We start from the raw sequence: 112,942 nt of genomic DNA on the forward strand, positions 1-112,942 counted from the left end.
CCGCCGCTCTCCTGACGAGACTCGATCCGGACGGAAAGATGCTCGCCTCCGCGGCGCACGACGAGCCGAGCACCATCGGCGACCGGGACGACGGCTCTCTGTAGCGTCGTCCCGGTCGCCGACTCCCGCATCGGCGATCAGTGCCCGGCGTGCGTGTGCCCTCCATCTACTGCGTGGTCATGGTGTGCGCACGATGCTGCGACCGACTCCGGGATTGCCGTCGAAGAAGCCGCTCGGCTTCAACGAGAAGCCGGTCCGGTGCACGGGCATGACGGGCCAGTCCTCCGTGCGGGTGATGTGGTGCACGCCGAACGTGTACCAGACGACGACGTCCTCCTGCTCGAGGGGACGATCCTGCGCGACGTAGCTGGGGAGCCCCTCGCCGCCCGGGCTCTGATAGGGATAGTCGCCCGCGGCGAACCGCTCCTTCTCGTCGTACTGCGTCACCCACAACTGGTGCTTCAAGAAGCCCGCCCGGGAGAGGACCGGCGCGTCGGGATGGAGGAGGTGCTGGGCGTTCTCGCCGGGCATGACTTTGTAGGAAACGGCGTCTCCGGCGACATTGACTCGCTCGGGGTTCACGATCTTCCACGCACGAGCCGCGGCGAAATCGAGGTCCCGACCCGAATTCGCTTCGCTCACGAGCGGCGTGGACACCGTCTCCCACGCGTTCCCATAGGGGTTCTCTGGGCCCAGCGGAAGCGCCCGACTGTCCACCTCGACGACTGTGTTCCGGGGTCCGTCGACGGCCATATCGAGTCGTGCGTTGAAGAAGTGCTGATGATGCGGAGCATAGAGCCCGGGGGCGATACGGGCGCCGTGCCGCGGCGTTTCCCCCTCGACGAACGCACCCATGGACATGATCCCCGTCAGCTTCACCTCGCACTCGATCGTGCCGTCCTGGTAGAGGTACCAGTAGAAGCCGTAGTCGTAGTTGGCGAGCGTCATGAACTGGGAGATCACGAGCCGCCGGGAACGCCGGACGATGCTTCGTCCGGTGCGCAGGTCGGTGTGTTTCCACATGACCCCCGCGTCCTCCTCGTGGAGGCAGATCGCGTTGGTGACGACTTCGCCGGTGCCGGAGGAGTCCGCCAGAGCGACATCGAAGTAGCGGATCTCTCCCAGGCAGTCGCATCCGAGTTCGAGACTGTTTGCATTCTTGCCGAGGCCGTCCTCGCCTCCGTCGAAGACGGCCTTACGGATCTGCGTCGGCGCTGTGTCGGCGTAGGGCACGACCATCTCGGAGATCGAGATGCGGTGGGCGATCGAACGGAGACGTCCCTGGTCCTCGTATGCGACTTGGTGCAGGACGAGACCCTCTCGGGGCGTGAAACCGACCCGGAAGCGCCACTTCTGCCAGGACACCTCGTGGCCGTTCACCGAGAAGCTCGGCCCCTCGGGCTGGGTGATCTCGAGCGGCTTCACGTCGGTGCGGGCTCCGGGGAACGTCGGGATGTTCTCGGGGTTCGCGATCTCCTCCGCCGTCCAGAACTCGGCGGGACGCTCCGGGATGGGGACGATTCCGTGATCGGTGACCTCCAGGACCTCCCTCGTGTCGAGATCGACGAGGACCGTGAGGTTGTCCACCGGGTGTGCGTACGCGTTCTCGTCCTCGGTATAGCGCACGTAGGTCAGTGGTCGGTTAAGGCGACGTCGGGGCGCGTCCTCTTCGCCGAGGTAGGCGCACGGCCACGGCTCGATCATCACGTGGTCGAAATCCGTGACTCCACGCTCGTGCATTGCCTTCTGCCACCGGGGGTCCGACCGGACGAGCTCCTCGACCGCGACGAAGTCCTCGAAGAGCAGACCGGGTTGAGCGTCGGGGATATGCTCGAGGGAGACCACCGAGGAGGAGGCCAAGGAGACGACCGCTTCGAGTGTTCGGGCGCCCTCGACGTCACGGATGACGAGGAATGCGCGCCTGTCGACGGGCCGCCCGTCCTCGAACGCGAGCAGTTCGGCCTTCGTCGGTTCCTTTCGTTCGACGCTCACGAAGCGGGCGGTCGACGGGAATCCCTCCGACCGTCGTACCACGGCGGACGCCGCCGTGATCTCGTCGGCTGTGAGTGGATCGAGCGGGTGCGACGCGGAGGGCGTGTTCATGGTCATTCCTGCTTTCGTGTTCTCGGTGGGGTCGGTGGTCGAAACGGGGACGAGGACAGGGGCACTCAATGGGGGGCCGCCAACATCGTCACGAGGGAGCACAGCATGCACACGCGCGCTGCGAGAGGGTGGCTCGAACGGTCGAGCGAGCGAGTGGACCGGAGGATTCGGAGCGCGAGAGCGACGACCACCGTGACGAGCGTCGCGGTCAGGAGTCCTCCGTCGGCGGAGGAACCGTGCGCGCCATGGGAGTCGGCGGGGACCCCGGGAGTCCCCGGCGAGATGAACGGGATGAACGCCATCACGATCAGTCCGAGCGGAACTTCGAGGGCGCCGTGCCCGGTCGCCGCGACCGCACCGGGGTTTCGCCGGAGGCGGCCGGCGAACGCGAGCCCGATCGCCATCGCGACGAGGACTACAGCCCAGACGACGGCCCGACGGGCGGTCCCGCCGAACAGCAGACCGTCGACCATCGCCGCCGACATGGCCAGAGTGGCGAGGATCGCGGCGCCGCGGCTGATCCGATCGCGCGGATCGGTGATGACCGTGATGAAGAGATCGGCGATGGCGAACGACAGGGCGAGGCCGTGCAGGATCATGCGTCGCGGGCCGTCTCACTCATGCAGGGTCGAGGCGAGAGCCGCATAGTCCTTCGGGTGGCGTGAGCGCAGGATCGACGCCCGGACGACTCCCGCGACGGCGACGACGACGATCAGACCGACGAGCACGATGCTGACCGGACCGTACGACGGATTGCCCGCCGCGTCGAATTCCCCGGTGAGGAGAGGGAAGTAGACGGCCACGATCACGATCGTCGCCACGAGCGCCGCGAGACTCAGGACCGGAGCGACGATGGTCTTCCACGCGCTCTCGGGCCCCGCATGACGGCGGAAGAAGACGATCACACTGATCGAGACGACAGCCATGAGGGCGAGGATCGACAGCGTCGCGACGCTTGGGAGCCACGCGAACATCTGGACGACGGGGTCGAGACCGAGAAGAGCGGACAGTGCGATGATGGCGATGCTCGCGGCGGTCTGCACAGCGGCGGCGCGACGGGGGGCTCCCGTTGACTCGTGCACATGGTCGAGGAATCGCGGGAGCACACGCGCCCCCGCCATCGAACGCTGGTATCGATTGAGCACGTTGTGGAAGGACAGGACCGCGGCGAAGAGACTCGTGACGAGGAGGACCTCGATGGCGATACGGCCGGCACCGCCGAGATAGCGATCCGCCGTCGCGAGGAGCATCGAGCCGGGATCGGCGGCGGCCACCTCGATGGCTTGGTCTGGTCCCCACGCCGTGACGAGCATCCACGCCGACACCACGTAGAACACCCCGACGACGAGGACAGCGAGATACGTCGCGCGGGGAATGGTCCGCGCGGGATTCCGCGCCTCCTGCCGATAGATGACCGTCGCCTCGAACCCGATGAAGGCGGACGCGGCGAAGACCAGCCCGATGGCGGGCGAACCCGAGAAGATGGCGGAAGGGGCGAACGGCTGCAGCGACGGCCCATCAGCACCCCCGGTCACGACGACCACGGTCGTGAGCACCAGCACGACGAGGAGTTCGGCGATCAACAGGATCGACAGCACCTTCGAACTGGTGTCGATGCGCTGCGAACCGAGGAGACCGGCCACGAGGAGAGCCGCGATCGAATAGACCCACCACGGAACGGCCAGACCGAGATTGCCCTCGAACGTCACGGCGAGGACGTAACCCAGGTAGGAGGCGATACCGATGGTGAGGGCCCAGTAAGCGAGGAGGGCCACGTACGAGGCAGCCACTCCGGCCGTGCGGCCGGCCCCCTGCGCGATGAGGACGAAGAATCCTCCGGAGCGCTCGACACGGGAAGCCATCGCCACGAGGCCCACGGCGAACAGGATGAACACCGCTCCGGCGGTCGCGAACATGACCGGCATTCCGATGCCATTGCCGAAGAGGAAGCCGAGAGGCACGACTCCCGCGAGGATCGACAACGGCGATGCGGCCGCCGCGACCATGAAGACGATGGTCGCCGTTCCGAGAGTGCCGGGGAGCGGCTCGGATGAGGCGCCCGCGGCCGTGCCGACATGCTGTGGTGATGGTGACATGACTCCGCCTGTTCGATCGGGTGAGGGTGGCGTCATCACTGTGGCGCGTCCCTGTTGCGGTCCCGTTTCCGCACCGAGTCGAGTCGGCCGCTCACAACAAGACGTCCACGTGAAGCGTCTCGAACGGCGATGTGCGGCGGAAACCCGTTCGACACGCCGTCGTAACGATGACGCTCTAGCGTCGCGACATGCGAGATCTCGAGACGTCGATCCGGGAATCCGTCGTCCTCGTCCGAGCGCCCGCCTCTCGTCCGCGCCTGCGGATCCTGCGCCGGTCGCCCCTCGCCGACCTCCGCCGCCGGTCAGTCGGGCCCCTCGACCTCTTCAGCCAGTCCATCTCGGCCGTCGCGCCATCGGCGGCGGGGGCGACGATCCCGGTCGCTCTCTTCGCTGTCGCCGGCGATGCGAGCACTCTTTCGCTCGCCCTGGGTTTCGTCCTCATCGCACTCGTGGTGGCGACGGTCACCCAGTACGCCCGACGAATGGTGACGAGCGGGTCGGTCTACAGCTATGCCGCGTGGGCCGGAGGAGTCCGGTCCGCGACCGCAGCCGGTGCCGCGCTCCTGGTCGGAACCCTGGGTATCACCGTCGGCGTGCTCGTCGGTGCTGCATCCGCCGCCGAAGTGCTCCTGAGGTACGCGCTTCCGTCGGTCGACACTGCGGCCTGGACGCCCGTCGTCCTCACGATCGTGGCGCTGCTCGGTATCGCGTCCTTCGCGCTCGGAGTCCGGTCCTCCACTCGTATCACCCTCGTGGTGGAACTCGTCGCCGTGCTCGTCGTCGTCGTGATCATGATCGGCCTCGTCGTGGTGAACTGGGGGGTACTGCCCCCGATCGTCCCGTCGGACACCGATCCGGCCGCGGTGGGTGCGGGAGCGGCCGTCGCTGTCGGGCTCTTCGTGGGCTATGAGACATCGGCGACCCTGGGTGCAGAATCCCGGCGACCGTTCCGGGACGTGCCGCGGTCCTTCGTGCTGTCCGTCGGGGTCGCAGCGGTCATCTTCGTCCTCAGCCTCCTCGGCCAGTACGCCGGCGCGGAGATCATCGGCGAATTCGACTCCCTCGGGGACGCGCACCCCGCCTCACCCGGCACCTCACCGGCGCTCGTGTTGGTGCTCAACGTCGGTTTCCTGCTGTCCTATCTGGCGGCGTTCATCGCGTCGCTCAACGGTGTCATCAGACTCGTCTTCACCCTCGGCCGAGACGGCCTCCTCCCCTCGCTATTCGGTCGCGTAGACAGGCGGAACAGGCTGCCGATGCTCGCAGCCGTCGCGGTCACGGCTCTCGTCTTCATCACAGCCCAGCTCTCGACCGCGATGAGCGGGGACGTCCGATCGGTCGCCAGCGCGGCCCTCTCGACGTCGGCCGTCGGCTGCGGAGTGGCGTATGCGATCGCGTGTCTCCTCCTTCCCCGCTTCCGGCGGCGGATCGGCGAACCCCTCTTCGCAGCGAGCGTCATGGCCTACGCCGTCGGTGCGCTGCTCCTCACGGTGGTCGCCTGCTTCGTCGGGTGGAACATCCAGGTCGGCGACTGGTCGATCGCCATCCCCACGGCGGGTTTCGCTGCCGTCTGGCTGTTCTTCGTCATCCGTGCACGCAGCCGCGGGATCGTCGATGTCGGCGTCTACGACCAGACGTCGATTCCAGACCTCGTCCCCGCCGACGTCGAGGCCCGATTCGGGTCGGCACCGCACGACAGCTCCGCTCGGCCCTGATATGCCTCGGGAGCGATCCGTCGCCGATGTGAACAACAATCAACCGCGCGCCATCGCCCACGCGCTCGCGGTGCTCGAGGAGATCGCCACGGCGGGCCCCGGTGTCACGGCACGTGACATCAGCGAGCGGCTGCAACTCTCGCCGGCGACCACCTATCGGATCCTCAACCTGCTCGTGAGGGAGGAGTATGTCGTCCGGCTCGGCGATCTCAGCGGGTTCGCGTTGGGCGGCCGTGTCGGCGCGCTCGCCGAAGCCCATCCGGCGGTCGGAATCACTCGAGCGGTCTCGGCTGCCATGACAGAGATCCGTAGTCGCGTCGGCATCGCCGTACATCTGTTCAGCGTGTACGGGACGCGCTTGCGACTACTCGACGAGGACGCGCGCCACCCCCTGGTCGACCGCGCTCGCAGCATCACCGATCTGAACGCATCGGCGGCGGGCCGCCTCCTCCTCGCGGAGATCGATTCGGACCCCGACGGCGACGCTCAAGACCGCGCGAGCACCCATGAGCGGCCGACGACCGTCTCACTCGATGCGAGCTCACCACGCGGCACATCGACGATCGCGGTGGGTGTTCGAGGCCCTGCCCTGCTTCTCGTCAACGTCATCATGGCGGCGGGGGGACGTGACTATGTCGCCGCTCGGCGCGAGGACATCACGAAGGAACTCCTCCGGGCGGCCGACCACCTGGCACCACTACTCAGTTGAGCGCGCCCCCGCCCGTCGTGAGACGGTCGAGGGCGCGCTCTGTCCTCAGGCAACGGTCAGTTGAAGACCATGCCTCCGTCGACGATGATCGACTGCCCGGTGATGTAGGACGAGTCCGGACCGGAGAGGAAGGCGACGACGCCTGCGACATCCGAGGGCTCGGAGAGCCGGTCGAGCGTGATCCCGTGCGTGAACTGCTGCCAGCCCCACTCCTCCGGCTGCCCGGCGGACTCGGCGGTCTTCTTCGCCAGATCCTCCATGAGCGGCGTGCGCACGATGCCGGGTGCATAGGTGTTCACCGTGATGCCGTACTGCGCGAGGTCGCGGGCGGCCGTCTGAGTGAACCCACGGACGGCGAACTTCGTCGCCGAGTAGAGCGCGATCCCGGGGTTGCCGACGTGCCCCGCCTGGGACGCGGCGCTGATGATGCGCCCGCCGTGCCCGAGTTCGCGGAATGCCTTGGTCGCCGCCTGGGTCCCCCACACCACACCGTTGAAGTTGATCGAGAAGATCTTCTCGATGCTCTGCGGCGTGATGTCCTCGATCGGCGATTGCGGCGCGATGCCGGCGTTGTTGACGATGACGTCGAAGCCGCCGAGAGCCGAAACGGTCTGGTCGACGGCCGCGAAGACGCTGTCGCGATCCGAGACGTTCACTTCGAGGGCGATCGCACCACCCTCCTTTCCGCCCAGCGCGTCGGCGACCGCCCCTGCGGTGGCCGTGTTGAGGTCGGCGATCGCGACCTTGAAGCCGTCCGCGTGGAGCCGCTCGGCGATCGCCTGGCCGATTCCCTGCCCGCCACCCGTGATGAGGGCGACCTTGCCGTTGTCTGTTCGCGTCATGTCCCCATTCTCCATTTTCTACTTGAAGACGACGACGGGCTTGACGACGCTCCCGTTGCGGGAGTCCTCGAAGCCGTCGTTGATGTGCTCGAGGTCGTATTCGCCGACGAGCTTCTCGAAGGGGAACTTGCCCTCTCGCCACAGGTCGATGAGGTGCGGGATGAAGACCTGCGGCACCGAGCTGCCCTGGACGACCGTCTTGAACGTCCATCCCTTCACGAGCGAGCTGCCGATCTCGAACGAGACCTCCGTTCCCGGCTTTGCGGCACCGACGAGAGCGAGCGTCCCGCGCACCCCGAGCGCCTCGGCGGCCGTTCGCAACTGTTCGGACCGCGCCGTCGTGTCGACGGCGAAGTCAACACCGCGCCCGTCGGTGATCGCCGTGATCTGTTCGGCGACGTCCTCGCTACGCGAGTTGATCGTGTGAGTTGCGCCGAGCTCCCGTGCCAGCTCCAAGCGGGAGTCGACGATGTCGACCGCGATGATCGTCGTGCACCCCGCGACACCAGCCGCCATGATCGCGGCAGAACCGACTGCGCCGGTTCCGAAGACGATGATCGAGCTGCCCGCGGGCGGACGCAGCTCGTTCAGCACGGTACCGGCTCCCGTGTTGAGCCCGCAGCCGAGGGGGCCAAGGTGCTCGAGGGGAACGTCGCGGTCGACCTTGATGACGCTCTCCTCGACGACGTTCGCGTAGGTGGCGAAGGCCGACTGGCCGAAGAAGTGCGAGGAGACGACCTCCCCGTCGCGACTGAGCGACGTGCTTCCGTCGCGGCGACGACCCCCGAAGTCCTCGGCGAAGAGGTTCTCGCAGTACGCCATCTCCCCTGAGCGGCACCGGCGGCAGTATCCGCAGTACGCGGCACCGAGGACGACATGGTCTCCGACCGCGACGCTCCGGACGGCACTGCCGACCTCCTCGACGACGCCAGCGCCTTCGTGACCGAGCACGGCGGGGAGCGGAGTCGGGTAGACACCGTCACGGACGATCGCGTCGGTATGACAGACGCCGACCGATACCATCCGGACGCGCACCTCATTCGCGCGGAGGTCGTCGAGCTCGAGCGTCTCGATGGAGAGAGGCTGGCCGTGCTCTCGAGCGACGGCTGCGGTGATCTGCATGGATTCTTTTTCCCTTCGCCTCCACGTCGGCGTCGGGCGTCGGCGTCATCCGCGGAGGAATCTTCCGAGGAAGTATCTTACGCCTAAAATAGATGCGAGAGGGAACAGCGAGGCCCGGAGCGCGAAACGCTCCGGGCCTCGTCGTCATCACCGGAGCGGGCGGCTCGCGGCGAAGTTCAGAAATCGCTACTCAGCAGCTCCGAAGGAGGCGATGACGGTAGCCGTGTCGGCGATGGTGGCGATGTTGAGGAGACCGAATCCGAGTGCACCCTCCTGCCATTCCGCGCTGAGGCTCGAGGTGGCGTCGGACACGATGGTGACCTCGAACCCGTGGTCGGCCGCGTCACGCACGGTGTGCTCGACGGCCATGTTCGTCCACGCACCGACGACGACGACCTTCGTGACGCCGAGATTGCGGAGCATCGTGTCGATCGCGGTGCCGTTGAAGACGCTCATGCGGTTGCGATCCAGCACGATGTCCCCGTCCTGCGGCTCGAGTTCGTCGACGATCTGCGCACCCCAAGTCCCGACGGCGAAAGACCCGCCGGCGAGCATCTGGAAGACGGGGGCATTCGCTCCACCGACGGCCCCGGGGTACACGACGATGCGGTTGTGGAAGATCTGACTTCCCGCGGAACGCGCGGCGTCTACGACAGCCTTCGCGTTCGCGATCACGTTCTGGGATTCGGCGTGCGCCGCGGCCCCACTGTCGGCAAAAGCGCCCTGGCGGTGGATCGTGTCGTTCTGCATATCGACGACGAGGATGGCCGTCGTGCGGCTCTCGGTGCTGCTCATGGTGGAGCTCCTGTTCTATACGGGTTGTGTCATCGGATCAATTAGATTCCATGGAATATTATTCCCGCGTCACAGCCGTGCGCCTCGCCGTGCGACGAAGCGCACGAGAAGGAGGAGTCGGGGGACGAGCACGTAGACCGACAGAGGCACGACGACGATGGTGAGCATGAGCGCCCGAACCGGAATCGACCACGATGGCACGAGGAGCGACTCCACCCACATGCCGAGCATGGCAAGAGGGAAGATCGACAGCCATGTGACGGCTGCGCGCACGTGGACGGAGATGAGCCCCGGCGCCGGCGGCTGGTGGTGATGGGTCTCGTCGGCCGCGAGGGCCTTGCCTTCGTGTTCCACGCACTCTCCTTCAGACGGTCACGTCCAGAGGAGTCTATTCCACGGAATGCATCTTCCTCGCGCAAGCCACTCAGTCCGCGCGGCCCCCGAAGGCCACTCGAAGCGCGTCGAGGTTCTTCGTCGTCTCTGCGAGCTCATCAGGGCTGAGCGTGTCGGTTCGTCGACCCAACTCCGCGCGAGCGGCCCTCATCCCCGCCTTCAAGGCCGCGCGCCCTTCCGCGGTCATCTCCAGCAGCGAAGACCGCCGGTCCGTCGGGTGAGGAAGACGCCGCACGAAGCCGGCCCTTTCGAGCCGATCGACGATCTTGCTTGCAGCCCCCACGGTCATCCCCGAGCCATCGGCGACGTCCTGAACACGCGCCCGATCGTCGTGCACCGCGATCTGCCGGAGGGCGCTCAGAAGACCGAGATTGACCTGCGTGGCAGCCATGACCGCCGCGTCGACGGCCGTCCACAGCGCGATCTCCGTGGCAACGAGCACATCGAAGAACTGAAGTCGGTCATCCGCGCTCGTCGCCACGGCGTAATCATATCCACGCAAGGCGGACCGACTCCCGAGATGCGGCTCGTTCATTGACATAGAAGTATCTTCCATGTAATCCTTTTGGCATGAAGACGATACTTCGCGATTACTTCTCGGCGCTCGTCACGCACGAGACGGTGCTCTGGAACACCATCGACAGGGAGATCGTCGCTCGAAGCGGCCTCAGCCTCGGTCGCCTCGAGTTCCTTCGGGCACTCTCTCGGCGACGTGAGGCCCGCGTGCAGGATCTTGCGAGCGATCTCGGCATCACCGTCGGAGCGGCGAGCAAGCTCGTCGATCGGCTGGTCGCGGACGGCCTGGTTCTCCGCTCACCTCACCCGACCGACCGTCGCAGCTCGCTCATCCGCCTGACAGCAGACGGAGAGACCTCCGTGTCGGCGAGCGAAGCCGCCTTCGACGCCGCCATCGCGGAGATACTCCCGCCCGAGAGCCGAGCGGACATCGAGAACCTGACCGCCTCCCTCGACGCTCTGACACGTGCCGTGACCAGTCGAGAGGCGGTCGGGCGATGACCGCCATGATGCGAGCCGTGCAGCTCACGGAGTTCGGTGGCCCTGAGGTTCTGCGGGTCACCGACCTCCCTCGCCCGTCGGCCCGTCCCGGCTGGGTGCTCCTCCGTGTCCACGCGTTCGGCCTCAATCGCTCGGAGCTCCACTTCCGACGCGGAATGGGCAGTTTCGGCTCCCTCCCCCGCATCCCGGGCATCGAGGCGACGGGAGAGGTCGTCGAGGCTCCCGGCGGTGAGTTCGCCGTCGGTACGAAGGCGGCCGCCGTGATGGGTGGGATGGGACGGAACTTCGACGGCGGTTATGCCGAGTTCGTCCTCGTGCCCGCGTCGACCGTCATTCCCTTCACGAGCGACCTCGACTGGGCGACGCTCGGCGCGATCCCCGAGATGCTCCAGACGGCCAATGGCTCCCTCACGGTCGTCGACCCCGCTCCGGGGTCGAGCCTGCTCATCCGCGGCGGAACGTCGTCGATCGGGCTCGCGCTCGCCGTCATCGCGAAGCGACGGGGACTCACCGTGATCTCCACGACGAGGAACGCCGCCAAGAGCGATCTCCTGCGCGACACAGGCGCTGACCACGTCGTGATCGACACCGGACTGATCGCGGACACCGTCCGCGAGATCGTGCCGGAGGGAGTGGGCGGCGCGGTCGAGCTCGTCGGAGCGACGACCCTGCGCGACACGCTACGCGCCACGGCGAAGCTCGCCACGGTGAGCTTCACGGGGATGGTCGCGGACGACTGGACGGTCGAGGACTTCTACCCCATCGACTTCATCCCGAACGGTGTGCGCCTGACCGCCTACAGCGGCGAGGCGAGCGATCTGCCCGCGGACGTCCTCCAGGAGTTCATCGACGCGGTGGCCGAGGGACACGCCCGTGTTCCCATCGGCAGGGTCTACGGACTGACCGACATCGTTCAGGCTCACCGCGACATGGAGGACGGCACCGTGTCCGGCAAGCTCGTGGTCGTGACGGACCGGTGATCGAATTCGACCGGGTCACCAAGCGGTACGCGGACGGGTCGCCGGCCGTCGCCGACGTCTCCTTCACGGTGCCGAGTCACAAGACCGTCGTCCTCGTGGGGTCCTCCGGCTCGGGAAAGACGACCCTCCTGCGCATGGTGAATCGGATGGTCGACCCGACGTCGGGACGCGTCCTCATCGACGACGTCGACGTCACGACGATGGACCCGGTGCGGCTGCGACGATCCATCGGCTACGTCCTCCAGTCGGGGGGCCTCCTGCCGCATCGCACGGTCGTCGAGAACATCGCGATCGTCCCGCGGCTCAACGGCGCAACCCGCCCGGATGCCCGTGAGCGGGCGCTCACGATGCTCGACACCGTCGGGCTCGACCGCGACCTCGCGTCACGGTTCCCCGCGCAGCTCTCCGGCGGTCAGCAACAGCGGGTCGGCGTCGCCAGAGCGCTCGCCTCCGACCCGAACATCCTCCTCATGGACGAACCGTTCGGCGCGGTCGACCCCATCGTCAGGCGCTCGTTGCAGCATGAGCTGCGGGAGTTGCAACGCACTCTCGGAAAGACGATCCTCTTCGTCACCCACGACATCGACGAGGCACTGGCCCTCGCCGACGAGATCATCATCGTCGCCGCGCACGGAGCGATCGCCCAACGCGGAACGCCGACCGAGATCCTCACGCGTCCGGCCAACGCGTTCGTCGCGGAGTTCGTCGGTGTCGACCGTCCGGAACGTCGGCTGCGGCTCGCCGACGCCGCAGGAGTCGAGGTCGTAACGGACGCCTCCGGCCGTCCCATCGGAACACTCGAACGATGAAGTGGCTCAACCAGAACGTCGGCTCCCTCCTCGAGCTGACGGTGGCGCACCTCGCGCTCGCGGTCCCCGCCATCCTCCTGAGCCTCGTGATCGCCGTCCCGATCGGCTGGACTGCGCAACGCCTGAGATGGGCACGCGATCCGGCACTCGCGCTCGTTGGCGTGCTCTACGCGATCCCCTCCCTTCCCCTCTTCGTGCTGGTTCCGGTCGTCCTCGGCATCGGCATCCGCTCGAGCGCCAACGCGATCATCGTCCTCACCGTCTATGCCACGGCGATCATGGTGCGCTCCGCTGCGGACGCCTTTTCGTCCGTCCCTCTCGAGGCGCGCATGTCCGCGACGGCCATCGGCTACTCGACGTGGCACCGCTTCTGGTCGGTCGACCTCCCCCTCGCGATTCCCGTGATGCTCGCGGGGCTCCGGGTCGTGGTCGTGAGCACCGTGAGTCTCGTCACCGTGGGTTCCGTCATCGGCATCCCGAGTCTCGGCACGCTGTTCACCGACGGATTCCAGCGCGGGATCGTCGCAGAGGTGGCTGCCGGGTTGATCGTCACGGTCCTCATCGCCCTCGTCCTCGACGGAATCTGCATCCTCGCGGGGCGAGCGCTCACGCCCTGGGCACGAGCGGCGGAGGCTCGCTGATGGAACTCCTCCTCCAGGCCTTCTCCTGGCTGCTGACGCCCGAGTCGTGGACCCAGCAGGGCGGGGCACTGCAGCGCCTATTCGAACATCTCGGCGTGACCATCGGGGTGGTCGCCCTGTCCGCCGGGATCGCGCTTCCTCTCGGCGTGATGATCGGGCACACCCGCCGCTGGACCACCGCCGTCGCCCTCCTCGCCGGAGCCGCCCGCGCGATCCCCACGCTCGGCCTCTTGACCCTCCTCGGTCTCGCCCTCGGGATCGGGCTCGGAGCACCCGTACTCGCGCTCCTCGTGCTCGCGGCACCACCTCTCCTCGCCGGCGCCTACGCCGGCGTGCAGGCCGTCGATCCGGAGGCCGTCGACGGCGCTCGCTCCGTCGGGATGTCCGAGGCAGAGATCATCCGATCCGTCGAGCTGCCGCTGGCCCTTCCGGTGATCGTCGGCGGCATCCGGTCGGCCACGCTACAGGTCGTCGCCACGGCGACATTGGCCGCCTACACGTCCGACACAGGCCTCGGGCGCTACATCTTCTCCGGGTTGAAGAGCCGCGACTATCCCGAGCTCATCGCCGGGTCGCTCCTCGTGATCGCGCTCGCCCTCCTGCTCGACGGATCGTTCGCGCTCCTGATGAAGAGCCGCTCCAGAGCCCCTCGATCCGACCGCCAGACCACGACCATCCCCCTCGAAAGGAACCCATCATGACCCCTCGCACCCGGAGGTTCAGCCTCGTGTCCCTCGCGGCCGTCGCCGCTGTGACCCTCAGCGCTTGCGCGAGCACCGGCGATCTCGACGGCGGCGACTCCGGTGACGACGCGATCGTCGTCGGCTCGCAGGATTACTACTCGAACGAGATCATCGCCGAGATCTACGCGCAAGCGCTCGAGCAGGGCGGATACACGGTCGAGCGCGACCTCCGGATCGGCCAGCGCGAGGTCTACGTCGAGGAGATCGAGAACGGCTCGATCGACCTCTTCCCCGAGTACACCGGTCCGCTCCTGCAGTACTGGGTGCCGGACACCACGGCCCGGCTCGAGGACGACGTCTTCACGGCCCTCACCGAGGCGGCCCCGGACGGGCTCCGCGTGCTGGAGCAGTCAGCCGCCACCGACCAGGACGCGTACGTCGTGACGCGTGAGTTCGCGGATCGGTACGACCTCGCCACGATCGACGACCTGGCGAAGGTCACCGAGCCGCTCACGCTCGGTGGGAACTCGGAGGGAGAGGACCGGCCCAACGGCCCGAAGGGACTCGCCGCCACCTACGGGGTCGACGTGTCCTTCACCCCCATCGAGGACGGCGGAGGCCCCCTCACCGTGAAGGCGCTGCAGGATGGGGACATCCAACTCGCCATCATCTACACGGCGGACCCGTCCATCGAGAAGAACGACCTCGTGGCCCTCGAGGACACGAAGGGGCTCTTCCTCGCCTCGCATGTCGTGCCGATCGCAAGCGACGCGATCGACGACGGCGCTGAGGAGATCATCGACGCCGTGAGTGCGGCCCTGACTCCGGAGGGTCTCGTCGCCCTCAACACCGAGAGCGTCGACGACGAGGCCCCGGCCGCGTCCATCGCGGAGCGGTGGCTCGAGGACAATCCGCTGTCATGAACTCGGATGGGGCGGACGACGTGTCCGCCCCATCCGCTCTGGCTCTGGCTCTGGCTCTGGCCCCGTCCGCTCTGGCTCTGGCTCTGGCTCTGGCTCTGGCGCCAAAACCTAGCGATCACTATGTTTTAAAACGGACCGACGCTCGCGAGTGCGAGTGCTCCGTCACCTGTTCAGCGACGAGGAGGAACACGATGAGCGACACGACGGTACCTGCCAAGGCTCGGGCGCGAGGGCACGTCGAACCCGCATTCGAGCGCGTCCGCGACGAGTTCGAGCGCATGCTCGGCGTCGATCCCGGGTACGGCGCTCAGGTGACGGCCATCTGGCGGGGTCGTACGGTCGTCGATCTCGTCGGCGGTCGGGGTACGGAGAGCGACTCCATCACGGGGGTCTTCTCGGTCACGAAGGGGATCGCGGCAACGGTCGTCGGTCTCCTCGTCACGCGTGGGCAGCTCCGACTCGACGCGGCCGTCGCCGAGTACTGGCCGGAATTCGGAGCGGCCGGGAAGGCCGCCATCACCGTGAGGGAGGCACTCTCGCACCGGGCTGGAATCGTGGGGGTCCCCGAGCGCTTCACCGTCGACGAACTCGTCGATTCGTCGCTCGCAGCTGCGAAGATCGCCGCTCACCCGCCGCTGTGGCAGCCCGGCTCGGCGCACGGTTACCATGCGATCACCATCGGCGTACTGATGGAGGAACTCGTGCGTCGCGTCTCGGGACGGAGCTTGCAGAGCATCTACGAATCGGAGATCCGCGCCCCCCGAGAAATCGACTTCCACCTCGGGGTCCCCTCCTCCGAGGAATACCGTTACCGCGCTGCGCTCCCGGCCGTCGTGCCACCAGATGCGGAGGTCCCTCCGCCCCCCTCGAGCGACGGACTTCAGGCGCTCGCGTTCAACGTCCTCCACTCGAGCCTTCCCCCGACGGCCGGCGAGATGGGCCCGAACAATCGTGCGGTCCGTGCCGCCGGCATCGCGTCGATCGGAGGTGTCGGTTCGGCGAGGGGTCTCGCGGCCGTCTATGCAGCGGTTCTCGGTGACGACTCGACGGCTCCCCTGCTCTCGACCGAGACGATCGCCGAGATGAGCAGGCAGCACGCGTTCGGGCTCGACCGTGTGCTCGGCTTCACGACGTCCTTCGGGATCGGCTTCATGAAACCCCACCCGGCGATGGATTTCGGAAGCTATCGCGCTTTCGGGCACGATGGTGCCGGCGGCGCGCTCGCCTTCGCCGATCCGCTCCACGACCTCGCCTTCGGGTACATCCCGACCCCCATGCAGCTCCCGGGAGGCGCCGACCCGAAGGCGATCACCCTGTCGCAGACCATCCGCTCCTGCGTCCGGGACGTGTGAGCGGCGACTCGCCCCTCAGCCGCGCGAGGACCCGTCGGCCGGCGACGACCCCATGATGCGCGCCGCGATACGGCCGATGCTCGCGACGGCCTCCGGGAGCCCGGGGTGATCGAGATACCCGTGAACCGTCCCCGGTTCGAAGATCGTCTCCGCGGAGACGCCGGCGTCGGCGAGCAGGGAGCCGAACTCCTCACCGGATGGCCGGAGGTCGTCGGCCTCCGCGTTGACGATGAGGGTCGGGGGGAGACCGTCGAGGCGCGCGTGCGCAGGGAATGCGACGGGGTCGGCGGTGCTGCCCGATGCCCCGACGTAGTTCTCGGTGACCGCTCGTATGAACTGCGGGCTGAACCGGAGCTCCGGGGGCACCGCGATGGCCGCCTCTCGCGCTGCGGGTCCGGGCGCGGGCACCCTGTCGTGCAGGACGGGGTAGAAGAGCAGGAGCGACGCGGGAAGAGCGCCCCCGGCGTCGCGCTCGCGTACGGCGACTCCGGCCACGAGGTTGGCGCCTGCGCTCGCTCCCCCGAGGTGGAGGTCGCGGGCGGCGACGCCCAGCAGGCCCTCGTCCGTCGCAGCCGCCCGCCATCCCGTGAGGACGTCGTCGGAGAGGGCCGGATGCGACACCCCGGCGAGCGCCTTGCGATAGTCGAGCGCGAGGACCGGGATCCCGCGGGCCGCGAGCTCCATACCGACCCAGTGCGACTCGGGCATGTCGAGGCTGCCCGAGATGAAGGCACCTCCGTGCACCCACACGAGCCCGGATCCGGACGCCGTCGGACCCGTGTACACGCGGCCGCATACGGCCCCGTCCGACCCGGCGAACTCGACATCGCGGATCCGCACATCGCTGAGGTGCGGAAACCGACCGACGAGCGACGCGGTGTCGATGTCGCGCCTCGGGTCCTCGGCGGGGAGCATCCCGAGAAGCATCTCGAACCGGTCCCGGCCGTCGTCGGCCGCAGCCGAAGCGTCCTCACTCCCCGTCACGAGATGCTCTCGTTCTCGAGTACGACCGTGATCGGAAGGTCGACGACGCTCGATCCGATGCGCAGGGTCAGTGGCCCGGTCCGCACGACCCACGACGACAGACCAGCGTCCCATCGGGACACGGAGCGCGCACGGACGGGAACACGTACCGGGCCGGAGAAGCCCACCGCTTCCCGTGCTATGCCGGATCCGACGAGCCACCGGACGGGGCCGTCGGGGTCGCCTTCGGACCGCTCCGCGTACACCTGCACGACGAGCTTGCCGTCACGTCGCCCGATGTTCTCGACATCGACGATCACGGCGAGGTCGTCGTCAGCGATCGAGCCCTCGACGCGAACCGACCTGAAGGACCACTCGGTGTAGCCGAGGCCCCAGCCGAAGGGGAACGCCGGCTTACGGCCGGAGGCGAGCCAGGCGCGGTAGCCGACATTCACCCCCTCGTCGTAGGCGAGAGTCCCGTCGACCGGTGCGACGTCGAGCACGGGGACGTCGCTCTCCGCCGCCGGCCACGTCGTCGGGAGGCGACCCCCCGGTTCGGAGACTCCGAGGAGGATGTCGGCGATCGCGGCTCCCATCTCCTGGCCCCCGAAGTACCCGAGCAGGACCGCGGACACCTCGTCACGCCAGGGCATGAGCACGGGCGAGCCGGCGTTCACGACGACCACCGTGCGCGGGTTCGCGCGCGCCACGGCGTGAACGAGCGCGTCCTGGTGGCCCGGCAGCGACAGAGAAGTCCGGTCGAAGCCCTCCGACTCCACCTTCTCGTTCGTGCCCACGACCACGAGAGCGACGTCGGCGGCACGGGCGTTCGCCACGGCCTCCGCGATCAACACGTCAGCGCTCTGAGGGAGCGGTGCCGATCCGAGGGTCACAGACGCCGCGCCGGGCAACGGGTCGTCCGGCAAGACGTCGAATTCTCCCCTGATCACTCGCTCGATGCCTCCCCGGTTCGTGATGAGGGTCGTCGCCGACGGCGGAGAGAGGAGCCCGATCCCGACATCGTCGCCGTCCACCTCGACATGCGCCTCGAGTTCGAGTACGCCGTCGACGTAGATCCGCCCGGAACGGGAGGAGGCGAAACCGATCGCCGCCTGCCCATCGGCTTCCGGCATGAGGGTGGTCTCGACGACGATGGTCTTCGCTCGCCCGAGCGGCACATCTCCGTCGAACCAGACGAGGGCGGACGAGAACCGGTCCTCGGAGAAGATCTCCGCGCCCTCATCGTCCAAGAAAGTGACGCGGATGCCGGCCTCCCCGGTGTAGGGATTCGACAGACGGTCGAGCGGGAACGCCTCGACCCCCTCCGAGACGACCGCGCCCTGCGAGTAGGACACGGCAGCGTGCGGGAGTCCCGCGCGGACGGATTCGAGCGGCGTGGTCGAGTAGGCCGGCACGACCGTCGCGCTCCCACCGCCCTGTGTTCGCGGAGACCGCGCGTGATGACCGATGACGGCGATCGTCGAGATCGCGGAACCGTCCCACGGAAGCTCGTCGTTGTTCGTGAGGAGGACGGCCCCCTCGACCGCCGCCTCGCGAGCGAATGCGCTCACGTCGATCTCGATGGGGAAGACGGGGTCGGAACCCGCGAGCGCACCCACCCGGTGGGCGAGGCGAAGCAGTCGATGCACCTTCCGATCGACGGCGTCGGACGACACGGTACCGTCGATGACGGCGCGCGTGAGTGACTCGCTCCATGCGGGTGACGGACCCGGCATCGCCAGATCCGTGTCGGCGCGCGCGGCCTCGAGGCTGCGCACCGCCGTCCAGTCGCTGACGACCACGCCGTCGAACCCCCATTCCGTCGACAGCGGATCCGAGAGAAGGGCGTTCTCCGTCATCGTGACGCCGCCGATCGAGTTGTAGGCCGCCATCAGGGCCCAGGGGCCCGCTTCGACGGCGAGCTCGAAGGGGAGGAGGTAGAGCTCCCGCAGAGCGCTCTCGCTCAGCCGCACATCCACCGTGAAGCGATCGGTTTCGGAGTCGTTGGCCACGTAGTGCTTCGGCGTGGCGGCGACGCCGTTGTCCTGAAGACCGCGGACGTACGAGGCGGCCAACACGCCCGAGAGCAACGGATCCTCGCTGAACGCCTCGAAGTGGCGACCGCCGAGTGGGGAGCGGTGCAGGTTGATGGTGGGCCCGAGGACGACGTCGACGTCCTTCCGGCGGGCCTCCCCCGCTGCGACGGCACCGTAGCGGTACGCGAGCGCCGGGTCCCATGATGCGGCCAGAGCGGAACCGGAAGGGAGACTGGCCGACGGACGTCGTTCGTCCCAGACGGGGCCCCGGACTCCGGACGGACCGTCCGACAGGATCATCGCGCGCAACCCGATCCGCTCGATGGGCGCCGTCGACCAGAAACTCGCTCCCGAGACGAGCACGACCTTCTCATCGAGCGTGAGCTCGGCGACCAGGGACCGGATCCGCTCCTCGATCGCGCTCACAGCGCGGCCGCCGAGGTCGTCTCCGACGGCGTGCGTTGCGCGTCGATCAGTCGACGCCGCTCGACGCGGCGCACCTCCTGGCGGCGCGGGTGCGGGACGGGCGCGGCCATGAAGAGCCGCTGCGTGTACGGGTGCACCGGTCGCGCCGTGACCTGATCGCCGTTCCCCACCTCGACGATCTCGCCGTGATACATGACGGCGACCCGGTGACTGACGTGGCGGACGACGGACAGGTCGTGGGAGATGAAGAGGTACGCGACGCCCGTCCGCTCCTGGATCTCGATGAAGAGATCCAGGACTCGGGCCTGCGTCGTGAGATCGAGGGCGGAGACGGGCTCATCGCAGACGACCAGTCGCGGCTCGAGGGCCAAGGCCCGTGCGATCGCTATCCGCTGGCGCTGACCGCCGCTGAAATCACGCGCTCGTCGTTGTGCCGCGTCGCTGGGGAGGCCGACGTCGTCGAGAAGCTCGGCGACACGGCCTCGAGCGTCCGACTCGGAGACGCCCCGGGCGCTCAGTGGCTCGCTGAGGATGCTGCCGATCGTCATCGACGGGTTCAGAGAGCTGTACGGATCCTGGAAGACCACTTGGATGTCACTGCTCAGCGCTCTCCGTTCGCGGCGGGAGAGACCGCTGATTTCGCGGCCGTCGAAGCGGATGGAGCCCGATTCAACCGGCGCAAGACCCAGCACGGCTCGTCCGAGTGTCGTCTTGCCGGACCCCGACTCACCCACGAGGCCCATCGTCTCCCCCGGTCGGATGTCGAGTGAGACGCCCTTGAGCGCCCGGAAGGGAGCAGCGCGGAAGCCCTTCTTCGGGTACGAGACGACGAGGTCCTCGATCGTGAGTAATGCGGTCATCGGGTGATCTCCTTGTGGGATTCGAGCGGCTTCCGGGCGTCGCCGTCCTCGAGGATGGCTCCGAGCAGAGAGCAGGTGTACTCGTGTTCGGGGTGGTCGAAGATGGCATCGACCGGTCCGCTCTCGACGATCCGGCCGCTCTGCATGACGGACACACGGTCGCACAGGTCGGCGACGACCCCGAAATTGTGCGTCACGATGAGGACGGCCATCCCCCTCTCCCGTTGCAGATCTCGGAGGAGGTCGAGGACCTCGGCCTGAACCGTGACGTCGAGCGCCGTCGTCGGTTCGTCGGCGATCACGAGTTCGGGGTCGCAGGAGACGGCGCCGGCGATGAGCACCCGCTGCGCCATGCCACCCGAGATCTCGTGAGGATAGGCGGCGAAGGCGTGAGCCGGATCGGGGATGCCGACGCGCTCGAGGAGTGCGAGGGCACGACTCCTCGCCTCCCCTCGCGAGAGACCGAGGACGACTCTCAGCGGTTCGACGAGCTGACTGCCGATCGTGAACGACGGATCGAGGTTCGACATCGGCTCCTGCGGTACATAGGCGATCCGGCGGCCACGCACCCGTGCATACGAGCCCTCCCCTGCCTCGTCGAGGCGGTCTCCGGCGAACTCGATGGAGCCGGCTTCGATGTGACCTCCGGAGGAGAGCAGGCCGAGGATCGCGAAGGCCGTCTGCGTCTTGCCGGATCCGGACTCGCCGATGAGCCCGTGCACCTCACCGCTTCGGACGTCGAGATCGACGCCCTTCACGACCTGGGTCGATCCGCCGCCCTCGCGGTCGTACGCGACAACGAGGTCGCGGACGCGGAGAAGCACGTCCGGATCGGTCACCAGCGCTCGGCTGTCGTCGGGGTGCACGATCGTGGCGGGGCGGTCGGCTCGAGTGTCGGACACGGCTGCCGGTCGTCGCCGAGCACGAGGTCGCGGGGCGGACCGCTCGAGCTCGTCACGCGCGGCGTTCGCCACGAGGACGAGAGCCATGCTCGTGAGCCCGATGGCGAGGGACGGCCACAGCATCAGGACCGGGGCCCGATAGATCTGGGCGAAGCCGTCGTTCAGCATGCCTCCCCAGGTCGGGACCGCCTGGTCACCGAGCCCGAGGAATTCGAGGCCGGACTGGACCGCGATCGCGATTCCGAGCAGGACGGCCGACTGGATGATGATGGGTGCTCGGACGACCCCGAGGATGTGACGGCCGATGATGCGCGCATCACTCAATCCTGCCACGCGCGCGGCGTCCACGTAGAGTTCGTCGCGGACCGCCCGGACGGAGACGTGCACCAGGCGGAAGAACGCCGGCGACAGCAGGACGCCGAAGATCGCCATCGATACCCAGATCGACGGCCCGAGAGCCGCTCGCGCGGCGAGGAGGACGACGATCGCCGGCAGCGCCATCACGATCGCCGTGAGCCAGGACGACACGGTATCCAAGAGACCGCCGTAGTATCCGGCGATGAGTCCTCCGACGACGCCAACGAGGAGAGCGACGACGAGGGCGAGCAACGCTCCCGCGATGCTGATCTGGGTCGCACTGAGAAGCCGCGAGAGTACGTCGCGCCCCGCCGAATCCCCTCCAAGGGGATGCGCGGCACTCGGGTCGGCGACGACGAGCTGCAGCGAGGAGAGCGTCGGGTCCACCGGTGCGATCCACCTCCCGACGACGGCGACGACGGCGACGACCGCGAGGAAGGCCAGAGCGGCCACCGCGACCGGGTTGCGGAGGAGGCGTCGGAAGAGGGACTGGCGGGCGAGGGTCGGTGCGACGACGGGGGCCGCGGCGTATTCGGTCACGAGAGCCTGACTTTGGGGTTGAGCGCTGCTTGCGCGAGGTCGATCACGAGATTGACGAGAACGACGAGTACGGCCGTCGCCATGACGAGCCCCATGACCATGGGAATGTCGGCCTTCACCGTCGAGCTGACGGCGAGTTGTCCGAGTCCCGGGATCGCGAAGATCTGCTCGACGATGACGGCCCCGCCGAGGAGTCCGACGAACTGGACGGCGAGGACCGCGAGCGCGGGCCCGGCGGCGTTCCGGAGGACGTGTCGCGCGACGACGCGCCGTGAGCTCAGACCGCGACTCCGCAGGGTGCGGACGTAGTCGCGCTCCCGCGCGTCAGCGACGGAACCTCTCACCTGCTGTGCGACGACGACGATGGTGCCGAGCGCGAGGGCGACCACCGGGAGCGTCACCGACGAGAGCCACCCCGCGATGGACGACGTCGGCGGCACGTAGCCCGTGGCCTTGAAGAGCCCGAGCTGCAACGAGAACACGAGGACGAGGCCGAGAGCGACGAGGAAGCCGGGGATCGCGAACCCGAGGATCGAGACGAACTGCACGAGACGGTCCACCCATCCGCCTCGCGTCGCGGCGAGCACGCCGAGGACGACCCCCACGACGGCGGAGAGGATCGTGGCACCGAGCACGATCGACAGAGTGACGGAGAGTCTGCTCGTGACTCCGGTCGCGACGAGCTCGCCCGTGAACCACGAACGACCGAACTGACCCTGGACCGCATGGACGAGCCAGTCGGAGTACTGCTGCCAGAGCGGGCGGTCGAGGCCGAGTTCGGCGGTTTTGCGCGCCACGAGCTCGGTCGTCGCGTTCTGACCGAGGATGCGGCGCGCGATGTTGTCGCTGTTCGCATAGAGCAGCGCATAGGCGAGCGCCGAAACGGCGACCACGAGCACGAGGCCGACGAGCAGCCGTCGGAGGATGAAGCGGATCATGACGTGTCCCTGGTGGGGTGGATGGAAAGGGAGGACGAGGCCGGGGACGGGCGCTGACCCGTCCCCGGCGGGCGGATCAGCCGACGGGCTTGATGTCGTAGATCGAGGGCACCATGTTGGTCGGGTTGAGCGTCACGTCGGTCTCCGCGTCGTGCGCGAAGCCGGCGCTCACCCGGTAGTACGGCGCGAACCAGCCCTGCTCGACGATGTAGCGGTTGAGCTCCTTCGCCTTCTCGACCTGCGTCGCCACGTCCCCGGTCTGGATCTCGGAGATGAGGGCCGCCGTCGTCTCGTCCTCGTAGTGGAACGGGTTGAACGGAGCGGTCGGCGAGATCATGAACTGGATGAGCTGCCAGTCGGCGTTGGCCTCGAGCTGCATGGGTGCCGCGGGGTACTTGGCAGCGGACATGTCGGCGATGTAGTTCTCGACGGGAGTGTCGGTGAAGGTCACATCGATGCCGACGTCGGCGAGCTGCTGCTCGATGAGGGGGAACTGAGCCGCGCCGAGGACCACCGTGCTCGGCATGGAGAGCTCGAACCCGTCCGGGTAACCCGCCTCCGCGAGGAGGTCCTTTGCCTTCTCCGGGTCGTATTCGTAGTAGCTGTCGAGCTCGGGGTCGTAGGCCTCGCTCGTCGCTTTGAAGACCTGCGTGGTCACGGTGCCGTTCCCGAGCTGGAGCGCCTCCAGCAGTCCTTCTCGGTCGAGCGCGTAGTTGATCGCCTGGCGGACGCGTACGTCGCCCATCGCCGGGTTCAGCTCTCCCCCACGGTCGAACAGGAGAAGACCCTGGAAATTGAGCTCGCTGGCCTGGATGGTCCAGCCGGCCCCCTCGACCTGGTCGAGGTTGTTGTTGTCGGCCAGCACGAGCGTGTTGATCTCGCCCGCCTTCAACGCGTTCACCGCTGCCGTCGGGTCCGAGAGGACGTTCATGGTGATGGTGTCGTAGTGCTGGACGTCCGGATTCCAGTAGTCCTCGTTCTTCGTGAAGACGTAGGAGGTCCCCGTCACGGTCGCGCCGAGATCGAGCACGTAGGGACCGGATCCGACGGGGTTCGTGTCGGCGTCCTCGGCATCGAACGTCGACGGCGCCGCGATGAGGCCGGCCTCCCGGCTCAGGTAGCTGGTCAGGGCGGGGTCGGGTGCGCTCAGGGTGAGCACGACGGTCGAGTCGTCCGTGGCCTCGATCGTCTCCACGTTCGCGAGGTCGCCGGCGTAGGCACCACCACCGTCCTTGAAGCGCTGGAGGTTCTGCTGCACGATCTCCGCGGTGAGGTCGCTGCCGTCGGTGAAGGTCACGTCGTCTCGAATGGTGAGAGTGAGCTCGGTGTTGTCGTCGTTGTAAGAGAAGTCAGACGCGAGGTAGGGGCCGACGGTCCCGTCGGACCTCCCCTCGAGGAGAGTGTCGTAAACGGCCTGGTAATAGAGCGCGCGGTTGCCCCACTCGGCTTGCGTCACATCGAACGTGCCCTGGGCGAGGATCTGTCCGAATACGGCGGACTGGGTCTCACCGCCCGGCTCTTCGGTCGTCGCGCACCCGGCGAGGGCGAGAACGGCGACCGCGGCGACGACGGCTGTGGCCTTCAAACGGATCATCATCGGTCCTGTTCGTCATGGGCGATCGTCGGTGACCACCTCTGTGCGAGGACGTTAGCACCAAAACCTAGCGCCCACTAGGTATTAAGAAATCACGATTCGGACACGGCGCTCGGGGGCTTCCACCGGCGCCCCGTCGGGCCTACTCGAAGCCAGCCGGTAGGGTGAACGGATGGTCCGGCAGGGAGATCGCGTGACCGATGACGTCCGCTCGACAAGCGCCGGCAGCGCGCAGAAGCGACGCCCGCGCGGCAGTTACGCGAAGTCGGTCGACACGCAGGAGGCCATCCTCGACGCTGCGCTCGGCGTCTTCGCGCAGAACGGCTTCCGCTCAGGCTCGCTGCGCGAGATCGCCCAGCGGGTAGGCATCAGCGAGGCTGGTCTACTGCACCATTTCGAGAGCAAGGCGCGACTGCTGGCTGCGGTGCTCGACCGGAGGGACGAGCTCGCGCGGGCCATCGTCCCGAGCACCTCCGAGGACGGTGTGAAGACGCTCAGAGGGCTCATCGCTCTCGCACGCTTCAACGCCTCAGAACCGGCGGTCGTCGAGTTGTTCTGCACGCTGTCCGCGGAGGCGACGTCCGCGGCGCACCCCGCGCACGCCTACTTCATCCGACGCTACGAGACGGTGCGCGCGACGGTCTTCGCCGCATTCTCCGACCTCGAGGGTCGAGGCCTCCTCCGGAGCGGCGTGACTCCCGACGGGGCCTCTCGAGCGACGATCGCCATCATGGACGGCCTGCAGATCCAATGGCTCCTCGACCGCGGCCTCATGGATATGGCGGAGGATCTCCACACATTCCTCGGCACCCTGACGAGCGCCGATCTGTGACCGCGGTGGTCACGCCGAGCGCGACCACCGCGATCCGCTGTCGCCCCTAGAAGGCCACGACCGGCTTCACGACCTCTCCCGAGGCCGAGTCCGCGAAGCCCTGGTTGATGTCCTCGAGCGCATAGCTGCGCACGAGCTTGTCGATGGGGAAGCGCCCCTCCTTCCACAATTCGACGAGCTTCGGGATGAATACCTGAGGGACCGAGCTGCCCTGAACGATCGTGGTGAACGTCCACCCCTTCACGAGCGACAGTCCGATCTCGAAGGACACCTCGGTTCCGGGCTTAGCGGCCCCCACCAGGGCGAGCGTGCCCCGGAGCGCGAGGGCGTCGGCGGCCTGACGGAGCAGCTCCGGGCGTGCGGTCGTGTCGAGCACGTAGTCGGCTCCGACGCCCCCCGTGAGACGCATGATCTCCTCGGTGAGGTCCGACTCGCGGGTGTTGATCGTGTCGGTCGCACCGAGCTCCCGGGCGAGGTCGAGCCGAGAGGGATGGATGTCGACGGCGATGACGCGTGAGCAGCCGGCGACTCGGCCGGCCATGATGGCCCCGGAGCCGACGGCACCGGTTCCGATCACGACGAGCGAGCTGTTGAGGCCGGGCTTGAGCTGATTCAGGATCGACCCGGCACCGGTCTGGATACCGCAGCCCAGCGGAGCCATGATCTCGAGCGGCACGTCGTCGTCGACCTTGATGACGCTCTCCTCGACGACGTTGGCGTACGTCGAGAACGACGACTGCCCGAAGAAGTGCGAGGAGATCACCTCTTCGTCCTTCGACAGCGCCGTCGATCCGTCGGGTCGTCGTCCGCCGAAATCGGCCGCGAAGAGATTCTCGCAATAGGCCATCTGGCCGGCGCGGCAGCGAGCACAGTGTCCGCAATAGGCGGCCGCCAGCAGGACATGATCTCCCGGCTCGACCGTTCGGACGGAATCGCCCACCGCTTCGACGATGCCCGCGCCTTCGTGACCGAGGACGGCCGGCAACGGGGTCGGATAGACCTGATCGCGGACGATCGCGTCCGTGTGACAGACGCCCGAGGCGACCATCCGCACGCGGACCTCGTTGTGCCGGAGGTCGTCGAGCTGGAGTTCCTCGATGACGAGGTCGGCGTGCGGCTCGCGAGCCACCGCCGCTGTGACCGTGATGCTCATCCGTGTCTTCCGTTCCGCTTAGAAGGGGTAGGCCTGGTCGGACTGCTCGACGGTGATCCACTTGAGTTCCGTGAACTCGTTGATCACCGCTCGACCGTCGAAGCGACCGAAGCCGCTCGCCTTCGTCCCGCCGTACGGCGCCTGCGCCTCGTTCTGGACGGTCGCGCCGTTGACGTGCACATGCCCGGCGTCGATGCGCATGGCCACCTGAAGCGCGCGGTGACTGTCCTTCCCGAAGACCGCCGCCGCGAGTCCGTACTCGGTGTCGTTGGCCACCTGCACGGCCTCGTCGACGTCCGAGACGCGCACGACCGTGGTGATGGGCCCGAAGGTCTCCTGGTCGTAGATCGCCATGTCCGGTCGCACCTTGTCGACGATCGTCGCCGCCATCGACGCTCCATCCGCACGACCCCCGACGACGACCGTCGCACCCTTCTCGACCGCATCGTCGATGAGACCGTTGATGCGGTCGCCCGACTCCGCGCGGACCATCGGACCGATGACGCAGGACGGGTCGGTCATGGGGTCGCCCGAGACGAGCTGCCCGGCGCGTTCGGCGAACTTCGCGACGAACTCGTCGGCGATCGACTCGTCGACGACGAACCGCTCCGTCGACATACAGATCTGCCCCTGGTACATGAAGGATCCGAACACGGCGGCGTTGACCGCTCCGTCGATGTCGGCGTCGTCGAGCACGACGAGAGGCGCCTTCCCTCCGAGTTCGAGCAGAACGGGCTTGAGGTGACGGGCGGCCTTCTCGGCGATGATGCGGCCGATAGCCGTCGAGCCCGTGAAATTGACCCGGCGGACGGCGGGATGAGCGATGATCGCTTCGACCACGCGGTCCGAGTCCTCGGCGCTGCTCGTGATGAAATTGAGAACACCGGCCGGGAGACCGGCGTCGTGAAGCACCTCGGCGATGATGGCGTGGGTGCGCGGGCTCGTCTCCGACGCCCGGAACACGACCGAGTTCCCGCACACGATGGGGTACGCGATCGCCCGCGCCGCGAGGACGCCCGGACCGTTCCACGGTGCCATACTGAACACGACGCCGGCGGCCTGCCGGACCGTCATCGACAGCGTCCCGGGCTTGTCCGTCGGGATCGTCTCTCCTTGGATCTGCGTCGCCAGTCCCGCTGCTTCACGGAACAACTGAGCGGTGAGGAAGACGTTGAAGCCGGCCCAGAGTTGCGCTGCGCCGACCTCGGACATCATGGTCTGGATGAAATCGCCGGCACGCTCCTCGATGAGGTCGGCCGCTTTGAGCATGACCGCACGTCGCTGCGTCGGTCCGGTGGTCGACCACGAACGGAACGCCGTCGACGCCGACTCGACGGCGTCGAGTGCGTCCTCGACGCTCGCCGCCGCCCCCTCGGTGACGACCTCGCCGGTCACGGGATTGCGTCGCTCGAACGTCTTGCCTTCGCGGGCGCTGCGGCCCTCGTTGTCGATGATGAGCTTGGTTTGCATCGGATCTCCTCGGTCGCCGTTGACTCGTAACCCGTCACGCCTCGGGTGTGACGGTGTAACGGTAGCACGCCGAGGCGCAAAATGGTGTTATACGTTTTGAGGAACGAGGGCGCCGTTGCCGATCGGCGCTCCGATCACCGATTCCACGTACTCGGTCGCCGCGGGAGCGAGTGCGCCGTGCGTCGCCAGGAACATGCCGTGTGCGTCCGCTCCTCGCCATCCGTCCGGCCGGAGGGCGAGCGGGAGCGACGGGTCGCGGAACGGGAAGTGGCGATACGTCGAGACCAACTCGGTGCGGGCGGCGAGAGCAGCCGCCCCGTCCAGCTCAGCGACGGAGTCCTCGAGGACGGCGTGTTCGACGATGAAGCGTTCGTAGTCCACATTCAGCGCCACGAGATCCCAACACCGCTCGGCGAGGCTCCGGTCGCCGTCGACGCTGTCGCTCCGCGCCAGGAGAACGTCGACCGTCGCCGAGGGGAATTCGCCGCGCAGCCTGTGCGCGCGAACGCGCTGATCGCTCGGGGTCAACCACGTGGACATGGTGAGCGAGCCGAATCCAAGCCAGGAAAGCCTCTTCTTGAGCTGCTCGCGCACGGAGCGGTCGCTTTCGTCGAGCTGGAAGATTACCTGCGTCCAGGCGCCGTCCCACTCGTCGGCGTACGGTTCGAAGATGCGGGATCGACCCTCATCGAGAACGACCAACAACTCGTCGCTCAGCCGATAGATCGTCTCGCGGCCAACTCGGCGCGTCGTGAACCACCCCTCCTGCCGGAGCCGGGACAACGTCACGCGGGTCGTCGCCGGCTCGACGCCGAGAGCCGCCAGAAGGGTGACGAGATCGCTCGCCCTGACCTCGCTGTCGACGTAGCGCAGGTAGTCCCCGAACACGTCCAGGATCAGCGCTCGCGGCTTCATCGTCGTCGTTGCCATAATCGACCGATCCTTCCTCGCGCGCGACACCCCGATCAGTATGTTCTCATCTCCGTGGCCTCAGACTGCCGGGGCGAGCTTGCCGGCGACGTCCTCCCGGAGGAGCTTCTTGTCGATCTTCCCGACCTTCGTGAGCGGAAGGGTATCGAGCACCTCCAATCGCTCCGGAAGTTTGAACGCCGCAACACCCTCCTCCGTCATGAACGCTCGAACCGTCTCCAGGTCGAGATCGGCGCCCGGGCGGAGCTCGACGTAGAGGCAGAGGCGTTCGCCGAGCACGGGATCCGGCATACCGACCGCCGCCGCGAGCTCGACGGACTCCAGCCGGTACACGATGTTCTCGACCTCCTCGGCGGAGATCTTCTCACCACCCCGGTTGACGAGGTCCTTCTCCCGCCCGTGCACGACGAGGTTGCCGTCCGAACGGCGCACGACGACGTCCCCGGAGCCGTACCACCCGTCGACGAACGCGCGCTCGTTGTGCTCCGGCGCGCGATAGTAGCCACGAGGCGTGTACGGACCGCGCGTGAGGATGAGGCCAGGGGTCCCGTCGGGAACGTCCTTTCCGTCGGCATCGACCACGCGGATCTCGTCCCCGTCAGAAACGGGGCGGCCCTGCGTCGACACGATCACGTCGTCGGGGTCGTCGAGGCGCGTCATGTTGATGAGCCCCTCGGCCATCCCGAACACCTGCTGCAGCGTCGCGCCGAGCTCGGGCCGCACGCGTGCCGCGAGTTCATCGGGCATCCGCGAGCCCCCGACCTGAAGGACCTGCAGAGACGCGAGCGACTCCGCGCCCACCTCACGCCGGTGGTCGATCCAGCGCTGAGCGACGGCCGGTACCGCCGATGCGATCGTCACCTTCTCCTTCGCGATGGTCGCAAAGCCGCGGACCGGTTCCGGACTCGGGAGCATGACCGCGGTTCCACCGACGAAGAGGGTGCCGAGCACTCCGGGGCATGCGAGCGGGAAGTTGTGGCTCGCGGGAAGCGTCCCGAGGTAGACGGTGTCCGACGTCAACCCGCTGACGACGGCGGTGGCGACGACGTTGTAGGCGTAGTCGTTGTGGGTGCGTGTGATGAGCTTGGGCAGCCCGGTCGTTCCTCCGGACAGCAGGAAGCACGCCGGCGAGTCCGGGTGCGGTGCGAGAGCATCGATCCGCTCCCGCGCGCCGGGATTCTCGGGAGCCGCGAGGAGGTCGTCAAGGGAGATCGCCGGTGCGCGCGTCTCGCCCGTCGTCAGAATCCACCGCACGACCGGGGCGGTGGCCGCCACCTTCTCGGCGAGCGCCTGATGGTCGAAATCCTTGATCCGATCGGGCACCGCGATCGCGACGACCTCCGCCAGTTCCGCCAGATACGTCAATTCATGGTGACGGTGGGCCGGAAGCGCCATCACCGGGATGACCCCTGATCGGAAGCACGCGAGTGCGAAGACGACGAACTGCCAGTCGTTCGGCAGCTGCACGAGGACGCGGTCGTCCGGCTTGAGTCCGAGGGCGAGGATCCGCTCCGCGGCGGCGTCTGCCCGCTCGACGAGCTCTCGGTACGTCAGCCGCAGTGGCCCGCTGACGAGCGCTGTCTTGTCCGGATTCCGGTCCGCCGCATCGAGCACGTACTCCCCGAGGGGACGGTCCCGCCACCAGCCGCGTTCCCGGTACCGGGCGGCGTCCTCGAGCGGCCAGGGAACGACCCCGTTCCTCGTCGGTTCCGTCATGTGGTCCTCACTTCCTTGTGAGCGGGCAGCACGATGGCGTCGAGGGCGACGATACCGGTCGCGGTGCTGCGAAGGGGATTGATCTCGATCTCGTCGACGACGCCGTCCGCGACGAGCGCACCGAGTCCCACGACGATGCCTCCGAGCACCTCGAGATCCACCGGCGCGCTCCCCCGGTGGCCGAGGAGGAGCTCGCGCGCGACGAGATCCTCCACCATGGCGACGGCGGCGGTGCGCGTGAGCGGAGCCGTGCGGATGGCGACGTCGCCGAGGACCTCCGTCGCGATGCCGCCGACGCCCATGGCGACGATCGGGCCGAAGACGGTGTCGTTGCGGGCACCGACCACCAGGTCGATGCCGGGGGCCGCCATCGATTCGACGAGGAACTCCGACGCGCCTGCGGTCTCGAGGTCGTCGAGCGCACGCTCGAGATCCTCCGCGGTGCGCACCCCGAGGACGACTCCCCCGATCTCCGTCTTGTGGAGCACGGAGGCGTCGAGGAGCTTGACGGCGAGCGGAGGATCGAGTGTGCTCCACGCACGCCGGGCCGCCTCCCGATCAGCGCAGCGATATCTCGGCGGCGTGGCGATCCCGAGCGCATCGAGGAGGTCCTTGCCTCGCGCTTCGTCCCACTCCCCCTCGGCGACCGAGGCCACCCAGAGAGGGACGACAGGCGCCGGGGATGAGGCCTCTCGGGAGGCGGCCCTCGATTTCGCATCGTCCGCGAGAGCGGCGAGCCCCTGGGCGAGTTGTGTGGGTCCGGACAGAACCGGGATCCCCGTGTCCCGGCCGGATCGTCGGAGGCTTGACACGTCCGAGGCCGGGCCGTCGACACCCATCACGACGGGGACGTCGTCCGCGACGCCGGCCGCGAGCACGTCGGCCACGATATCGACGACCGGTTCGGTGATCGCGTACACGCCGAGGACGTCCGTCACCGGGTCGGCGGCGACGGTCCGGACGACCGAAGGGAACGTCTCACCGGGCCGGCCGGTGTCGACCGGGTTCGCCTGGAAGGTCAGGGGCGGCAGAAGTCCGGCGAGCACCGCTTTCGTGTCCGCACCGAGCTCCGGGAGGTGATTCGCGTCGCTCAGCGCGTCGGCGATGATGAGGCCGGGCCCGGCCTGGGCCGTGATGAGCGCGACTCCCGGCCGAGCCGACACCCGTGCCCGCCGCGCCGAGAGGGCCGTCGCCGCGGCGACCGCCTGCACCTCGTCCCCGACCAGCACTGCTCCCGCTTGCCGGAGGGCGGCGCGGGTCGTCCGCCACGACGTGGCGAGCGCGCCGGTGTGCGATCGCGCGAACTCCGACACGTCGTTCCGCCCGACGACGAGAGCGATGACGGGTTTGACCGCCGCGAGGGTGGCGACCGCCTCCACGAGTGCCGGGCCGTCCGGAACCGTCTCGACGTGCAGGATGACCGCTCGCGTCGTTTCGTGGCCGACCAGGTAGTGGAGGACATCGGGAGCGGAGACGTCCTGGCCAGCGCCGATGCCGACTCCGAGACTGACGCCTGCCCCGTCGCTCTCGAGCCGGAACGAGAGGACGTGGTTGACGCCACCGCTCGCCGCCACTACGGCCACCGATCCCGGGCCCAATCGGCGGACCCCGGGGACGAAGCTCGCGAAGAGCGACGCGTGCGGGACGAAGAACCCGGACGTGTTCGGCCCGAGCAGGCGGATGCCCGTCTCGGCGACGACCGTGTCGAGGTCTCGGGCATAGTCGACGCCGACGCCGCCGGCCTCGGCGAATCCCCCCGCACAGACGAGGGCGGCACCGACGCCCGCCTCGGCGCTCTCCCTCACCGCCGAGGCGGTGTGCATCGCCGGAACGCACATGACGGCGAGATCGGGAACCGCTCCCGCCGCCGCGGCCTCACCGATCGACGAGTGCATGCCGGCCGTCGGGCGGCTGTTCACCAGCCGCACCTCGCCCGGGAAGGTCTCGAGCGACGAGGCCATGGCGTAGCCGAGCTTCTCCGGGTTGCCGGATGCACCGACGACGACCACGCCCCTCGGCTCGAGGAGGGGCGCGAGGTCACGCGGAAGCATGAGCATGCTCCCGCTTCGCGACGGCGTCCGCGCGGCCGGACAGGATCAGTGTCGCCGCCGCCGCATCGTCGAGTTCGTCGTCGAGGATCACCACGACGCGGCCCGCTTCTAGCCGCGCCCGCTCGGCGACGAGAGTCCTCGTCGTCGCCGTTCCCCCGTGCACGAGCACGACCGGGGCCGCGGTCGACGGCGAGACCTCGGCAGCCGCGCGCTCATCCACAGGGGCTTCGAGCGCCTCGAGCTGCACGCCCTCCTCCAGGGTCGTGTCCGCGGCGTCGCTCAACCGGGCGGGAGCGTCGTCGACGAGACGGAGTCGTCGATCCGTCACTCGCACCGCGCCGAGGTCGAGGGGGCTCTCGAGCGGCGGGGCTCCGTGCTCCCTGCGCCACGCGTCGTCGACGGCCTCGGCGAGATGCGGGTCTCGGCGGCGGACTCGCTCGATGTCGATGCTGCGCGAAAAGAAGTGGAAGGCGAACTTCAGGGGGTCGAGCGCGTCGTAGTACCGACCGAAGTTCTCCCACCAACTGAGGCTCGGGCCTGCTGCGTTCTGGATGCGTTCGACCTCGGGACGGCGCTCCTCCTCGAAGCGTCCGAGCGCCGCGCGGACGTCGAGGTCGGGCGCGGCGAGCTCTCTTGCGAGAACGATGGCGTCCTCCATCGCCATCTTGGTCCCTGAACCCACGGAGAAGTGCGCGGTGTGCACAGCATCGCCGAGCAGGACGACGTTCCCGGAGTGCCACTTCTCGGTGCGACGGGTGCGGAAGTTGCCCCACCGCGAGTTGTTCCCGACGAGTTCCGCTCCGTCGAGGTCGTCGGCGAAGAGCTGCTCGAGGTACCGGCGGGTGACCTCGTCCGACGCTCCGGGCGGAGTGCTCATGTCGAACGCGTCGAGGCCGGCGGCCCGCCAGGTCGTCTCGTCCGTCTCGACGATGAAGGTGCTCAGCTCGTCGCTGATGGGGTACGCATGAGCGGCGAAGTTGCCGTGCTCGTTCTTCCGGTGCAGGAAGGTCAGCCCATCGAAGAGGTGCGTGGTGCCGAACCAGATGAACCTGGCGACGGCCGTCTCGACCGTCGATCCCAGCTCGGGCTCGAGCATGTCCCGGATACGGGAGTTCGCCCCGTCCGCTGCGACGACGACATCGAAGTCGGACAGCTCGCCGAGGGACCTCACCTCGGTGCCGAATCGCAGGTCGACGCCGGCATCGTCCGCCGCCCCCTGCAGCTCACGGAGGAGGACCCGTCGATGCACCGCAGCCATCCCATTCCCGGCGAAGGCGTGGGTCTCCCCTTTGAGGGCGACGGCGATGGCATCCCAGTGGACGCCGTACCGAGCGAGCGCGTCGTGCAGCACGGGATCGGCATCGTCGATGCGCTGCAGCGTTCGATCCGAGAAGACCACGCCGAAGCCGAACGCGTCGGTCGGTCGGTTCCGTTCGAAGAGCGCGACCTCGATGTCGGGCCGGGCCCGTTTCAGGAGAGTGGTGAAGAAGAGGCCTCCGGGGCCGCCGCCGACACAAGCAACACGAATCGCCATTGATTTTCCGTTCCGTCGTTGCTCGTCATTATGCAACACTTGGACGCAGGCGACCAAAAAAATGTCACACGATGGTCGACCAGCTTCTTTTCAACGACGAGAGGACCACGATCATGCAGCAGATGGACGGCACCGCGGACACACCCGAGCTGGAGGAGCTCTACCGTGACTTCGCGGCGAACGACATGGCTCCGTTGTGGACGCAGCGGGACGATCTCATGCCGATGACGCCGGCCCCGCAGGCGATCCCCCACGTCTGGCGGTGGAAGACCCTCTTCGACATCGCTCAACGCTCCGGGGATCTGGTGCCGGTGGGGCGCGGCGGCGAACGTCGAGCCGTCGGTCTCACCAACCCCGGCCTCCCGGGCACCGGGTACGCGACACCCACCCTCTGGTGCGCGATCCAGTACCTCGGCGGCCATGAGACCGCCCCGGAGCACCGCCACTCGCAGAACGCCTTCCGCTTCGTCGTCGAGGGCGAGGGCGTCTGGACCGTCGTCAACGGTGATCCCGTCGCCATGCGCCGAGGCGATCTCCTCCTCACACCCGGGTGGAACTTCCACGGTCACCACAACGACACCGCGAACCCGATGGCCTGGATCGACGGCCTCGACATCCCATTCTCGAGCCAGATGGACGTCGGGTTCTTCGAGTTCGGCTCGGAACGGGTGACCGACGAGGCCTCCCCGGCCGTCTCCCGAGCGGAACGGCTCTGGGCGCACCCCGGGCTCCGCCCCCTGTCAGGTCTCGAGGACAAGGTCTCGTCACCGCTCAGTGCCTACCGGTGGGAGCACACCGACTCAGCACTGCGGGAACAGTTGGCACTCGAGGACGAGGGCTTCCCCGCCACCGTGGAGCAGGGGCATGCGGCGATCCGCTACTCAAACCCCACGACGGGCGGCGACGTGATGTCGACGATCCGCTGCGAGTTCCACCGGCTCCGGGCCGGCGTCTCGACACCCGTGCGCCACGAGGTCGGCTCGTCCGTCTGGCAGGTCTTCGAGGGCGAGGGCATGGTCGTCCTCGGCGAGGTCGAAACGCGACTCGAGACCGGCGACCTCTTCGTCGTTCCCAGTTGGGTGCCGTGGTCGCTCCACTCCGACACACAGTTCGACCTCTTCCGGTTCTCGGACGCACCGATCATGGAACGCCTCAACTTCGCCCGCACCTTCGTCCCCTCGGCGAACTGACCACCCCTCTACTCGGAAGCCATCATGAGACTCGCAACACTCCGCACCCCCGCAGCGACCGTCGCCGTGCGCGTCGACGAAACCGTCGCCGTCGAGATCGACGGGTTCGCCGACGTCGGCACACTTCTCGGCGACCCCGACTGGGAGACGCTCGCGCGCTCCGCCGACGGCGCCTCCCGGGACCTCGACGGGATCGAGGAGTCCCATTGGGCGGCGGTCGTGCCCTCCCCGTCGAAGATCGTCTGCGTCGGGCTCAACTACCGCAACCACATCCTCGAGATGGGTCGGGAACTGCCCCAGTACCCGACTCTGTTCGCGAAGTACCCCGAGGCGCTCATCGGTCCGTACGATCCGATCGTCCTCCCCGAGTACGCCGCGAGCGCCGTGGACTGGGAGGCCGAGCTCGCGATCGTCATCGGTTCGCGTGCGCGTCGTGTGAACGAGGCCGACGCGGCGAAGGCCATCGCCGGCTACTCGGTCATCAATGACGTCACCCTGCGCGATTTCCAGTATCGGACACCCGAATGGTTGCAGGGCAAGACGTTCGAGGGCTCCACCCCGTTCGGACCGGTCCTCGTCACCACGGACGAATACGCGCTCGGTACGGAACTGTCGACGACGGTCGACGGGGAGAAGATGCAGTCGACGACCACCGACGACCTCGTCTTCGGGCCCGCGGCCCTCGTCTCCTACATCTCCCACATCGTGACGCTGAACCCCGGCGACGTGATCGCGTCCGGAACCCCGGGGGGCGTCGGCCACGCCCGCGATCCGAAGCGCTACCTCGGAGACGGCGCCGTCCTCACGACCGTGATCGAGGGCATCGGCTCCATCACGAGCGTCGTGACCGTCGAGGTCTGATCGTGGCCGCCCGGACCGACAACGTCAGCGATCCCGCCCTCGCCGCCGGCCTCCTCGTCGCGCGTCGAGGACAAGCCTTCTACTCCCGGAAGCTCAACGAACTGTCCGACGACGATCTCGGCGCGCCGTCGCTGCTCCCTGCGTGGAGTCGACGCCACGTCGTCGCGCACGTGGGGCTCAACGCGCGTGCGCTGACCCGGCTCACGGAGTGGGCCGCGACGGGCATCGAGACCCCCATGTACGACTCGCCGGAGCAGCGCACGGAGGAGATCGACTTCGCCGCGACCCTCCCGGCGCAGGCGCTGCGGAATCTCTCGGATCACGCCGCCATCCACCTCAACGTCGAATGGCGGGATCTGCCGGAGACGGCGTGGGCGAACGAGGTGAGAACGGCGCACGGGCGGGTCGTCCCGGTGTCGGAGACGGTGTGGATGCGGACTCGCGAAGTGTGGATCCACGCGGTCGACCTCGGCAACGGCGCGTCCTTCCGGGACATCCCGGCGGAGGTGATCGATCGCCTCCTCGACGATGTGCAGTCGGCGTGGGTGACCCGTGCAGGATCCGACGGACGGCCGCCCATGCTCGAGGCGACGGATCGACCTCGTGTCTCGTCGACGGCTGCGGCCGCGGTCCAGGGGCCCGCGTGGCGGCTCGCCGCATGGGCGACGGGCCGCGGAAGCGCTGATGGCCTGTCGACGAGCGACGGCGCCCCCCTGCCGTCGGCGCCGAGATGGCTCTGACGGCGACCGTCGGCTAACGCGGCGCGGCGCTACAATACTCGCGGCCGGTGATGGACGGGTCACCGACGCGAACAGGATCCGGAGCGAGGGATGATCGAGCGGAAGTCGGTCGGTCCCGAAGCCGGGGCCGTCCACAAGGTACTCAACAACAACGTCCTGATCACGATGGATCCGCTCGGTCGCGAGCAGGTGCTGATGGGACGCGGTCTCGCTTTCCAGGCGAGGCCCGGTGATCCCGTCGATCTCACGAAGGTCGAGAAGTCGTACACCCTCGACGTCGACGTCAACCGCACGCACATCCACGAGGTTCTCGCGGCCGCACCCTACGAAGTGATCGCCGCGGTGAACGGCGCCGTCGACCATGCTGAGAGGTCCCTCGGTCGCGACCTCGGTCGGCACCTTCCCATCGCGATCATCGACCACGTCCAGTTCCTCTTGGAACGTCTGCGCACCGGCGTCGATCTGCCTTCCGCGAGCATGCCCGAGGTGCGTGTGCTCTACCCGGACGAATCCCGCGCGGCGACGGAGATGTCAGAGCACCTCGCTGCCGCCCTCGCCGTCGAACTCCCGACGGACGAGTCGGTGTTCCTCACGATGCACCTCCTCAACGCGACACGGGACGAACCCAACGGGACCGCCGCGCTACTGTTCCGCCGGGTGCAGCACGTCGTCAAGACCGTTGAGCGATCCACAGGGGTGTCACTCGACGTCGAGAGTCTCGATTACGCGCGCTTCATCCTCCATGTCAAGTTCCTGCTCCAGCGCCTCGTGTCCGAGTCGATGCTCCGCAGCGCTGACACGTCGTTCTACGATTTCGCACGGGTGAAGTACCCGCGCGCTGCGGCGTGCGCCGACGAGGTCAAGGCCTACGTGCTCGCCGCGACGGGCTCCGTTCTGACGGACGAGGAGTTGCTCTACCTGATCGTCCACGTCGAGCGCCTCATCCAGCGCGTCGGCCCGGACTGACCCGTCCCCGGCGAGACCGGCATGTGTTACCGTTTCCTCTGCGAGACGATGACCGTCACGCAGAAGCCAGGATTGTTACTGCACGGCAGGCAAAACCTGAGTTCACCCTTCGGACGCGATCCGGCGGGCGGGCTCAGGTTTTTTTTATGCCCGCGAGCGGTCCGCTTCTCCTCACAGTGCCGCGAGGACGCGGCGAAGGGTGGAACGACGATGGATTACGGGAAGACCGCTGCGGGTGTCCTGGCGGGGGTCGGTGGAGGAGACAACGTCGCCTCTGTCGTCCACTGCGCTACACGGCTGCGATTCGAACTCAAGGACACGGCGAAGGCCGATCCCGACGCGATCCGCTCGATCCCCGGAGTGATCACCACGGCGGAAGCCGGAGGCCAGTTCCAGGTGGTCATCGGCAACGAGGTCCCGGAGGTCTACGCCGAGATCGCGAAGACGACCGGCGGTGCGCCGGGCGAGCGACGGTCGAAGCAGCGCGATGACGCGGCGAAGCCGAACGTGTTCAACAGGTTCATCGCCATGATCTCGGCACTGTTCTCGCCGCTGCTCTGGGTTCTCGCCGCCGCGGGCCTCCTCAAGGCGTTGCTGTCGGCGTCCGTCGCGTTCGGCTGGATCGACTCGACCACGACGACGTATGCGATGCTCAATGCCATCTCCGACGGCTTCTTCTACTTCCTCCCCGTGATCCTGGCGGTCACCGCGGCCAAGTACTTCGAGGCCAACCAGATGACGTCGATGGCGATGGCCGCCGCGCTCGTCTACCCGGCGATCGTCGCGCTCGACGGCCAGCCGGACGTCTCGTTCTTCGGTATCCCCGTCGTGATGGTGAGTTACGTCTCGAGCGTCATCCCGGTGATCATCATGGTCTGGCTGCAGTCGCACGTCGAGCGGTTCCTCTACGCGAAGCTGCACTCGTCGATCAGGCGGCTCTTCACGCCCATGATCGTGCTGCTCCTCCTGGTCTCGCTGACGTTCCTCGTCATCGGACCCCTCGCCAACGCCGTCTCATCGGGCCTGGCCGCGGGGATCGGCTGGCTCTTCGACTACGTTCCGGCTCTCGGCGGCGCGATCACCGGTGGGCTCTGGCAGGTGTTCGTCATCTTCGGCGTCCACTGGGGGATCATCCCGCTCATGATCGTCGAGTTCCAGGAGAACGGGAACGTCGCACTGCTCGCACCGATCTTCGCCGCAGTGCTCGCCCAGGCTGGAGCCGTCCTCGGCGTCCTCGTACGGACTCGGAGCAAGCAGCTGCGCGCCCTCTCCGCTCCCGCGGCGATCTCCGCCTTCCTCGCGGGCGTCACCGAACCCGCCATCTACGGCATCAACCTCCCCCTCAAGCGGCCCTTCGCGTTCGGAATCGTCGGCGGGGCCGTCGGCGGCGCGATCATCGCCGCCGGAGGCATCACGGCGAACGCCTTCGTACTCGCATCGGGGCTCTCCCTGCCCGTCCTCTTCGGATCGGGTTCGGTGTGGGTCCTCCTCACCGCGCTCGCGGTGTCCATCGTGGTGCCGTTCGTGCTCGTCCTCGTCTTCGGCTTCACCGATCGCGTCGACGACGCCCCCGTGACGGCGTCCCCCGATCTGCAGGTCGTCAGTCCGCTCGACGGAACGGCCGTCCCCCTCTCGCAGGTGCCCGACGCAGCTTTCGCCGACGGTTCGCTCGGGCAGGGCATCGCGATCGTCCCGACCGGCGGAACGCTCTTCGCTCCCGTGGCGGGCGAGGTCGTGGCCGTGTTCCCGACCGGGCACGCGATCGGCATCCGCTCCGAGGACGGCGTCGAGATCCTCATCCACATCGGCATCAACACTGTCGAGCTCGGTGGCGAGCACTTCTCGGTCACGACCGAGAAGGGAGCAACCGTCGCGGCGGGCGACGTGCTCGTCGAGTTCGACACCGCGGCCATCGCCGCAGCCGGATACGACCTCACCACACCGATCATCGTCACCAACGACGATGCGTTCCCGACCATCGGCAGCCCGGCGAGCGGTGCGATCCGCCACGGCGACCCGCTCTACCTCGCCATCGCGTCCGAGGCGGCGGCGGCACGGTGACAGACTCGGGGCGGGGCCGACGGTGATCGGTCCCGCCCCGACGCAGTTCGACGGGATCACGGATCCCGGCAGGAAGAGGAGAGACGTATGACGACGCGCGCACCGGGCTTCCCCGATGGTTTCCTCTGGGGAGGAGCGACGGCAGCGAACCAGGTCGAGGGCGGCTTCGACGAGGGCGGGAAGGGACCGTCCATCCAGGACGTCATGGCTCGCGGGTTGTCAGGTCCGCCGACGATCGCACCGACCCCCGACAACCTGAAGCACGTGGCATCGGACTTCTACCACCGCTACGTGGAGGACATAGCCCTGTTCGCCGAGATGGGATTCACCGTCTACCGCTTCTCCATCGCCTGGAGCCGGATCTTCCCTCGCGGCGACGAGGAGCAGCCGAACGAGGAGGGCCTGGCGTTCTACGACCGGGTGCTCGACGAGCTCGAGAAACACGGCATCGAGCCGCTCGTGACGATCTCCCACTACGAGACGCCACTGCACCTCGCGCAGACCTACGACGGCTGGATCAGTCGCGAACTGATCGGGTTCTACGAGCGATATGCGCGGGTCCTCTTCGAGCGGTACGGCAACCGAGTGAGGTATTGGCTCACCTTCAACGAGATCAATTCCCTCCTCCACGCCCCCCTCATGAGCGGCGGCATCCTGACCCCGCGGGAACGCCTTACCGATCAGGACCTCTATCAGGCGATGCACCATGAACTCGTGGCGAGCGCGGCGGCGACCCGGATCGCCCGCGAGGTGACGCCGCAGGCGGAGATCGGATGCATGATCCTCGCGATGCCGACGTACCCCCTCAGTCCGTCCCCGGACGACGCGCTGGCCGTGATGACGGCCGACCACACGAATCTCGTCTTCGGCGACGTGCACACGCGTGGCCGCTACCCGGGCTACTTCCTCCGGACCCTGAGGGAGAGGGGGATCGAGCTCGACATCACCGACGAGGACAGGGACATCCTGACCAACACGGTCGACTTCGTCTCCTTCAGCTACTACATGAGCGTGTGCGAGACCGCGGACGCGGATAAGCGCATCGTGGGCGCCGGCAACATCATGGGCGGCGTCCACAACCCGACGCTCGAGGCAAGCGAATGGGGTTGGCAGATCGACCCCGTGGGTCTCCGCATCGCGCTCAACCAGTTCTGGGACCGGTGGCAGAAGCCCCTCTTCGTCGTCGAGAACGGCATCGGGGCGCGCGACGAGCTCGTCGAGACGAACGGGGTTCTCACCGTGGAGGACGACTACCGGATCTCCTACCTCAACGATCATCTCGTCCAGGTGGGCGAAGCGGTCGCCGACGGCGTCGAGGTCATGGGGTACACCGCGTGGGGGTGCATCGACATCGTGAGCGCGAGCACCGCCCAGATGAGCAAGCGCTACGGACTCATCTACGTCGACCGCAACGACGATGGGACCGGCACGCTCGACCGGTACCGCAAGAAGTCGTTCGGATGGTACGCGGACGTGATCCGGACCAATGGCGCGTCCCTGACCTCGTGATGTGCCGCACCATCCTGCAGCCCGTGACAGCGGGGGTCTCGCGATGACTGCGCGGACGATCTTCCTCGACGTGGACGGGACCCTCATCGATCACGATCAGCATCTGGCCCCGTCGGCGATCGCGGCGGTCGGCGATGCTCGTCGCCGAGGGCACCTCGTCTTCCTGAGCACGGGCCGTTCGCGGAGCGAGATCCCGGACGAAGTCCTGGCCATCGGCTTCGACGGCGTCATCTCCGCCGGCGGAGGCTTCACCGAACGACACGGCGTTCTGGTCGACAGTCGCCTCCTCACCGCGCGTGACGTCGAGGAGATCCAATCGTTCCTCTCCTCACGAGGGATCGAGTACATCATGCAGGGCTACGACGCCATCCATCCCAGTCGAGGAGCGGCGGAGCGCCTCTCCAGCGCCCTTGCCTCCGGGCGGGTCGGAAGCGAGCGGGATGGGGCGGACGATGACGAACTCCTCGCGCGGCTCTCCTATCGGGGCGCGGCTCCGACCGAGGGAATCGCCAAGGTGACCTTCCTCGGTGATCACCCGCGAACGTTCGTGACCGTCCGTGACGGGCTCGGCGACGGCTTCCACGTGATCACGGGGACGATCCCGTACCTCGGCGAGGCGGGGGGCGAGGTGAGCAGGCGCGGCGTCGACAAAGGCGCGGCGATCGAACGCCTCCTCGCCGCGGAGGGCCTCTCGCTCGACGACGCCGTCGCGATCGGCGACAGCGCCAACGATCTCGAGATGCTCGAGATCGTTGGCCTCGGGATCGCGATGGGGAACGCCGACGCGGCGGTGAAAGCCGTCGCCGACGAGATCACGCGCCCGGTCTCACAGGACGGCGTCTGGCACGCCCTGCGGTCCCACGGACTGATCTGATCCGGTGCCCGCGGGAGAGTCGGGCCCGACTCCCGCGGGGACATCCCGGCGGCGGCTCCCACGTCCGTCGCGCTGTCGATCGCGCTCCATGACGAAAGTCCCCGGTCGCGCCTGAAGAATCAGGACTACCGGGGACTTCGTGGTGGCGGTGACGGTGGGATTTGAACCCACGGTAGGGGGTTACCCTACACAACTTTTCGAGAGTTGCACCTTCGGCCGCTCGGACACGTCACCGCCGTCGAGTGTAGCCGAGCGAGCGGGTCGGCGCGAATCGGGACCGCAGTCGAGTGCTCCTCGACCGCGGCGGTTTCTCCCCACGCCCTCAGTCCGGCGCTCCACTGTCGGGGGTCGCCACTAGCCTCGACCCATGCCCAAGAACACCGCAGCCTTCCAGTGCAACGAGTGCGGGTGGCAGGCAGCCAAGTGGGCCGGCCGCTGCCCGGAGTGCCAGCAGTGGGGCACCGTCGTCGAGGCCGGAACGGCCACGGGCATCGTCACGCGCATCAAGCCGTCCGTCGTCGCCGACGACCGCGTCGCGCGCCGCATCACCGAGATCGACGACGTCGAGGTCAGCCACTGGTCGAGCGGCATCGACGAGTTCGACCGCGTCCTCGGAGGCGGATTCGTTCGCGGCGCCGCCGTGCTTCTCTCGGGCGAGCCTGGGGTCGGCAAGTCGACCCTCCTTCTCGAGGTCGCCGCTCGCGCCGCCCGACGCGGCATGCGTGTGCTCTACGTGAGCGCCGAGGAATCGGTCGCGCAGGTTCGCATGCGTGCCCAGCGCACCGACGCCCTGTCGGACAACCTCTACCTCGCCTCCGAGACCGATCTGGCGACCGTGCTCGGCCAGGTCGACGCCGTCGTCCCGCAGCTCCTCATCGTCGACTCGGTGCAGACGGTCGCGAGCGCGAACGTCGACGGACTCGCGGGGCAGCCGAGTCAGGTGCGCGAGGTCGCATCCGCCCTCATCCGCATCGCGAAGGACCGGGCACTCCCCCTCGTCCTCGTCGGCCACGTCACGAAAGACGGCACCATCGCCGGCCCGCGTGTCCTCGAACACCTCGTCGACGTCGTGTGCCACTTCGAGGGCGACCGCCACACCGCGCTCCGTTTCATCCGAGCGCTCAAGAACCGCTTCGGTCCCACCGACGAGGTCGGCTGCTTCGAGATGACAGGCGACGGCATCGCGCAGGTCGCCGACCCGAGCGAACTCTTCCTCAGCCGCCAGAAGTCCGTCCCTGGCACGTGCGTCACGGTCTCGATGGAGGGCAAGCGCGCCATCCCGGTCGAGATCCAGGCGCTCGTCACGAGCACGCAGTCACCCAACCCTCGTCGCGTCACCAACGGCGTCGACCCGTCCCGCGTCGCGATGCTGCTCGCGGTGCTCGAGCGTCGCGGCGGCATCAAGCTCAGCGAGTACGACGTCTACGTCTCGACGGTGGGAGGGGTCCGTCTCACCGAACCGGCCGCCGACCTCGCGATCGCGATCGCGCTCGCCTCCACGGTCAAGGACTGGCCCATCCCGGAGACCCTCGCCGCCTACGGCGAGATCTCCCTAGCCGGCGAGGTGCGGCCGGTGAGTTCCGCCACCCACCGCGCGTCGGAGGCGCGACGCCTCGGCTATCGCACCGTCGTCGACGCGTCGACGGGTACGCTCCGTGCTGCGCTCGGCATGGCCCGCGCCGCGACCGAGCCCGTCGTCGTACCCGATTTCTGATCCGGCTCGACACGCCACCATGCAGAACCCCGTCACCCGGGCGCTCATCCTCGCGCCGTTCATGTCCCGATTCATCGAACCGACAGAAAGCCCCAATAGGGTCGAAGCCGTGACCGAACCGTCCTCGCAGAACCCGCCATCAGACGACACGCGCAGCAGCACCGCCTCCCCCGGCCAGCCGACGGGACGCGCGGAACAGTCCGGCGACACGCTCGCCTCCCTCGACCCGGCCGCGCTGGATCCGGCCGCCGTCGCCGAGGCCCGCAGGCTGCGCACCGACTTCACACGCTTCATGATGCAGTACCAGTTCGCCATCGACGAAGTGCTCACGAAGATCTCGATCCTGCAGGACGAGTTCACCCACCTGCACTCCTACAACCCCATCGAGCACGTCAACTCCCGCGTCAAGAGCCCCGAGAGCATCATCGAGAAGGTCGCCCGGAAGAACTGCGACCCCTCCTTCGAAGCCATCCGCGCGACAATCACCGACATCGCCGGCGTCCGCATCACGTGCAGCTTCATCGCCGACACCTACCGGGTCCTCGACATGCTCACGGCCCAGAGCGACATCACGGTGCGTGAGATCAAGGACTACATCACCAACCCCAAATCCAACGGCTACAAGAGCCTGCACGCCATCATCGAGATCCCGGTGTTCATGTCGAACGGTGTCGTCCCCGTGCTCGTCGAGCTCCAGATCCGCACGATCGCGATGGACTTCTGGGCGAGCCTCGAGCACAAGATCTACTACAAGTACAGCGGCGAGGTCCCCGTGCACCTCGTCTCGACGCTCACCGAGACCGCGCAGATCGCGTCGGAGCTCGACCGCCGCATGGAGCACCTCCACGCCGAGGTCCGCGCCCTCGACTCCGAGACCGACGCATGGGGCGACGACTCGACGACCGTGCCCGCGCCTGCGATGCCCGAGACGATCGTCACGCAGCTCCAGGAACTCCGCCGCCGGGGCGGTACCCAGCAGGTCTGATCCCTCGGGCGCGGCGAAGCGAGAACGTCAGGCGCCCGCGGCCGGCTGCCCGTCCTCGGCTCCGGCATCGAGCGCGAGCACGCGCTGCAGTTCCGCCGGCGTCGCCTGCATCGCGTTCGGACCGGCGATGTCGAAGAAGACCGACTCGATGTCGTCGCCGTAGGTGCGGAGGAACGCGGCGAGCCACTCACCGTCGTAGAGGCCGACGAAAGGCGGCAGCGCCTCCGGCTTGTTCCTCGCGTCGGAGAACAGCAGCAGCGCGAGCCGGGCCGTCTCCGGCTGCCGGTACATCCACACGTCCGGCGTCGTGGTCGGCTTGTCGCGGTCGACGGCCGACGCGAGCGGCACGACGACGGGGTGGTGGCGGAGCGCGAACGCGACGGCCGCCATGTCCTGCTTCTCCAGCGCGTCCGCGAGGACCGGGGATGAGAAGTCGGGCTTCTGCTTCTTCGCCATGGTCCCAGTCTGCCAAACATCCGAGCCGCCTCTCCCCCGTGCTTGCGGATGGAAGAGCCGGAGTCAAGCGGGCGACGTCCCCCCGCAACTCGTGAGGGGATAGGCGTATGAAGCATGTCACCTACGCACAGAAGTCCCTCCTCATGGGTGACGACATGGCGGACGCGCTGCTCGCCTACGCGGCCCTGCTCGCCGACGCCGGGTCGGCCGACAGTGTCCAGGTGAAGAGCCTGGGGATCGACGGCGAGGAGGTCGTCGCGACGTTCGTGCTCGGGAACGGCATCGATCTGATGGCCGAGACGACCCGATCGCAGCTCCCCGAGCCGGACAACTCGGCGACTCTGCAGTACATTCGAGACCGCTCCGAGGCGGTCAACAACGTCGAGACGCACGTGCCCGTGGCGGCGACGCCGTCGGACTTCGGGGATCTGGACGACGCGTGACCCGGCGCGGACGCGGCGCCCGGACGGCGATCTGGACCGATGCACCCGGAGCCTCCAGCGTCGACGCAGGAGAAAGGACACGCGTGATCCGTCATACGTGCACCATCGGCTCGAACTCGTACATCCTCGCGCAGGGCCACGACATGAACGAACTCAAAGCGCAGATGCTCGACGCCGTCCGCTCCGGCGGCGGATTCGTCGACGTCGTCGTCTTCGGGAACCGGCGACTCTCCGTGCTCGTCTCGCCGGGAACCAACGTCATCTTCGAGACGGCCGAGGGTCGACGTCGATCTCCGGGACACGGGTGACGTCGCTCAACCCTTCACGACCATCGACGAGTGGGCGTTTTGAGTTCCGCGTTCTGAGTTCCGAGCCGCTGCTGCCGGCGTGCGGCTTCGAATGGTCGGTCGAGACGTCTATCCGCCTCAGTACAGCAGGAACTGGGCGGACTCCGTGGAGACGATACCCGCGACCGACGTCGACAGGTGATACGACGCGCCTCCGGCGGGGACCGCCGGGCGCTCGTCGTCGCACGTGTCCGTGGCCGATCGAGTGCGATCCCATGAGATCGCGGGGTTCGACGTGATCGTCGTCTGCGGCTCGAGGAGCATGATCGCGTTCGTGGGCTCGACCTGGCAATCGGTCGAGGTCCAATAGGTGTCCTGGCCACTCGTCACGGTGAACACCTGCTGGCTCGTCCCCACGTCGATAGTGCAGGCGGCGTCGCCCGTGTTCGTGAGCGCGAGGGAGAGCTGCGGCAATTCGCCCGACTCATACGTCGACTTGTCGGTGTGGGCCTCGACGGTCACCGTCTCCGCTGTGCACTCGGGCTCGCCCTCCTCGGCTGACACCGACGGAGAGGGCGTGACCCCGGGAGCTGCGACGGAGGGAGTCACCGACGGACTCGCGCTCGGACTCGGACTCGGCGCTCCGCTCGGGGACTCTTCCTGCCCGGACGAGGACCCGGGCTTGAGGACCACGAGAGCGATCACGGCGACGATCGCGAGGAAGCCGAGCAGGACGACGAGCCGGCGACGCCGGTAGACGGCCTTCGACGGGCGCTGGGGGCGTTCACGCGTCGACATGCCCTCAGGATAGATCGCGACCGGCTCGATCCTGTGGCGGCACGCTGCCCGCGCGGCGAGGCGGGTCCCGCCCTTCACGGCCGCCTCACAGCTTCGGAGGAACAGTGGTGACCCACCATCCGTTGCACCGGATGACGCCGAACGTCCGGTGTCGGACAGGGTGCCGCAGCCAGCGGCATCCGGAAGGAGGACCAGGTGGCACAGGAGTACCGCAAGACCCCGGAGGCGCTCGCTCGCCTCACCCCCACCCAGTACCGGGTCACGCAGGAGGAGGGCACCGAGCCCGCCTTCCGCAACCAGTACTGGGACAACCACGAGGACGGCCTGTACGTCGACGTCGTATCGGGTCAGCCGCTCTTCAGCTCGCGCGACAAGTACGACAGCCGGTCGGGCTGGCCGAGCTTTACCCGGCCCATCGCTGCGGACGTCGTCACCGAGAAGGTCGACCGCTCGCTCTTCATGAAGCGCGTCGAGGTCCGCTCCTCGGCAGCGGACAGCCACCTCGGGCACGTCTTCGACGACGGCCCGCGCGAGGCCGGTGGTCTGAGATACTGCATGAACTCGGCCGCCATGCGCTTCGTGCCGGTCGCCGAGCTCGACGAGCAGGGATACGGCGAGTACCGCTCGCTGTTCGAGACGAACGGGACGCCCGCAGCGTCCCAGAAGGAGGACGCATCATGACCACCGAGACCGCCATCCTCGCGGGAGGATGTTTCTGGGGCATGCAGGAGCTCATCCGCTCCCGCCCGGGCGTCGTGTCGACACGCGTCGGTTACGCCGGCGACGACAGCACCCCCAACGCCACCTACCGTGCGCACGGCGACCACGCCGAGGCGATCGAGATCGTGTTCGACCCCGAGAAGACGTCGTTCCGCGAGCAGCTCGAGTTCTTCTTCCAGGTCCACGACCCCACGACGAAGGACCGTCAGGGCAACGACCGCGGCCGCAGCTACCGCTCCGCGATCTTCCCCCAGAGCGACGAGCAGGAGCGGATCGCGCGCGACACGATCGCGGACGTGAACGCGTCGGGCATCTGGCCGGGACCCGTCGTCACCGAGATCGCCCGTGTGCGTGATTTCTGGGAGGCGGAGCCGGAGCACCAGGACTACCTCCAGGTCTACCCCAACGGCTACACATGCCACTTCGTGCGGCCCGGCTGGACCCTTCCGAAGCGTGAGTCCCAGCCCGTGAGCTGACCTCCGCCCGCTCGACACGATCGCGCCGGTACTCGAGTCATCGAGTACCGGCGCGATTTTTGCTGTCCGGCGTGGCGATCTAGGAGGGGATCTCGACAGCGGGCGGCGCGTCGAGCAATTTGAGCATGCGCGTGTTGCCGAGCGTGTTCGGCTTCACGCGCGCGAGTTCGAGGAACTCCGCGACGCCCTCGTCGCTCGACCGCACGAGTTCGGCATAGACCTCGGGCGAGACGACCGTCTCCCCGATGGGGTGGAAGCCGTGGCCGGAGAAGAAGTCCACCTCGAAGGTGAGGCAGAAGAGCCTCTTGAGTCCGAGCTCGACCGCGTCGCGCTGCAGCTGCTCGAGGATCGCGTGACCCACGCCGTGGTGGAGCCAGCGCTCGGAGACCGCAAGGGTCCGGATCTCTCCGAGGTCCTCCCACAGCGTGTGCAAGGCCCCGCATCCCACGAGCTCGCCTCCGGGCACCTCCGCGACCTCGAATTCCTGGATGGACTCGTAGTACGCCACGCGCTCCTTGCCGATGAGGATGCGGCGTCGGACGTACGGCGCGACGAGCGACTCGATCGCGGGGACGTCGGAGGCGCGGGCACGGCGGACGGTGAAGGGCGAGGCCATCCCCCCACCCTAGATCGCTCTCCCCGCTCCCCCTCCCCACACCCCCTCTCTCCCCCCTGAAAATCTCCTATGTGCACGCGATTTCGTATACATAGGCGATTTTCAGGGGGGAGAGAGGGGGGGGGACGGGAGCAGGAACGCCCCCCGGCCGGTGGCCGAGGGGCGTTCGTGTGGTGCGGGTGTCGCCGCGAGCCCGAGAGCTAGATCGCGAGGTCCGGCGTCGCCGGGCCCGTGCCGAGCGAGCGGCCCGAGTTGATTCCGGCGCCCACGGCCTCCGCACGCGTCGAGGTCGTGATGAGGAACTCCCCACCGACGAAGTCGACGTGCACGTGGTCGCCGGGGTTCAGCTCGCCGTGCAGGATCTTCTCCGACAGACGGTCCTCGACCTCGTTCTGCATCGCACGACGCAGCGGACGGGCGCCGAGAGTCGGGTCGAAGCCGACCTCGATGAGGCGCTCCTTGGCCGAGAGCGTGAGCTCGACGGTCATGTCGCGGTCGAGCAGGCGGTCAGCGAGGCGCTTCACGAAGAGATCCACGATCTGCAGCAGCTCGGGCTTGCTGAGCTGCGGGAACACGATCGTGTCGTCGACACGGTTGAGGAATTCGGGCTTGAAGTGCTTCTTCAGCTCCTCGTTGACCTTGCCCTTCATGATCTCGTACGTGATCGACGAGTCACCCTCGACCTGGAACCCGACGGGCCCGCCGGAGATGCCCTTCGAACCGAGGTTCGTGGTCATGATGATGACGGTGTTCTTGAAGTCGATGACGCGGCCCTGGCCGTCGGTGAGACGACCCTCCTCGAGCACCTGCAACAGCGAGTTGAAGATGTCGGGGTGCGCCTTCTCGATCTCGTCGAAGAGCACGACGCTGAACGGCTTGCGACGGACCTTCTCCGTGAGCTGGCCGCCCTCTTCGAATCCGACGAATCCGGGAGGGGCGCCGAACAGTCGCGAGACGGTGTGCTTCTCGCCGTACTCGGACATGTCGAGCGAGATCATCGCGTCCTCGTCGTCGAAGAGGAACTCCGCGAGCGCCTTGGCGAGCTCGGTCTTACCGACACCCGTGGGGCCGGCGAAGATGAACGAGCCCGAGGGACGCTTCGGGTCCTTGAGTCCGGCACGCGTACGCCGGATGGTGCGTGAGAGGGCCGCGATGGCCTCCTCCTGACCGATGACGCGCTCGTGCAGAGCCTTCTCCATGAAGACGAGCCGCGAGGACTCCTCCTCCGTGAGCTTGAACACGGGGATGCCGGTGGCCTGAGCCAACACCTCGGCGATGAGGCCCTCATCGACCGTCGCGGTCGTCTTGACCTCTCCGCTCCTCCACTGCTTCTCGAGGCGGAGTCGCTCGCCGAGGAGGTTCTTCTCCTCGTCGCGCAGGCTCGCGGCCTTCTCGAAGTCCTGGTCCTCGATCGCCGTCTCCTTCGCGGCGCGCACGACGGAGATCTTCTCGTCGAACTCACGCAGCTCGGGCGGGCTCGAGAGGATCGACAGACGCAAGCGTGCGCCGGCCTCGTCGATCAGGTCGATCGCCTTGTCCGGGAGGAAGCGGTCGGCGACGTAACGGTCGGCGAGGTTCGCCGCCGCGACGATCGCGCCGTCCGTGATCGACACCTTGTGGAACGCCTCGTACTTGTCGCGAAGTCCCTTGAGGATGTTGATCGCGTGGGGAAGGCTCGGCTCCGCGACCTGGATGGGCTGGAAGCGGCGCTCGAGGGCCGCGTCCTTCTCGAAGTGCTTGCGGTATTCGTCGAGCGTGGTCGCACCGACGGTCTGCAACTCACCGCGGGCGAGGAGCGGCTTAAGGATCGACGCGGCGTCGATCGCGCCCTCTGCGGCACCCGCACCCACGAGGGTGTGGATCTCGTCGATGAAGACGATGATGTCGCCGCGCGTGCGGATCTCCTTCGTGACCTTCTTGAGGCGCTCCTCGAAGTCACCGCGGTAGCGGCTTCCGGCGATGAGCGACCCGAGGTCGAGGGAGTAGAGCTGCTTGTCCTTGAGCGTCTCGGGCACTTCGCCCTTGACGATCGCCTGAGCGAGTCCCTCGACGACGGCGGTCTTGCCGACGCCGGGCTCACCGATGAGGACGGGGTTGTTCTTCGAGCGACGCGACAGGATCTGCATCACGCGCTCGATCTCCTTCTCGCGCCCGATGACGGGGTCGAGCTTGTTGTCGCGCGCGGCCTGCGTGAGGTTGCGGCCGAACTGGTCGAGGATCTGGGATCCCCCCTGGGCCTGCTGCTCGCTCGCGTTGCCGCCGACCGCTGCGGCCTCCTTGCCCTGGTAACCCGAGAGCAATTGGATGACCTGCTGGCGCACCTTGTTCAGGTCGGCGCCGAGCTTGACGAGCACCTGAGCCGCGACCCCTTCGCCCTCACGGATGAGGCCGAGGAGGATGTGCTCGGTGCCGATGTAGTTGTGCCCGAGCTGCAGGGCCTCACGGAGGCTCAGCTCGAGGACCTTCTTCGCGCGGGGCGTGAAGGGAATGTGACCGGTGGGCTGCTGCTGGCCGGTACCGATGATGTCGGTGACCTGCTCGCGCACCGAGTCGAGGGAGATGCCCATCGACTCGAGCGCCTTGGCGGCAACACCCTCACCCTCGTGGATCAGACCCAGCAGGATGTGCTCGGTGCCGATGTAGTTGTGGTTGAGCATCTTGGCCTCTTCCTGGGCCAAAACGACGACACGACGAGCTCGGTCGGTGAATCTCTCAAACATCAGGACTCCTTCCGGCGCGTGGGCAAGGTTCGCGCCGATATAGAGAGAGTAACCGCGCAGCCGCCGGGATAATCCGTTGTTCGCCGTGGGCGCACCGTCAGCGGCGACCGACGTGCAGAGTGTTGCGATTTATATCGGCAATCGATAACTTATCGATAATCGTTGTTATCGATGATCATGAAAGGGCTCGCCATGAGATTCCGTTCCACCATCCGTGAGACGCCCACGGGTCTCACGCGCGCAGACACCTTCGCACTGTGGCTCTTCACCGGCGTGACCGCGTTCTTCGGCGTCGCCGTCCTCGTATCCGCGATCCCGGCGATCGTCGAACTCTTCGGCGACGAGGTCCCCTTCTCCCTCTCGGCCTCTCAGAACGTGCCGCCGGACGCGGCGTCGGGGACGGCGAGAATCGTCTCCGGATCGTTCGATCGCGCCCAACTGCTGGTCTCCGGCGTCGAGCTGTGGCCGCGCATCGCCCTCGCCGTCTCGATTGCGCTCGCGTCGCTCTGCAGCGCCGCCGTCGCCGCGACCGTCGTCGCCCTCTGCCTCGGAATCCTCTCGGGTCGCCCCTTCGTCCGGAGCGTCACGTGGGTGCTCACGACGGCGAGCCTCGTCCTCATCGCGGGGAGCCTGCTCGGCGCGTTCTTCAACACGATGGCGATGTTCTCAATCGTCGCGGCGATCAACCCCGACCCGAGCGACACCGTCTTCCCCTTCGCATCGGAGTACGACTTCACCGCTCTGCTCATCGGCCTCGTCTTCGGGGCGGTCGCGACGGCGTTCCAGCTCGGGCAGAGGATGCAGCGCGACACCGACGGGCTCGTCTGATGTCCCCGGTCCACGACGGTCCGGCCGGAGTGCACTGCCGGCTCGACGAGCTGCTCGCCGCGCGCTCCATGTCTCTGACGGAGTTGAGCAAGCGCGTGGGGGTCAGTATCGTCAACCTCTCCGTGCTCAAGAACGATCGCGCCCGCGCCATCCGATTCTCGACACTCGTCGCGATCTGCGATGCCCTCGACTGCGAGATCGGTGACCTCCTCGTCCGCGACCACGCCTGACCCGGCTCTCACCCCACCCTGAACGCCCCCAACGCGCCCCAACGCCCCCAACGCGCCCCAACGCCCCCTCAACAGCCCGGCAGGGTGCCGCTTTCCCGATCAACTGCGTACGCAACGGACAACGGCGACCGTAATCTCACCCGCGGAAGCCCGTTGCGTACGCAATCGCGGAGGGGTAGCGGAAGGGAGTATCGGCGAGGCGAGTTCACGGGAGGGCGTGGATGGCGAAACTCGCGAAGAACCCGAGGACGGCGAGCAGTCCCGTGAACGCCTTCGTGTCACGGAACGCCTCCGGGATCATCGTGTCGCAGATCATCGCGAGGATCGCCCCCGCCGCGATCGCCGTGACGAACGACGTGGCCTCGACGGGCGCGCCGTCGAGGAGGACGAAGCCGGCGAGGGACGAGAGGGCGCACGCGACCGCGATGCCGATCCACAGCCCGAACACATAACGCGCGGAGCGCCCGTCCTTCTTGAGGTCGGCGGTCGACGCGAGCCCCTCCGGCAGGTTGGAGATCACGACAGCCGCGAGCACGGGAATGCTCAACCCCGACCCCGTCGCCATACTGAGGCCGAGCACCGCGGTCTCCGGCACACCGTCGAGGAGCGCCCCGATGGCGATGCCCGTCCCGGTTCCGGGGCTCTCCCCCGATCCGCGTCGGTTGCGGGCGTCGCGCCAGTCGAGGAGCAGGTTGAGCGCCACGTAGACGATCGCTCCGGCGAGGAAGCCCGCCATCGTCGGGAGGAAACCGCCCGACTCCTCCGCCTCCTCGATCAGGTCGAATGCGAGCGCCGAGATGAGCACTCCCGACCCGAAGGCCATGACGCCGGCGACGATGTGACGCGGCACGTGGACCGACCACGCGACGGCGGCACCGACGACGAGAGCGCCGCCCGCGAGGAGGCCAGCACCGGCGGCCCCCCAGATCTGAGAATCCATGCCTCGATCCTCCCGCCCGATCGAGACATCCCCCACCGGCTTGCGCGCTCCGTTCCCCTGCCCCTCACTCACCCCCCTGAACACTTCCTATGTGCATGAAAATTCGTGCACATAGGAAGTGTTCAGGCATAGAGGGGATCACTGGAGGGCGGAGGTGAGGCGCGCGAGGTTGTCGAGGACCGTCGACCGCAATGGCTGCTCGAGCCACTCGTCGAGGGTCAGTTCCTTGCTCACCGCCCGGTACTCGTCCTCGATGTTGCGCATGTCGGCGACGAAGGACGCTCCGCGTACGAGCATCGACACCTCGAGATTCAGGCCGAAGGACCGCTGGTCCATGTTGCTCGAACCGATCACGGCGACGTCGTCGTCGATCGTGAAGAACTTCGAGTGCAGAATGTACGGCGCCGGGTAGAGGTAGATGCGGACTCCGGCGCGGAGGAGCTGCTCGTAGTAGCTCCGCTGCGCATGGTAGACGAGCGCCTGATCGCCGATCTCGGAGACGAACAGATCGACGGGGACGCCGCGCATCACCGCAGTCGTCACCGCGTACATGAGCGACTCGTCCGGCACGAAGTACGGGCTCGTGATGACGATGCGCTTCTGCGCGCCGTACAACAGCCCGAGGAAGAGCCGGAGGTTGTTCTCCCCCGCGAACCCCGGACCACTCGGCACGATCTGGCAGTCGAGGTCTCCCCGGTCGGGCGTCGGGTCGGTGACGTCGATGTCGGTGATGAGGTTCTCCCCCGTCTCGCTGTACCAGTCGGTGAGGAAGATCGCCTCCATCTCGCCGACGACGGGACCCTCGACGCGCGCCACGAGTTCCTTCCACTTCAGCCCCCGCCGCTCGTTGGCGCGGGTGTTGTAGCTGCGGTCGATGACGTTCTGCGAGCCGAGGAACCCGACGAAGCCGTCGACGATGAGCAGCTTCCGGTGGTTGCGGAGGTCGGGCCGCTGGAACTTGCCCTTGAGCGGCTGCAGCGGAAGCATGAGCTCCCACCGCACGCCGATGGAGTCGAGCTTCCGGATCGTCTTTTTGTAGCCGACCCGGCGGAGGCTCGCCCAGTGGTCGAGCAGGACGTGCACGACGAGTCCACGGTCGACCGCGCGCTCGAGCGCGTCGAAGATCGGCGCCGTCGCGTGGTCGTACGACACGATGTACGACTCGAGATAGACGTACATCGTCGCGGCGTCGATCTCGTCCGCCATGGCGACGAGAGTGTCGTTGTAGTCGCTCATGAGGCGCGCCTCGTTGCCCCCGAGGATCGGCATCGCCCCGAGCCCCTCATTGAGTTGCACGAGTGAACGGAGCCACGCCGGCCCCTCGAACTCGAGGTCCTGCTTCGGCAGGTTCTGGACAGCCCGCTCGATCGCCGTGTTGACGCCGTCCTGGATCTTCCGGCGCTTCCTCGGCAGCTTGGGGTTGCCGATGAGCAGGAAGAGGAGGATGCCCCCGTAGGGGATGAAGAAGACGGCGAGGAGCCACGCGGTACCGGCGGACGGCTTGCGGTTGCGGGGGATGACGACGACGGCGACGATGCGGATGACGAGGTCGACGGCGATGCCGAACCAGACCAGCCAGAGCGTCAGGGTCTCGTTCATGCACTCCCCCGGCTCGGCGCGGCTTTCGTCACAGTCGTGGTCACACCCTATCGAGGGCGGCGCGCCGGTTCGGTCAGGCGGTGGGGTTCGGCTTCGGCGGGAGGCCGCGCTTCGCGCGTTCCTCCGCCTCGAGCTCCGAGTATGCTCGACGCTCGTTGCGATCGACGCGGATGACGGAACGCATCACGATGTAGAAGATGACGCCGAGAACGATGGTCGGGAACAGCGACCAGATGGCGTTCAACCAGAAGTTCTCGATCATGATGCGCCCAGTCTACGCGAGTCGCGTCACGTGCCGGTCGGTGCCCCTGCCCTACTTGACGAGGGGGAAGAGGATCGTCTCGCGGATGCCGAGTCCCGTGAGCGCCATGAGCAGCCGATCGATGCCCATGCCCATCCCGCCCGTCGGCGGCATACCGAACTCGAGCGCGCGCAGGAACTCTTCATCGAGGCGCATCGCCTCGACGTCGCCGCGCGCCGCGAGCTTCGCCTGCTCGACGAAGCGCTCGCGCTGGATCACGGGATCGACAAGCTCGGAGTACCCCGTCGCGAGCTCGAAGCCGCGGATGTAGAGGTCCCACTTCTCGACGACGCCGGCGATCGAACGGTGCTCACGCACGAGCGGGCTCGTGTCGACGGGGAAGTCCATGACGAAGGTGGGCCGCTCGAGCCCGCCCTTCACGAAGTGCTCCCACAACTCCTCGACGTACTTGCCGTGGATGGGGTGCGGGACCTCGACGCCCTCCCGCTCGGCGAGCGCCGCGAGCTCCTCGAGAGGCGTGTCGGGTGTGATCTCCACGCCAGCGGCCTGCGACAGGCTCTCGAACATCGAGATGCGATCCCACTCGCCGCCGAGGTCGTACTCGGTGCCGTCCGCCCACGTCACGACGTGGCTCCCGGAGACGGCGAGCGCCGCCTCTTGGATGAGCGTCTGCGTGAGATCGGCGATCGAGGTGTAGTCGCCGTAGGACTCGTAGGCCTCGAGCATCGCGAACTCGGGGCTGTGCGTCGAGTCCGCTCCCTCGTTGCGGAAGTTGCGGTTGATCTCGAAGACCCGGTCGATGCCACCGACAACGGCGCGCTTCAGGTACAGCTCGGGGGCGATGCGGAGGTAGAGGTCGGTGTCGAACGCGTTCGAGTGCGTCACGAAGGGCCGGGCCGATGCCCCACCGTGCATGACCTGGAGCATGGGGGTCTCGACCTCGAGGAAGCCGCGCGCGGCGAAGGTCGCACGGAGGCTTGCTACGGCGGTCGAGCGCGTGACGACGTTGCGGCGCGCCTGCTCCCGCGCGATGAGGTCGAGGTAGCGCGAGCGGACGCGCGTCTCCTCGTTGAGCTCGTTGTGGAGGTTCGGGAGCGGCTGGATCGCCTTCGAGGCGATCCGCCACTCGGACACCATGATCGAGAGTTCGCCCCGCCGACTCGACGCGACCTCGCCCGAGACGAAGACGTGATCGCCGAGGTCGACGAGATCCTTCCAGGCGGCGAGGCTCTCCTCGCCGACGGCGGCGAGGCTCACCATGGCCTGGATGCGGGTGCCGTCGCCCGCCTGGAGGCTCGCGAAGCAGAGCTTGCCCGTGTTGCGGAGGTGGACGACCCGGCCGGCGACACCCACGGTGACACCCGCCGATTCGTCGGGCGCGAGGTCACCGTACGCGTCGCGGACCTCGCGGATCGAGTGCGTGACCGGGACGGAGACGGGGTACGCCCCGCCGGCGGCGTCCGCTGCCTCGTCGAGAAGTCGCTGCCGCTTCGCGAGGCGCACCGCCTTCTGCTCGGTGATCTCCTGCTCGGTGGGGTCCGCGGCGGCGGACGAGGCGGAGGGCGACGTGGTGTCGGACATGTGCGGGGAACTCCTCGGGGACGGCTCTCTCCAGCTTAGGTGCTGGCGGAGCACCGGTCAGGCGACGTAGAAGGTGCGCGAGGCCGAGCCCTCGACGCCGTCGACCGTCGCCGCGATCGTGACACGGACCGACCCGCTGTGCCCGCTGTCGAGGGGACCGCCGGTGTCTCCGTCGACGGTCGTGAGTCGGACGAGTTCGACGTGTGGCTCCCCCACGACGGCGGCCTGCCCGGCGGCGACCACGGCGTCGAGTCCGCCATCGGCCGCCGACGCGGCGGAGTCGAGCGCGTGCGACAGGACGATGTGGTGACGGTCGGATGCCGGGTCTGCGGGGCTCACCCCCTGATGGTAGCCGTCGACCGGCTCCTTTCCCGACGACCGCTCCCCCGGCACGTGCCACGATGGGCATGTGGATGACGACCCGGCAGTCACCGTCACGGACCTTTCGTCCCTCTTCCCCGGTGGTGACGGCCCCCTCGTGGTGCTGAGCGGTCGGTGGGTCTCCACGGCCGGTGTCGTCGATCGCCGGAGACGTGCCCGCGACCTCCTCCGCGCCGGGGCCTCCCGGCTCTGGGGTGCGACAGCCGATCCGGTCGTGGCGGCGCGCTGTTCCACGTGCGGCGGGGATCACGGGCGCCCGGTGATCACCGACCGACGAACCGGGCTGTGGCTCCCCGGCAGCGTGACGCACGCCGGCGCCACCACTCTCGTCGCTCTCGGCCCCGCCGCCGTCGGCATCGACGCGGAGGCAGTGGACGGCGATCCGTCCCGATTCGACGCCATCCGTCAGGTCACCGGCCGATCCGCCGCCGCCGTGGATGACGGGATCGAGGCCTTGCGGCTGTGGACGACGGTCGAAGCGGTGCTGAAGGCGGACGGTCGGGGCCTCGAGGTCGACCCGCGTCGGGTCCGGATCGACGGCCCGGCTGGAACACCCGGATCGTCCGCACGCGTCGGCGATGGTCCGCTCTTCGCGCTCCGGGGGATCGCTCGCGACGGCCTCGTCGTGACCCTCGCCGTTCCCGAGCGCTAACCCGGGAAGCCGGGGAGCGCCTCCCGCTCGAGCCATGCCGCGAACACGCCGTCGACGACGGAGCCGTCGACGCCGGCAGAGCCGCACTCGCTCACGATCAGATCGCGCAGGTCCTCCGTGGTCACGACGCCGTGCCGGTGTTCATGCGTCCACCGGTGGAGCACCGCGAAGAAGACGTCGTCCCCGATGGCGTGACGGAGCGCGTGCAGCGTGAGCGCGCCGCGCTTGTAGACGCGGTCGTCGAACATACGCTCAGCGCCGGGGTCGCCGACCACGATGTCGTGCGCCGACCGTGCGAGCACCGCGTGGTGGTACCGGGCAAGATCATCGGCCGATCGGCCCCCCGAAGCCTCCGACCACAACCATTCGGCGTAGCAGGCGAAGCCCTCGTTGAGCCAGATGTACCGCCACGCCGCGACCCCGACCGAGTTGCCGAACCACTGGTGCGCGAGTTCATGCGCGACGAGACGCTCCCACTCGCCCCGTCCAGTCATGTGGTTGGAACCGAAGATCGCGAGCGACTGGGCCTCAAGAGGGATCTCGAGCACGTCGGCCGTCACGACGATGGAGTACGTCGGGAACGGGTACGGACCGAAGAGGCGCTGGAACGTCGCCATCATCTCGGGCACCGCGCGGAGGTCGGCGTCGACGCGGGCGCGCAGCGCCGGCGGGAACACGAATCGGCCGGCGACGCCGTCGAGGTCGACCTCGTGAGTCGTGTACCGGCCCACCTGAACCGTCGCGAGGTAGGTCGCCGTCGGTTCCTCCTGCTCGAAGCTCCACGTCGCCCGGCCGGACCGCACCGTCCGGCCGAGGAGGCGCCCGTTGCACACGACGGTGTACGGTGCCTCCGTCGTGAAGCGGATGGAGAACGTCGCCTTGTCGGAGGGCACGTCGTTGCAGGGGAACCAGGTCGACGCTCCGCTCGGCTGCGAGGCGACGATGACGCCGTCGGCGAGCTCCTCCCAACCGACGGTCCCCCACGAGCTCGAACGCGGTCGCGGCGCCCCTGCATAGTCGATCGCGAGGGTGAAGCGCGTACCGGCCTCGATCGGTCGCATCGGCACGACCGTGAGCTTGTGCGCCGATTGACGGTGTCCGACGCGAGCGCCGTCGAGTCGCACCGAGCCGACCTGCAGCCGCGACAGGTCGAGGGTGAAACGCGGGAGTTCGGCGGTCGCGAGCACCTCGAGCAGCGCAGTCCCGCTTAGTCGATTGCTCGTCATGCGGTAGTCGAGCTCGAGGTCGTACCGGGCGACGTCGATGCCGTCGTTGCCGTTCTTCGGCACGTAGGGGTCGCTCGCCGGCCCCACTGGGGCTCCTCCCCGCGTCATCGCGCGGAGGGCGCGACGCGGTAGTCGGCCACGACGACGTCGCGCCACGGTCCGATGGGATTGCCGCTCCAGCGCCCTCCCTCCGGCACCGTCTCCCCGCGCATGACGAGCGACGCCGGACCGATCGTCGAATGGTCGCCGATCAGGGCGGCGGGCAGGGCCACGCTGTGGGGGCCGAGGGTCGCGCCGGCACCGAGGGTCACATCGTCCATGCTCATGATTCGATCATGGAACAGGTGCGTCTGCACGACACATCCTCTGTTGACCGTCGCACCGTCGCCCAGTGAGACGAGGTCGGCCTCCGGCAGCCAATAGCTCTCGCACCACACGCCTCGACCGATTCGCGCGCCGAGGGTGCGCAGCCAGACCACGAGGGCGGGGGTACCGGCCGCGCCGTTCGCGAACCACGGTGCCGCCACCATCTCGGTGAACGTGTCGGCGAGTTCGCTCCGCCAGATGAACGACGACCAGAGGGGGTGCTCGCCCGCCCTGATGCGACCGACCAGCGCCCACTTTGCCGCCGTCGTGACACCGGCGGCGACCGCCCCCGCCGCCACGAGGACGACCCCTCCGAAGAGCAGGGTCGGCAGGAGCCCGAACCCGTCGAGCAGCACCGCGAGTGCCCACAGCACGAGCAGACCGATCCCCACCGTCACGACGACGGGGACGAAGCGCGCGAGTTCCCACGCAGCCCGCGCCAGCCGGAGCCGCGAGGGCGGAGAGAACGTGAGCGCGTCGTCGACCTCCGCCGGCGTGCGGCGCAGACGCACCGTCGGCGAGCCGAGCCACGAGGAACCGGCCTTAGATTTTCGCGGAGCCACCGAGAGGACGGCGATGAGACTGTCTCGGGGGATCCTCCGGCCGGCCGTCGCCATGCCCGAGTTGCCGAGGAACGAGCGCCGCCCGATCTCGACGGGCGCGACGTGCACGTATCCACCACCGAGCTCGTAGGAGGCGACGAGCGTGTCGTCCGCGAGGAAGGCACCGTCGCGGATCGTCGTCATCGACGGCACCAGCAGCACGGTCGAGGCCTCGACGTCCCGACCGACCCGCGCACCGAGCAAGCGCAACCAGACGGGCGTGAAGAGGCTCGAGTAGAACGGGAAGAGGATCGTGCGCGACAGATCGAGCAGCCGCTCCGTCGCCCAGACCTGCCAGCCCTGCCGACTCCTCACCGGGTGCACGCCCTCGGTGAGTCCCACGGCGAGCAGACGGGTGACGACCACGATGAGGAGCGCGAGCACGACACCGGCGGACGCCGTCGCGGGGATCACGAGGAGAGCGGCCCTCCCCACGAGTTCGGCGAGCGAGGACGCGCTCCGGACAGCGGGCACGAGGACGGCCGCTCCGACGGCGAGCGCCATCACCGGGATGAGCGCGAAGACGACGCTCGAGGCCCCGTACGCGAACCACCATCGCCGGCCGCGGGCGGGAGGCGCGTCCGGCCACCACTGCCGCGCGCGGCCCACGCGCACCGCTGGCGACCCCGCCCAGCGCTGACCCGAGCGCACGCGCCCGAACACCGCAGACGCGGGTTCGATCTGGGCATTGCGCGCGATGCGGGCCCCGGGGAGGAGGACGCTGCGCGCACCGATCACGCTTCCCGCCCCGATCCGGACGGCCCCGACGCGGAGGATGTCGCCGTCGACCCACCAGCCGGAGAGGTCGACCTCCGGCTCGATCGAGGCCCCCTCGCCGATCGTGAGCATGCCCGTGAGCGGCGGGAGCGAGTGCAGGGTCACGTCGCGGGCGATCGTGGCACCCAACAGCCGACCGTACGCCACGACGAAGGGGGCGCCGGAGAGGCCGACGCCGCCGAGCGCGTGGGTGATGGCCTCGGCCGCCCAGATCCGGCGGTGCACCGAACCGCCCCGGGGATGGTCGCCCGGTTGGACGCCGGCGAGCAGCAGGCGGGCCGCAGCGGCGGACAGCAGCATCCGTCCGAGCGGCGTGACGAACACGAGGGCGAGGATCACGACGGTCGCCGTATCGAGGACGGGAAGCGGTCCCGCGAGACCGAGGAGATCGAGCAGCCACGTCGCCGCGGCGAGGATCGAGAGCCACCGCGCCCCGGCGAGGGCGGAGATCGGCACGCTCACGAGAGTCTGGAAGACGCCCATCGCACGCGGCGTCGGGACCACACGGTGGAAGTCGGCGGGCCGGCCACGCCCTCGGTCCTCGCCGTCACGCTCGTCGAGGGCTTCCGCCATCGCGACGAGTCGCGGGAGGGCGTAGACGTCGGCGACGGTGAACTCGGGGTCGCGGGACCGCACACGGGTGACGAGTTGCGCGGCAGCGAGCGATCCTCCGCCGAGGTCGAAGAAGTTCGCCTCCATCGAGGGAACCGGAACTCCGAGCACGGCCGTCCAGTCCTCGGCGAGCGCACGCACGCGATCAGGCAGCGCCGCAGTGGGACCGTCATCGACCGGGAGCGGCCACGGCAGTGCGGCCTTGTCGACTTTGCCGGAGGTCCGGGTCGGAAGCTCGTCGAGGACGGCGAGCACGGGCACGAGGGCTGCCGGCAGAGTCGCTCGCAACGCGGCGAGCGCGGCCGGTCGATCGAATGCCTCCCGTTCGGGGACGGCGAGGTATCCGACGAGCACCGGGGATTCCGACGTCGAGGTGCGCACGGCCGCGGCGGCGCCCGCGACTCCCGGCAACGAGGCGAGCGACGCCTCGATCTCCCCGAGCTCGATGCGGCGGCCTCCCACCTTCACCTGGTCGTCGACACGGCCCTGGAAGACGAGCCCGGCGGAGTCGAAGCGCACGAGGTCACCGCTGCGGTAGGCGCGTTCCCAGCCGAGGGCCGGTGCCGGTGCGTACTTCTCGGCGTCCTTGGCCGGGTCGAGGTAGCGTCCGAGGCCCACACCACCGATGACGAGTTCGCCGACCTCCCCCTCGTCGACGCGTCGGCCGTCCGGCCGCACGACAGCGAGGTCCCAGCCGTCGAGAGGGAGTCCGATGCGGACGGGGGCCGAGCCGTCGAGGGGCGCCGCACACGCGACGACGGTCGCCTCCGTGGGCCCGTACGTGTTCCACACCTCTCGGCCATCGACCGCGAGCCTTTCGGCGAGCTCGGGAGGGCACGCCTCTCCACCGAAGATGAGCAGGCGGACGTTCTCGAGCGACTCGGCCGGCCAGAGCGCCGCCAACGTCGGGACCGTCGACACGATCGTCACGCCGCGGGCGACGAGCCACGGCCCCAGGTCGACGCCACTCCGCACGAGCGAGCGGGGTGCCGGCACGAGGCAGGCGCCGTGCGCCCACGCGAGCCACATCTCCTCGCACGACGCGTCGAAAGCGACGGAGAGGCCGGCGAGGACCCGGTCGTCCGAACCGATGGGCTCGGCCTGGAGGAAGAGCCGCGCCTCGGCGTCGACGAACGCCGCCGCCGAGGCGTGAGTCACGGCGACCCCCTTCGGCACCCCCGTCGATCCGGAGGTGAAGATGATCCATGCGTCGTCGGCGGGCGCGGGGGGCGTCACGATGGCGAGTGCGGCCGTGTCCGTCGCGGGTCTGCCGGTCGCCATGATGCTGTCGGCGGTCGGGACGGACGAGGCGCCCGTGCGGGGCACGAAGACACCATCACCCTCCAGCACACCGACGACGCCGGCCTCGCCGAACACGAGCGATGCCCGCTCCTCGGGGTCGTCGGCATCGACGGGGACGTAGGCCGCCCCCGCGACGAGCACGCCGAGGATCGCGATGTAGAGCTGACGCTTCCCCGACGGCATCCGCACGCCCACGCGATCGCCGCGGCGCACGCCCGCGTCGTGGAGGGCCGCTGCGACACGGATCGCGTGGGCGAGAAGTTCCCGGTAGCTCAGCGACACGGATCCGTCGTCGATGGCGGATGCATCGGGGTACCGCGCGGCCGTGTCGCGGAGCACATCGACGAGGGTCCGGACGGACGGCGCCTCGGCGGAGCGCGAGAGCACGGCCTCCTGCCCGGACAGCACGCCCGCGGCGGACGATTCAGGACTCACGTGCGGGCTGGACGAGGAGATCGAGGAGTTGCTGCTTGCGGAGCCGAGAAAGCGACGTGTACCCCTGAGCGCGGGCGAACGACCGCAAACGCGGAACGCTCCACGTCGCATCCGGCAGGGGAACGGTGGTCGCCGGCTCGGGCAGCGCGGCGATCGCCGCTTCCGCTTCGGCCGTCCGGCGGGCCCGAGCGGAGGCCGCGGCGGTCACGGCGCGCGCCTCGTCACGAGCGCGCCGTTCGGCCTCGCGAGCCGCGGCCTTCTCGCGCGCCTTCCGCTCCGCCTTCTCGGCTTTCGCCGTCTCCTTCGCCTTCCGCTCCGCCTTCTCGGCTTTCGCCTTCTCCTTCGCCTTCCGCTCCGCCTTCTCGGCTTTCGCCTTCTCCTTCACCTTCCGCTCCGCCTTCTCGGCCTTCGCCTTCTCGCGCGCCTTCCGCTCCGCCTTCTCGGCTTTCGCCTTCTCCTTCTCAGACCCGCTCTTCGCCGCTGCGTCCTTCGGCGGCTTGTCCTTCTTCGCCTGCTTGTCCTTCTTCGCGGGCTTGTCCTTCTTCGCCTGCTTGTCCTTCTTCGCGGGCTTGTCCTTCTTCGCCTGCTTGTCCTTCTTCGCGGGTTTGTCCTTCTTCGCGGGCTTGTCCTTCTTCGCGGGTTTGTCCTTCTTCGCGGGTTTGTCCTTCGTGGCCGGCTCCGCCGCTGCACGCTCGGCGGCCTTCCGCTCCGCCTTCTTCGCGGCCTTCGCCGCCTTGTGCTTCTCCTTCACGAGACGGGCGGCGGCGTCGAGCCGGGACTGCTCACGATCGGCGCGAGCAGCATCGGCCTCGACGGCACGCTTGATGGCTTTGCGCTCGGCCTTGTCGGCGGCGGTGCGTTTCGCGTCCGTGGAGGTCGTGCCGTTCTTCGCCATCTGCATCCTTCTCGATACGGGGGCCCTGGGCGACGCTCGATCACGTCCGCTCCGTCCGGCCGGGTGCGCCGACACCGTAGCGGGTGAAGGTGAACGGACGGTGCCGTCAGTCGAGACCCAATCCGCTTTCCGGGTCGACGGCGGCCGAGCCCGGCGACGCCAGCGCGTTGTCCACGGCGCTCCGGACGAGCGACGACAGATAGGAACCCGGGTTCTCGACCCCGATGCGGGAGAGGATGGCGCTCGACTGCGCCACGATCGATCGCGAGAACGCCGTCGCCGTCGCGATCGCCTCGGCGTACGCCTTCCGGTCTTCTTCGGCGACGACGACGGGCTCACCTCCCATCTCGACGACGAGCGCCTGCGCGATCGGCAGGACCGGGGCGGGAGCGGTCACGGCGAAGTACGCCTCGCGCAGCCGCGCAAGATCGAGGGACGTCCCCGTGAACGAGATGGCGGGGTGGATCGCGAGCGGGATGGCACCGGCCCGTTGCGCCGGACGCAGGACGTCCGTTCCGAACCGCGCGGAGGTGTGGGCGACGAGTTGGCCCGGTTGCCAGACACCCGCCGCCGCGAGCCCCGTGACGAGCGGCTCGATCTCCTCGTCGGGGATCGCGACGAGGATGAGCTCCGACCGTTCGACGAGATCGGGGATCGACAGGATCGGCGCGCCCGGCAGGATGGCCTCGGCCCGCTCGCGACTGTCCGCGGAGACGGCGGAGACCCCGACGATGGCATGGCCGGCCCCGGCGAGCGCCGCGCCGAGCACGGGACCCACATTCCCGGCACCGAGGACACCGACCCCGAGGCGACCGGCACGCGTGCTCATCGCACCTCCGTCGCCCAGCGGTGGCTGTGGTCGTCGGCCGCGGCGCGCACGGCCGCAGCCGAGGCGCGCTCGAAGAGCAGGGCGGCCTCGTCCTTCGCGATCGTGGGTAGCGTCGGGGTGACCGGCCCGAGGACGGTGTGCACTCGCGCGGAGGCGAGTCGCAGCACACGCTCGAGCGGCCCCTGCGAGATCTGGATGCTCTGGATGCGCGCGAGGGGCAGGATCGTGAGCTTCCTCCAGAGGACACCGGTCCGGAACACGAGCAGGCTCGCGCGCAGCGCGTATCCGGTCCGCCGCCACGCGATCGGGTCGATCCACCGGGCTCGACGGGGCGCGAGCACGAAGCCGGACTCCTGCGGACGCATGATCGCGGACTCGACCTGGTCGAACGTCGAGTCGACATCGGCACCCTCGAGCATGAGCTGCACGACGGCGGTGGCATCGCGCAGCGTCCCGACGGGCAGCACCGTCGTGTTGGCCTTGCCTCCCATGGCCGCTTCGGCGGAGAGCCCCGCCTTGTTGATCTTCACCTGCCACCAGCCGAACGGGCGCCACAGCAGCGGTTGCGAGAGCTGAACGGCGTGGACGCGTCCGGGTGGCAGGGTGTCGTTGCTCGTCGAGAGCAGTCCGAAGCCGATCCGGACGCCGCTCGGGGTTCCCGCGATCGAGTAGCGGAGCGACTTCGTGATCGTCGTCCAGTAGTAGCTGCCGATACCGAGCACGGCGGGGATGAGGGTGAAGATCACCCACGTCGAACCGTTCACGAGCATGACGGCTCCGACGACGACCACGGCGAGCACGACGAGCGTGCCCTCGTTGACGATCGTCGAGGCGACGAGTCGCCCGACCGGGATCCGGACGATCGACTCGGGCGGCGCCTGATCCTCGGGGAGTTCCGGTGAGAAGAAGTCGTTGGCGCGCTCCACGACGTGGCGCGTGATGATCCCGTCCGTCGGCGAGACGACGCCGGCGGGCGCGGCGCCCGGGAGCGGCGCCTCCCCCTCGGCGAGGCGAGCGCCCGACGCGAGGGTCAACACGTCGCGGCGGAGCTTCTCCGCCGGCTTCGTCGAGAGGTACTCGAGCTTGACGTCGGCGGATTGCCCCGCGACGTTCACGTCGAGCCGTGCCGCGCCGAAGAGTCGGGGCAGGAACGGCTTCGAGAGCCCCACGCCCTGGACCCGGTCAAGCTTCGCCTTCCGGTGCGTGCGGAAGAGGACGCCGCTGCGCACCTCGACCGCTTCGTCCGTGACGCGGAACGTGTGCATGCGCCACGACAGGAAGAACAACCCGATCACGAGTACGAGCCCCACCGCGAGCGCGAACAGTACCCAACCGATGTAGCCGTGGGTGAACGAATAGGTCAGGGGGTCGTAGTCCTCGCCGTCATACCGGGGATCGCCGGAGAACTGCGGGAGGAACATCTCGACGAGTCGCTCGCGCAGGTTGGCGATGACGACGCCGAGGATCGCCAGGAAGGCGATCCCACCACGAAGCAGGGGTGTCGCGGGATGGAGCCGGTGCCACTGACCGTCCGCGAGGGTGTCGCCGGCGCGCACGTGCTCGCGCGCGGCGGTCCCGGCGTCGGCGACCGCGTGGCGCGGTGCCGGGGGTGCCTGCTCGGGATCGCTCACAACCCTGTCCGTCGGCTCTCGGCTACCGAAACGAGGTGATCGCGCAGACTCTCGGCCTCCTCGAGGGGAAGACCCGGGATGGTCACTCCCGTCGACGGCGACGCGGTCACGAACTTCAGCTCCGCGAGCCCGAACGCGCGGGCGAGTGGCCCCCTGTTGATGTCGACGAGCTGCATGCGCCCGTACGGCACCGCGACGAACCTCTGCCACATGATGCCGCGGCGGAACAGCAGGTCGTCGTCTCGCAAGAGGTAGCCGATCGAGCGGATGCGTCGAGGAACGAACGCGAGCGTCACGAGGGTCACGGCGATGATCGCTCCTCCTGGGAACCACGGCCACGGATGGTCGACGAGGACGGAGACGAGTGCGGCAGCGGCGGCGACCACGACGACGGCGATCCCGTTGGTGAGGAGCTCGATCGTGATCGCCTTCGACGAGACGCGCCGCCACTCCCCCGTGATGTCGAGACGCCCGGGCGTCTCAGGAGCGGCGTCCGGCGCCGCGGCCGGACTCGCGAGGGCCTGGGCGAGCGTCGGAGCCACGCTGCCGCCGTCCGGCGACGGGTCGGGAGCGACCTCGGCACCGGGAGCTGCGGCGGGGTCGTTCTCCGGACGGGGCGCTGGGGGCGTGCTCGCGGCGTCAGCGCGCAGCTGCTCCGGCAGGGGGTTCGTCATCGTCATCCTTCGGAAGCGTGCACAGTCTCTCGGCGACGAGCCCCGCGACCGTGAGGACGATCGCCCCCACGGCGGCCGCGACGGCCAGCCACAACGATGCTATCCCGGGCAGCATCGAGCGTGAGAGCAGGAAGCCGAGGATCCCGACACCGAACCCCGTCAGGAGCGCGCCCGCCGAACTCGACGCCTTCGCGAGGGACACGACCCGCGTCGCCTGGAACGGGTCGATCGATCGGTCCGACTTCCCCGACACACGGCGTCGGATCGGAATGGCGAACGCCACGACGATCGCGCCGACCGCGACGAGGGTCAGGGCGAACGTGAGAGGAGGCACGATCAGCATGGCTCCGCGGGAGGCCGTCCACACCTCGATGAGGAAGCCGACGACGAAGCCGACGACGGCGAGGATGAGCAACGATGCCGGAGACGTGCGCGTCATGCGCCGGTCCCCGTCTCCAGGCGCGCGAGCAGCTCGGCGACGGGCCCGGCGCCGGTGAGGCGCGCGTCCGGTTCGACCGCGAGCCAGGGACCGAGAACGAACGAGCGTTCGGCCGCACGCGGGTGCGGGAGCGTGAGTCGCGCGTCGGCGAGCCGGCGCGACCCGACCTCGATGACGTCGATGTCGATCGTGCGATCGCCCCACCGCTCGGTCCGCACGCGCCCGAGCTCGTCCTCGATCGCGACGGTGGCGTCGAGCAGCCGGTGCGGCTCGAGATAGGTGTGCCCCACGAGGACGCCGTTGAGGTACGGCGGCGCGTCCGTGTCCGGCCCCGTCGTGCGCACGGCGACGCTTTCGACGAACGGCGAGACGGCTCGGACGAAGACCCCCGGGATCGCCCGGATCCGCTCGACGGCGGCGCCGAGCACGGCATGCCGGTCACCGAGATTGCTGCCGAGAGCCAAGACGAGGCGCTCCGGTCCCCCTCGGCGGATGGGATCGTGCACGATCGGACGGGCGATGGGGCTCATCGTGCCCGCACCCCTCGGTCGGCGGGCCGGCCGCGCGTGATCCGCACGACGACGTCGTCGAACACGGCACCGATCGGGGCGTCGGGCTTGTGCACGGCCACGTCGACGAGCTGGACAGCGTCCCACGAGAGCGCGACGCCCGCCACCCGCTCGGCGACCGTCTCGATCAAATCGACCGGGTCGTTCTCGACAGCGGCGACGACCCGTTCGGCGAGTTCGCCATAGTGCACGGTGTTGGCGAGTTCGTCGTCTTCCGCCGCCGGCCTCACGTCGAGGTGGACGACGACGTCGATGACGAACGTCTGACCGTTCTCGCGTTCGAAATCGAAGACGCCGTGGCGGGCGTGGACGCGCAGGCCCAGGAGACTGATCGTGTCGAGGGGGGTGTCCACGTCACCACTCTGCCATGGCCGGACGCGCGGAGCCTGAGACCCGTCGGGGTCTCGGGTCAGGAGCGACGGTCGACGCGACGGACGACGGCCCAGAGGGTCGGCATGACCGAGGCGGCGACGAGCCACTTCACGATGCCGCCGACGATGAACGGGAAGAACCCGAAGGCGAGCAGCGACCCGAGGTCGTTGGGAACGCCCATCGCGCCGAGGACGAAGCCCATGTAGGGGATGCCGAAGAGGAACGGCACGAGGCTCGCGAGTCCGAACGCGGCGAGAGACAGGACGGGGCGACGGTCCCACGACCGCTCCGCGAGCCAACCGACGAGGGCGGCGGCGAAGACGAAGCCGATCACGAAACCGAACGAGGGCTTGGTGAGGGCGATGAGCCCGCCGGTCGCGCCGGCGAAAACGGGGAGTCCGAGCAGACCGACTCCCATGTACGACAGGAGGCTCACGGCGCCACGCCAGGCTCCGAGGCTCGCGCCCACGAGCATGACGCCGAGCGTCTGCCCCGTGATCGGGACCGGCCACATCGGGATCTCGACCTGCGCGAGCAGGGAGACGACGGCGACGCCGGCGGCGATGAGGGCGACGTTCGCGACGGCGGTGCGGGGCACGACGCGGTCGGCGAGGGTGGGTCGGCCGGCGACGGCGGTCGACGTGACGGGTGCGGTGCTCATGCGATCTCCACGGTGTACGAGTTCCGATAACGACGAAGTGTCGTGGATCACCCTACCGAGAGCGCACGCCTCTCGCGGAATGCGACCGCGAACGACGTCGATGACGACTGACGAGCGCTGCTCCTTTCGGCGGCCGCTGCGCCGATCGCGGCAGTGCTCCGCGAACGATGCAGCGCTCGACTCAGGAGCGGGAGCGGCGAAGGGCCGAGAGCGCGTCGAGCGCGACGCGCGTGGCCGCGACATCGTGAACGCGGACCGCCCAGACGTCGTCGGCGAGGAGGGCGCTCAACACCGCGGTCGGCAGGTCCCTGGTCGGGGCGACGCCCTCGTCCCCGACGAGTTCGCCGAGGAACCGCTTCCGCGACACTCCGATCATGACGGGGAAGCCGAGCGCCGCGAGCGCGTCGAGGTGTGCAAGGAGGGTCCAGTTGTGAGGTCCTCGTTTCGCGAAACCGAGACCGGGGTCGACGACGACGCGCGCGGGCTCGACTCCGGCCGCCACGGCCGCCGACGTCTGAGCCTCGATCTCGCGGACGACGTCCGCGACGACGTCGTCGTAGTGCACACGATCCTCCATCACGGCGCTGTGACCGCGCCAGTGGCTGATGACGAAGGTCGCTCCGAGTTCCGCGACCGTCGCCGCCATGCGCGCGTCGGCGAGTCCGCCGGACACGTCGTTGACGATCGACGCCCCCGCTGCGACGGCCGCGCGCGCCGTCGCAGCGTTCATCGTGTCGATCGACACGGTCGTGCCGTCGCCCGCGAGCGCCGTCACGACGGGGAGGATCCGGCGCAGCTCCTCGTCGAGCGCGACCCGCGTCGCACCGGGCCGCGTCGACTCCCCGCCCACGTCGACGATGTCGGCGCCCTCCGCGACGAGCTCACGGCCGTGGGCGATCGCGTCGGCCGTGGTGAAGTAGCGGCCGCCGTCGCTGAACGAGTCGGGCGTCACGTTGAGCACACCCATGATGCGGGTCGCCCGGGGCCCGCCGTGCTCACTCATCGCGCCCCGCCGAGCCGCCGATGAGTGCGAGCACGTCGGAACGCTCGGCGCCGCTCACGAGCGCACCCCTGCTCGCGATCGTGACGGTCGTGGAAGAGGTCTGGCGCGGCCCGCGCGCCGTGAGGCACTGGTGGCTCGCGTCGAGGACGACGAGGACACCGCGTGGGGAGAGACCCTCGTCGACCGCGTCGGCGATCTGCTCCGTCAGTCGTTCCTGCACCTGCGGCCGCGAGGCGAGAGTGTCGACGACGCGGGCGAAACGGCCGAGGCCGACGGCCGACACCCCCGGGAGGTACGCGACGTGCGCGACACCCGTGAACGGCAGGAGGTGGTGCTCGCAGACGGAACGAAAGGCGATGTCCCGCACGATCACGGCTTCGCCGGCCGTGTCGATCTCCGTCGGGATCGTCTCGCGGAGGTGATCGAGCGGGTCCTCGCCGAGGCCGCCGAAGAACTCGGCGTAGGCGTCAGCGACACGCTGCGGTGTGGACAGCAGCCCCTCACGGTCGGGCCGCTCGCCGATCGCGAGGAGCAGTTCGGTCACCGCCGCCTCGATCCGTCGGCGGTCCACGCCCGCCACAGTGCTACGCCGTCGCCGGGCGGGGAGCGGACTGCGGGCCGCGGGCCGGTGTGGGCTCGGGGTCCGAGCTCACACCGCCGTCCGTCGCGCCGGCGTCGATCGGCGCCTTGGGGCGGGGAACGGCGATCGGGGGGCGGTCGCTCACGGGACGGTCACGGCTCGACAGCCACTGCGGTCGCTCCGGGAGCTTCCGCACGTCGGCGAAGATCTCGGCGAGCTGGTTGTGGTCGAGGGTTTCGTGCTCGAGCAGTTGTCCCGCGAGACGGTCGAGGATGTCCCTGTTGTCGTTGATGACCTGGAACGCCTCGTTGTGGGCCTGTTCGAGCAACTCCCGCACCTGCGCGTCGACCCGCTGGGCGATCTCCTCGGAGTAGTCGCGCTGGTGCCCCATGTCGCGACCGAGGAAGACCTCGCCCGAAGACTGGCCGAGCTTGACGGGACCGACATCGGTCGTCATGCCGTACTCCGTCACCATCTTGCGTGCGATACCCGTCGCCTTCTCGATGTCGTTCGATGCTCCCGTCGTGGGGTCGTGGAAGACGAGCTCCTCGGCGACACGGCCGCCCATCGCATACGTCAACTGGTCGAGGAGCTCGTTACGCGTCACCGAGTACCGGTCCTCGATGGGGATGACCATCGTGTAGCCGAGCGCTCGACCGCGCGGGAGGATCGTGACCTTCGTGACGGGGTCGGTGTTGCGCATCGCGGCCGCGGCGAGCGCGTGCCCGCCCTCGTGGTAGGCCGTGATGAGCTTCTCCTGGTCACGCATGATCCGGGTGCGGCGCTGCGGACCGGCGATGACGCGGTCGATGGCCTCGTCGAGGGCCCGATTGTCGATGAGCTGCGCGTTGGACCGCGCCGTCAGGAGGGCCGCCTCGTTGAGGACGTTCGCGAGGTCGGCACCCGTGAAGCCCGGGGTCTTCCGTGCGACCACGTCGAGGTCGACGCTCGGAGCGAGCGGCTTGCCCTTCCCGTGCACCTCGAGCACCTTCTTGCGCCCGAGCAGGTCGGGGGCGTCGACGCCGATCTGGCGATCGAAGCGGCCGGGGCGCAGCAGGGCCGGGTCGAGGATGTCGGGACGGTTCGTCGCCGCGATGAGGATGACGTTCGTCTTCGGGTCGAAGCCGTCCATCTCGACGAGCAGCTGGTTGAGGGTCTGCTCGCGTTCGTCGTGACCGCCGCCCATGCCGGCGCCGCGGTGACGACCGACGGCGTCGATCTCGTCGACGAAGATGATCGCGGGCGAGTTCTCCTTGGCCTGCTGGAAGAGGTCGCGGACACGGCTGGCGCCGACACCGACGAACATCTCGACGAAGTCCGAACCGGAGATGGAGTAGAACGGCACGCCCGCTTCACCCGCGACAGCACGAGCGAGCAGGGTCTTGCCTGTTCCGGGAGGACCGTAGAGCAGCACGCCCTTGGGGATGCGGGCGCCGACGGCCTGGAACTTCGCGGGCTCCTTGAGGAAGTCCTTGATCTCCTCGAGCTCCTCGATCGCCTCGTCGCTTCCGGCGACGTCGTCGAAGGTCACCTTCGGCGACTCCTTCGAGACGAGCTTCGCCTTCGACTTGCCGAACTGCATGACCTTTCCGCCGCCGCCCTGCATGCCCGAGAGCATGATCCAGAAGAAGACGCCGATGAGCAGCAGCGGGAGCAGGATCGTGAGGAGCGAACCCCAGAAGCTCGGCTGCGGGACCTTGTCGCTGAAACCGTCCGACGGGTTCGCGGCGTCGACCGCCGCGACGACGTCCTCGGCGCGCGCATCGAGGAAGTAGAACTGCACCATCGTGCCGTTCTCGCCGTCCGCCTTCTCGAGGACGAGATCGACGCGGTTGTCGCCCTGGGTGAGGGTCGCTTCGGACACCGTCTCGCCCTCGAGGAGCTCGAGACCGTGCTGCGTCGAGATTTCCCTGAAGCCGCCGATGTTGAGCAGGCTCGAGCCCACCCAGAACACGAGGACCGCGAGGAGGATGTAGGGAAGCGGGCCCTTGAAGATGCGCTTGAAGTCCATAGTGTTTACGGGCGGCTGAGCCCGACACCTTTCTGACAGCTGGTGTTACGGGCGCCCTGGCGCCCACAGGCCTCAAGATTAGCGGCACGCCGCTGGACGGCGCCTCCATGTTCCCCGTGGGCGTACAGAGCGTGGCCGGGACGGTTCAGGAGTAGACGTGGGGAGCGAGGACGGCGACGTCCCGCAGGTTGCGGTAGCGCTCCGCGAAGTCGAGCCCGTAACCGACCACGAAGGCGTTGGGGATGTCGAATCCCACGTACTTGCAGTCGATCTGGACCTTCGCGGCCTCGGGCTTCCGGAGGAGCGCACAGACCTCGATGGAGGCCGCCCCGCGCGAGGCGAAGTTCTCGAGCAGCCACGAGAGGGTGAGTCCCGAGTCGATGATGTCCTCGACGATGAGCACGTGCCGCCCCGTGAGGTCGGAGTCGAGGTCCTTCCGGATCTGCACGACACCGCTCGACTTCGTGCCGGCACCGTACGAGCTCACGGCCATCCAGTCCATCTCGACGTGCCCGCGCAAGGAGCGGGCCAGGTCCGCCATGACCATGACGGCACCCTTGAGGACGCCGACGAGCAGGACGTCCTTACCGGCGTAGTCCGCGTCGACCCGAGCAGCCAGTTCCTGAAGCTTCTGCCGGATCTCCTCCTCGGTGACGAGGATCTCGGTCAGTTCGTCGCGGATGTCGCTCGTTTCCATGCTCCGATTCTAGGGCGAGCCCTCGCTCCCCTCGTCACTCGTCGACACCACCGTGAGGTATCGACTTCTGTCGCTTTCGGGGCCCGATTAGCGACACGGATGCGGCGGATGGAGTCGAACGCCTCCTCGACGGGGATGACCCCGCCACCCTCATAGCCACGGGCGTTTGCGACGGAGTGGCTCGCACTCGCGTGCCAGCGCGCCGGTCGCCGTGAAAACGAGACGGCCACCGTTGCGGGAGACCCGGATCCCGGGTACGTCGATCGGGCCCTGCCCCCTCCAGTCCGTCACGAGTGCCGCGATCGCGAGGGTGTGGGCGCGCGTGAGCGACGAGCCGAACTCCCCCCGTGCCACCAAACGGATGATGCGGTGGCGGATGGCCGCCGGATTCGCTGCGAGGGGTCCCACGTCGACGGACAGTCCCGCTTCCGCAGGCTCGCAGATATCCTCGATGAACTCCTCGATCATCTCGTCGAAGGCGTCGGCGTCCTCACGTGCCTGCTCGGCGGTGCGGGCGAGCGCCTCGGCGATGCCGGGTCCGAGCTCGGCCTCGAGCACCGGAAGGACCCGATGGCGGACCCGGGCGCGCGCGAACGACGCATCGGCGTTGTGCGGATCGTCCCACGCCGAGAGTCCGAGTTCGTCCACCGCTGCACGCGTCTCGTCACGACGAATGGAGAGGAACGGCCGGACGAGCCGTCCCGTCACCTCCGCCATCCCCTTGAGACTGCCCCCACCGGAACCGCGGGCGAGACCCAGGAGCACCGTCTCGGCCTGGTCATCGAGTGTGTGGCCGAGAAGCACCGCCGACGCTCCCGTCCGCCGGGCGGCGTCGTCGAGGGCCACGTACCGAGCAACGCGCGCCGCGGCTTCCGGCCCGCCAGCATCACCGACTGAGACGGCGGCGACCGAGGCGTCGACCCCGAGCCCGCGGACGATCGCTGCGGCACGTTCGGCGACGGCGTCCGAGTCCGGCTGCAGGCGGTGATCGATGACGACGGCGGCGATACGGACGTCGAGAACCGGAGCCGCGTGCGCCGCGGCCGCGGTGAGTGCGAGGGAGTCCGCTCCCCCGCTCACGGCGACGAGAACGAGCGGCCGCTCTCCTGCGCCGGAGGGCGAGGCGAGGACGCCCGATGAGAGGACACGCACGATCTCGCGGGACAAGCGGTGCACCGTCGGCGGAGCGTTCCCGGGCGAACGGGAGTCGGAGGCGGGGAGGGAGTCGGCCACGGCCCCACGCTACTCGACCGTCCGAGCGGGTCCCGCGTGGCGAGAGCCACCGTGCCGGGCCCACGGCCCGCCCCGAGCCCGAATGCCGCGATCCGTTAGGGTGGGTGCCGCCGGTGTCCGACCGGAACGACCCATCGAATCAACAAGGAGAGCGCCTCATGGCCGCATACGACGTCGTCGTGGAGATCCCCAAGGGCAGCCGCAACAAGTACGAGGTCGACCACGAGACGGGTCGCGTGTACCTCGACCGCGTCCTGTTCACCGCGTTCGTCTACCCCGTCGACTACGGCTACTTCGAGAACACGCTCGGACTCGACGGCGACCCCGTCGACGCCCTCGTCCTGCTCGAGTACCCCGTCTTCCCGGGCGTCGGCGTCAAGGTGCGCCCCGTCGGCGTGCTCAACATGAGCGACGAGGCCGGCTCCGACGCGAAGGTCGTCGTGGTCCCCCACAAGGACCCGCGGTGGAGCCACATCCAGGACATCTCCGACGTCCCCGAGCAGACGCGCAATGAGATCGAGCACTTCTTCACGCGCTACAAGGACCTCGAGCCGAACAAGTGGGTCACGATCGAGGGCTGGGGCGACGCCGCCGAGGCCGAGGAGATCGTGAAGGCGGGCTTCGCGAAGCTCGAGGCCGAGGGCTCCCACTAGAGCGACCCGTCACCGGCACGGCTCGCTTACGACGAACGGGGCGCCGCACTCACCGAGAGTGCGGCGCCCCGTTCGTCGTTCAGGTCCGGGTTCGTCGTTCAGGTCCGGGTCAGAGCGAGACGCCCCGATTGCGCATGAACGGTACCGGGTTCTGCGCCGCGCCGTTGACGCGCGTCTCGAAGTGCACGTGCGGTCCGGTCGAATTGCCGGTGCTGCCCATCGCAGCGATGTACTGACCGGCGCTCACGCTCTGGCCGCTCCGGACGGCGATCCCCCCCGGAGCGGATGTGACCGTAGGCGGTCGTCACGCCGCCGCCGTGGGATATCCGGATGAAGTAGCCGTAGCCGCCGTTCCACCCCGCGTAGGTGACGGTCCCCGACGACGCCGCGTAGAGCGGGGTCCCCGATCCGTTGGCGATGTCGACGCCGGGGTGGTTCCTGCTGCCGATTCCGCCGGGACTGTTGCGGACGCCGTAACCGGAGCTGATCCAGCCCGAGCAGGGTCGCCGCCAGCCCGAGCCTCCGCCGCCGCCACCGCTGCTGCTTCCCCCACCGCCGCTGCTGCTTCCGCCGCCGCTTCCACCGCCGCTGTTGCTGTTCTTCGCGGCCTCGGCAGCCGCAGCGGCAGCGGCAGCGGCCTCACGAGCGGCTTTCTCTCGCGCTGCCTTCTCGGCGGCCTCGCGTCGCTTGCGCTCCTCCTCGACGCCCTTCTTGTATCCCTCGACGGTTTCGGCCGTCGTGTCCTCGAGCGCCGCGAGCTGAGCCTCCAGCTCGACCTTCTTGTTCTGGGACTCCTCGAGCGCGGCCACGGCGGCATCGGCCGCCGCCTGCGCCGCGATCATGGCCTCTTCTGCGAGGGCTCGCAGCCGCTCGCGCTCTTCACGCGCCGCCGACGCCTGGTCGCTGAGCGATTGAGCGGTGTTGCGCGCGTTGACCGCCTGGTCGTAGACCGACTTGTTGTGCTCGAGCAGCTTGCTCATCGTTCCGAGAGCGCCGAGAAGAGCGTCGGGGCTCGCGGAAGAATCGAAGAACAGGCTGAGTGAGACGTCGCTACCCCCGCTGCGGTACAGCTGGGCCGCGACCTGCCCGGCCTTGGCGATCGACTCGTCGGCCTCGACCTTCTTCTCGTCGGCCTGGCCTTGAAGTGCCTCGGCGCGGACGACCGCGTCGTCGAACGCCTGCTGCGCCTCGAAGTACTCCTGGCCCTTGCGCTCGGCTTCCGCCTGGGTCGACGCGACCTCGGCCTCGAGACCGGCGATGAGGTTCTTGATGTTCGTGACCTGCGCCGCAGCGGCGGCCTGGTTCCTCTTGGCCTTTTGGACGTCGTCCCACGAGGGGTACTTGGCGGCCCAGGCGGGGGTGACTCCCGCGACGACACCGGCGGCGGTGAAGACACCCACGGCTCCGAGGGCGAGGACCTGACGGCGGCTCGTGTCTCCGCTGCGAGCGCGACGCGAGCGCCAGCGGAACACGCTTCCGCGCTTCGGCTTCTTCGGTTCGGACATCACAGACTCCGGCCACTTTCACATCAGTCACATGGGCAACATCATCAACACTAGCGAGCGGGGCCGAGAAAGCCAGTCCCCCGATCGGTGGGCGCTGCGCGCTCGCGACCGAATCTAGACCGCCGCGACGGGGGCATGGGGGAACATCCGCGGCAGGTCGGAACACCGGGTGATCGACGGTTCCCGCGGTCCGCGGGGACGGTTTTGGCATTTGGCTGCTTCACCCGTATGCTTGTACGCCGGTAGCCCTTGAGCTTTCGAGCTCGTCGGCCCCATCGTTTAGTGGCCTAGGACACCGCCCTTTCACGGCGGCAGCACGGGTTCGAATCCCGTTGGGGTCACGTGTTCAGACACGGCGACAGCTACCTATACAATTGAAAATCGCAGCACGAGAGTGCTGCACATATGGCCCTGTAGCGCAGTTGGTTAGCGTGCCGCCCTGTCACGGCGGAGGTCGCGGGTTCAAGTCCCGTCAGGGTCGCCATGGCGAGGGACCCTTCCGAATACGGGAGGGTTTCTTGCCAGTGGGACCGATTCATATGAACGAGCAGCGTCCCTCCGGCTCTGTAGCTCAGTTGGTAGAGCGCACGACTGAAAATCGTGAGGTCACGGGATCGACGCCCGTCGGAGCCACTGGCCCTTCTTCAGGCTTCTACTGAGGAGGGGCCTTTTTTCGTTCCCGGCGCGGGTTCGGTTGCCCGCTGTCGATTCGATCCCGCAGTCGAATCAAATCCGCGGGGCTGTCCCCCTTAATGCCGACACCACGGCGCTTGCAATCGAATTGCTCGTTCGGCTAACTTTCAACCGAGATGGCTTTCAGATCGCCGGCGTTCGAGTTCTTCGATGTCGTGAGCGCATGGCCGCCATCATTTCGGGAGACAGAGGGTCGGTGTTCGGGTCATCGACCCTCTGTCGCTTAACCCTCGTCTTCGCTCAGGCGTCGAAGCCGATGTCGAAGTACGTGCTCGAGTCGTCGTAGACGACCGCAGGGTCGATCGAGCGCACCCGCGCCATTGTCGAGACGCGCGCCACGGCGGGTTCGAGGTCGGGAGCATCGATCGCGAGCACCGGGGTGTTGGGCCCGATGAGCATCGCAGCCTGTCGTGTCGATCCGTCCTGCTGGATGACCGGGATCCGGACGACCTCCGGTTCGTGCGATGCCGCGATGTCCCGAGCGTGCTTCAGGAGCTCCTCCCCCGCGCGATCACTCACGATGAACGTCTCCGTTCCGTAGGTGATGCGTTTCATGTCTCACTCCCTCCGCTCACCGCCACCGGTCACCGCCACCGGTCACATGCCGTCGTCCGCAATTCTGCGGACTGTCCCCATCAACGACCCCTCGACCCCGAGGTTCTGAGGGTCACCTTACGCCGCGCGACGCCGTCACCTCCGGGGGTTGCACTCTCGGTCAGCCGCGTACGATCGCTCGCCAGGACCGCGGGTGAAGCCCGGTCCGGCTCGCTCCGCCACCCCATGACGCCGGGAACTCACGGCTGTTAGCGTCTCGGCATGAGCCAATCCACGCACCACCCCACTCAGGACGAGAACCGACACGAGCAGCTCACGCGCGCCGAGAAGTCGACGGAGGCCGACGCCGCCCCCCGGGTCGAGGTGAGCCACCCGGAAGCGGGCGTCACACGGATCGACGTGTCGGAGGACGCCGCGGTACGCCCCGGCGAGCGCAACCCGCAGATCGACGGGGCCTAGCGGGCCGTCCCGCGACGCCGAACGCTCATGAACACCTTGCGCATCACCGATGACGCCGAGGCCGACCGTCTGCTCTCGGAGGACCCGCTCGCACTCCTGATCGGGATGCTGCTCGACCAGCAGATCGCGATGGAGACGGCGTTCTCTGGACCGGCGAAGATCCGCGACCGCTTCGGAACCCTCGAGGCCCGCTCGATCGCCGACGCCGACCCGGAGGGATTCGTCGAACTCTTCCGACGGACGCCCGCAGTGCACCGATTCCCCGGATCGATGGCCGGCCGGGTGCAGTCGCTGTGCCGCGCCGTCGCGGATGAGTGGGACGGCGACGCCGCCTCGATCTGGACGCGGGGCCGTCCGGACGGTCGCGAGATACTCGACCGGCTCGTCTCCCTGCCCGGCTTCGGCGAACAGAAGGCGCGCGTCTTCCTCGCCCTCCTGGGCAAACAGTGCGGCCTCGGTGCGGACGGCTGGCGGGAGGCCGCCGGTGCTTACGGCGAAGAGGGTGCGTTCCGCTCCGTTGCCGACATCACCGATCCGGAGTCGCTCGCCCGCGTGCGGGAGACGAAGCGAGCGATGAAGGCGGCGGCCCGCTCCTCGTCGTGAATGCGGGCTGACCGACCACCGACGACGGCGGGGCGGTGCTCGAGTGCACCGCCCCGCCGTCGATTCGCCTCGCGGCTCAGTCGCGCGCCTCGCGAGCGCGGCTCGCGGGTGACGACGAGACGTCCTCGCCGTATTCCTCGAGGACCTCCGTCGTGTCGGAGACGGTCGACTCCTGCACCGGCTCCTCGTTCTCGCGCAGGTACTCGGCCTCTTCGGCCGCCGTGCCCTCGGACTCCGCCGGGGCGTCGTTCGTCGTTCCGAATGTGTCACTCATGGCGCACGTCCTTCCTGTAGCGGTCACCCGACGATAGGCCGTCGACTCTCTGCGAGGCCCGCCCTTGACGCCGGGATGACCCCGCGGTAGCCCGCCGACGGTCGCGCTCGCCACGGGAGTCGCCCGATTGTCAACGGGATGGGACGGGCACGGCCACGGCGGTAACGTCGGCCTATGAGCGATTACAGCAGCCCGTCCCCTGAGGACGAGATCACGGGTTCCTCCGTCTCCGGCAGCGAGAACGACGCCTCGGAGAGCGACACGACCGACGAGAACATCAGCACGGATCCCATGACGGAGGAGGACACCGACTCCGGCGGGGCACCCGAAGAGCCGGACGTCACGAACCCCGCCTGACGGACCGGCATGGACCGCCGCAACGACCGGCGTTCCACAGGAAAAGGGGCGATCGCGACGTGGTCGTCCTTTTTTCGATATATGCCGCAAACGTTCAGCCACTCCCCCTAGCGTTGAATACATCCGGAGCAACAGGGCTCACTCCTCGGCTGGGAAGTCGACTGACCAGCAGGAGATCACTCCATGGACTATGCGAGCAACCCGCCCGGCGCCATCCGTCGGACCAAACCGCGCACGAGCGCACCCGGCGACACGACGAAGAGTTTCGCCGCCGTCTCCCGTGTCGTGAAGGAGACCCATCTCCTCGACCGGACGCGCGTCTTCTACATCCTCTTGTTCTCGGGCCTGATGCTCGCGCTCGGGGGCGCCATCACCGGCTTCATCCTCCTCGGCGACAGCTGGTTCCAGCTCCTGATCGCCGCGGCACTCGGCCTCATCTTCACACAGTTCGCGTTCCTCGCCCACGAGGCCTCGCACCGCCAGGTGTTCGCCTCGGGACCCGCGAACGACCGGGCCGGTCGCTTCATCGCGACTGCGATCGTCGGTATCAGCTACGCGTGGTGGATGAACAAGCACTCCCGGCACCACGCCAACCCGAACAAGGTCGGTAAGGACCCGGACATCGAACTCGACACCATCTCGTTCCAGGAGAAGGACGCCGAGACGGCGCGCGGCCTGCGCGCGCTCATCACCCGCAAGCAGGGCTACCTCTTCTTCCCCCTCCTCACCTTCGAGGGCGCGAATCTGCACGTGCGCTCCGTCGCCGCGCTCTTCATCCGCGAGCCCGTGAAGGGACGCTGGATCGAATTGTCGACGATCGCGGTGCGGTTCATCGTCGTCTTCGGCGCGATCTTCTGGCTGCTCCCCCTCGGAATGGCGCTCGCCTTCATCGGCGTGCAGATGGCCGTGTTCGGCGTGTACATGGGCGCCTCGTTCGCCCCGAACCACAAGGGCATGCCGATCGTCGGCGCCGACGAGAAGCTCGATTTCTTCGCCAAGCAGGTCCGCACCTCGCGGAACATCAGCGGTGGCTGGTGGGCGAGCGCGCTCATGGGCGGGCTCAACTACCAGGTCGAGCACCACCTGTTCCCGAACATGCCGCGCCCGCATCTCGCGAAGGCCCGCGACATCGTGCGTGAGCACTGCGCGACGCTCGGGGTGCCGTACACGGAGACGACCCTCGTCGAGTCCTACTCCATCGTCATCGGCTACCTCAACCGCGTCGGCCTCTCCGCCCGCGACCCCTTCGACTGCCCGATGGTGAACCAGTTCCGCCGCGTCTGACTCGCATTTAATCGGCCTCGAGGCCACGTGTTCCCTGCATCCGGGAGCACGTGGCCTCGAGCCGTTCTCGGTGAGCGGAAATCCGCGCTCCCACTCGGGCTCCCAGTGCGGTAGGCTGAAGCCGTTATCGTTTGCCTCGTGGGTCCGTGTTTTCGTGCATCATTCCGGATCAAACCCACTAGCAGGCCCGTTTGTCAGGGACCCTCGTCTGCACAAGAGGAATCCCAGGAGAGTCCGCGTCACATCATCGTCACTGCGTTCATAGATACCGCGTTCATGGCCACCGCGTCACTCTCCGCATCACCCCTGTCCCGCTTCTCCTCGCCGAAGCGGCGTATCCGCTCGCGACCGGCTCTCGGTTCGCACGGGCGCCGCACAGGAGCAGCACTCTCATCTCTCCACGGAGCCGATCTCCGTCGGAGCGGGCTTGGTGAAACCGCCTCGCCCTTCGTCCCGCAAGCCGGGTCGGCAACACCACAAAGTAAGGAATGATCATGGCTACTGGAACTGTTAAGTGGTTCAACGCGGAAAAGGGCTTCGGCTTCATCTCCCCCGATGACGGCTCTGCTGACGTCTTCGCTCACTTCTCCGCCATCGAGTCGACGGGCTACCGCTCGCTCGAGGAGAACCAGCGCGTCGAGTTCGAGACCGCTCGTGGCCCCAAGGGCCTCCAGGCCGAGAAGATCCGCGCGATCTGAATCGACCCACCCGGAACGCCGGGTCGTCGAGCGCCGTGAAAGCGGCGCCGACGGCCCGGCGTTCTCTTTTCGCATGCTGTGCCGTCGCCCCCTGACGCTGCCGGGGTGAACCCGTAGAATCGGAGCACGGTGCGGCGCCCCTCGGCGCCGCCTTTCACCGGACGGAGCGGCGATGCTCGAAGCACTCACCGGACTCGGTCTCGCCTCGGCCGCCGGGTTGAACGCCTATATCCCGATGCTCGCGATGGGCCTGTTGTCTCGGTTCACCGATCTCCTCTCCGTTCCGCCCGGCTGGGCGTGGCTCGAGAACGAATGGGTCATGGTCGTGCTCGGCGTCCTCCTCGTCATCGACATGGTCGCCGACAAGATCCCCGCCGTCGACAGCGTCAACGACATCATCCAGACGGTCGTCCGTCCGGCTTCGGGCGGGATCGTCTTCGGCTCGGGATCCGCATCCGAGACGGTCGCCGTCACCGATCCCGAGCAATTCGTGTCGAGCGGCCAGTGGGTACCGGTCGTCACGGGTGTCGGCATCGCCCTCCTCGTACACCTCGCGAAGGCCGCGATCCGCCCGATCGCCAACGCGGCAACCTTCGGGCTCGCCGCCCCCGTACTGAGCGCGGTCGAGGACGCGGCGAGCGTGGGGCTTGTGATCCTCGCGGTCGTCGTCCCGGTCCTCGTCGTCGTCGCGATCGCCGCGCTCGTGTGGGGTGCCGTCGTGTTCGTGAGGCGCAAGCGCCGCGCTCACGCCGCGAACGCGTCGGCCGCCGCCTGATGGGTCCGAGCGACGCGACCGCACGCCGCGGAAGACTGTCGGTGGGCGCGGTTATCGTGGTCGCATGAGGATCCTCCACACGTCCGACTGGCACGTCGGTCGGACCTTCCACGGTCACAGCACCACGGAGGCCCTCGAGTCGGTGCTCGACGCACTCGTCGCGATCGTGCGCGAGCGCTCCGTCGACGTCGTGATCGTCGCGGGAGACGTCTTCGACTCCACGATGCCGGCATCGGACCACTACGGTGTCCTCGAGCGCACCCTCTCGAGGCTGCGGGGAGCGGGCACCGTCGTCATCGTCACGAGCGGCAACCACGACTCCGCGACGCGGCTCGGGTTCCAGTCGGAGTTCGCTCGACTGGCGGACGTGCATGTCATCACACGACCGGAGCAGCACGACGTCCCCGTCACTCTCGAGGACGAGCACGGTCCCGTGCACGTGTACGGCATCCCCTACCTCGAGCCGTCGCTCGTACGGCACCGCTACCCCGACGTCGCCCTCAAACGCCATTCCGACGTCCTGGGCTTCGTCATGGACCGGATCCGGAGCGACCTCGCCGAGCGCGGCGGTCGGTCGGTCGTCGTCTCCCACTGCTTCGCGACGGGCGCCGCGGGCAGCGACGTCGAGCGCGACATCACGGCCGGCGGCCTCGACTACGTCCCCCTCGCGACGTTCGACGGGCCCGACTACGTCGCCCTGGGGCACATCCACGGTCGTGCTGCGCTCTCCGACCGTGTGCGCTACTCGGGCGCCCCGCTGCATTACTCCTTCAGCGAGGCGGACAAGCCCCGGGGAGCCTGGCTCGTCGAGCTCGACGCCTCGGGTCTCAGCACCGTCGAGTGGGTCGACCTCCCCATCCCGCGGCGACTGGTCCGCCTCACGGGGCCGATCGAGGAGCTTCTCCTCTCCCCCGACTACACCGAGTTCGAGGACGCCTGGCTCGCCGTCGTCCTCACCGATGATGTCCGTCCGCTCGACGCGATGCCGCGCTTGCAGCGGCGGTTCCGCTGGTGCGCGCTGCTCGAGCACCGCCCCGCGACCGTGCACGACGACGGCGTCGTGAGCTACGCCGCGCGGATCGAGCAGAAGAGCGACGTCGAGATCGTCGCCGGCTTCCTCGAGCACGTCCGCAACGGCCGTGGGCCGACGAACGCCGAAGCCGAGCTGGTCGGCGACGCGTTCGCGGCCGTCGCCGCGCGCGAGGCCACCCGATGAGGATCACCCGGCTCGCCCTCGCCGGCTTCGGCCCGTACCGCGACGAGCAGGAGATCGACTTCCGCGCCTTCGAGGACGACGGCATCTACCTCATCGGCGGCCGCACCGGGGCGGGCAAGTCGACCATCCTCGACGCGGTCTGCTTCGCCCTGTACGCCTCCGTCCCGCGCTTCGAGAAGTCCGAGGCGCGATTGCGCAGCGACCACTGCGCGCCGGAGGACCCCACATGGGTCGCCCTCGAATTCACGGCCGGTGGCCACGACTACCGCGTGACCCGATCGCCGGCGTACGAACGACCGAAGGCGCGCGGCGAGGGGATGACCGTCTCGGCTCCGACGGCCGAACTCGCCGTCCGCGTCGACGGCGAGTGGCACGGCGTCGCGGCTCGACCGAAAGACGTCGGCGTCCGCCTCGCCGAGATCGTCCAGCTCACGCGCGATCAGTTCCTCCAGGTGATCCTGCTCGCGCAGAACCGCTTCCAGCGCTTCCTCGCCGCAAGCCACGACGAGCGACAGGACGTGCTGCGCTCGCTGTTCGCGACCGAGAGGTTCTCGTCGTTCGAGGAGTACCTCGTCGAACGACGAAAAGCAGTGGAGGACGAACTCGGGACCGATCTCGCGACGGTCGAGCGCCTCGTCGACCGCACGCGAGAGCTCGTCGCCGCGACACTCGCCGACGCGACATCAGCCGATGTGCAGGACGACGGCGCGGATGCGGTCGTCGAACGGCACGCCGGCGGGGACGTAGACGGCGAAGGCACCGCCTCCGCCCCCGACCTGCACTCCGACCTGGACTCCGACGCGGACGCACTCGGCGACGAGGGCCCTTGTGACGAGTCATGGTTCGCGGACCGCATCGCCCTGCTCGTCCCGCTCCTGGAGGCCGCCGAGCGTCGGCTCGAGAGTGCGGACGACGCGGCGACCCGCGCCGAGGAGCACGACCGACGAGCCGGTGAGCTCGCGCGTCGGGTGCGGCGCCGCGACGCCGCCCGACGAGCGCACGACGAGCTCGCCGCGCGCCACGAGGCCGACGCGGCGGAGCGAGCGGAACTCGCTCGCGCTCGAGCGGCAGCTCCGCTCTGGCCCCTCGTGGCCGCAGTCGATTCGAGCCGCGAGCGTGAGCTCGCCGCCGCGGCGGCGGTCGACCGCGCTCGGCGAGTCTTCGACGACCTGATCGCGGGAGACCGGGCGAACGGGGACGACGCCGCGGGCATCGATGCGACGACCCCGCCCGACGCGGCGGTAGAGGTATTCACGCGCGCGCTCGGGAGTCTCGCCGATGCCGCCGCGGCCGAGCGCGAGCTCCCCCACCTCGTCGCAGACGTCGAACGCGCCCTCGAGCGGGTGGAGTCCACCCGCCGAGCCGTCGACGAGGCCTCCGTTCGCCGCGCGGAGATCCCCGCGGAACTCGCCGCCGCACGCGAGAGCGTCACGGCGACCGCGGCGGTAGCGGCGGGACTCGACGCGGCGACGACCGTCGTCGAGGGCCTCAAGCGGCAGCTCGCCGCCGCGCACGACGTGCGATCACTCACCGACGAGCTTCGCCGGGCCGACGCCGCCGAAATCGCGGCCCGCTCGGCGGCGCGCGAGGCGAGCGCGCACCTCGAGCACCTCCTCACGGTGCGACTCGGGGGCTACGCCGGCGAACTCGCCGAGCGGCTCCAGGAGGGCGAGCCGTGCGCCGTCTGCGGCTCCACGGTCCACCCGTCGCCCGCCGTCCCGCCGAGCGACGACGACCGTGTGCGCGATGACGACATCGAGTCGGCCCGCGCGACGGACGCAGAGCGCTCCGCAGCCGTCGAGCGCGCGAGCCGGGCAGCACGCGACGCGGACACGGCGCAGAAGCAAGCCCTCGTCGCGGCGGGTGGGGCCACAGCGGACGAGCTCGAGACCCGCCTCGCGGATGCCGAGGCGCACCGGGACGCGTGCGCGTCGGCGAGCGCGCGGCTGTCCCGGCTCGAGGCCGCCGCCGAGGAGCTCGTGGCCGAGGCCGATCGGGTCGACGCGGTGTTCGGCGAGCGCGTCGCCGACCGCGACGTGGCGATCGAGGAGCACGTCGCCGCGACGACCCGGCTGGAAGCCGTCCGCGCGCGGGTCGACGCCGCTCGAGGCCCGAACTCGTCCGTCGCCGACCGGGTCGCGCGTACGACGGCCCGCCGCGACGCGGCGACGGCCCTCGCGAGCGCCGTGGCGTCGCTCGAGGAGCGCGCACTCGAACACGTCACCGCGCGTGAGGCTCTCGACGCGGCTCTCGCCGGGTCGTCCGCCGCGGAACACGACTTCCACGACGCCGACGGCGTGCGTGCCGCCCACCGCGACGAGGCGCGCATCCGCCTCCTCGACGAGCGGGTCGCCGCAGCCGCCGACGAGCGGGCGGCCACAGCGGCGACGCTCGCCGATCCCGACCTCGTCGACCTCCCGGACGACGAGCCCGACACCGCCGCCTCGGCCGCGGCCGTCTCCCGCGCCCGGGCGGCCCGCGACGCGGCCCTCTCCTCGCTGCACGCCCTGCAGGCTCGAGAGCGCGAACTGGCCTCCATCCGCCGCGACGCCCTGTCGGCGCTCTCCGCCGTGCGGGCGCGGCGGGACGAGGTCGAGGCCATCCGTGGGCTCGCGGACACCGTCGAGGGCAAGGCACCGAACACCCGGCGGATGGATCTCGAGACGTTCGTCCTCGCGGCGCAGCTCGAGCAGATCATCGCGGCGGCCAACCGACGTTTCCATGTGATGACGAGCGGTCGTTTCACGCTCGAGCACGACGACGCCGTCGCCTACCGCAACACCGCGTCGGGCCTCGGGCTTGCGATCCGCGACGAATACACGGGGCGCGCCCGCTCTACCGCATCGCTCTCGGGCGGCGAGACGTTCCTCGCGGCCCTCGCCCTCGCCCTGGGACTCGCCGAGGTGGTCACCGAGCGAGCCGGGGGCATCACCCTCGACACCCTCTTCATCGACGAGGGCTTCGGCTCGCTCGACTCCGAGACCCTCGAGATCGCGATGTCGACCCTCGATGAACTCCGCGCCGGCGGGCGCACCGTCGGGCTCATTAGCCACGTCGACGCCATGAAGGAGCGCATCTCCGCGCGACTCACCGTCGAGGTCGACGAGACGGGGGCGAGTCGCGTCCGCCAGCATGTGGCGGCTCTCCCGGGCCCACGGGGCACGTCCGTCTGAGCCGACGGGCGGAACCCGCTCGCGTGGCCGCCATGCCCTCGCGGAACGGCCAGTCCGGAGACGCTCGGAAGGGCCTCGGTCGCCCACGACCGAGGCCCTTCCGAGCGGGTCGATCCTTAGTGGGACGTCGCCTTCTCGGCACCGTGCCCCGTCAGCGACCGCACGTCCATCTCGGCCGCGAGCGCCGGGTCCTCCGCTGTGCGCTGCGGGATGAGCGAGCCGACGAACCCGAGGAGGAACCCGAGCGGGATGGAGACGATGCCGGGGTTGTCGAGCGGGAACCACGAGAAGTCGACCCCCCGGAACACCGACGTCTCGGCACCCGAGAACACCGGCGAGAACACGATGAGGATGAGGGCACTCCCGAGACCGCCGTACATGCTGAAGACCGCACCCCGCGTCGTGAAGCGGCGCCAGAACAGCGAGTACACGATCGTCGGGAGGTTCGCGCTCGCGGCGATCGCGAAGGCGAGGGCCACGAGGAAGGCGACGTTCTGCCCCTGAACGGCGATCCCCCCGAGGATCGCGACGGCGCCGATCACCACGACGGTGCGGCGACCGACCTTCACCTCCATCTGCGGGTCGGCCTCGCCGCGCTTCACGACGTTCGCGTAGATGTCATGGGCGAACGACGCCGCCGCCGTGATGGTGAGCCCCGCGACGACCGCGAGAATCGTGGCGAAGGCGACGGCGGAGATGATGCCGAGCAGGATCGGTCCACCGAGCTGCAATGCCAGGAGCGGCGCTGCCGAATTCACGCCCCCCGCCGAACCGAGGATCGTCTCGCTGCCGACGAGGGCGACGGCGCCGTAGCCGAGCACGAGCGTGAAGAGGTAGAAGATCCCGATGAGCCAGATCGCCCAGACGACGGAGCGACGAGCCTCCTTCGCCGTCGGCACGGTGTAGAAGCGCATGAGGACGTGCGGCAGTCCGGCCGTGCCGAGGATGAGGGCGAGGCCCAGCGAGACGAAGTTCAGCGGATTGGCGCCGTATTGCTTGCCCGGAGCGAGGATCTCCTCCGTGCCCGCCGACTGCACGGCCTTGTCGAGCAGCGCCGAGAGGTCGAAGCCGTGCAGGGCGAGGACCCACACCGTCATGACTGCGGCACCGGCGATGAGCAGCACGGCCTTGATGATCTGCACCCACGTCGTGCCCTTCATCCCTCCGACCAGGACGTAGAGGATCATGAGAGCGCCGACGACGGTCACGACGATCCCCGTTCCGATCCGGTCGTTGATCCCGAGGAGCAACGCCACGAGGCCGCCGGCCCCGGCCATCTGCGCGAGCAGGTAGAAGAACGTCACCGCGAGGGTCGTGATCGCCGCGGCGAGTCGCACGGGCCGCTGACGGAGCCGGAACGACAGCACGTCGGCCATGGTGAACTTCCCCGTGTTGCGCATGAGCTCGGCCACGAGCAGGAGCGCGATGATCCACGCGACGAGGAAACCGATGGAGTAGAGGAAGCCGTCGTAGCCGTTGACCGCGATCGCCCCGACGATGCCGAGGAACGACGCCGCCGAGAGGTAGTCGCCCGCGATGGCCGCGCCGTTCTGCGGCCCGGTGAAGGAGCGCCCGGCGGCGTAGTAGTCGGAAGCCGTCTTGTTGTTGCGACTCGCGCGGATGACGACGAAGAGGGTGACCCCCACGAAGAGCACGAAGATCGAGATGTTGAGGACCGGGTCGTTGAGCTCCTCGACGTTCATCGGGTCACCTCCCGAGCGGCGAGCTCGTCGCGCAGTCTCTCCGCGAGCGGGTCGAGCTTCCGGTTCGCGTAGGAGACGTAGACCATCGTGATCACGAAGGTCGTCACGAATTGCGCGAGCCCGAGGAGGAGGCCGATGTTGATCCTCCCCCACACCGGTGTCGCCATGAAGTCCGAGGCGTAGGTCGCGAGCAGGACGTAGGCGAGGAACCAGACGACGGCGAGCGCGGCGACCGGGAGGACGAAGCGCCGGTGCCGTGCCTTCAACTCGCGGAAGTCGCGGGAGTCCTCGACGGCCCGGTAGTCGATACGCCGGGCGCCGATTCCGTCCGGTCTGGGGCTGTTCGGTGTCATCATCTCTCCTTTGAAACGATTTGCCGCCCGCCCGCGGGTGGCGGGCCGGTGATAGGGTTCACGCTACGAACGTGACGGGAGCAACGACCACCCCCGAAAGTTGGTATCGCGCAGATGACTCGCACGGCGATGGAGCCGATGGAAACGCGCCTGATCGACACGGCGATCTCGGAGCTCGCCTCGACGAGCGGCATCCCGGTGGCGTTCGGCGGGGCCGCAGTGGACGGCGTCGTCGCGGTGACGGCGATCGCCGGAGCCCGGACGAACGCCCTCGACGGATTGTCCGTATCGCCCCGCCTCGGACTGGGCGGGCAAGCGCTCATCGATGCACGGCCGCACTCGACGGGCGACTACGGCTCGTCTCGGCGCATCACGCACGACTACGACCGGCACATCCTCGGTGAGGGCATCGCTGCCCTGCTCGCCGTGCCCATCGTCGTCGCGGGACGGACGCGCGGCATGCTCTACGGCGGCTCGCGCGCACCGGGGACCGTCGGGGACCGCTTCGCCGCATCGGCGCTCGCGGTCGCCGCGCGGCTCGCCCGGCAGTTCGCCGAGCACGACGCGCGTACGCGCGCCACGGACCACGGCATCGAGCCGCCGCCCGCCGCCGTGCCCACGGCCTCCCTCGAGGATGTCCGCGTCGCCTACGCAGAGTTGCGCAGCATCACCGGCACGATCTCCGATGAGGCGTTGCGGGCCCGCTTGGCCACGGTGGAGCGCCGGCTCGCCGCGCTCGGTGGAGTGACCGTGACAGGACCCGCGGCCACGCGGCCATCCGCTTCGACGTCACCCGCCGTCGCCCTCTCGCGCCGCGAGCACGACGTCCTCGGCCTCGCGGCGGTCGGTCTCACGAACGCGGACATCGCGAATCGCCTCGGGCTCCGTGAATCGACCGTCAAGAGCTATCTGGCCTCGGCGATGACGAAGCTCGACGCCTCGACACGACTGCAAGCGGTCTCCGAGGCTCGTCGCCACGGGCTCATCCCGTGAGGTGAACGCCCCGCGGCGATCGGGCGACGTTCCCGAGGTCACGGTGCGCGGGCGGCGACGGCGGCCCGCGCAGTCCGTAGGCTGGTGGGGAACCACACGGTTCGCGCACGCGAGTACGGAAGGCACCGATGCTGTACGCCACCACGACCCCGGCAGACAAACGCAGAGCGTTCCGCGAGCGCCTCGCGAGCGGTCAGCTCCTCCAACTGCCCGGGGCGTTCACCCCCCTCTCCGCGAAGCTCATCGAACGGAAGGGCTTCGACGGCGTCTACGTCTCGGGCGCCGTCCTGTCCGCAGAGCTCGGTCTGCCCGACATCGGTCTCACGACCCTCTCGGAAGTCGCCGGGCGTGCCGGTCAGATCGCCCGCATGACGGATCTCCCGGTCCTCGTCGACGCCGACACGGGCTTCGGCGAGCCGCTCAACGTCGCCCGGACCGTGCAGACGCTCGAGGACGCGGGCGTCGCGGGTCTCCACATCGAGGACCAGGTGAACCCGAAGCGCTGCGGACACCTCGACGGCAAAGCCGTCGTCGATCGCGCCACGGCGACCAAGCGCATCCGCGCGGCGGCCGATGCTCGTCGCGACTCGAATCTCCTCATCATGGCGCGCACCGACGTCCGCGCCATCGAGGGCCTCGATGCCGCCGTCGACCGCGCGAAGGAGTTCGTCGACGCCGGTGCCGATGCGATCTTCCCCGAGGCGATGCGCGACTTGTCGGAGTTCGAGGCGATCCGTGCGGCCGTCGACGTCCCCGTCCTCGCGAACATGACCGAGTTCGGGAAGAGCGAACTGTTCACGACGGGGCAGTTGCGCGATGTCGGGGTGAATCTCGTGATCTATCCCGTCTCGCTCCTGCGACTCGCGATGGGGGCGGCGATGCGCGCGCTCGATACTCTGAAGGCCGACGGTTCGCTCAGCGCCGAGGTCCCGAACATGCAGACGCGCGCCGAGCTCTACGACCTGCTCGCCTACGAGTCGTACTCGAGCTTCGATTCCGGGGTCTTCGACTTCACGCTCGACGACAACCTGTCCTGACCGCACGACCGCCCGAATCCTCATCGATACGAAGGAGAACGATGTCAGAGTCCGAACAGGAGATCCGCAAGGGCCTCGCCGGGGTCGTCGTCGACACCACGGCCGTCTCGAAGGTCGATCCCGAGAGCAACTCGCTGCTGTATCGGGGATACCCGGTGCAGGAACTCGCCGCGACCCAGTCGTTCGAAGCCGTGGCCTGGCTGCTCTGGCACGGTGAGCTGCCCACTCCCGACGAGCTCACGGCCTTCGAGCGTCTCGAACGGGCGCAGCGGTCGCTCGCTCCCGAGGTCCGCGCCGCGATCGAGCTCACTCCCACCACGGCGCACCCGATGGACGTCGTCCGCACGGCCGTGAGCGTACTGGGCGCGACGGACCCGAACGCAGACGACCGCTCCCCCGAGGCAACGCTCGAGAAGTCCGTCCGACTCTTCGCTGCGATCCCCGCGATCGTCGCGTTCGACGAGCGACGCCGGAAGGGCGAGGACCTCGTCGAGCCGCGGAACGACCTCGACTACGCCCGCAACTTCCTCTGGATGACGTTCGGCGAGGTTCCGGACGACGACGTCGTCGACGCGTTCCGCGTCTCGCTCGTGCTCTACGCCGAGCACTCCTTCAACGCCTCGACCTTCGCCGCGCGAGTCATCACGTCGACGCTCGCGGACGTGTACTCCGCGGTCACGGGAGCGGTCGGTGCGCTCAAGGGTCAGCTCCACGGCGGCGCGAACGAGGCAGTCCTGCACACCTTCGTCGAGATCGGCCTCGACGAGGCTCCGGAGGGGCGCGCCGCCGACTGGCTCGACCTGGCGCTGGCCGAGAAGCGCAAGATCATGGGATTCGGACACCGGGTGTACAAGAACGGCGACTCGCGTGTTCCGACGATGCGTGCGGCGCTCGAGCGCCTCGTCGAGTACTACGACCGCCCGGAGGTGCTCGCGCTCTACGAGGAACTCGAACAGTCGATGGCCGAACGGAAGAACATCAAGCCGAATCTCGACTATCCGTCGGGACCTGCGTACCACCTGATGGGCTTCTCGACCGAGGCGTTCACGCCGCTCTTCGTCGCCGCCCGCGTCGTGGGCTGGACAGCTCACATCCGGGAGCAGCTCGGAGCCAACGCGCTCATCCGACCGCTGTCCGCGTACGTCGGGCCGGAGGAGAGGCACGTCCCCGCGTCCTGACCGCCGTCTGTCTGCGGCTCCGACGAGAGCGCGACCTCGATCAGGCGGCGCGGCGCCGGCGCGGCGAGCGGGCGGCGCGCACGAAGCCGTCGATCGCGTCCCATGCACCGATGCCGAGGGCGACGACCGCTGTGATGATGCCGGCGACCGACCTCGTGTTCTCTGCGTCCGCCCAGTCGAAGGCCGCGAGGAAATCCGGATTCACGAGGTCGCCCGCGAGAGCCAGCGCGGCGATCGGGACGACCGCCGCGGCGGCGAGGACGGCGTTGACGACGGCGAGCAGCCGGCTCCAGGCTCCTCGGCGGTACGTCACGAGGACGAACACGACCTCGGCCACGATGAGCACGAGGAGGTACGGCAGCCAGAAGCCCCAGAGCGCCGGGGCGAGGAGCGGCTCGCGGACGGGTCCGTCGACGTTCCAGGCGATGGGGAAGAACTGCGCGTAGACGAGGAACGCGAGCAGGATACCGAGCCACACGATCGACGTGACGGCATCGCTGCGCAGCGCGCGCTTCTCGGGCGCGTCCGGCAGCATATCGAGGTTCCACCGCACGAGCGGACCGTTCTTCGAGGCTCCTGTCCAGTCGAGGATCGCGAAGACGAGCGTGACCCAGAACCCGATGTGCATCGCCGCCGACAGCGCGGTGACGACGGCGGCAGCGACCACCGAGCCGATTCCCTCGCCGGTGAGTGCGTGGACGAGGCCAGACCCGAGTGCTGCAATCGGCACGATGATCGCGAGCAGCGTGATCAATGAGCGCCGGTAGAACAGGAAGTTCGTCGGACCGATGAGGTACAGCGGTCGCTCGGAGAATCGAGCGGCGAGAGCCGCTGGATCACCGAGTCCGATGAGGACCTCCCGCTCGGCCGTCTCCGGATCGGCTCCGGACTCGCGCCGGGCATCGACGTCGTCCTCGATCGACGCGCGCAGCTCGCGCTCGACGTCGGCGCGCTGGGTCTCGGGCAGGCTGCGCACGGTGGCGGCGACGTAGCGGTCGGTGAGCGAAGTCATGACGGCTCTCCTTCAGTGAGGTCGGTGATAGCGGTGTGCAGTGCGTCCCAATCGCGTCGCAGCAGCCCCGCGAGGTCGCGGCCGGCCGGGCTCGTCCGATAGAACTTGCGGGGCCGGGCGTCGTCGGTGTTCCACTCGCTCACGAGCAGACCCTGTCGTTCCAGCCGCCGGAGCAACGGATAGAGCGTGTTGGCATCGACCGCGAAGCCGGCATCCGCGAGCGTCTCGAGGAGGGCATAGCCGTATCCGGGGCGTTCCAGTGTGACGAGACACGCGAGGACGACCGTGCCACGGCGGAGTTCCTGGAGATGCTGAGCTGTTGTCTCGTCCACGACCGACACGATATTGTGCACTGCACACTATCGTCAAGCACACACCGATGGGTCATGCGCCGGCTGTGCGCCGTGGTGGTCGGCGGACACGACGAAGCACCGGTCGAAGGGAGGATCCGACCGTCGCTCCGTCATGGCATTCGGCTCAGAGGCGCGCCGCCGCGAACGTATCGCACGCGGCCGTGCCGTTCTCCATACCCTCGAGGAACCACGCCTGCCGCTGTTCGCTCGCGCCGTGGGTCCACGTCTCCGGGTTCACTCCCCCGCCCGCCGACTGCTGGATGTGGTCGTCGCCGACCGCTTCCGCCGCACTCAGCGCGTCCGCGATCTGCTCGCGCGAGACCGGCTCGAGGAAGACGTCCCCGTCCGCGTCGGTCGTCTCCTGCGCAGCGCGGACCCAGGCGCCCGCGTAGCAGTCGGCCTGCAGTTCGAGGCGCACGCCGTTCGACTCGGGTCCAGACCGCGACAGGTCGAGCCCGTCCATACGGCCGGTGATGTTCTGGATGTGGTGTCCCCACTCGTGTGCGACGACGTACAACTGAGCGAGAGACCCGCCCGCGGACCCGAACCGGGTCCGGAGCTCGTCGAAGAAGCCCGTGTCGATGTAGACGCTCTGGTCCGGTGGGCAGTAAAACGGACCGACGGCGCTCGTCGCCTGCCCGCAACCCGTGTCGACGGCCTGCTGGAAGAGGACGAGTGCGGGCTGCGGGTAACCGTCGACCTCCGTGGACCAGTAGGCGTCGAGCGATGTCGCGGCCGCTTGCATCCGGCAGTCGAGATCCTCGTTCGCGTCCTCGCCCGTGACGCACTCCTCGAGCGGTGAGTCGCTCGCGGCCGTCCCGCCGCCGACACCTCCGCCGCCGCCGAGCAGCGTCGATGGGTCGATGTTGACACCGAAGAGCGGGCCGAGGAGCACGACTGCCAGTACCAGGATCCCCGCGCCTCCCGCGGCGATCCCGGTCGTCCGACCGCGCCGCCGGGAGACCTTGCCACCACGGATGTCCGCGCCCTCGTTGAACGTCATGCCGACACGCTAGCGAATGCTCGACCGACCCCGAGGACCCTTGCGAAGCGGGGGGGGTGAGGCGGGTGACGTGAACATGAGTACCCCTCACCCCCCGCAATGGGGGTGGGGACACATCTGTGCCCGATCCACTATCTGAGCTACTCTCAGGTTACGGAGTTGAGGCCACCTCACATTCCGCAACCCGGACGCCTCCCGCCCACTCCCGACCCGAACCGGAGTGGTCGGGAGGCCATCCGATCTCGTCGTGACAGAGGGGGTCCACGACCATGACATCAATGGTTTCCAGACATCGGGAGCTCGCATTGTGCGACGGCTCCCGGAAGGGACAGGATCCGGCATGACGGAGCTCAAGCACCATCTGCCCGCCGACGACCTCGGTCGTTTCCTCCCCACCTCCTGGCTCACGCGCCGAGGGGTCCAGACCACGTCGGAGCGCCAGTGGGCGCAGTCGCACCGAGCCAGGCTGCTCGCGAACGACGTCATCGTCATCGCCTCCTCTCTGGGGCTCGCCTACCTCGTGCGCTCGCTCTTCGAACCGGGCGCGCCGGACTCCACATGGGTCCTCACCTACGCCGTCGCGTCGACCATCATCCTCACGGTGTGGATCGCGGCGCTCGGCGCCCACCGCACTCGGGACATCCGCGTGATCGGGATCGGGGCGAGCGAGTACAAGCGCGTGACCAACGCGAGCATCATCGCCTTCGCCGTCCTCGGCATCCTGCTCTTCACGATGCAAGCCGAGGTCTCCCGGGTCTTCTTCTTCACGGCACTCGGTGCTGGCACCGTGGGGCTCGTCTCCACCCGGTGGGCGTGGCGCCACTGGTTGCTCCGGCAGCCGGCCCGCGACCGCTTCCTCTCGCGGGCGATCGTCGTCGGCGGAGTGGACGAGGCGGAGTACGTCGTCCGCCAGATCAACGACAAGTCGCGAGCAAGCTACAACGTCGTGGCCGCGACCGTCTCCGACAGCGCATCGTCCCACATCGAGGTCGGTGACCGTCGTGTCCCGATCGTCGGCGAGCCCGCCGGGGTCGCGACACTCGCTCGCAACCTGCAGGCCGACGCCGTCATCGTCGCGGGGGCCGCGAGTCGGAACCCGTCCTACATCCGGAGCCTCAGCTGGGACCTCGAAGGCACGGGAACCGAACTGGTCCTCGCCGCCCAGCTCACCGATGTCGCCGGACCGCGCATCCACTTCCGCCCCGTCGACGGACTTCCCCTCATGCACGTCGAGATCCCGCAGTTCGACGGACTCAAGCACGTCGTCAAGCGCTCGTTCGACATCGTGGCGTCCGGGATCGGCCTTCTCCTCCTGGCGCCGCTCTTCGGCATCATCGCCCTCGCCGTGAACGCCGACAGCCCGGGTGGTGTGCTCTTCCGTCAGGAACGGGTGGGCAAGGGCGAGCGCAGCTTCACCATGCTCAAGTTCCGCACGATGGTACCGACGGCCGAGCAGGACCTCGCCGCGCTCCTCGAGGCGAACGAGGGCAGCGGCCTGCTGTTCAAGATGAAGAACGACCCCCGCGTCACCCGCATCGGCCGTATCCTCCGCAAGTACTCGCTCGACGAACTTCCCCAGCTCTGGAACGTCTTCGTCGGTGACATGAGTCTCGTCGGTCCCCGGCCGCCGCTCCCTCGTGAGGTGAGCGACTACGAGAGCCACGTCCGTCGCCGCCTCTACATCAAGCCGGGCCTCACCGGCATGTGGCAAGTGGGAGGGCGGAGCGACCTCAGCTGGGAGGAGAGCGTCCGGCTCGACCTCTACTACGTCGAGAACTGGTCGCTCGTCGGCGATCTCATGATCCTGTGGCGCACCGTCAAAGTCGTCACGCAGCCCTCGGGAGCCTACTGATGAACGACGCCACCGACCGCACGCTCGCGGGAGAGGCCGGAAGCGCCTCCGATCGCTTGCACATCGCCATGATCGGCACGCGCGGCGTGCCCGCGGCCTACGGAGGGTTCGAGACGGCCATCGAGGAGATCGGTCGCCGACTCGTCGAGCGCGGCCACTCCGTGACCGTCTACTGCCGCTCGAAAGACGGCGAGAAGCCGAGCGAGCACCTCGGCATGGAGCTCGTGCACCTCCCGGCCCTGCACGTCAAGATCGCCGAGACGCTCAGCCACACCGGGCTGTCGACAGTGCACGCCGTCACCCACCGGGCCGCCGACGCCGCCTTCGTATTCAACGCCGCCAACGCGCCCTTCGTCCCGCTGCTGCGGGCCCGGGGTATCCCGACGGCGGTGCACGTCGACGGTCTCGAATGGAAGCGCGACAAGTGGGGCGGCGCCGGCAAGCGGTACTACCGCGCCGCCGAGTCTGCCGCCGTGCGCTGGTCGGATGCCCTCATCGCCGACGCCCAGGGCATCGCGGACTACTACGACGACGAGTTCGGCGTCCCGACCGAACTCATCAGCTACGGTGCCACGATCATCGAGGACCCCACCTCCCACAAGATCGCGGAGATCGGACTCACCCCCGGCGGCTTCCACCTCGTCGTCGCTCGGTTCGAGCCGGAGAACCACGTCCGCGAGATCGTCGAGGGCTACACCGCGAGCGATGCACACCTCCCGCTCGTCGTCGTGGGCTCGGCGCCGTACTCCGCCGAGTACACGGCCGCGATCGAGCGCATCGCGTCGGCCGACGACCGCATCATGATGCTCGGCGGCGTGTGGGACCAGCAACTGCTCGACGAGCTGTATGCCCACGCGCTCACCTACGTCCACGGACATTCCGTCGGCGGCACGAACCCGTCCCTGCTCCGAGCGATCGGAGCGGGAACGGCCGTGCTGGCCTGGGACGTCGGCTTCAACCGGGAGGTCACGCTCGAGGACGGCCGCTTCTTCGGAAGCCCCGCCGCGCTCGCTCGTCTGCTCGAGTCGGCGGAGTCCGACGTCAGCGCGACGCTCGCCACGGGTGATCGGCTGCGTGTCCGTGCCGAGACGACGTACGACTGGGACCTCGTCACGACGGGCTACGAACGCCTCGCCGCCCGGCTCGCCTCCGGCTACTCCATCCGTCCGATCGCACGATCGGCACGACGCTCCTCGACATCGGTCCGGTCCGGCACGCCCGTCGCGACCCCCGTCTCGTGAGCGGCGCCACCGTGGGACGTCTCACACGGCCCGTCGAGAGGACCGTCGCACCGGCAGCGGCCGGATCCTCCTACCTGCTCGCGCATCCGAGCGCGGACCTCTACGGTTCCGACCGCGTCCTGCTCGAATCCGTCGAAGGCTTCGTCCGGGCCGGTGCCCACGTCACCGTCACCGTACCGGCCGACGGTCCACTCGTCCCCCTCCTCGAAGAGCGCGGAGCCGACGTCGTCTTCACCCCCACGCTCGTCCTGCGGAAGAGCCTGCTCACCCCCCGCGGACTCGTCGCGCTCGTCTCCCAGACCGTCGCGGGCCTGCGTGCGGGCCGACGGCTCATCCGCGAGGTGCGGCCGAACGTCGTCTGGACGAACACGATCACCATCCCTCTGTGGACGGTGCTCGCCCGCCTCTTCCGGATCCCGTCGGTCGTGCACGTGCATGAGGCCGAGGGATCCGCGTCGAGGGTCATGATGCGCGCTCTCGCACTGCCCTTGCTGCTCGCGGACCAACTCGTCGCGAACAGCAATTACAGTGCGGGAGTCCTGCGCGACTCCTTCGCTCGTCTCGGCGACCGCTGCACCGTCGTCTACAACGGCGTCATCGGTCCGGAGACGGTCAGCATGCCGCGCGACACCCTCGAGGACGAGTTGCGCGTGCTCTACGTCGGCCGACTCTCCCCCCGCAAGGGTCCTGACCTCGTCATCGAGGCGATCGCGGCGCTCCGCGAACGCGGCATCCCCGCTCGCCTCGATCTCATCGGAGCCGTCTTCCCCGGGTACGAATGGTTCGAGCAGGAGCTGCGGGACTCGATCGCGACCCACGATCTGCGCGACCGGGTGCGCCTCCGCGGCTTCCAGAACAGCCCCTGGCCGTTCCTCGCCGCGAGCGATGTGCTCGTCGTGCCGTCACGACTCGACGAGCCGTTCGGCAACACCGCGGTCGAGAGCGTGCTCGCCGCTCGCCCCGTGGTCGTGAGCGACACGTCCGGCCTGCGTGAGGCGGCGTGGGGGTACCGTTCGGCGCAACAGGTCGAACCCGGCGACGCCCGCGACATCGCCGACGCGCTCGAGCGTGTGTGGAACGACTGGGCGCGGTTCCGGAGCGAGGCGATCAGCGATGAGGCCGTCGCTCGCGAGCGCCACTCCGTCTCGACCTACCAGCACTGCATCGCCGACGCCGCGGCCGCCGTTGGGGTCGGCCGACGATCGCGGGCGCGGGCTCATGGGTGAGACGGCAGCACCGGCTGCTCTCCGGCACCACGATGCGGCGGATCCCCTCGCGGCGCACACCCGTCAGAGCACGCCGCGGCGGAAGACGTCGAGGAGACGGTCGACCGTCGCGGTGACGTCGTCGAGGGCCGCCTCGTGTTGCCGATCGCCGAGGACGTGCCCATCGATCACGTCGAGCGGATCGCCCTCCGCACGCCCCCGGAACCAGCGCGAGAAGCTCGATCGCGCGGCCCGGACGGCGGGAGCGGCGAGGCCGCGCCGGGCGTGGGCCGAAGCGGCGAACCTCTCGAGGACCGACCCGCCGACGGCGGCCGGGGTGTCGTCGACATCCGCCTCGGCGAGCGCGACGGCTTCGCGCAGCGTGAAGGTCCTCGAGCGAGCGGACGGATCGATGCGAGCGACAGCGGCCCTCTCGGCCTTCGACGCCGTCAGGATCAGCCCCGAACCGGCCACGAGGGCAGCGGTCAGGACGCGCGACCGGTGCGCCCGGGCGAAGTCGGCGCCGTCCGGGGCCGTCGCCCACACGCGCTCGTCGACGCGCGCGCAGATCGCCGCTCCCGCGACGGCGCTCGCGCCAGCGCTCGAAGATGAGTGTCCCTCGAATTCGGGTATCGACCGCATCCCGCGCTCCAGGAGATACTCGGCGAGAGGCGAGCGGCAGACGTTCGCAGCACACACCACCAGAAGGTTCCGGCCACGATTCTCGTCCAGGACCGCTCTCCCTTCGATACCGGCCAATCCTAACCGGCCCGTCGAAGGCACAACGCACAGGACGACCGGCGCCCGAGCCGGTCGGACCACCAGAGGGGGACTCGAATGACCATCCACGACTACATCACCGCCATCCGCAAGCAATGGATCGTCATGGTGATGCTCACGGTGCTCGGCGCCGGAGCCGGTTACGGCGTCGCGCAGACTATGCCCGACATGTACCGCTCGACCGCGAGCACGTACGCGTCCACGGTCAACGGGGAGACGACGAGCGAACTCGTCCAGGGATCGACGTACGTGCAGAACCTCGTCCAGTCGTACGCGGCCATGGCGACCTCGCCCTACGTCCTCGAACCGGTCATCGAGGACCTCGACCTCGAGATGAGCGTCAAGGACCTCGCCCGGTCGATCTCGGCGGACACCCCGCTCAACACCGTGATCGTCGACATCTCGGTCGCGAGCGGCGACCCGCAGCAGGCGAGGGCCATCGCCTCGGCCGTCACGCGTTCGCTCGCCGAAGCCGTCGCCGACATCTCGCCCCGTGGTGTCGAGGACGCCCCGACCGTGCAGCTCACGATCATCTCCCCCGCTTCGACACCGGCGACTCCCTTCTCGCCCGACACGAAGATGATCGCCGGGCTCGGCGCCGGCGTCGGCCTGCTCCTCGGGCTCGCGTGGGCGGTCACCCGGGAGCTCGTCGACACGCGTATCCGGTCACCGAAGGACATCGAGATGGTGACGGACTCGCCGCTGCTCGCCGAAGTCGGCCGCGGCCCCCGGGACCGCAGCCTCGCCCAGGTCATCCGCACCAACCCGAACGGCGCGACGGCCGAGTCGTTCCGCGGGCTCTGCATGAGCCTCGCCTTCGCGGACGTCGACAAGCCCGTCTCCGCGGTCGTGGTGACCTCGGCGATGCCGGGGGAGGGCAAGAGCTCCGTCTCCGTCGGACTGGCCCTCTCACTCGCCGAGAGCATGGGTCGTGTCATCCTCATCGACGCCGACCTGCGCAAGCCCTCCATCGCCGAGTACACGGGCCTCGACGGCAGTGTCGGCCTCACGAGCGTGCTGCTCGGAGGCTCGACGATCGCCGATGCCGTCCAGCCCTGGGGCGCACCCGGTCTCGATGTGCTGACGGCCGGCACGATCCCCCCGAACCCCAACCAGTTGCTCGCTTCCGACACGATGCGGGCGACCCTCGCGGAACTCAAGAAGCGCTACGACTTCGTGGTCATCGACACCTCCCCGCTCATCCCCGTCACCGACCCGCTCTGGCTCGTGCACGAGACGGACGGCGCAATCGTCGTGTCGCGGAACAAGAAGACCAAGCGCCCGCAGCTCTCGAAGGCGATGGCGACTCTCGGATCGGTGGGCGCACGCGTGCTGGGCGTCGTCGCGAACGACGTCAAGGGCCATGATCGGCTGACGTATTACACGGAGTCCGAGAAGGCCCCGTCGCGGTCCGCTCGCGAGGGCCGCGTACCAGCGGCCACGGCAGCCGACGACGCCTGACACGCGCGAGCCGCACCCCGTCGGAAAGACCCCGTAGCTTCCCCCTTTTGGGGGGCGACGGGGTCTTTTGCCGTCTCCGAGCGCGGCATTGCATGAGTCATCCTCGATTTCCAGTGGACCCGACACGGAGGGCTTGCTACTCTTTCGACTGCCGTGTACCACGTTCGGGGGACAATACCTCCGCGAGGTGCACATCTCTCCACCCCCCGAACATGTCGACGACGGTCACCATCCCGTTGGACCGTCAGCCCATCGCAGAGGACAGCAGTGACCCACCGCCGAAATACGTTCAACGCGCCCGAGACGGACGCCCCTGTGTCAGCCACGACCCGTCGAGCTACACGTGAGGCGCGCCGCAGATCCGCGCGCACCTCCCGCGGAGCCGCCCTCGTGACGGCCGTCGCCGCCGCGGGTGCGCTTGCGGTCGGCAACCTCGCGTACGCCCCGCAGACCGCGAGCGCGGCCGGGTACGTCGAGGGCGATGTCATCGCCTCCGATTCCTTCTCTCGCTCCCAGGCCTCGGGCTTCGGGTCCGCCGACGAGGGAGGAGCATACGCGACGTCCACGACGGCGGGCCTCTCGGTCGGCTCGGGCGTCGGCACGATCGAGTTCCCCGACGGCGGGGAGGGCCGCAGTGCGGTGCTCACCTCCGCATCGTCTGCGGACGTGAGCACGGGGATCACCATCACCGCGCCTGACTCGCCGACGACGGGTGGTGGCTACTACACCACCCTGCAGGCCCGGTCGAGCGGCGGGGGATACTACGGAGCCAAGCTGCGGGTGTCGCCCGACGGCAACGCCTCATTACGCATCGTTCGCGTGGACCGCGCGAGCGGCGAGACGAAGACTCTCGCAGCTCCCGTCGTCGTCGCCGGCGGCGTCGACGGTGGTACCTCGCTGCGCATCGACCTCGAGGTCGTCGGCTCCGACGAGGTGACGGTCAAGGCGCGCGCCTACGTGACCGGCGGCGACGCGCCGGACTGGCAGCGGACGGGCACCGACACGAGTGATCGTCGCCTTTCCGCCGGTGGCGTCGGGCTGTGGTCATACCTGTCGATGGGTACCGAGCCGCTCGCCCTCGAGCTCGACGACCTCCGGGCGGTCGAACTCGTCGCCGACACGAGCGCTCCCGCCCCCACGACCCCGGCCCCGGTCCCCGCCCCGACGACCCCGGCCCCGAGCCCGACGACCCCGGCCCCGAGCCCCACGCCGACGGAGGAGCCGTCGACGCCTGCTCCGGCGCCCACGCCGACCCCCACACCGACCCCCGCACCCACGGAGCCGGTCTCCTCGGGGAACCGCGGGTCCGCACCGGTCGGTTCCACGTCCTACTCCGTCCCGGCGGGAGCCGTCTACGTCTCCTCCTCCGCCCGGTCGGAGGGCAACGGCACGCTCACCTCACCGTTCGCGACGGTCGAACGGGCCGTCGACGCGTCGAAGAGCGGTGCGACGATCGTCCTGCGCGGCGGCACGTACCACGAATACGTCGAGATCCCGAAGAACAAGCGCGTCACCATCCAGTCGTATCCCGGTGAGGCCGTGTGGTTCGACGGCAGCGAGAAGATCGGCGGCTGGACGAAGAGCTCGACCGGATGGGTCGTCGACGGCTGGGACTACGACTTCGACACGAGTCCGACCTTCACGAAGGGCGCACCCGACAACACGGACGAGTCGACGAGATTCGTCGACCCGAAGTACCCGCTCGCAGCCCACCCGGATCAGGTTTGGGTCGACGGAGCCCCCCTCACCGAGGTGGGGTCGCGCTCCGCCGTCACCGACGGCACCTTCTACGTCGACCGAGGAAGGGATCAGCTCGTCCTCGGCACCAACCCCTCGGGTCGTGACGTGAGGGCGAGCACGCTTCAGGTCGGGCTCAACGTGCTCGCCGACGGCACCGTCATCCGCGGTATCGGCGTGCAGCGCTACGCCACGTCCGTCTGGCAGAAGGCGCCCCTTTACACGCAGGCCTCCGACGTCCTCATCGAGAACGTCGTGTCGCGCGCCAATGCGGCGTCCGGCATCTACGCGTCACGCGGATCCGACGTCACCTATCGCTTCCTCACGCTCTCGGACAACGGCCGGTCGGGCGGCGGCGCCGTCTACTCCGACGACTTCGCCCTCGAGCACTCCGTCGTCGTCGACAACAACACCCAGCACTTCAAGCAGCTCCCGGGGTCCGGAGGTTTCAAGGTGACACGAGCGCGCGGTGTCACCGTCGCGGACAACGAGATCCGCGACAACCTCACGAACGGCTTGTGGTTCGATGAGTCGGTCTACGACATCCGCGTCACCGGGAACGATATCTCGGGCAACGCCGTCGGCCTGTGCCTCGAGCTCTCCGCCAAGATCGTCGTCGCGGACAACCGCATCCACGACAACCGGTCGCTCGGCCTGTTCATCCAGAACTCGGGTGACATCCAGGCGTGGAACAACACGATCGTGGACAACGATGGAGCTCCCGTCACCATCGTCCAAGACCCCCGGCGGCAGACGAACCCGTCCGACGCCGGCCACGACCCTCGCCAGAAGCAACCCGACATGACCGTGCCGTGGCTGACGCAGGACATCACGATCTCGAACAACGTGCTCGGTGGCGCCACCGAGGGCGGTCTGTTCCACGTCGTCGACCAGCAGAAGAAGCTGACGGCCGAGCAGATGCGGATCACCACGAACGGCAACCTGTACCAGAACGCGAACACCGGGCGCTACACCGTGGTGCGGTGGGCGAACGGCGGATCGGGGCTCACCTACTACCGCAGCCTCGAGGAGTTCACGCAGGACACCGGGCAGGAGAAGCGCTCCGACTTCATCCAGGGTGCCGACGCCGTCGGTCCGGACTTCTCCCTCACCGGACAGGCGAGCGACCTCGCGCGGGACATCTCCATGCCCGTCCCGTCCCGGCTCTCCGGACTGCTCGCGGCGCTCGGCCTTCCCGCCGTGGGCGCATCACCCACCCCGTGAATGGGGGAATGTGAGCATTCGTCACCTCGGCTAGTCTGATGACGGCGCCACCGCACCGGTGGTGCCGTCATCGGCCGACGGGAGACGAGCGTGCAAACGAGCACACGAACGTCCCCGCAACGCCCGCTGCCCCCGCGCCCACTCGGCGTGCGGGACAGCGGCGACGTGCGGTTCACGGCACCGCGGCCGCTCGAGCAGATCATCGCGATCGTGCTGCCCGTGAGCCTCGGCGTCGGCTACACGATCTCGAACGGCGTCCAGGTCGGGCACGTCGTCGCGTTCCTGCTCCTCCCGGTGTGGTTCTCGTCCGTCCGCCGCTTCCGGGGGGGCCGGATCGTCCTCACCCTCGGAGCCATCGCTCCGATCGGTGGCGCCGTCCTCACGGCGGTGGGTGCCGTGGACCATTCGGTCTCCCCCGTCGCCCTCTTCGTCAACAGCGTCGAGATCATCGGACTCGTGCTCGGCATCGGCTCGCTCTTATGGGCCCGTCGGGTCATCGGGGGACCGTGGGTCGCGGTCTTCTTCGGCCTCGGCATGGTCGCCGGTATCCCGTTCGGGAATGGCCTCAGTTCGGCCAATCCCTGGCGATTCGCCTACTCCCTCCCCCTGACGGTTCTCCTGCTCGCCATCGCCTGGCAGCTCAACAGCAGGGTGGCTGCCGTCATCGCCGCCGGTGGGTTGTGCATCGCGTCGGCGCTCAACGACGGTCGCGGGGCGAGCGCCATGCTCGCGATGACGGCCATGCTCGTCCTGTGGCAGGTCCGCCCCACCGCGGCGGGGCGTCGGGCGTCGGCCGTCCGCACGATGCTGAGCATCGCGGCGCTCGCGTCGGTCGTCTACACCGTGGCGCAAGCGGTCATCCTCGGGGGGCTCCTCGGCGAGCGCACGCAAGAGCGCACCCAGGCCCAGATCGACACCTCGGGCAGTCTGATCCTCGGCGGTCGCCCGGAGGCCGGCGCCACCGTCAGTCTCATCGGCGAGCAGCCCCTCGGCTACGGCTCCGGTATCGTCCCGAACCTGTCGGACATCCTCACGGCGAAGACGGGCATGAGCGCCATCGGCTATTCGCCGAACAACGGGTACGTCGAGAACTACATGTTCGGGTCCACTTTCGAGGTGCACTCGATCGTCGGTGACCTCTGGATCCTGTACGGCCTTGCCGGCGCCGCGCTCGCCCTCGTGTTCTTCTTCACGACGTTCCAGATCCTCAGCCACGGGCTCGCCCATCGCGCCGCCAGTGCCCTCATCATCTGGCTCGCCGTCCGGATGCTGTGGAACCTCCTGTTCAGCCCCGTGCATTCCTCGGTACCGCTCATCATGCTCTTCCTCGGCATCGGACTCGTCGCCCGCGCAACGGAACACACCCTCGCAGGACCCCCGCATCCCTCGCCACACCACGCGATCGGAGCCCGATGAGCGCCGCACCCGAATCCCGCGCCGGACGACACGAGTGGGTCGATGCCGGCCGCGGCCTCGCGATCGTCCTCGTCGCGCTCTACCACGCGACGGACTGGCTCTCCGTGGGTTTCGATACGACGGCATGGCATGCGGCGAGCGCCGTGCTCGCGACCCTCCGCATGCCTCTCTTCTTCGTCCTCGCCGGACTGTTCGCGGGCAAGTGGCTCGCGGCATCGTGGCGATCCCTGTGGAACAGCAAGCTGTCGCTCTTCGTCTGGGTCTTCCTCGTGTGGGGGGCGATCGGTTCACTGGCGTCCGTCGTCGGCCGACTCCTGCAGGGGTACGAGATCGCCGAGTTCAGCCCTCCGGCGATCCTCCGTGCGTGGCTGCTCTCCCCCATCGCGCCGCGGTTCGAACTCTGGTTCATCTGGGCGCTCGCCCTCTTCTTCGTCGCGGCGAAGCTCCTGCGCCGGGTCGACCCCCGTATCCAGCTCACCGTCGCGGCTCTCGTGTCCGCCGCCGCCCTGAGCGGGTGGGAGACCCCCAACATCGGGTGGAGCGGCGTCCTCAAGTACTTCGTCTTCTTCCTCGCGGGGCTCTACCTCAAGGAGCACGTCCTGCGACTCGGGCGCCGCCGGCCCGGACCGCTCCTCTTCGGCGCCGTCGCCGCCTGGGCGGCCCTCTCGATCGCCGTCCCGCTCTTCGGTCTCCGCACCGTCCCCGGCCTGTACTTCGTGAACTGCGTACTGGGCGTCGTCGCGGGGGTGATGATCGCCCGCGTGCTCGTCCGCGTGCCGCGTCTGCCCGCGATCGGCGCGAACACCCTGCCGGTGTACCTCACCCACACTCCCGTCATCATCCTCACGACGGTCGTGCTCGTGCTGCTCGACGGGATCGTCCCGCTCGACGTCCTCGTCCCGGTCCTGCCGCCCCTCGTCGCGCTCACCGCGATCACACTGTCCCTCGTCCTGAGCGGACTCGCTTCGCGCGGTCTCTTCGCCATCCTCTACCGGGCGCCGCACCGCCTCAGCGTGCTCGCCGCACGATGACCACGACCGGCTCGCGCGGCGGGGCGGGTGTGCGTCAGCCCGCCGACGACCAGACGGAAGGACCGGACATGACCCGGCAGAAGCCCATCCTCGTGCAGCAGTCGTTCCCGGAGCCGCGCCCGACGACGAATCCGTACATCGTCATGCTGCGCGACAATCTCGAGGCCACTGACGGGATCGAGGTGCGCACGTTCTCCTGGCGGCGCGCGCTGCTCGGCCGCTACGACGTCTTCCATGCGCACTGGCCGGAGATCCTCGTGACGGGTCACTCCCCCGTCAAGACGGCGGCTCGGTCCCTTCTCACCGCGCTGCTCGTCGCGCGCTGGAGGGTGACCCGCACGCCCGTCGTCCGCACCGTGCACAATTTGCACCGCCCGGACGGGCTCGGGCGCACCCAGTCCGCGCTCCTCGGGGTGATCGAGCGCGCGACGGCGCACGCAATCGTCCTCAACGAATCGACGGTCCTCGACGACTCCACCGTGCTTCCGAGGCACACCCCGACGACCCTCGTCCTGCACGGGCACTACCGTGACTGGTTCGCCCGTTTCCCACAGCGGGATGCCGTGCCCGGCCGGTTCAGCTACTTCGGTCTCATCCGACGGTACAAGGGGGTCGACTCTCTCCTGCGCGCGTTCCACGGGCTCCCCGGCGCCTACAGCCTCCGTATCGCGGGCAAGGCGCGCGCCGACGAGCTGGCCCTCGAGCTCACGGCCCTCGCGAACCGGGACGAGCGGGTGGACTTGACCCTCGAGTTCCTGAGCGAGCCCGAACTCGTCGACGTCGCCCGGCAGGGTGAACTCGTCGTCCTCCCCTACCGGGAGATGCACAACTCGGGCGGCGCGCTCGCCGCCCTCTCGGTCGACCGCCCCGTGCTCGTCCCAGCCAACAAGGTCAACGCTCGCCTCGCTCACGAGGTCGGCGACGGCTGGGTGCACCAGTACGAGGGGGAACTCGACTCCGCGACGCTGCGCTCGGCGATGGCCGCTGTGCAAGCGGGCGGGCGATCCGCGCGACCGGACCTCTCGCGTCGCGACTGGGATCGAGCGGGTCGCGCCCACCTCACCGCATACCGCGAGGCCCTGTCGTCCCGGTCAGGTCGTCGACGTGGACGCTGAGTTCGTGTCGGCGCGCCGATACTCCTTGTACGAGTACCCGATGAGCCCGGATACCATGCCGGCGCCTCTCGCGACCGTCCTCACTCCCTTCGCCCGGTGGCGGAGCGAGCGTGTGACCGCGCCGAGGACGAATCGCGCGGCTCCTCCGGCGACACGGACGAGTCCCTTGACGACACACGTTGCTCGCACACGCCACCGCGCTGCAGCGCCGTCCGCGAGGGCGACGGAGGTGAGGGTCCAGCTGTTGCCGCTGCGGAAGGCGCGGCGCACGACCCAGTCGCGCGTCACTCGAGAGGCGGGGACGACATCCCACACGATCGCCTCGTCGCACCACACCAGTCGCCCGGTGCGCGCGAGCGTCCGCGAGAACATCGTGTCGCCGCCCCCCGTGATCCCGAACACCGGATCGAATTCGAGCCCGATCTCGCGCACGACGCGCAGGTCGAGCAGCAGGTTGTTCGTGGCAGCGACCTCGACGGTCGTACCGGTGGTCAACCGCCTGCGGGAGAAGAACTCCCCCGCCGTGACCCACGCGTCGGGCTCCACCGCGAAGCGTGAGATGACGGGTCCGACGACGCCCACCGCGTCGGACGCCTCGAACGTGTCGAGCAGCAGGGACAACCACCGCTCCGTCGGGCGCTCGTCGTCGTCGATGAAGACGAGGACGTCGTCCGCCGTCGCCGCTGCTTCGGCGAGCGCCCGGTTACGACCGGCCGTGATGCCGGAGACGGGCTCGACGTGGTACCGGATGGGGACCGACGGACGCGACGCCGCATACTTTTCGACGATCCCGCGCGCGCTCTCCTCCGGATCGTTGTCGACGACGATGACGGATGCGGAGCCCACACGGTCCCGGACGGACTCGGCCTGGTCGGCGAGCAACGGCAGCGTCTCCGCGATGTCCTCGGGGCGACGGAACGTGAGGACGGCGATACTCACTCGAGCATCGGTCAGGGCTGCACGCGGGCTGGGCGTGTCGAGGCTCATCGGGGTTCCTTCTTCTCGTGAGCGGTCGGCGGCCGACGGCCGCCGTCGGATCGACCCCCACCCTACGGGGTCTCGGCCGCCCGCCACGGGCGGTATCCACGGGAGGCCACGGCCGCTCCGCCACCACGACGACACGAAGGACCGCTCTCGATGACGACGAGGACCGCTCAGCCATCCGCCGCCGGCGAGTTCGGTCGCCACGCCGCTCGTGGCGCCGTCGTCACCTTCGGCGGGCAGCTCGTGCGCATCGTCGTCCAGATCGGCGGTCTGGCCGTCCTCGCGCGACTCCTCGACAAGGAGGACTACGGCATCTTCGCGATGGTCATGGTCATCGTCGGGATCTCGGAGGTGTTCCGCGACTTCGGCCTCTCGAACGCCGCGGTGCAGGCGGCGACCCTCAGTTCGCGCCAGCGCGACGTGCTCTTCTGGGTCAACTCCGGAATCGGCCTCGCTCTCGGCGTCATCGTCTTCGGCGTCGCCTACGGCGTCGCCGCCCTCTACGGCCGACCCGAACTCGTCGCGCTCACACAGTTCATGGGCATCACGTTCGTCTTCAACGGCCTCGCGACACAGCATCGCGCCTCGCTCAATCGCGACCTCCGGTTCCTGTCGCTGACCATCATCGACACAACGGCGGCCGTCCTCGCCCTCGTCGTCGCGATCGCGCTGTCGCTCGTCGGGTTCGACTACTGGGCGCTCGCCTGGCAGATGGTCTCGCTCGCCTTCGTGACCCTCGTCCTGAGCCTCGGCGCCGCCCGCTGGCTCCCCCGGCTGCCGAAGCGCGGCACCGATATGACCGGGTTCTACCGGTTCGGGTGGAACACCGTCGCGACGCAACTCGTGCACTACACGGCCAACAACATGGACTCCTTCGTCATCGGACTCCGACTCGGCGCTCGCGAACTCGGCATCTACAACCGCGGCTTCCAGCTGCTGATGAATCCGCTGAACCAACTCCGGGCGCCCGCGACCCGCGTGGCCGTCCCGCTCCTCTCGCGCCTGCAGGAGCAGCACGACCGCTTCGACGCGTACATCCTGCGCGGCCAGATCGCGCTCGGCTACACGCTCGTCGCCGGCCTCGGACTCGTCGCGGGCGCCGCTGAGCCCGTCGTCTCGATCGTCCTCGGGGAACGCTGGGCGGAGGTCACCCCCGTGCTGCGACTGCTCATCGTCGCGGGCGCGTTCCAGACCCTCGCCTATGTCGCCTACTGGGTCTTCGTGTCCCGCGCGCTCACGGGGGCCCTCTTCCGGTTCACGCTCATCACCGCGACGATGAAGATCGTGTTCGTTCTCATCGGATCGCAATGGGGCGTCGTCGGCGTCGCCGCCGGCTACGCCCTCGAACCGGTGCTGTCCTGGCCCCTGGCGCTCTGGTGGCTCACCCGCTCCACGCGGATCCCCGTGCGCGCCCTCGTCGCGGGCGTGATCCGCATCGCCTCGGTCTCGATCCTCGGCGGGCTCGCGGCCTACGGCGCGTCCGTTCTCGTCGATGCGGCCGGTCCCGTCGTGCAACTCCTCGCGGCGACCACGGCCGCACTCGTCGCCTTCACACTCGCCGCCCTCGTCGTTCCCGCGGTGCGCCGTGACGTCCTCGAACTCGTGGGCATCGCCCGGGCCGCCCGGCACCGCTCACCACGCGCCGCCGCGCCCGGTGCCACCACTCCCACCGAGCCGGAGGAGACCCCGCTGTGAGCAACGACCCCTCGCGCCCCGACACCGCTCCAGACGACCAGCCGGATGCACGGTTCACCCGCTCCGCGGTCATCGTCGTCAACTACGGCTCGACCGATCTACTCGCCTCGAACCTCACGGTCCTCACGCGCGCGGCCCCGGGCCTCACGACCGTGATCGTCGACAACTTCACGAGTGCCCTCGAGCGCGAGAACCTGCGCCACCTCGCGGCACACGAGGACTGGATCCTCGTGGAGCCACCCGTCAACCTCGGCTTCGGCGTCGGCATGAACCGGGGAGTCGACGCGGCGCACGAGCACGGCGCCGAACGGTTCCTGCTGCTGAACCCGGACGCCGTGATCACCGCGGATGCGGCTGCCGACCTGTTTGCCACGGTCGAACGCGATCCCCGCGCCCTCGTCGCACCGCGCATCCTCCGCCCGGACGGATCGGTCTGGTTCGCCGGATCGGACCTCTACCTCGACGACGGCCGCATCCGCTCACGCCGGCGGCGACTCGACTCCGTACCCGCCGATCGCATCGAACCCTGGCTCACGGGAGCGTGCCTCGCCGTCTCACTCGAGCTCTGGACGACGGTCGGCGGCTTCTCCGACGACTACTTCCTGTACTGGGAGGACGTCGACCTCTCACGCCGCGTCGTCGACGCGGGCGGGTCGCTCGTGCTGCGCGACGACGTCACGGCCGAGCACGCCCAAGGCGGCACCCAAGCGACCGGACACTCCTCAGCGGGTCAGCCCAAATCGGCGACCTACTACTACTACAACATCCGCAACCGCCTGCTCTTCGCCGCCGTACATCTCGACGACGCCGACTTCCGCGCATGGAGCAGGCACTCGCGAGCCGTCGCGTGGGAGATCCTGCTCCAGGGCGGTCGCCGGCAGCTCCTCGACTCGACGGCTCCTCTCCGTGCCGCCTTCCGCGGCTTGCGCGACGGCCGGCGCCTCGCCCGTCGCATCCGACGCTCGACCCCCTGATCCCGGCCGCACGAGAACGGTGATGGTGCACGTCCCACGCGCACCATCACCGTTCTCGTGCACGCACGGGTGGCGGAGACACGACGAACCGGGTGCGTTTCCCTGAGGGGAGGGACCCGCACCCGGTGGTCTTCGCCGATCCGACCGGTCAGAACCGCTTCACGACGTAGTCGGCGAACCGGATCGTGCCGGGAGCGGTGCTCGACCCGGACACGTAGAACACGAGTCCCGTGGTCCCGGCCGTCTGCAGCGCCGCCGTGGTGTCGGTTCGCGACACCTGCCACGTCGCGGGCTCGGTCTGCGCATCAGTCCAGGCCTTCGCACGGATCGTCGTCGGCGCCGTGCCGAACACCTGCACTCGGATCGTCACGGTGGAGTCCGCCGCGTACGTCGTGCCCGGCAGGTTGAGCGTCTGCAGCTTCGTCCCACCGCGGGCGAGCTGCAGCTGGATGGTGCCGTTCGCGGTCAACAGGGCGACGGCGGAGTACTTCTCCGATCCCACCTGGCGACCGACGACCGTGACGTACTGGCCGCCTCCCGTCGTGAGCGCCGGGACCACGAAGGACACGACCGAATCGGTCGACGACTCGGAGACGGTGTTGAGGGCGGCCGAGCGGGAGGCGCCGGCGGCGTTCGTGATGACACCGGCACCGTTCGTGACGGAGAACCCGCTCGCACCACCGCCCACCGTCCAGGGTGCCCCGGACGAAGAGGTGCCCCATCCGCTCGTGACGGACCGCTGCTCGAACGAGTCGGCCGCGACCGTCTCGGCGTCGGGTGGCGTCGTCACGACGACCGACCGTGTGGTGGTCTCCGTCGCACCGTCGTCGTCCGTCACCGTGAGTGTCACCGTGTATGTCCCCGCGGCGGCGTACGAGTGCGTCGCCGTGGCGCCGGTCGCCGTGGCGCCATCACCGAAGTTCCAGGCGTAGCCCGCGATCGAGCCGTCTGCATCGGTCGACGCCGACGCGTCGACCGCGACCGACAGCTCGGTCGGCGTGGCCGTGAACGACGCGGTGGGCGCCTCGTTCTCGGGCGGCGTGATCACTCCGCCACCGGGGACGA

The 112,942-nt window shown here is 68.7% G+C and carries 103 protein-coding genes and 4 tRNA genes (1 of these 107 cut by a window edge); 51 read left to right on the plus strand and 56 right to left on the minus strand.

Features of this window, described 5'->3' with window-relative positions; all coding sequences use genetic code 11:
- Positions 1–177: 177 nt before the first annotated feature.
- The 3 genes from ELQ92_RS11535 to ELQ92_RS11545 all read right to left on the minus strand — a co-directional run bounded on the left by ELQ92_RS11535 (position 178) and on the right by ELQ92_RS11545 (position 4,199).
- Positions 178–2,103, minus strand: a complete 1,926-nt coding sequence (locus ELQ92_RS11535) for a primary-amine oxidase (RefSeq protein ID WP_208004352.1) — start codon at positions 2,101–2,103, stop codon at positions 178–180.
- A gap of 65 nt (positions 2,104–2,168) precedes the next feature.
- Entirely contained in the window at positions 2,169–2,702 is a 534-nt protein-coding gene (locus tag ELQ92_RS11540; protein ID WP_128494798.1) for a hypothetical protein, read from the minus strand.
- Between the two features lie 15 nt (positions 2,703–2,717).
- Entirely contained in the window at positions 2,718–4,199 is a 1,482-nt protein-coding gene (locus tag ELQ92_RS11545; RefSeq protein WP_166408927.1) for an APC family permease, read from the minus strand.
- 188 nt (positions 4,200–4,387) lie between these two features.
- On the opposite strand from ELQ92_RS11545, the gene ELQ92_RS11550 reads away from it, so the two are divergent.
- On the plus strand, positions 4,388–5,914 hold the full coding sequence (locus tag ELQ92_RS11550; RefSeq protein ID WP_208004354.1) for an APC family permease: 1,527 nt from the start codon (positions 4,388–4,390) through the stop codon (positions 5,912–5,914).
- A gap of 28 nt (positions 5,915–5,942) precedes the next feature.
- The gene (locus ELQ92_RS11555) at positions 5,943–6,623 is read left to right on the plus strand and encodes a helix-turn-helix domain-containing protein (protein ID WP_208004356.1); all 681 of its coding nucleotides are present in this window, start codon (positions 5,943–5,945) and stop codon (positions 6,621–6,623) included.
- Positions 6,624–6,679: 56 nt separating this feature from the next.
- On the opposite strand, the gene ELQ92_RS11560 is transcribed toward ELQ92_RS11555, so the two are convergent.
- The 5 genes from ELQ92_RS11560 to ELQ92_RS11580 form a co-directional block, all read right to left on the minus strand.
- Positions 6,680–7,465 carry a (S)-acetoin forming diacetyl reductase gene (locus ELQ92_RS11560; RefSeq protein WP_128494802.1) on the minus strand — a complete coding sequence of 262 codons (786 nt, stop codon included), beginning with the start codon at positions 7,463–7,465 and terminating at the stop codon, positions 6,680–6,682.
- An 18-nt stretch (positions 7,466–7,483) separates the two neighbouring features.
- Positions 7,484–8,587 (minus strand): NAD(P)-dependent alcohol dehydrogenase, encoded by a 1,104-nt coding sequence (locus ELQ92_RS11565; RefSeq protein ID WP_128499157.1) that lies wholly within the window; start codon positions 8,585–8,587, stop codon positions 7,484–7,486.
- 186 nt (positions 8,588–8,773) lie between these two features.
- Positions 8,774–9,382 (minus strand): cysteine hydrolase family protein, encoded by a 609-nt coding sequence (locus tag ELQ92_RS11570; protein ID WP_128499159.1) that lies wholly within the window; start codon positions 9,380–9,382, stop codon positions 8,774–8,776.
- A gap of 69 nt (positions 9,383–9,451) precedes the next feature.
- Positions 9,452–9,736 carry a putative antibiotic biosynthesis monooxygenase gene (locus ELQ92_RS11575; RefSeq protein WP_128494805.1) on the minus strand — a complete coding sequence of 95 codons (285 nt, stop codon included), beginning with the start codon at positions 9,734–9,736 and terminating at the stop codon, positions 9,452–9,454.
- Positions 9,737–9,806: 70 nt separating this feature from the next.
- Positions 9,807–10,256: a MarR family winged helix-turn-helix transcriptional regulator gene (locus ELQ92_RS11580; RefSeq protein ID WP_208004358.1), complete on the minus strand. Its 450-nt coding sequence runs from the start codon at positions 10,254–10,256 to the stop codon at positions 9,807–9,809.
- An 89-nt stretch (positions 10,257–10,345) separates the two neighbouring features.
- Between ELQ92_RS11580 and ELQ92_RS11585 the strand changes: the two genes are divergently transcribed.
- The 7 genes from ELQ92_RS11585 to ELQ92_RS11615 all read left to right on the plus strand — a co-directional run bounded on the left by ELQ92_RS11585 (position 10,346) and on the right by ELQ92_RS11615 (position 16,180).
- Complete coding sequence (locus tag ELQ92_RS11585) at positions 10,346–10,792, plus strand: MarR family winged helix-turn-helix transcriptional regulator (protein ID WP_128499161.1); 447 nt, start codon at positions 10,346–10,348, stop codon at positions 10,790–10,792.
- Positions 10,789–11,772 (plus strand): zinc-binding dehydrogenase, encoded by a 984-nt coding sequence (locus tag ELQ92_RS11590; protein ID WP_128499163.1) that lies wholly within the window; start codon positions 10,789–10,791, stop codon positions 11,770–11,772. Before ELQ92_RS11585 ends, ELQ92_RS11590 begins: the two co-directional genes overlap by 4 nt.
- Positions 11,769–12,581 carry an ABC transporter ATP-binding protein gene (locus ELQ92_RS11595; RefSeq protein WP_128499165.1) on the plus strand — a complete coding sequence of 271 codons (813 nt, stop codon included), beginning with the start codon at positions 11,769–11,771 and terminating at the stop codon, positions 12,579–12,581. Before ELQ92_RS11590 ends, ELQ92_RS11595 begins: the two co-directional genes overlap by 4 nt.
- Positions 12,578–13,222: an ABC transporter permease gene (locus ELQ92_RS11600; protein ID WP_128499167.1), complete on the plus strand. Its 645-nt coding sequence runs from the start codon at positions 12,578–12,580 to the stop codon at positions 13,220–13,222. Before ELQ92_RS11595 ends, ELQ92_RS11600 begins: the two co-directional genes overlap by 4 nt.
- A complete protein-coding gene (locus tag ELQ92_RS11605) occupies positions 13,222–13,923 on the plus strand; it encodes an ABC transporter permease (protein ID WP_128499169.1) in 702 nt (233 codons plus the stop codon). Before ELQ92_RS11600 ends, ELQ92_RS11605 begins: the two co-directional genes overlap by 1 nt.
- Positions 13,920–14,828: an ABC transporter substrate-binding protein gene (locus ELQ92_RS11610; protein WP_128499171.1), complete on the plus strand. Its 909-nt coding sequence runs from the start codon at positions 13,920–13,922 to the stop codon at positions 14,826–14,828. Before ELQ92_RS11605 ends, ELQ92_RS11610 begins: the two co-directional genes overlap by 4 nt.
- Positions 14,829–15,019: 191 nt before the next feature.
- Complete coding sequence (locus tag ELQ92_RS11615) at positions 15,020–16,180, plus strand: serine hydrolase domain-containing protein (protein ID WP_128499173.1); 1,161 nt, start codon at positions 15,020–15,022, stop codon at positions 16,178–16,180.
- Between the two features lie 15 nt (positions 16,181–16,195).
- Here the strand turns inward: ELQ92_RS11615 and ELQ92_RS11620 are convergent, their stop codons facing one another.
- The 6 genes from ELQ92_RS11620 to ELQ92_RS11645 all read right to left on the minus strand — a co-directional run bounded on the left by ELQ92_RS11620 (position 16,196) and on the right by ELQ92_RS11645 (position 24,796).
- On the minus strand, positions 16,196–17,164 hold the full coding sequence (locus ELQ92_RS11620; RefSeq protein ID WP_166426777.1) for an alpha/beta hydrolase: 969 nt from the start codon (positions 17,162–17,164) through the stop codon (positions 16,196–16,198).
- The gene (locus tag ELQ92_RS11625) at positions 17,161–19,605 is read right to left on the minus strand and encodes a beta-glucosidase family protein (protein ID WP_128499177.1); all 2,445 of its coding nucleotides are present in this window, start codon (positions 19,603–19,605) and stop codon (positions 17,161–17,163) included. Before ELQ92_RS11625 ends, ELQ92_RS11620 begins: the two co-directional genes overlap by 4 nt.
- Positions 19,602–20,465, minus strand: a complete 864-nt coding sequence (locus ELQ92_RS11630) for an ATP-binding cassette domain-containing protein (RefSeq protein WP_128494814.1) — start codon at positions 20,463–20,465, stop codon at positions 19,602–19,604. The genes ELQ92_RS11625 and ELQ92_RS11630 overlap by 4 nt, the downstream gene beginning before the upstream one ends.
- The gene (locus tag ELQ92_RS11635) at positions 20,462–22,264 is read right to left on the minus strand and encodes a dipeptide/oligopeptide/nickel ABC transporter permease/ATP-binding protein (RefSeq protein ID WP_128499179.1); all 1,803 of its coding nucleotides are present in this window, start codon (positions 22,262–22,264) and stop codon (positions 20,462–20,464) included. The genes ELQ92_RS11630 and ELQ92_RS11635 overlap by 4 nt, the downstream gene beginning before the upstream one ends.
- Complete coding sequence (locus tag ELQ92_RS11640) at positions 22,261–23,202, minus strand: ABC transporter permease (RefSeq protein ID WP_128499181.1); 942 nt, start codon at positions 23,200–23,202, stop codon at positions 22,261–22,263. Before ELQ92_RS11640 ends, ELQ92_RS11635 begins: the two co-directional genes overlap by 4 nt.
- 76 nt (positions 23,203–23,278) lie before the next feature.
- On the minus strand, positions 23,279–24,796 hold the full coding sequence (locus ELQ92_RS11645; RefSeq protein ID WP_128499588.1) for an ABC transporter substrate-binding protein: 1,518 nt from the start codon (positions 24,794–24,796) through the stop codon (positions 23,279–23,281).
- A 193-nt stretch (positions 24,797–24,989) separates the two neighbouring features.
- Between ELQ92_RS11645 and ELQ92_RS11650 the strand changes: the two genes are divergently transcribed.
- Complete coding sequence (locus ELQ92_RS11650) at positions 24,990–25,628, plus strand: TetR/AcrR family transcriptional regulator (RefSeq protein ID WP_243695002.1); 639 nt, start codon at positions 24,990–24,992, stop codon at positions 25,626–25,628.
- Between the two features lie 46 nt (positions 25,629–25,674).
- Here the strand turns inward: ELQ92_RS11650 and ELQ92_RS11655 are convergent, their stop codons facing one another.
- From ELQ92_RS11655 to ELQ92_RS11680, 6 genes are all read right to left on the minus strand, one after another.
- A complete protein-coding gene (locus ELQ92_RS11655; protein ID WP_128499185.1) occupies positions 25,675–26,781 on the minus strand; it encodes an NAD(P)-dependent alcohol dehydrogenase in 1,107 nt (368 codons plus the stop codon).
- A gap of 18 nt (positions 26,782–26,799) precedes the next feature.
- Entirely contained in the window at positions 26,800–28,251 is a 1,452-nt protein-coding gene (locus ELQ92_RS11660; protein ID WP_128499187.1) for an aldehyde dehydrogenase, read from the minus strand.
- Between the two features lie 87 nt (positions 28,252–28,338).
- Positions 28,339–29,181 carry a PaaX family transcriptional regulator gene (locus tag ELQ92_RS11665; RefSeq protein ID WP_243695003.1) on the minus strand — a complete coding sequence of 281 codons (843 nt, stop codon included), beginning with the start codon at positions 29,179–29,181 and terminating at the stop codon, positions 28,339–28,341.
- Positions 29,182–29,241: 60 nt separating this feature from the next.
- Positions 29,242–30,897, minus strand: a complete 1,656-nt coding sequence (locus tag ELQ92_RS11670) for a (2,3-dihydroxybenzoyl)adenylate synthase (protein ID WP_128499189.1) — start codon at positions 30,895–30,897, stop codon at positions 29,242–29,244.
- Entirely contained in the window at positions 30,894–32,954 is a 2,061-nt protein-coding gene (locus ELQ92_RS11675) for an acetate--CoA ligase family protein (protein ID WP_243695004.1), read from the minus strand. The genes ELQ92_RS11670 and ELQ92_RS11675 overlap by 4 nt, the downstream gene beginning before the upstream one ends.
- The gene (locus tag ELQ92_RS11680; RefSeq protein ID WP_128499191.1) at positions 32,935–34,482 is read right to left on the minus strand and encodes an FAD-dependent monooxygenase; all 1,548 of its coding nucleotides are present in this window, start codon (positions 34,480–34,482) and stop codon (positions 32,935–32,937) included. Before ELQ92_RS11680 ends, ELQ92_RS11675 begins: the two co-directional genes overlap by 20 nt.
- A gap of 113 nt (positions 34,483–34,595) precedes the next feature.
- On the opposite strand from ELQ92_RS11680, the gene ELQ92_RS11685 reads away from it, so the two are divergent.
- The 7 genes from ELQ92_RS11685 to ELQ92_RS11715 all read left to right on the plus strand — a co-directional run bounded on the left by ELQ92_RS11685 (position 34,596) and on the right by ELQ92_RS11715 (position 42,683).
- Positions 34,596–35,672, plus strand: a complete 1,077-nt coding sequence (locus tag ELQ92_RS11685; protein ID WP_128499594.1) for a cupin domain-containing protein — start codon at positions 34,596–34,598, stop codon at positions 35,670–35,672.
- A gap of 24 nt (positions 35,673–35,696) precedes the next feature.
- Positions 35,697–36,533, plus strand: coding sequence for a fumarylacetoacetate hydrolase family protein (locus ELQ92_RS11690; RefSeq protein ID WP_128499193.1), 837 nt, complete (start codon positions 35,697–35,699; stop codon positions 36,531–36,533).
- Between the two features lie 2 nt (positions 36,534–36,535).
- Entirely contained in the window at positions 36,536–37,273 is a 738-nt protein-coding gene (locus tag ELQ92_RS11695) for a maleylpyruvate isomerase family mycothiol-dependent enzyme (RefSeq protein ID WP_128499195.1), read from the plus strand.
- 90 nt (positions 37,274–37,363) lie between these two features.
- Positions 37,364–38,239, plus strand: coding sequence for a PRD domain-containing protein (locus tag ELQ92_RS11700; RefSeq protein WP_128499197.1), 876 nt, complete (start codon positions 37,364–37,366; stop codon positions 38,237–38,239).
- A 210-nt stretch (positions 38,240–38,449) separates the two neighbouring features.
- Complete coding sequence (locus tag ELQ92_RS11705) at positions 38,450–40,300, plus strand: beta-glucoside-specific PTS transporter subunit IIABC (RefSeq protein WP_128499199.1); 1,851 nt, start codon at positions 38,450–38,452, stop codon at positions 40,298–40,300.
- An 87-nt stretch (positions 40,301–40,387) separates the two neighbouring features.
- Positions 40,388–41,809: a glycoside hydrolase family 1 protein gene (locus ELQ92_RS11710; RefSeq protein WP_128499201.1), complete on the plus strand. Its 1,422-nt coding sequence runs from the start codon at positions 40,388–40,390 to the stop codon at positions 41,807–41,809.
- 43 nt (positions 41,810–41,852) lie between these two features.
- On the plus strand, positions 41,853–42,683 hold the full coding sequence (locus tag ELQ92_RS11715; protein ID WP_128499203.1) for a Cof-type HAD-IIB family hydrolase: 831 nt from the start codon (positions 41,853–41,855) through the stop codon (positions 42,681–42,683).
- 143 nt (positions 42,684–42,826) lie between these two features.
- On the opposite strand, the gene ELQ92_RS11720 is transcribed toward ELQ92_RS11715, so the two are convergent.
- Positions 42,827–42,917: transfer RNA gene (locus tag ELQ92_RS11720), tRNA-Ser, on the minus strand.
- 133 nt (positions 42,918–43,050) lie between these two features.
- On the opposite strand from ELQ92_RS11720, the gene radA reads away from it, so the two are divergent.
- Together radA and ELQ92_RS11730 are read left to right on the plus strand one after the other, a co-directional pair.
- Positions 43,051–44,397 (plus strand): DNA repair protein RadA, encoded by a 1,347-nt coding sequence (gene radA / locus ELQ92_RS11725; protein WP_128499205.1) that lies wholly within the window; start codon positions 43,051–43,053, stop codon positions 44,395–44,397.
- 235 nt (positions 44,398–44,632) lie between these two features.
- A complete protein-coding gene (locus ELQ92_RS11730) occupies positions 44,633–45,382 on the plus strand; it encodes a GTP pyrophosphokinase (protein ID WP_243695018.1) in 750 nt (249 codons plus the stop codon).
- A 27-nt stretch (positions 45,383–45,409) separates the two neighbouring features.
- Here the strand turns inward: ELQ92_RS11730 and ELQ92_RS11735 are convergent, their stop codons facing one another.
- The gene (locus ELQ92_RS11735; RefSeq protein ID WP_128499207.1) at positions 45,410–45,838 is read right to left on the minus strand and encodes a dehydrogenase; all 429 of its coding nucleotides are present in this window, start codon (positions 45,836–45,838) and stop codon (positions 45,410–45,412) included.
- A 107-nt stretch (positions 45,839–45,945) separates the two neighbouring features.
- On the opposite strand from ELQ92_RS11735, the gene ELQ92_RS11740 reads away from it, so the two are divergent.
- Positions 45,946–46,281: a hypothetical protein gene (locus ELQ92_RS11740; protein ID WP_128499209.1), complete on the plus strand. Its 336-nt coding sequence runs from the start codon at positions 45,946–45,948 to the stop codon at positions 46,279–46,281.
- An 83-nt stretch (positions 46,282–46,364) separates the two neighbouring features.
- Positions 46,365–46,589, plus strand: a complete 225-nt coding sequence (locus ELQ92_RS11745) for a hypothetical protein (protein ID WP_128499211.1) — start codon at positions 46,365–46,367, stop codon at positions 46,587–46,589.
- A 117-nt stretch (positions 46,590–46,706) separates the two neighbouring features.
- Here ELQ92_RS11745 and ELQ92_RS11750 read toward each other — a convergent pair whose 3' ends face one another.
- The gene (locus tag ELQ92_RS11750; RefSeq protein ID WP_128499213.1) at positions 46,707–47,366 is read right to left on the minus strand and encodes a hypothetical protein; all 660 of its coding nucleotides are present in this window, start codon (positions 47,364–47,366) and stop codon (positions 46,707–46,709) included.
- A 195-nt stretch (positions 47,367–47,561) separates the two neighbouring features.
- Here ELQ92_RS11750 and msrB point away from each other — a divergent pair, with 195 nt between their 5' ends.
- Positions 47,562–48,047, plus strand: a complete 486-nt coding sequence (gene msrB / locus ELQ92_RS11755) for a peptide-methionine (R)-S-oxide reductase MsrB (RefSeq protein ID WP_128499215.1) — start codon at positions 47,562–47,564, stop codon at positions 48,045–48,047.
- Entirely contained in the window at positions 48,044–48,562 is a 519-nt protein-coding gene (gene msrA, locus ELQ92_RS11760; protein WP_128499217.1) for a peptide-methionine (S)-S-oxide reductase MsrA, read from the plus strand. The genes msrB and msrA overlap by 4 nt, the downstream gene beginning before the upstream one ends.
- Before the next feature lie 79 nt (positions 48,563–48,641).
- Here the strand turns inward: msrA and ELQ92_RS11765 are convergent, their stop codons facing one another.
- Together ELQ92_RS11765 and ELQ92_RS11770 are read right to left on the minus strand one after the other, a co-directional pair.
- Positions 48,642–49,178, minus strand: a complete 537-nt coding sequence (locus ELQ92_RS11765; protein WP_128499219.1) for an amino-acid N-acetyltransferase — start codon at positions 49,176–49,178, stop codon at positions 48,642–48,644.
- 200 nt (positions 49,179–49,378) lie between these two features.
- Positions 49,379–51,898 (minus strand): ATP-dependent Clp protease ATP-binding subunit, encoded by a 2,520-nt coding sequence (locus ELQ92_RS11770; protein WP_128499221.1) that lies wholly within the window; start codon positions 51,896–51,898, stop codon positions 49,379–49,381.
- A gap of 192 nt (positions 51,899–52,090) precedes the next feature.
- On the opposite strand from ELQ92_RS11770, the gene ELQ92_RS11775 reads away from it, so the two are divergent.
- Together ELQ92_RS11775 and ELQ92_RS11780 are read left to right on the plus strand one after the other, a co-directional pair.
- Positions 52,091–52,726: a hypothetical protein gene (locus tag ELQ92_RS11775; RefSeq protein ID WP_128499223.1), complete on the plus strand. Its 636-nt coding sequence runs from the start codon at positions 52,091–52,093 to the stop codon at positions 52,724–52,726.
- Positions 52,726–52,956 carry a helix-turn-helix domain-containing protein gene (locus ELQ92_RS11780; protein WP_128499225.1) on the plus strand — a complete coding sequence of 77 codons (231 nt, stop codon included), beginning with the start codon at positions 52,726–52,728 and terminating at the stop codon, positions 52,954–52,956. Before ELQ92_RS11775 ends, ELQ92_RS11780 begins: the two co-directional genes overlap by 1 nt.
- Positions 52,957–53,161: 205 nt before the next feature.
- Here ELQ92_RS11780 and ELQ92_RS11785 read toward each other — a convergent pair whose 3' ends face one another.
- The 5 genes from ELQ92_RS11785 to ELQ92_RS11805 form a co-directional block, all read right to left on the minus strand.
- Positions 53,162–53,896, minus strand: a complete 735-nt coding sequence (locus ELQ92_RS11785; RefSeq protein ID WP_128499227.1) for a ZIP family metal transporter — start codon at positions 53,894–53,896, stop codon at positions 53,162–53,164.
- A 138-nt stretch (positions 53,897–54,034) separates the two neighbouring features.
- Entirely contained in the window at positions 54,035–55,495 is a 1,461-nt protein-coding gene (cls, locus tag ELQ92_RS11790; protein ID WP_128499229.1) for a cardiolipin synthase, read from the minus strand.
- A 73-nt stretch (positions 55,496–55,568) separates the two neighbouring features.
- Positions 55,569–55,757 carry a hypothetical protein gene (locus tag ELQ92_RS11795; protein WP_128499231.1) on the minus strand — a complete coding sequence of 63 codons (189 nt, stop codon included), beginning with the start codon at positions 55,755–55,757 and terminating at the stop codon, positions 55,569–55,571.
- 51 nt (positions 55,758–55,808) lie between these two features.
- The gene (lysS, locus tag ELQ92_RS11800) at positions 55,809–57,338 is read right to left on the minus strand and encodes a lysine--tRNA ligase (protein WP_128499233.1); all 1,530 of its coding nucleotides are present in this window, start codon (positions 57,336–57,338) and stop codon (positions 55,809–55,811) included.
- 57 nt (positions 57,339–57,395) lie between these two features.
- The gene (locus ELQ92_RS11805; RefSeq protein ID WP_128499235.1) at positions 57,396–57,677 is read right to left on the minus strand and encodes a hypothetical protein; all 282 of its coding nucleotides are present in this window, start codon (positions 57,675–57,677) and stop codon (positions 57,396–57,398) included.
- A gap of 70 nt (positions 57,678–57,747) precedes the next feature.
- Here ELQ92_RS11805 and ELQ92_RS11810 point away from each other — a divergent pair, with 70 nt between their 5' ends.
- The gene (locus ELQ92_RS11810; RefSeq protein ID WP_128499237.1) at positions 57,748–58,371 is read left to right on the plus strand and encodes a 4'-phosphopantetheinyl transferase family protein; all 624 of its coding nucleotides are present in this window, start codon (positions 57,748–57,750) and stop codon (positions 58,369–58,371) included.
- On the opposite strand, the gene ELQ92_RS11815 is transcribed toward ELQ92_RS11810, so the two are convergent.
- The 15 genes from ELQ92_RS11815 to tilS form a co-directional block, all read right to left on the minus strand.
- Positions 58,368–59,684 carry a M1 family metallopeptidase gene (locus ELQ92_RS11815; RefSeq protein WP_208004359.1) on the minus strand — a complete coding sequence of 439 codons (1,317 nt, stop codon included), beginning with the start codon at positions 59,682–59,684 and terminating at the stop codon, positions 58,368–58,370. The genes ELQ92_RS11810 and ELQ92_RS11815 overlap by 4 nt on opposite strands.
- Before the next feature lie 17 nt (positions 59,685–59,701).
- On the minus strand, positions 59,702–63,691 hold the full coding sequence (locus tag ELQ92_RS11820) for a Pls/PosA family non-ribosomal peptide synthetase (RefSeq protein ID WP_424980111.1): 3,990 nt from the start codon (positions 63,689–63,691) through the stop codon (positions 59,702–59,704).
- Positions 63,681–64,586 (minus strand): hypothetical protein, encoded by a 906-nt coding sequence (locus ELQ92_RS16615; protein ID WP_243695005.1) that lies wholly within the window; start codon positions 64,584–64,586, stop codon positions 63,681–63,683. The genes ELQ92_RS11820 and ELQ92_RS16615 overlap by 11 nt, the downstream gene beginning before the upstream one ends.
- Before the next feature lie 106 nt (positions 64,587–64,692).
- The gene (locus tag ELQ92_RS11830; protein WP_128499241.1) at positions 64,693–65,415 is read right to left on the minus strand and encodes a Rossmann-like and DUF2520 domain-containing protein; all 723 of its coding nucleotides are present in this window, start codon (positions 65,413–65,415) and stop codon (positions 64,693–64,695) included.
- Positions 65,412–67,046, minus strand: a complete 1,635-nt coding sequence (locus ELQ92_RS11835; RefSeq protein ID WP_128499243.1) for a PH domain-containing protein — start codon at positions 67,044–67,046, stop codon at positions 65,412–65,414. The genes ELQ92_RS11830 and ELQ92_RS11835 overlap by 4 nt, the downstream gene beginning before the upstream one ends.
- Entirely contained in the window at positions 67,043–67,720 is a 678-nt protein-coding gene (locus ELQ92_RS11840; RefSeq protein ID WP_128499245.1) for a PH domain-containing protein, read from the minus strand. The genes ELQ92_RS11835 and ELQ92_RS11840 overlap by 4 nt, the downstream gene beginning before the upstream one ends.
- On the minus strand, positions 67,686–68,159 hold the full coding sequence (locus ELQ92_RS11845; RefSeq protein WP_128499247.1) for a DUF3180 domain-containing protein: 474 nt from the start codon (positions 68,157–68,159) through the stop codon (positions 67,686–67,688). Before ELQ92_RS11845 ends, ELQ92_RS11840 begins: the two co-directional genes overlap by 35 nt.
- Positions 68,156–68,689 (minus strand): 2-amino-4-hydroxy-6-hydroxymethyldihydropteridine diphosphokinase, encoded by a 534-nt coding sequence (folK, locus tag ELQ92_RS11850; protein ID WP_128499249.1) that lies wholly within the window; start codon positions 68,687–68,689, stop codon positions 68,156–68,158. Before folK ends, ELQ92_RS11845 begins: the two co-directional genes overlap by 4 nt.
- Positions 68,686–69,081 (minus strand): dihydroneopterin aldolase, encoded by a 396-nt coding sequence (gene folB / locus ELQ92_RS11855; RefSeq protein WP_128499251.1) that lies wholly within the window; start codon positions 69,079–69,081, stop codon positions 68,686–68,688. The genes folK and folB overlap by 4 nt, the downstream gene beginning before the upstream one ends.
- 56 nt (positions 69,082–69,137) lie before the next feature.
- Positions 69,138–69,761, minus strand: coding sequence for a biotin transporter BioY (locus tag ELQ92_RS11860; protein ID WP_128499253.1), 624 nt, complete (start codon positions 69,759–69,761; stop codon positions 69,138–69,140).
- Positions 69,762–69,942: 181 nt separating this feature from the next.
- Positions 69,943–70,764 (minus strand): dihydropteroate synthase, encoded by an 822-nt coding sequence (folP, locus tag ELQ92_RS11865; RefSeq protein ID WP_208004361.1) that lies wholly within the window; start codon positions 70,762–70,764, stop codon positions 69,943–69,945.
- Positions 70,757–71,344, minus strand: coding sequence for a GTP cyclohydrolase I (gene folE / locus ELQ92_RS11870; protein WP_128499255.1), 588 nt, complete (start codon positions 71,342–71,344; stop codon positions 70,757–70,759). The genes folP and folE overlap by 8 nt, the downstream gene beginning before the upstream one ends.
- A gap of 4 nt (positions 71,345–71,348) precedes the next feature.
- On the minus strand, positions 71,349–73,355 hold the full coding sequence (ftsH, locus tag ELQ92_RS11875; RefSeq protein ID WP_128499257.1) for an ATP-dependent zinc metalloprotease FtsH: 2,007 nt from the start codon (positions 73,353–73,355) through the stop codon (positions 71,349–71,351).
- A 145-nt stretch (positions 73,356–73,500) separates the two neighbouring features.
- Positions 73,501–74,052 (minus strand): hypoxanthine phosphoribosyltransferase, encoded by a 552-nt coding sequence (hpt, locus tag ELQ92_RS11880; RefSeq protein ID WP_128499259.1) that lies wholly within the window; start codon positions 74,050–74,052, stop codon positions 73,501–73,503.
- 150 nt (positions 74,053–74,202) lie between these two features.
- Entirely contained in the window at positions 74,203–75,204 is a 1,002-nt protein-coding gene (gene tilS / locus ELQ92_RS11885) for a tRNA lysidine(34) synthetase TilS (RefSeq protein WP_243695020.1), read from the minus strand.
- Between the two features lie 239 nt (positions 75,205–75,443).
- Here tilS and ELQ92_RS11890 point away from each other — a divergent pair, with 239 nt between their 5' ends.
- The gene (locus ELQ92_RS11890; RefSeq protein WP_128499261.1) at positions 75,444–75,938 is read left to right on the plus strand and encodes an inorganic diphosphatase; all 495 of its coding nucleotides are present in this window, start codon (positions 75,444–75,446) and stop codon (positions 75,936–75,938) included.
- 98 nt (positions 75,939–76,036) lie between these two features.
- Here the strand turns inward: ELQ92_RS11890 and ELQ92_RS16755 are convergent, their stop codons facing one another.
- The gene (locus ELQ92_RS16755; protein WP_424980117.1) at positions 76,037–77,443 is read right to left on the minus strand and encodes a peptidoglycan DD-metalloendopeptidase family protein; all 1,407 of its coding nucleotides are present in this window, start codon (positions 77,441–77,443) and stop codon (positions 76,037–76,039) included.
- Between the two features lie 268 nt (positions 77,444–77,711).
- Here ELQ92_RS16755 and ELQ92_RS11900 point away from each other — a divergent pair.
- From ELQ92_RS11900 to ELQ92_RS11910, 3 genes are all read left to right on the plus strand, one after another.
- A tRNA-Glu gene (locus ELQ92_RS11900) sits at positions 77,712–77,784 on the plus strand.
- A 66-nt stretch (positions 77,785–77,850) separates the two neighbouring features.
- Positions 77,851–77,927 (plus strand) — tRNA-Asp (locus tag ELQ92_RS11905).
- A gap of 76 nt (positions 77,928–78,003) precedes the next feature.
- A tRNA-Phe gene (locus tag ELQ92_RS11910) sits at positions 78,004–78,076 on the plus strand.
- A gap of 300 nt (positions 78,077–78,376) precedes the next feature.
- Here ELQ92_RS11910 and ELQ92_RS11915 read toward each other — a convergent pair.
- Positions 78,377–78,691, minus strand: coding sequence for a hypothetical protein (locus tag ELQ92_RS11915; RefSeq protein WP_128499263.1), 315 nt, complete (start codon positions 78,689–78,691; stop codon positions 78,377–78,379).
- 261 nt (positions 78,692–78,952) lie between these two features.
- On the opposite strand from ELQ92_RS11915, the gene ELQ92_RS11920 reads away from it, so the two are divergent.
- Positions 78,953–79,150 (plus strand): hypothetical protein, encoded by a 198-nt coding sequence (locus ELQ92_RS11920; protein WP_128499265.1) that lies wholly within the window; start codon positions 78,953–78,955, stop codon positions 79,148–79,150.
- Positions 79,151–79,177: 27 nt separating this feature from the next.
- A complete protein-coding gene (locus ELQ92_RS11925; protein ID WP_128499267.1) occupies positions 79,178–79,753 on the plus strand; it encodes an HhH-GPD-type base excision DNA repair protein in 576 nt (191 codons plus the stop codon).
- A gap of 76 nt (positions 79,754–79,829) precedes the next feature.
- On the opposite strand, the gene ELQ92_RS11930 is transcribed toward ELQ92_RS11925, so the two are convergent.
- Complete coding sequence (locus ELQ92_RS11930; protein ID WP_128499269.1) at positions 79,830–80,027, minus strand: hypothetical protein; 198 nt, start codon at positions 80,025–80,027, stop codon at positions 79,830–79,832.
- Positions 80,028–80,201: 174 nt separating this feature from the next.
- Between ELQ92_RS11930 and ELQ92_RS11935 the strand changes: the two genes are divergently transcribed.
- The 6 genes from ELQ92_RS11935 (at position 80,202) to ELQ92_RS11960 (ending at position 87,530) form a co-directional block, all read left to right on the plus strand.
- Complete coding sequence (locus ELQ92_RS11935) at positions 80,202–80,384, plus strand: hypothetical protein (RefSeq protein ID WP_128499271.1); 183 nt, start codon at positions 80,202–80,204, stop codon at positions 80,382–80,384.
- Between the two features lie 183 nt (positions 80,385–80,567).
- Positions 80,568–81,668, plus strand: a complete 1,101-nt coding sequence (locus ELQ92_RS11940; protein WP_128499273.1) for a fatty acid desaturase family protein — start codon at positions 80,568–80,570, stop codon at positions 81,666–81,668.
- Between the two features lie 494 nt (positions 81,669–82,162).
- On the plus strand, positions 82,163–82,366 hold the full coding sequence (locus tag ELQ92_RS11945) for a cold-shock protein (RefSeq protein WP_128494861.1): 204 nt from the start codon (positions 82,163–82,165) through the stop codon (positions 82,364–82,366).
- Between the two features lie 172 nt (positions 82,367–82,538).
- On the plus strand, positions 82,539–83,141 hold the full coding sequence (locus tag ELQ92_RS11950; RefSeq protein WP_128499275.1) for a DUF4126 domain-containing protein: 603 nt from the start codon (positions 82,539–82,541) through the stop codon (positions 83,139–83,141).
- 64 nt (positions 83,142–83,205) lie between these two features.
- Entirely contained in the window at positions 83,206–84,357 is a 1,152-nt protein-coding gene (locus ELQ92_RS11955; protein ID WP_128499277.1) for an exonuclease SbcCD subunit D, read from the plus strand.
- Positions 84,354–87,530: an AAA family ATPase gene (locus tag ELQ92_RS11960; RefSeq protein WP_128499279.1), complete on the plus strand. Its 3,177-nt coding sequence runs from the start codon at positions 84,354–84,356 to the stop codon at positions 87,528–87,530. The genes ELQ92_RS11955 and ELQ92_RS11960 overlap by 4 nt, the downstream gene beginning before the upstream one ends.
- 116 nt (positions 87,531–87,646) lie before the next feature.
- On the opposite strand, the gene ELQ92_RS11965 is transcribed toward ELQ92_RS11960, so the two are convergent.
- On the minus strand, positions 87,647–89,233 hold the full coding sequence (locus ELQ92_RS11965) for a solute symporter family protein (protein WP_128499281.1): 1,587 nt from the start codon (positions 89,231–89,233) through the stop codon (positions 87,647–87,649).
- Positions 89,230–89,586, minus strand: coding sequence for a DUF485 domain-containing protein (locus ELQ92_RS11970; RefSeq protein ID WP_208004363.1), 357 nt, complete (start codon positions 89,584–89,586; stop codon positions 89,230–89,232). The genes ELQ92_RS11965 and ELQ92_RS11970 overlap by 4 nt, the downstream gene beginning before the upstream one ends.
- 138 nt (positions 89,587–89,724) lie before the next feature.
- Here ELQ92_RS11970 and ELQ92_RS11975 point away from each other — a divergent pair, with 138 nt between their 5' ends.
- The 3 genes from ELQ92_RS11975 to ELQ92_RS11985 all read left to right on the plus strand — a co-directional run bounded on the left by ELQ92_RS11975 (position 89,725) and on the right by ELQ92_RS11985 (position 92,794).
- Positions 89,725–90,579 (plus strand): LuxR C-terminal-related transcriptional regulator, encoded by an 855-nt coding sequence (locus ELQ92_RS11975; RefSeq protein ID WP_243695006.1) that lies wholly within the window; start codon positions 89,725–89,727, stop codon positions 90,577–90,579.
- Positions 90,580–90,707: 128 nt separating this feature from the next.
- A complete protein-coding gene (gene prpB, locus ELQ92_RS11980; RefSeq protein WP_128499287.1) occupies positions 90,708–91,616 on the plus strand; it encodes a methylisocitrate lyase in 909 nt (302 codons plus the stop codon).
- Between the two features lie 41 nt (positions 91,617–91,657).
- On the plus strand, positions 91,658–92,794 hold the full coding sequence (locus ELQ92_RS11985) for a bifunctional 2-methylcitrate synthase/citrate synthase (protein WP_128499289.1): 1,137 nt from the start codon (positions 91,658–91,660) through the stop codon (positions 92,792–92,794).
- 40 nt (positions 92,795–92,834) lie between these two features.
- Here the strand turns inward: ELQ92_RS11985 and ELQ92_RS11990 are convergent, their stop codons facing one another.
- From ELQ92_RS11990 to ypfJ, 3 genes are all read right to left on the minus strand, one after another.
- The gene (locus tag ELQ92_RS11990; protein ID WP_128499291.1) at positions 92,835–93,806 is read right to left on the minus strand and encodes a permease prefix domain 1-containing protein; all 972 of its coding nucleotides are present in this window, start codon (positions 93,804–93,806) and stop codon (positions 92,835–92,837) included.
- Positions 93,803–94,138: a PadR family transcriptional regulator gene (locus tag ELQ92_RS11995; protein ID WP_128499293.1), complete on the minus strand. Its 336-nt coding sequence runs from the start codon at positions 94,136–94,138 to the stop codon at positions 93,803–93,805. Before ELQ92_RS11995 ends, ELQ92_RS11990 begins: the two co-directional genes overlap by 4 nt.
- Positions 94,139–94,283: 145 nt before the next feature.
- Complete coding sequence (gene ypfJ, locus ELQ92_RS12000; protein ID WP_128499295.1) at positions 94,284–95,162, minus strand: KPN_02809 family neutral zinc metallopeptidase; 879 nt, start codon at positions 95,160–95,162, stop codon at positions 94,284–94,286.
- Between the two features lie 340 nt (positions 95,163–95,502).
- On the opposite strand from ypfJ, the gene ELQ92_RS12005 reads away from it, so the two are divergent.
- From ELQ92_RS12005 to ELQ92_RS12015, 3 genes are read left to right on the plus strand one after another with little or no spacing between them, the layout of a single operon-like run.
- On the plus strand, positions 95,503–97,014 hold the full coding sequence (locus tag ELQ92_RS12005) for a sugar transferase (protein ID WP_128499297.1): 1,512 nt from the start codon (positions 95,503–95,505) through the stop codon (positions 97,012–97,014).
- A complete protein-coding gene (locus tag ELQ92_RS12010) occupies positions 97,014–98,255 on the plus strand; it encodes a DUF1972 domain-containing protein (protein WP_128499299.1) in 1,242 nt (413 codons plus the stop codon). The genes ELQ92_RS12005 and ELQ92_RS12010 overlap by 1 nt, the downstream gene beginning before the upstream one ends.
- On the plus strand, positions 98,252–99,481 hold the full coding sequence (locus tag ELQ92_RS12015) for a glycosyltransferase (RefSeq protein WP_243695007.1): 1,230 nt from the start codon (positions 98,252–98,254) through the stop codon (positions 99,479–99,481). The genes ELQ92_RS12010 and ELQ92_RS12015 overlap by 4 nt, the downstream gene beginning before the upstream one ends.
- 63 nt (positions 99,482–99,544) lie before the next feature.
- Here the strand turns inward: ELQ92_RS12015 and ELQ92_RS12020 are convergent, their stop codons facing one another.
- Positions 99,545–100,309 carry an arsenate reductase/protein-tyrosine-phosphatase family protein gene (locus ELQ92_RS12020; protein ID WP_341811388.1) on the minus strand — a complete coding sequence of 255 codons (765 nt, stop codon included), beginning with the start codon at positions 100,307–100,309 and terminating at the stop codon, positions 99,545–99,547.
- Between ELQ92_RS12020 and ELQ92_RS12025 the strand changes: the two genes are divergently transcribed.
- The 5 genes from ELQ92_RS12025 (at position 100,298) to ELQ92_RS12045 (ending at position 108,224) form a co-directional block, all read left to right on the plus strand.
- Positions 100,298–101,701: a tyrosine-protein kinase domain-containing protein gene (locus tag ELQ92_RS12025; protein ID WP_128499303.1), complete on the plus strand. Its 1,404-nt coding sequence runs from the start codon at positions 100,298–100,300 to the stop codon at positions 101,699–101,701. The two genes, ELQ92_RS12020 and ELQ92_RS12025, sit on opposite strands and share 12 nt — an antisense overlap.
- Positions 101,702–102,091: 390 nt before the next feature.
- The gene (locus tag ELQ92_RS12030) at positions 102,092–104,662 is read left to right on the plus strand and encodes a right-handed parallel beta-helix repeat-containing protein (protein WP_128499305.1); all 2,571 of its coding nucleotides are present in this window, start codon (positions 102,092–102,094) and stop codon (positions 104,660–104,662) included.
- A 90-nt stretch (positions 104,663–104,752) separates the two neighbouring features.
- Positions 104,753–106,078 (plus strand): hypothetical protein, encoded by a 1,326-nt coding sequence (locus tag ELQ92_RS12035; RefSeq protein ID WP_128499307.1) that lies wholly within the window; start codon positions 104,753–104,755, stop codon positions 106,076–106,078.
- Entirely contained in the window at positions 106,075–107,109 is a 1,035-nt protein-coding gene (locus tag ELQ92_RS12040; protein WP_128499309.1) for an acyltransferase family protein, read from the plus strand. The genes ELQ92_RS12035 and ELQ92_RS12040 overlap by 4 nt, the downstream gene beginning before the upstream one ends.
- A 68-nt stretch (positions 107,110–107,177) precedes the next feature.
- The gene (locus tag ELQ92_RS12045) at positions 107,178–108,224 is read left to right on the plus strand and encodes a glycosyltransferase family protein (RefSeq protein ID WP_128499311.1); all 1,047 of its coding nucleotides are present in this window, start codon (positions 107,178–107,180) and stop codon (positions 108,222–108,224) included.
- Here the strand turns inward: ELQ92_RS12045 and ELQ92_RS12050 are convergent.
- A complete protein-coding gene (locus ELQ92_RS12050) occupies positions 108,201–109,211 on the minus strand; it encodes a glycosyltransferase family 2 protein (protein ID WP_128499313.1) in 1,011 nt (336 codons plus the stop codon). The genes ELQ92_RS12045 and ELQ92_RS12050 overlap by 24 nt on opposite strands.
- A gap of 150 nt (positions 109,212–109,361) precedes the next feature.
- On the opposite strand from ELQ92_RS12050, the gene ELQ92_RS12055 reads away from it, so the two are divergent.
- Both ELQ92_RS12055 and ELQ92_RS12060 read left to right on the plus strand, forming a co-directional pair.
- A complete protein-coding gene (locus tag ELQ92_RS12055) occupies positions 109,362–110,903 on the plus strand; it encodes a lipopolysaccharide biosynthesis protein (protein ID WP_128499315.1) in 1,542 nt (513 codons plus the stop codon).
- Entirely contained in the window at positions 110,900–111,877 is a 978-nt protein-coding gene (locus ELQ92_RS12060; protein WP_128499317.1) for a glycosyltransferase, read from the plus strand. The genes ELQ92_RS12055 and ELQ92_RS12060 overlap by 4 nt, the downstream gene beginning before the upstream one ends.
- Positions 111,878–112,025: 148 nt before the next feature.
- Here ELQ92_RS12060 and ELQ92_RS12065 read toward each other — a convergent pair whose 3' ends face one another.
- On the minus strand, positions 112,026–112,942 hold the 3' portion of the coding sequence (locus tag ELQ92_RS12065; RefSeq protein WP_243695008.1) for a PKD domain-containing protein. The gene runs 4,480 nt beyond the window's last position; only the last 917 of its 5,397 coding nucleotides appear in the window; the start codon falls outside the window, past its right edge; it ends in the stop codon at positions 112,026–112,028.

Origin of the sequence: Labedella populi, from assembly GCF_004078655.1 — a bacterium.
GTDB classification, from domain to species: Bacteria; Actinomycetota; Actinomycetes; order Actinomycetales; family Microbacteriaceae; genus Labedella; species Labedella populi.

What these genes read in the sequence shown, in the direction of transcription:
- ELQ92_RS11535 (WP_208004352.1), bottom strand. Translation starts at nt 2,103, where the DNA reads ATGAACACGCCCTCCGCGTCGCACCCGCTCGATCCACTCACAGCCGAC.
- ELQ92_RS11540 (WP_128494798.1), bottom strand. Translation starts at nt 2,702, where the DNA reads ATGATCCTGCACGGCCTCGCCCTGTCGTTCGCCATCGCCGATCTCTTC.
- ELQ92_RS11545 (WP_166408927.1), bottom strand. Translation starts at nt 4,199, where the DNA reads ATGTCACCATCACCACAGCATGTCGGCACGGCCGCGGGCGCCTCATCC.
- ELQ92_RS11550 (WP_208004354.1), top strand. Translation starts at nt 4,388, where the DNA reads ATGCGAGATCTCGAGACGTCGATCCGGGAATCCGTCGTCCTCGTCCGA.
- ELQ92_RS11560 (WP_128494802.1), bottom strand. Translation starts at nt 7,465, where the DNA reads ATGACGCGAACAGACAACGGCAAGGTCGCCCTCATCACGGGTGGCGGG.
- ELQ92_RS11565 (WP_128499157.1), bottom strand. Translation starts at nt 8,587, where the DNA reads ATGCAGATCACCGCAGCCGTCGCTCGAGAGCACGGCCAGCCTCTCTCC.
- ELQ92_RS11570 (WP_128499159.1), bottom strand. Translation starts at nt 9,382, where the DNA reads ATGAGCAGCACCGAGAGCCGCACGACGGCCATCCTCGTCGTCGATATG.
- ELQ92_RS11585 (WP_128499161.1), top strand. Translation starts at nt 10,346, where the DNA reads ATGAAGACGATACTTCGCGATTACTTCTCGGCGCTCGTCACGCACGAG.
- ELQ92_RS11590 (WP_128499163.1), top strand. Translation starts at nt 10,789, where the DNA reads ATGACCGCCATGATGCGAGCCGTGCAGCTCACGGAGTTCGGTGGCCCT.
- ELQ92_RS11600 (WP_128499167.1), top strand. Translation starts at nt 12,578, where the DNA reads ATGAAGTGGCTCAACCAGAACGTCGGCTCCCTCCTCGAGCTGACGGTG.
- ELQ92_RS11605 (WP_128499169.1), top strand. Translation starts at nt 13,222, where the DNA reads ATGGAACTCCTCCTCCAGGCCTTCTCCTGGCTGCTGACGCCCGAGTCG.
- ELQ92_RS11610 (WP_128499171.1), top strand. Translation starts at nt 13,920, where the DNA reads ATGACCCCTCGCACCCGGAGGTTCAGCCTCGTGTCCCTCGCGGCCGTC.
- ELQ92_RS11615 (WP_128499173.1), top strand. Translation starts at nt 15,020, where the DNA reads ATGAGCGACACGACGGTACCTGCCAAGGCTCGGGCGCGAGGGCACGTC.
- ELQ92_RS11630 (WP_128494814.1), bottom strand. Translation starts at nt 20,465, where the DNA reads ATGACCGCATTACTCACGATCGAGGACCTCGTCGTCTCGTACCCGAAG.
- ELQ92_RS11640 (WP_128499181.1), bottom strand. Translation starts at nt 23,202, where the DNA reads ATGATCCGCTTCATCCTCCGACGGCTGCTCGTCGGCCTCGTGCTCGTG.
- ELQ92_RS11645 (WP_128499588.1), bottom strand. Translation starts at nt 24,796, where the DNA reads ATGATCCGTTTGAAGGCCACAGCCGTCGTCGCCGCGGTCGCCGTTCTC.
- ELQ92_RS11655 (WP_128499185.1), bottom strand. Translation starts at nt 26,781, where the DNA reads ATGAGCATCACGGTCACAGCGGCGGTGGCTCGCGAGCCGCACGCCGAC.
- ELQ92_RS11660 (WP_128499187.1), bottom strand. Translation starts at nt 28,251, where the DNA reads ATGCAAACCAAGCTCATCATCGACAACGAGGGCCGCAGCGCCCGCGAA.
- ELQ92_RS11665 (WP_243695003.1), bottom strand. Translation starts at nt 29,181, where the DNA reads ATGGCAACGACGACGATGAAGCCGCGAGCGCTGATCCTGGACGTGTTC.
- ELQ92_RS11670 (WP_128499189.1), bottom strand. Translation starts at nt 30,897, where the DNA reads ATGACGGAACCGACGAGGAACGGGGTCGTTCCCTGGCCGCTCGAGGAC.
- ELQ92_RS11675 (WP_243695004.1), bottom strand. Translation starts at nt 32,954, where the DNA reads ATGCTCATGCTTCCGCGTGACCTCGCGCCCCTCCTCGAGCCGAGGGGC.
- ELQ92_RS11680 (WP_128499191.1), bottom strand. Translation starts at nt 34,482, where the DNA reads ATGGCGATTCGTGTTGCTTGTGTCGGCGGCGGCCCCGGAGGCCTCTTC.
- ELQ92_RS11685 (WP_128499594.1), top strand. Translation starts at nt 34,596, where the DNA reads ATGCAGCAGATGGACGGCACCGCGGACACACCCGAGCTGGAGGAGCTC.
- ELQ92_RS11690 (WP_128499193.1), top strand. Translation starts at nt 35,697, where the DNA reads ATGAGACTCGCAACACTCCGCACCCCCGCAGCGACCGTCGCCGTGCGC.
- ELQ92_RS11700 (WP_128499197.1), top strand. Translation starts at nt 37,364, where the DNA reads ATGATCGAGCGGAAGTCGGTCGGTCCCGAAGCCGGGGCCGTCCACAAG.
- ELQ92_RS11705 (WP_128499199.1), top strand. Translation starts at nt 38,450, where the DNA reads ATGGATTACGGGAAGACCGCTGCGGGTGTCCTGGCGGGGGTCGGTGGA.
- ELQ92_RS11710 (WP_128499201.1), top strand. Translation starts at nt 40,388, where the DNA reads ATGACGACGCGCGCACCGGGCTTCCCCGATGGTTTCCTCTGGGGAGGA.
- ELQ92_RS11715 (WP_128499203.1), top strand. Translation starts at nt 41,853, where the DNA reads ATGACTGCGCGGACGATCTTCCTCGACGTGGACGGGACCCTCATCGAT.
- radA (WP_128499205.1), top strand. Translation starts at nt 43,051, where the DNA reads ATGCCCAAGAACACCGCAGCCTTCCAGTGCAACGAGTGCGGGTGGCAG.
- ELQ92_RS11735 (WP_128499207.1), bottom strand. Translation starts at nt 45,838, where the DNA reads ATGGCGAAGAAGCAGAAGCCCGACTTCTCATCCCCGGTCCTCGCGGAC.
- ELQ92_RS11740 (WP_128499209.1), top strand. Translation starts at nt 45,946, where the DNA reads ATGAAGCATGTCACCTACGCACAGAAGTCCCTCCTCATGGGTGACGAC.
- ELQ92_RS11750 (WP_128499213.1), bottom strand. Translation starts at nt 47,366, where the DNA reads ATGTCGACGCGTGAACGCCCCCAGCGCCCGTCGAAGGCCGTCTACCGG.
- msrA (WP_128499217.1), top strand. Translation starts at nt 48,044, where the DNA reads ATGACCACCGAGACCGCCATCCTCGCGGGAGGATGTTTCTGGGGCATG.
- ELQ92_RS11765 (WP_128499219.1), bottom strand. Translation starts at nt 49,178, where the DNA reads ATGGCCTCGCCCTTCACCGTCCGCCGTGCCCGCGCCTCCGACGTCCCC.
- ELQ92_RS11770 (WP_128499221.1), bottom strand. Translation starts at nt 51,898, where the DNA reads ATGTTTGAGAGATTCACCGACCGAGCTCGTCGTGTCGTCGTTTTGGCC.
- ELQ92_RS11775 (WP_128499223.1), top strand. Translation starts at nt 52,091, where the DNA reads ATGAGATTCCGTTCCACCATCCGTGAGACGCCCACGGGTCTCACGCGC.
- ELQ92_RS11780 (WP_128499225.1), top strand. Translation starts at nt 52,726, where the DNA reads ATGTCCCCGGTCCACGACGGTCCGGCCGGAGTGCACTGCCGGCTCGAC.
- ELQ92_RS11785 (WP_128499227.1), bottom strand. Translation starts at nt 53,896, where the DNA reads ATGGATTCTCAGATCTGGGGGGCCGCCGGTGCTGGCCTCCTCGCGGGC.
- cls (WP_128499229.1), bottom strand. Translation starts at nt 55,495, where the DNA reads ATGAACGAGACCCTGACGCTCTGGCTGGTCTGGTTCGGCATCGCCGTC.
- ELQ92_RS11795 (WP_128499231.1), bottom strand. Translation starts at nt 55,757, where the DNA reads ATGATCGAGAACTTCTGGTTGAACGCCATCTGGTCGCTGTTCCCGACC.
- lysS (WP_128499233.1), bottom strand. Translation starts at nt 57,338, where the DNA reads ATGTCCGACACCACGTCGCCCTCCGCCTCGTCCGCCGCCGCGGACCCC.
- ELQ92_RS16615 (WP_243695005.1), bottom strand. Translation starts at nt 64,586, where the DNA reads ATGGCGAAGAACGGCACGACCTCCACGGACGCGAAACGCACCGCCGCC.
- ELQ92_RS11830 (WP_128499241.1), bottom strand. Translation starts at nt 65,415, where the DNA reads ATGAGCACGCGTGCCGGTCGCCTCGGGGTCGGTGTCCTCGGTGCCGGG.
- ELQ92_RS11840 (WP_128499245.1), bottom strand. Translation starts at nt 67,720, where the DNA reads ATGACGAACCCCCTGCCGGAGCAGCTGCGCGCTGACGCCGCGAGCACG.
- ELQ92_RS11845 (WP_128499247.1), bottom strand. Translation starts at nt 68,159, where the DNA reads ATGACGCGCACGTCTCCGGCATCGTTGCTCATCCTCGCCGTCGTCGGC.
- folK (WP_128499249.1), bottom strand. Translation starts at nt 68,689, where the DNA reads ATGAGCCCCATCGCCCGTCCGATCGTGCACGATCCCATCCGCCGAGGG.
- ELQ92_RS11860 (WP_128499253.1), bottom strand. Translation starts at nt 69,761, where the DNA reads ATGAGCACCGCACCCGTCACGTCGACCGCCGTCGCCGGCCGACCCACC.
- folP (WP_208004361.1), bottom strand. Translation starts at nt 70,764, where the DNA reads ATGAGTGAGCACGGCGGGCCCCGGGCGACCCGCATCATGGGTGTGCTC.
- ftsH (WP_128499257.1), bottom strand. Translation starts at nt 73,355, where the DNA reads ATGGACTTCAAGCGCATCTTCAAGGGCCCGCTTCCCTACATCCTCCTC.
- hpt (WP_128499259.1), bottom strand. Translation starts at nt 74,052, where the DNA reads ATGGAAACGAGCGACATCCGCGACGAACTGACCGAGATCCTCGTCACC.
- ELQ92_RS11890 (WP_128499261.1), top strand. Translation starts at nt 75,444, where the DNA reads ATGGCCGCATACGACGTCGTCGTGGAGATCCCCAAGGGCAGCCGCAAC.
- ELQ92_RS16755 (WP_424980117.1), bottom strand. Translation starts at nt 77,443, where the DNA reads ATGTCCGAACCGAAGAAGCCGAAGCGCGGAAGCGTGTTCCGCTGGCGC.
- ELQ92_RS11915 (WP_128499263.1), bottom strand. Translation starts at nt 78,691, where the DNA reads ATGAAACGCATCACCTACGGAACGGAGACGTTCATCGTGAGTGATCGC.
- ELQ92_RS11920 (WP_128499265.1), top strand. Translation starts at nt 78,953, where the DNA reads ATGAGCCAATCCACGCACCACCCCACTCAGGACGAGAACCGACACGAG.
- ELQ92_RS11925 (WP_128499267.1), top strand. Translation starts at nt 79,178, where the DNA reads ATGAACACCTTGCGCATCACCGATGACGCCGAGGCCGACCGTCTGCTC.
- ELQ92_RS11930 (WP_128499269.1), bottom strand. Translation starts at nt 80,027, where the DNA reads ATGAGTGACACATTCGGAACGACGAACGACGCCCCGGCGGAGTCCGAG.
- ELQ92_RS11935 (WP_128499271.1), top strand. Translation starts at nt 80,202, where the DNA reads ATGAGCGATTACAGCAGCCCGTCCCCTGAGGACGAGATCACGGGTTCC.
- ELQ92_RS11940 (WP_128499273.1), top strand. Translation starts at nt 80,568, where the DNA reads ATGGACTATGCGAGCAACCCGCCCGGCGCCATCCGTCGGACCAAACCG.
- ELQ92_RS11945 (WP_128494861.1), top strand. Translation starts at nt 82,163, where the DNA reads ATGGCTACTGGAACTGTTAAGTGGTTCAACGCGGAAAAGGGCTTCGGC.
- ELQ92_RS11950 (WP_128499275.1), top strand. Translation starts at nt 82,539, where the DNA reads ATGCTCGAAGCACTCACCGGACTCGGTCTCGCCTCGGCCGCCGGGTTG.
- ELQ92_RS11955 (WP_128499277.1), top strand. Translation starts at nt 83,206, where the DNA reads ATGAGGATCCTCCACACGTCCGACTGGCACGTCGGTCGGACCTTCCAC.
- ELQ92_RS11960 (WP_128499279.1), top strand. Translation starts at nt 84,354, where the DNA reads ATGAGGATCACCCGGCTCGCCCTCGCCGGCTTCGGCCCGTACCGCGAC.
- ELQ92_RS11965 (WP_128499281.1), bottom strand. Translation starts at nt 89,233, where the DNA reads ATGAACGTCGAGGAGCTCAACGACCCGGTCCTCAACATCTCGATCTTC.
- ELQ92_RS11970 (WP_208004363.1), bottom strand. Translation starts at nt 89,586, where the DNA reads ATGACACCGAACAGCCCCAGACCGGACGGAATCGGCGCCCGGCGTATC.
- ELQ92_RS11975 (WP_243695006.1), top strand. Translation starts at nt 89,725, where the DNA reads ATGGAAACGCGCCTGATCGACACGGCGATCTCGGAGCTCGCCTCGACG.
- prpB (WP_128499287.1), top strand. Translation starts at nt 90,708, where the DNA reads ATGCTGTACGCCACCACGACCCCGGCAGACAAACGCAGAGCGTTCCGC.
- ELQ92_RS11985 (WP_128499289.1), top strand. Translation starts at nt 91,658, where the DNA reads ATGTCAGAGTCCGAACAGGAGATCCGCAAGGGCCTCGCCGGGGTCGTC.
- ELQ92_RS11990 (WP_128499291.1), bottom strand. Translation starts at nt 93,806, where the DNA reads ATGACTTCGCTCACCGACCGCTACGTCGCCGCCACCGTGCGCAGCCTG.
- ypfJ (WP_128499295.1), bottom strand. Translation starts at nt 95,162, where the DNA reads ATGACGTTCAACGAGGGCGCGGACATCCGTGGTGGCAAGGTCTCCCGG.
- ELQ92_RS12005 (WP_128499297.1), top strand. Translation starts at nt 95,503, where the DNA reads ATGACGGAGCTCAAGCACCATCTGCCCGCCGACGACCTCGGTCGTTTC.
- ELQ92_RS12010 (WP_128499299.1), top strand. Translation starts at nt 97,014, where the DNA reads ATGAACGACGCCACCGACCGCACGCTCGCGGGAGAGGCCGGAAGCGCC.
- ELQ92_RS12025 (WP_128499303.1), top strand. Translation starts at nt 100,298, where the DNA reads ATGACCATCCACGACTACATCACCGCCATCCGCAAGCAATGGATCGTC.
- ELQ92_RS12040 (WP_128499309.1), top strand. Translation starts at nt 106,075, where the DNA reads ATGAGCGCCGCACCCGAATCCCGCGCCGGACGACACGAGTGGGTCGAT.
- ELQ92_RS12045 (WP_128499311.1), top strand. Translation starts at nt 107,178, where the DNA reads ATGACCCGGCAGAAGCCCATCCTCGTGCAGCAGTCGTTCCCGGAGCCG.
- ELQ92_RS12050 (WP_128499313.1), bottom strand. Translation starts at nt 109,211, where the DNA reads ATGAGCCTCGACACGCCCAGCCCGCGTGCAGCCCTGACCGATGCTCGA.
- ELQ92_RS12055 (WP_128499315.1), top strand. Translation starts at nt 109,362, where the DNA reads ATGACGACGAGGACCGCTCAGCCATCCGCCGCCGGCGAGTTCGGTCGC.